The organism is Methylobacterium sp. 391_Methyba4 (assembly GCF_029691625.1).
GTDB classification, from domain to species: Bacteria; Pseudomonadota; Alphaproteobacteria; order Rhizobiales; family Beijerinckiaceae; genus Methylobacterium; species Methylobacterium fujisawaense.
This window is the reverse complement of record NZ_CP121475.1, coordinates 1344137-1455584: the sequence shown is the minus strand read 5'-3', so window position 1 is coordinate 1455584 and position 111448 is coordinate 1344137. Positions and strand designations below refer to the sequence as shown.

The window sequence follows — 111448 nt, the reverse complement described above, 5'->3', positions numbered from 1 at the left end:
CGGCGTCTGGCGGATGCCGTCATAGGTGACGTCGAAGCCGACATCCCGGGCGCGGAGCGCGATCTGCTCGGCGCCGTTGGAGTGCCCGTCGAGGCCGGGCTTGCCGACGACGAGCTTGGGCGTCTCGCCGAGGCGCTCGCCGAGATCGGCGATCAGGAGCTTGGCGTCCTCGGCCGCGCCGCTGGAGACCGTCTCGAGGGTGACGCCGGTGGGCGCCCGGTACTCGCCGAAGACGTCCCGCAGGCGCGCGCCCCATTCGCCGGTGGTCACGCCGGCCTTCGCGGCCTCGATGGAGGGGGGCATGATGTTGGCGCCGGAGCGCGCCGCCTGCTCCAGGGCGTCGAGGGCCTGACCGACCGCGTTCGCGTCGCGGCGACCGCGCCATTCGCGGATGCGGGTCTGGGCCTCCATCTCCACGGTCTCGGAGACGGAGAAGATCGCCCCCTCCCCGGCGGTGAGCGGCGAGGGCTCGCCCTGCTGCCACTTGTTGACGCCGACCACGATCTGCTCGCCGGCCTCGATGGCCGAGATCCGCCGGGCGTTCGATTCGACCAGCGCGCGCTTGAGCGCCCCGGTTTCCACCGCGGCGACGGCGCCGCCGATGCCGCCGATCCGCTCCAGCTCGGCCCGGGTCTGCGCCTTCAGCGCCTCGACCTTGGCCTCGATCACGTGGCTGCCGTCGAAGATGTCGTCGTATTCCAGCAGGTCGGTCTCGAAGGCCAGGATCTGCTGCATCCGCATGGACCATTGCTGGTCCCAGGGGCGCGGCAGGCCGAGGGCCTCGTTCCAGGCCGGCAGCTGCACCGCGCGGGCGCGGGCGCGCTTGGAGAGCGTCACCGCCAGCATCTCGATGAGGATGCGGTGGACGTTGTTCTCCGGCTGCTGCTCGGTGAGCCCGAGGGAGTTCACCTGTACGCCGTAGCGGAAGATGCGCTTCTTCGGGTCGTCGATGCCGTAGCGCTCCTGGGCGATCTCGTCCCAGAGTTCCGAGAACGCCCGCATCTTGCAGATCTCGGTGACGAACCGGAGCCCTGCATTCACGAAGAACGAGATCCGTCCGAAGACGTCGGAGAAACTCGCAGCGTCGAATTCGGGATCGTCCCGCACGGTGTCGAGCACCGCGATGGCGATGGCCAGCGCGTAGGACAGCTCCTGGACCGGCGTCGCCCCCGCCTCCTGCAGGTGGTAGGAGCAGACGTTCATCGGGTTCCACTTCGGCACGTTCTTGGTCGTGAACAGGATCACGTCCTTGGTGAGCCGGAGGGACGGTGCGGGCGGGAACACGTAGGTCCCGCGCGACAGGTATTCCTTGATGATGTCGTTCTGGGTCGTGCCCTGGAGGGCGGCGAGCGGCGCCCCCTGCTCCTCGGCCACCGCGAGGTAGAGCGCCAGCAGCCACGGGGCCGTGGCGTTGATGGTCATCGAGGTGTTCATCTGGGCGAGCGGGATGTCCTGGAACAGGGTCCGCATGTCGCCGAGATGCGCGATCGAGACGCCGACCTTGCCGACCTCGCCGCGGGAGAGTTCGTGGTCGGGGTCGTAGCCGGTCTGGGTCGGCAGGTCGAAGGCCACCGACAGGCCGGTCTGGCCCTTGGCGAGGTTGCCCCGATAGAGCTTGTTGGACTCCGCCGCGGTCGAGTGCCCCGCATAGGTGCGGATGATCCAGGGCTTGTCGCGGCTCGACTTGTCGCTCTTGGTCTCGGCGACGCTCGCGCCCATTCCTCGCCTCCGTGTCATCTTTGTATCCGCGCTGGGCGCGGCCTTGCGGACACCGTAGCGAAGGCTTGGGCACGCGTCATCCGGGACGGAAGTGCAAGACGCCCCCCGCGGGCCTCCGCGGCCCATGAAAAAACTTGCCCGCCGGGACAGCGGGATTTGAAGGCGGCGACGCGGGATCTCCCCTCCGGGCCCGGTCCCATCCGGTCACGGAGGGCATCCCGCGCCGATCCCGATCAGCATCGTCGCTGCTGGTATAAAGTCTACCTGAACTGTTCTTCGCAGGAGCGGCCTTTGGTCTGGCGCGAGAGAACGCGTCAGAACAATGACTTAGAGCTGGCGAGGCTTGCGGGGTGCCCGGGAGCAGCACAGGCCCGCGGTGGCGCCGCCGCGCAAGGTCTCGGGACCGGCGCCGTCATGGCGAGGGGCGAATAATACTTGGTCTGCCGGAAAGCCGATTTTGAATACGTGGCTGCCCGCCCTGTGCCGACGCCTTTTTCGTGTCGGAAACCATCGGGTTTCGACTTTCGGCCCACTTGGACGCCTCCGGCATCACCGCTATAGCGCGATGGAGAACCGCGGCCGTGAGAAACACGCGGGACGAGAGGAGAGCGAGATGGCGGCGAGCGCTGCGATCAGTCCGACGGGCGGGGAGGTCAAGGACCTCTACGAGATGGGTGAAATCCCGCCGCTGGGTCATGTGCCGGCCAAGATGTATGCCTGGGCGATCCGGCGCGAGCGGCACGGGCCGCCGGAACAGTCCCACCAGCTCGAAGTGCTGCCGGTCTGGGAGATCGGCGACGACGAGGTGCTGGTCTACGTCATGGCCGCGGGCGTGAACTACAACGGCGTCTGGGCCGGCCTCGGCGAGCCGATCTCGCCCTTCGACGTGCACAAGGGCGAGTACCACATCGCCGGTTCGGACGCCTCCGGCATCGTCTGGAAGGTCGGCGCCAAGGTGAAGCGCTGGAAGGTCGGCGACGAGGTCATCGTCCACTGCAACCAGGACGACGGCGACGACGAGGAGTGCAACGGCGGCGACCCGATGTTCTCACCGACCCAGCGGATCTGGGGCTACGAGACCGGGGACGGCTCCTTCGCGCAGTTCTGCCGGGTGCAGTCGCGCCAGCTGATGCACCGGCCGAAGCACCTCACCTGGGAGGAGGCGGCCTGCTACACGCTCACGCTGGCCACCGCCTACCGCATGCTGTTCGGCCATGCGCCGCACACGGTCCGGCCGGGCCAGAACGTGCTGATCTGGGGCGCCTCGGGCGGCCTGGGCGTGTTCGGCGTGCAGCTCTGCGCGGCGTCGGGCGCCAACGCCATCGCGGTGATCTCGGACGAGTCGAAGCGCGACTACGTGATGAGCCTCGGCGCCAAGGGTGTCATCAACCGCAAGGACTTCGACTGCTGGGGGCAGCTGCCGAAGGTGAACAGCCCCGAGTTCCACGCCTGGACCAAGGAGGCGCGGAAGTTCGGCAAGGCGATCTGGGACATCACCGGCAAGCAGGATGTCGACATCGTGTTCGAGCATCCCGGCGAGGCGACCTTCCCGGTCTCGGCGCTGGTGGTGAAGCGCGGCGGCATGGTGGTGTTCTGCGCCGGCACGACCGGCTTCAACATCACCTTCGACGCCCGCTACGTCTGGATGCGGCAGAAGCGCATCCAGGGCTCGCACTTCGCCCACCTCAAGCAGGCTTCGGCGGCGAACCAGTTCGTGCTCGACCAGCGGATCGACCCGTGCATGAGCGAGGTCTTCCCCTGGGACAAGATCCCCCAGGCCCACACCAAGATGTGGAAGAACCAGCACCCGCCGGGCAACATGGCCTGCCTCGTCAACTCCCCGCGCGCCGGCTTGCGCACGGTCGAGGACGTGATCGAGGCCGGCCCGCTGAAGCGGTAAGGCACTCCGTCGGGCCGGCCCGCCGCTCTCGCGCGGGGCCGGCCCGATCGGCTAAGCTCGCGGCGTCCCGCGCCGATTCGGCGACCGGTTCGGTGTGCCGGGACGCGCGCGGATGACGGGCCCACGAGATCCTGACAGGACCCGGCCCCGATCCGAACCCGGGGTACGGCTGTGAACGACGACGAGGCCTACGTCTACGACGCGGCGACGGGCGAATGGCTCCCGCCCGGGTCCGCGGCCGCGCCCCCCGAGAAGGCGGCGGTCCGCGACGCGGCCGGCAACGCCCTCGCCGACGGCGATTCGGTCACGCTGATCAAGGATCTGAAGGTCAAGGGCGCGAACCAGACCCTCAAGCAGGGCACGGTCATCCGGTCGATCCGGCTCACGGACGATCCGCACGAGATCGATTGCCGCCACGACACCATCAAGGGCTTGGTCCTGCGCACCGAATTCGTGCGCAAGCGCTGAATGGACGGCCTTACCGGGTCGGTCGGCGGCTGCCGGTGCGGCCTGGATCCGGCGTCTGAACCGGACGCCCCGCTATCGCCCGCCCGGACGAATCGCGGCGACGCCGCATTCCTGGGCCGGCCTCCGGCTACCGGCGGCGCGTCTCATCCTGCGGCAGGTGGCGCCCATAGACTTCCTGTTTCTCCGCGCGCTCCTGGATCAGGTCGGCATAGGCCTGCCGCATCTCCGGAGAGACGCTGATGCTCTTGCCCTTGGCGGCCTTGCGCTTGGGCGCCTTCTTGAAGGTGGTGTTCGTGTCGCTCATGCCGGGCTCCGCGTCGAACCGTGACGGCATCGCATGGCCGGACGACCGATCCGGGAATCCGGCCGCCGCCCAGGACCGGACATCTGCCCTTTAGCGCATCGTCGCCCCGGACGCACGGTGGCCGGAGACGGATTGGTCTGGCCTGCCGCTGCGGCCTCTGCCAGGATCGCGACGACGGGGGTCGGGGGGCGGCGATGGATTCGGGTGATGCGTCGCGGTGTCGGCTCCCGGGCGCCTCGCGCGGCCGCTCCCGGCGCGTGACACCGCTCGCGATCCTGATCGCCCTCGGCCTTGGGCCGGTTCAGGCTCAGGACCGGCCGGTCCCGGCCCGCACCGCGCCGAGGCCGGCGCCGGTTGCCGGGGCTCCGGCCGATCCCGCCTTCGAGGCGACGAAGGCGACCTTCGAGGCCCTGCCGGAGGCCGACCGCAAGGCGGTCCAGGACGCCCTGGTCTGGACCGGCGACTTCAACGCCGTGGTGTCGGGAGCCTTCGGGCGCCGGACCTTCGAGGCGCTCAACGCCTACGGCGCCCGGACCGGGGGAGGCGATCCCCTCGATCCCCACGGCCGGTCCGCGCTGCTGGCCGCCGGTGCCGCCGCGCGGAACGCGGCGCGCTTCCGCGTCGCGGTCGATTCCGGGAGCGGTGCCCTGTTGGGGGTGCCGGAGCGCCTGCTGGCGAAGCGCACCGCCCTCCCCGCCGGAACCCGCTGGCAGAGCCAGGACGGGCGCGTGACCCTGGAATCCCGCACCTTCCCGCCCGGGACCGAGACCCTGGATTCCCTCTTCGAGAAGGCCACCGCGCCGCTCCCCGGCCGCAAGGTGACCTACAAGCTGCGGCGGCCGGACACCGTGGTGGTCACCGCCGAGACCGGGCCGGGATTGTCCTATATCCGCTATGCGTCCGGTCCGGAGGGAGTCCGCGGCTTCCTGTTCGGCTATGACCGCACCCTCGCACCGGAGGTCGGCCGGCTCGTCATCGCCGTGGCGAATGCCTTCGTGCCGTTTCCGGACCCCGCCGCAGCGCCGGCCGCGCAGATGCCGGCAAGCCCCGGGACGCCAGCGGGGACCACCCGCGCCGCCGGCAATCCGGTGCCCCAGCCGCAGGCCCCCGCGCCCCTGAGGCCGGCGAGCCTGTCGTCCGCTCCGGCTTCGGGCGCCGGCCTCGTGGTGGCGCCAGGACGCGTGCTGACCGCCGCTGCCGTGCTGGATGGGTGCGCCCAGCCCCAGATCGGGTCGGCGCCGGCGCGTGTGCTCGCCACCGATCCGGCCGGCCTCGCGCTTCTCGAGGTACAAGGCGCCCCCGCCCCATTCCGGCCCGCAATCCGGACCGAGTCCGTCGCCGGCGAGGACAACCTGATCGCCCTCGCGCCGAGTCCCGATGGGATCCTGGCCGCTCCCGGCGAGGCGCGCGGGGACGATGTGATCGCGGCGCTCCAGCCCGGCTCCGGCGGCGCGCCGGTGCTCGACCGCGCGGGCAGGCTCGTCGGCCTCGTGGCCCGCTATCCCTCGGCCCCGCGCCGCGTTGCCGGGGTGGTCCCGCCCGCGCGCCTGCCGCTGGTGCCGGCGCGGGCGGTGGCGGCCTTCCTGGCCGCGCAAGGTCTTCCCGCGGCTGCACCGCGGCCGGAGAGCGGACCGGCCGCGGCCGCGCCGGCGGTGGTGGCGATCACCTGCCGCTAGCCGGCGCGCTGCCGGGACGGCCGCCGTGCCGGCTGACGGACCTGCGCCCGCCCGATGGCCTGAGCGGACGGAGCGTCGGCAGGCCGGCGCGCGTCCGTCCAGGCGGAGAGGGCCGCCTTACAGCCGCCCGGTCGCCAGCAGGACGATCAGCACGATCAGGAGGATGCCGCCCAGGCCGAAGCCGGGTCCGCGATACGCACCGCCGCCGAGGAAGCCGCCGCCGCCGAAGGCCAGGATGATCAGGATGATGAGCAGAATGGTGACGAGGGACATCGGTCGCGTTCTCCGGACGGTCGCGCTGGTGCGAGCGTGACCGTTCAAACGCTGCGACATTCCGTTCCGTTCAACGCCAAGCTACGCTTTTATGCGGAAAAGTCCGGATGCGGTCCCCCGGCTCAGGCGTGCCAGTCCGGCACGGGATCCTGTGGGGCGTCGAGCCAGCCCGGTACCGGCAGATTGCGCTCGGTGAGGAAGGCCGGGTTGAACAGCTTCGAGGCGTAACGGGCCGCCCCGTCGCACAGGATCGTCACGATGGTGTGGCCGGGCCCGAGTTCCCGGGCCAGCCGGATCGCCCCGGCGACGTTGATGCCCGACGAGCCGCCCAGCGACATCCCCTCCTCCCGCATCAGCCCGAAGACGATGTCGAGGGCTTCGCGGTCCGGGATCCGGAAGGCGTGATCGGGGGTGAAGCCTTCGAGGTTCCGGGTGATGCGCCCCTGGCCGATCCCCTCGGTGATCGAGCTGCCCTCGGCCTTCAGGGTCCCGGTCGTGTAATGCGCGTAGAGGGCCGAACCCTCCGGATCGGACAGCGCGATCCGCACCTGCGGGTTGCGGGCGCGCAAAGCCTCCGCGGTGCCGGCCAGCGTGCCGCCGGTCCCGGCCGCGCAGACGAAGCCGTCGACCCGGCCGCCGGTCTGCGCCCAGATTTCCGGGCCGGTGCCCTCCACATGGGCCTGCCGGTTGGCGACGTTGTCGAACTGGTCGGCGAAGAAGGCGCCCGCCGGCTCGGTGGCGGCGAGCTTTTCGGCGAGCCTCCGGGCCACGTGGACGTAATTGTTCGGATTGGCGAAGGGCACGGCCGGGACTTCCACCAGCCGGGCACCCGCGAGCCGCAGGGTCTGCTTCTTCTCCTCGGACTGCGTGACCGGGATGACGATCAGGGTCCGATAGCCGCGCACGGAAGCCACCAGGGCGAGGCCGATGCCGGTATTGCCGGCGGTACCCTCCACGATGGTGCCGCCCGGCCGGATCAGGCCCTTCGCCTCCGCGTCCCGCACGATGGAGAGCGCCGCGCGGTCCTTCACCGACAGGCCGGGATTGAGGAACTCGGCCTTGCCGTAGATGTCGCAGCCGGTCGCCTCGGAGGCCCGGCGCAGGCGGATCAGCGGTGTCTGGCCGATGGCGGCCAGGACATCGGGTGCGGGTTCGCGACTCGGTACGGTCATGGTCGGGAGCCTAGGATGCTGCGTTGCCGCTGGCGAGCGTCACCCGAACACGTGGCCGCCGTTGATCCGCAGGCCCACCGGGTGCCCGGCCGCGTAGCGGACCCCGTCGAAATCCTCCACCGCGAGCACGCGCCCCTCGGCATCGACCACCTCGATCCGCTGACGCCCCTGCGTCCGGTACGAGCTGCGCACGGTGCCGGAGAGATGCGCGGCCTCGGGCTCGGCGAGCTGCAACTGCCAGGGCCGGACGTAGAGCTTGACCGGACCGATGGTCCCGGCCGGCGCCGCAACCGGCGTCTCCCGGCCCCGGACCAGCACCCGGCCGCCCTCGGCGATGGCCTCCACCTCGACGGAATCGCCGAGGAACTTCATCACGGTGGCGGAGGCCGGGTTCTCCTGCACCTCGTCGGGAGTGCCCACCTGCTCCAGCCGCCCGCGGTCGAGCACCGCCACGCGGTCCGACAGCTCCAGGGCCTCGTCCTGGTCGTGAGTGACGAAGATCGTGGTCTGGCCGGTGCGGTCGTGGATCTCGCGCAGCCAGCGGCGCAGGTCCTTGCGGACCTGGGCATCCAGGGCGCCGAAGGGCTCGTCCAGCAGGAGGACCCGCGGCTCGACGGCGAGCGCCCGGGCGAGCGCCACCCGCTGGCGCTGGCCGCCGGAGAGCTGCGACGGGTAGCGGTCGCCGAAGCCCGAGAGCCGGATCAGGTCGAGGAGGTCGCCGACCCGGCGCTTGATCTCGGCCTTGGCCGGCCGGTCGGCCCGGCGGCGCGCGTTCAGGCCGTAGGCGATGTTGTCGGCCACGCTCATGTGCTTGAACAGGGCGTAGTGCTGGAACACGAAGCCCACCGCGCGCTCCTGCACGGCGAGCCCGGTCGCGTCGTCGTCCCCGAACAGGATGCGTCCTCTGTCCGGCGCGTCGAGGCCGGCGATGATCCGCAGCAGCGTCGTCTTGCCCGAGCCCGAGGGGCCCAGCAATCCAATCAGCTCGCCCGCCCGCACGTCGAGGGAGAGGTCGTGCAGCACCGCGGCCGTGTCGAAGGTCTTCGAGACGTTCTCGACCCGGATGGCCGTGGAGGGCCGGTCAATGAGACCGGCCGCCCGCGAGCTCCCCCGCGAAGCGCCATTCGAGGACGGATTTGAGGACGAGGGTGATGAGGGCAAGGACGGCGAGGAGCGAAGCGACGGCGAATGCGGCGACGAAGTTGTACTCATTATAGAGGATCTCCACGTGGAGTGGGATGGTGTTGGTCAGGCCGCGGATGTGGCCCGACACCACCGACACCGCGCCGAATTCGCCCATCGCCCGGGCATTGCAGAGGAGCACGCTGTAGAGCAGGCCCCAGCGGATATTGGGCAGCGTCACCGTGCGGAACGCGTGCAGGCCCGAGGCGCCGAGCGTCAGCGCCGCCTCTTCCTCGGCGGTGCCCTGCTCCTGCATCAGCGGGATCAGCTCGCGGGCGACGAACGGGAAGGTCACGAACACCGTGGCGAGCACGATCCCCGGCAGCGCGAACAGGATCTGGATGCCGTGGTTGATGAGCCAGGAGCCGAACAGGCCCTGGGATCCGAACAGCAGCACGTAGATCAGGCCCGAGACCACCGGCGAGACCGAGAAGGGCAGGTCGATCAGGGTGATCAGCAGCGACTTGCCGCGGAACTCGAACTTGGCGATCGCCCAGGAGGCCGCCAGCCCGAACACCACGTTGAATGGCACCGCGATCGCCGCCACCGTGAGCGTCAGGCGGATCGCGCTCCAGGCGTCGGGCTCGCGGAACGCGTCCAGGAAGGCGCCGAGCCCTTTCGAGAAGGCCTGGATGAAGACAGCGAACAGCGGCAGAACCAGGAACAGCGCCAGGAACGCCACCGCGATCCCGATCAGGACCGTGCGGGTCGCGGCTCCCTCGGAGGCGACCGGAGCCTGCTTGGTGGCCGGCACGAAGGCGGGCGAGAAGATCTCAGACATAGCCGAACCGCCTCCGTGACCAGGCCTGGATCAGGTTGATGGCCAGCAGCGTCAGGAACGAGATGCCGAGCATGATCGTGGCGATGGCCGCCGCGCCACCGTAATCGAACTCGGAGAGCTTGATGACGATCAGCAGCGGCGCGATCTCCGACACGTAGGGCAGGTTGCCGGCGATGAAGATGATCGAGCCGTACTCGCCGACGCCCCGGGCGAAGGCCAGGGCGAAGCCGGTGAGCACAGCCGGAATCAGCGGCGGCAGCACGACCCTGGTCAGGGTGGCGAACCGCGTCGCCCCGAGGGTCGCGGAGGCCTCTTCGATCTCCTTGTCGATCTCGGCGATCAGCGGCTGGACGGTCCGCACGGCGAAGGGCAGGCCGATGAACACCATGGCGATGAAGATGCCCAACGGCGTGTAGGCCGCCTGGATGCCGAGGCGTGCGAGGGGCGCGCCGAGCAGCCCGTCCGGCGCGTAGAGCGAGGCGAGCGCGATACCGGCGACCGCGGTCGGCAGCGCGAAGGGCAGGTCGACCGCCGCGTCGACCAGCTTGCGGCCGGGGAAGCGGTAGCGGGTCAGAACCCAGGCCACGAGGAAGCCGAAGGTCGAGGCCACGAGGGCCGCGAGCGCCGAGACGCCGAAGCTGATCCGCAGGGCGCTCGCCACCCGCGGGTCGGTGGCGACGTCCCAGATACCGGACAGGCCCAGCCCCGACGCCTTCACCACCAGCCCGGCGAGCGGCAGGAGCACGATCAGCCCAAGGCAGGTCAGGGTGTAGCCGAAGCTGATCCCGAAGCCCGGGATCACGCTCGGCCGACGGAATGTCCATCGGGGGCGGTGCGTCTCGACCATGATGCGCCCTTCAGCGGCCGGCCCGGCTCAGCCGATCGAACAGACCGCCGGCATCGAAGTTCCGCTTCTGGATCTCGTCCCAGGAGCCCTGGAGATCCTCGATCTTGAACAGCTTGATGTCGGGCAGCTGGGCGAGGTCGGCCTGGGCGGCCGCCTCCCGGCGGATCGGCCGGTAATGGTGCTTAGCGAAGATGGCCTGGGCGCGGTCGGTGTAGAGGAAGTCGAGATAGGCCTGCGCGGCCTTGGTGGTGCCCTTCCGCTCGGCGTTGACCGCCACGAGGGCCACCGGCGGCTCGGCGTAGATCGAGCTCGGCGGCGAGACGATGTCGAACTTGTCGGCCCCGAATTCCTGGAGCACGAGGTAGGCCTCGTTCTCCCAGGTGGGGAGCACGTCGCCGAGCCCGCGCTGGGCGAAGGTCACCGTCGAGCCGCGGGCGCCGGTGTCGAGCACCGGGACGTTCTTGTAGACCTGCCCGACGAAGGCGTCGGCCTTGGCGGCGTCCTTGTCGGTCCCGTAGGCGTAGCCCCAGGCGGCGAGGAAGTTCCAGCGCCCGCCGGCGGACGTCTTCGGGTTCGGGGTGATCACCTTGACGTCGGGCTTGATCAGGTCGGCCCAGTCCTTGATGCCCTTCGGGTTGCCCTTGCGGACGAGGAACACCACCGTCGAGGTGTAGGGCGTGGCGGTGTTGGGCAGCTTGCTGCGCCAATCCTCCGGGATCTTGTGCGTGAGCTTGGCGATCGCGTCGATGTCGGACGGGATGCCGAGGGTGACCACGTCGGCGTCGACGCCGTCGATCACCGTGCGCGCCTGCGCCCCCGACCCGCCATGCGAGGCCCGTATCGTGATCGCTTCGCCGGTCTTCGCCTTCCACTCCTCCGCGAAGGCGGCGTTGATCTCCCGATAGAGCTCGCGGGTCGGATCGTATGAGACGTTGAGGAGCGCGGTCTCGGCCGCGGCCGGCAGCACGCAGGCCCACAGGCCGGCACCCGTCAGCAGGGAGAACCCGATCGCCCGGGCCATCCGGCCGCGACCTGCAGCGTTCTTCATCACGTCCGATCCCCCGCCATGCGCGATTGCGATCCAGGGGACCTGCATCCCCAGAGGCCGGAAATCGTTCTTTTTACCGAACGAAGTCAAGCCTCGGACGCGGACACGCGGGATGGCATCGCTCGCTCAGGAACGGCGTCGTCGGCCGGAATGCAAGGCGGATCAGCGCAGTAGGCCGCCAGAACGCATGGATCTTCTCCGGATCTCCGCGACAGGAGAAGAATCGCAATGCCAGATCGGGTTTCTCAGAACGAACAATCTTATGTGCGCTGGCGCACTTGAGTGGGCCTTGGCCCGGGAGGCGTGAGGCGCGGGCGGTGCGGCGCGATTTTACCGCCCTGCCCCATCCGGATATCCGGCGATCGCGCCGGTGGCGGGCCGCGTCAGCGCTTCGGCTTGCTGAGCTGGGCGATCAGGGCCTTGAGGCGCTCGTCGACGGGGGCCGAGAGCGTATCGGTATAGAGTGTGCGCAACGTCTGGCCGAGATGGCGGCGGACGCCGGGGGGGAGCGGCGCTGCGTCTGGAATCTGTTCGAGTTCGGAGGCGCGCTCCGGATGCGGCTTCGACATGATGGGGCGATCCTCGCACCTGCCAGCACGCAGCGTTGCAGGGCGTGGTTAAGGAGCCGTCACCGACGCCGGCGCATCGACGGGTCGTCCGATCCGGCGGCCTCTCGGAGGGGCGGTGTCGCAGGCCGGAACTGGGGCGGTGCAGGGCACGTTGCCCGCGCATACCCCTGCCCGTTTCCCGGAGACGTCCCTTGCCTCGCTCGATTCCCCTGATGATGCTGGTGCTCCTCGGGGCGGTGACGGTCGGCACCCCGTGTCTCGCGCAGACCAAGCCGGGTGAGATCAAGGGGGTCGACGCGATGGGCGACAAATCCCGCAGCGCCCAGGACGGCTGGAGCCAGGCGCCGGTTCCCCGCGAGCAATCGGCCGCCAAGGATGCGCCGGACCCGGGCGGCCAATCGACCAAGGAAAACGCCAACCGCTCGGTTCCGCAGGCCAATCCCGGCGGCTCGTCCGCCACGGAGCCGCAGGCTCCCCTGGAGCACCGCACGGCGAGCCCCTCGGGAATGAATCCGGCGATCCCCAGCAAGTAAAGAAATCGTTTCTCGGCAGGATGATACCGGCTCGGACGAACGTGGTGCTTCGTCCGAGACACAGGGACTTGCTGTGTCACGCAACCGCACTTGCCTCGCGCGGGCTTTTTTGGGACACCCTGGAATTATACCAGATCGCTTTTCTGTGAGGCGGAGATGACTGTCCAGGTCTCAAGGCGTGGCCTGCTCAAGGGGGCCGGCGCCGGCCTCGCGGGCGGCTCGCTGGGTGCCCTCGGGTTCGGGGGACTCGAGCCCGCTATGGCCGCCGCGGTGCGGCCCTTCAAGCTCGCGCAGATGCGCGAGACCCGCAACACGTGCCCGTATTGCTCGGTCGCGTGTGGCGTCATCCTGTACAGCCTGGGCGATCGCTCGAAGAACGCGCGCTCCTCGGTGATGCACATCGAGGGTGACCCCGATCATCCGATCAACCGCGGCACGCTCTGCCCCAAGGGCTCGGCGCTCCTCGACTTCGTGCACGCCGAGACCCGGACCAAGTACCCGCTTCATCGCGCCCCGGGCTCCTCGGAGTTCAAGCGCGTCTCCTGGGACTTCGCCCTCGACCGGATCGCGAAGCTCATGAAGGAGGACCGCGACAAGAACTTCGTGGCCAAGAACGGCGATCTCACGGTCAACCGCTGGACCACGACCGGATTCCTGGCGGCCTCGGCCACGACCAACGAGACGGCGTGGCTGACCTACAAGACCGTCCGAAGCATGGGGGCCCTGGTCTTCGATAATCAGGCCAGGGTTTGACACGGTCCGTCGGTCGCCAGTTTGGCGCCCTCCTTCGGACGCGGTGCGATGACCAACCTCTGGATGGACATCAAGCACGCGGACGTGATCACCGTGATGGGCGGCAATGCCGCCGAGGCTCACCCCTGCGGCTTCAAGTGGGTCGTCGAGGCGAAGGCCCATAACAACGCCAAGCTGATCGTCGTCGATCCGCGCTTCACCCGCACGGCGTCGGTAGCCGATCTCTACTGCCCGATCCGGCAGGGGACCGACATCGCGTTCCTGTCGGGCGTGGCCAAGTACCTGCTCGACAACGACAAGCTGCAGCACCGCTACGTCTCCGCCTACACCAACGCCGGGTACGTGGTCCGCGAGGGCTACGACTTCAGCGAGGGTCTGTTCGCGGGCTACGACGCGGACAAGCGCGACTACGACAAGACCACCTGGGACTACGAGATCGGTCCCGACGGCTACGCCGTGGTCGACGAGACGCTGCAGCACCCGCGCTGCGTCATGCAGCTCTTGAAGAAGCACGTGGCGCTCTACACGCCCGAGATGGTGGAGAAGATTTGCGGCTCGCCCAAGGAGACCTTCCTCAAGGTCTGCGAGCTGATCGCCACGACGGCCGCGCCCGACCGGGTGATGACGTCGCTCTACGCCCTCGGCTGGACGCACCATTCCAAGGGCTCGCAGAACATCCGCTCGATGTGCATCGTGCAGACGCTGCTGGGCAACATCGGCATGCTGGGCGGTGGCATGAACGCCCTGCGCGGCCACTCCAACATCCAGGGGCTGACCGATATCGGGCTGATGAGCAATCTCATCCCCGGCTATCTGAACATCCCCGTGGAGAAGGAGCCCGACTACGCGAGCTACATCGCCAAGCGGCAGTTCAAGCCGCTGCGCCCGGGGCAGACGAGCTACTGGCAGAACTACAACAAGTTCTTCGTCTCGTTCCAGAAGGCGATGTGGGGCGACAAGGCCCAGAAGGAGAACGACTGGGCCTACGACTACCTGCCCAAGCTCGACGTGCCGACCTACGACGTGCTGCGTGGGTTCGAGCTCGCCAAGCAGGGCAAGATGACCGGCTACGTCATCCAGGGCTTCAACCCCCTGCTGTCGTTCCCGAACCGCGCCAAGATGACGGAAGCCTTCTCCAAGATGAAATTCTTGGTGGTGATGGATCCGCTCAAGACCGAGACGGCGCGGTTCTGGGAGAACCACGGCGAGTACAACGACGTCGATCCGACCAAGATCCAGACCGAGGTGTTCGAACTGCCGACCACCCTGTTCGTGGAGGAGGAAGGCTCGCTGTCGAACTCCAGCCGGTGGCTGCAATGGCACTGGCAGGCCCAGGACGCGCCGGGTGAGTGCCGCTCCGACATCGAGATCATGTCGGAAATCTTCCTGCGCATCCGCGGAGCCTACAAGAAGGACGGCGGGGCCTTCTCCGACCCCATCGTCAATCTGAAGTGGGACTACGCGATCGCCGAGTCGCCAACGCCCACGGAGCTCGCCCGCGAGCTCAACGGCTACACGCTCGCGCCGACGCCGGATCTCAACGGGACCGTCATCCCGGCGGGCAAGCAGGTCGACGGCTTCGCCCAGCTCAAGGACGACGGCACCACGGCCTGCGGCTGCTGGATCTACTCGGGCTGCTACACCGAGAAGGGCAACATGATGGCCCGCCGGGACAACACCGATCCCGGTGATCGCGGCATCGCGCCCAACTGGGCCTTCGCGTGGCCGGCCAACCGGCGCGTGCTCTACAACCGCGCCTCGTGCGACCCCGAGGGTCGTCCGTGGTCGGAGAAGAAGAAGCTCATCGAGTGGAACGGCAAGCAGTGGATCGGCTTCGACGTGCCGGATTACGGCGTCACCGTCGCCCCCGATAAGGGCGTCGGTCCGTTCATCCTCAACCAGGAGGGCGTCGCCCGCCTGTGGACCCGCGGACTCATGCGCGACGGGCCGTTCCCGACGCACTACGAGCCCTTCGAGTCCCCGGTGCAGAACGTCGCCTTCCCGAAGATCAAGGGCGCGCCCGCAGCCCGCATCTTCAAGGACGACCTGGCCGATCTCGGCGATGCGAAGGACTTCCCCTACGCGGCGACGAGCTACCGCCTGACCGAGCACTTCCACGGCTGGACCAAGCACGCCCGGATCAACGCGATCCTCCAGCCGGAGGCCTTCGTGGAGATCTCGGAGGAACTCGCCAAGGAGAAGGGCATCGCCAAGGGCGGCTGGGTCCGCGTCTGGTCGAAGCGCGGCTCCCTGAAGGCGAAGGCCGTGGTGACGAAGCGCATCAAGCCGCTGATCTGCGACGGCAAGCCGGTCCACGTCGTCGGCATCCCGCAGCACTGGGGCTTCATGGGCCACACCAAGAAAGGATGGCACCCGAACTCGCTCACGCCGGTCGTGGGCGACGCGAACACCGAGACGCCGGAGTTCAAGGCTTGGCTCGTGAATATCGAGCCGACCACGCCTCCGTCCGATGCCGTCGCGTAAGGGGAGCTGAATCATGGCTGACTACAGCTCCCTCGACATCCGCCAGCGTTCCGCCTCCACGGAGACGCCGCCGGAGATCCGCCGCCAGGTGGAGGTCGCCAAGCTTATCGACGTGTCGAAGTGCATCGGCTGCAAGGCCTGCCAATCGGCCTGCGAGGAGTGGAACGACCTCCGCGACGATATCGGCGTCAACACGGGCACGTATCAGAATCCCCACGACCTCACCCCGAAGTCGTGGACCCTGATGCGGTTCACCGAGTACGAGAACCCCGAGACCCAGAACCTCGAATGGCTGATCCGCAAGGACGGCTGCATGCACTGCACCGAGCCGGGCTGCCTGAAGGCCTGCCCGTCCCCCGGCGCCATCGTGCAGTACTCCAACGGCATCGTCGACTTCATCGAGGAGAACTGCATCGGCTGCGGCTATTGCGTGAAGGGTTGCCCCTTCAACATCCCGCGCATCAGCCAGACCGACCACAAGGCGTACAAGTGCACCCTGTGCTCGGACCGGGTGGCGGTGGGTCAGGCTCCGGCCTGCGCCAAGGCCTGCCCGACCGGCTCGATCATGTTCGGCACCAAGCAGGCCATGATCGACCAGGCGCATGACCGCGTCGAGGATCTGAAGTCGCGCGGCTTCGCGCATGCCGGGCTCTACGACCCGGCCGGCGTCGGCGGCACGCACGTCATGTACGTGCTGCACCACGCCGACCAGCCGAGCCTCTACGCCGGTCTGCCGAACGACCCGAAGATCTCGCCGCTCGTCGCCTTCTGGAAGGGCGGAGCCAAGGTGTTCGGTCTCGCCGCCATGGGCTTCGCCGCGGTGGCGGGCTTCTTCCACTACGTGACGGCCGGCCCCAACGAGGTCGTGCCCGAAGAGGAGGAAGAGGCGGTCGAATACGACGAGGCCAAGCGCCGCGAGACCGGCGGCGGCGAGGCCCGGCCGCATTGATCGGCATCCCGGGCTGCCAATGCAGCCCGGGAGACGCGACGCGCCCCCTCTCCCGTGCGGGAGAGGGTTGGGGTGAGGGTCGAGAAGGTTCAGGATCGAGCACGTCGTCGACGTGGGATCGGGTTGCGCCTTCTCCGGATCGTCCTCATCCCTCACCCTGTCCCTCTCCCGAACGGGAGAGGGGACCCGCGATCCCTTCGGAAACGGGCGGGATCGGATAACCGAAGACGGCGGGGCCCAGAGGCCCTATCCTGAATTTCAGAGCCCCCTCCGCCGCGATGCGGGGCCGGCGCCGCATCAGGCGAGTGAAGGTCGATGACGATCCACCGCGACATCCGGGACGGCGATCCCCGCCCCCTGCACCACGCCAAGTCCGAGGCGACGGAGGTGCTGTACGTCCCGCGCTACACCGGTTTGCAGCGCGTGAACCACTGGATCACCGCGATCCTGTTCACGTTGCTGACCCTGTCGGGCCTGGCGATGTTCACGCCCTACCTGTTCTCGCTCACCGGCCTGTTCGGCGGCGGGCAGGCAACCCGGGCGATCCATCCCTGGTTCGGCGTGGCGCTGGCGGTCAGCTTCTTCTTCCTGTTCGTGCGCTTCTGGAAGCTCAACATCCCCAACAAGGACGATGTCGAGTGGACGAAGCATATCGGCGACGTAGTCACCAACCGTGAGGACCGGCTCCCGGAGCTCGGCAAGTACAATGCCGGCCAGAAGGGCGTGTTCTGGGGGCAGACCGCGCTGATCGGCGTGATGTTCGTCACCGGGCTCGTGATCTGGAATACCTATTTCGGCGGCCTCACCTCCATCGAGACCCAGCGCTGGGCGCTTCTGGCCCACTCCCTCGCCGCGGTGATCGCCATCGCGATCATCGTGGTGCACATCTACGCCGGCATCTGGGTCCGCGGCACCGGCCGGGCGATGGTCCGCGGCACGGTCACGGGCGGCTGGGCCTACCGCCATCACCGCAAGTGGTTCCGTCAGATGGCCGGCGGCACGGGCCGCCGGGGTTCGGTGGACAAGCGCGGATCCTGAGCCTTGGCCCGTTTCTTCAAGCGGAAATCCGCGGCTCCGGCCGCGGACGAGACGCCGACCGCAGCACCCGCGACGAGCCCCCGCCGCCGGGATTTCAGCGAGCTGAAGCCCGATCCCGACAAGATCGGGATCTCCGGGTCGGTGCCCTTCGTCCGCCTGCCCGATCCCGCACGGCTGTTCGCCGACCGGTCCGCGCGCCTTCTCGAGGCGGCCCCCGGGCATCCGATGGAGGCCTATCTCCGGTTCGTCGCCGAGGTCGCCCGGGCTCAGGCCGTGATCCAGGCGAAGGGGCCGCCGGCATCGCTTCCAGAGGCCTCCGATCTGGCGCTGCGGAGCGAGCACGGCATGCCGCCCCTATCGCGGCATAGCCTCGAGGCGGACCGGGGGTTCGACGACGGGCTCGTGGCGCTGCTCGCCGAACTCGACCTCACGACGGCGCCTGAGGCCTCGGTCGCGGCGCGCGAGAGCCTGCGTGCGGCGTCCCGGGAGGATCGCCTCGATCTGGCCCTCCAGGTCTTCGAGGGGGCGCTGCCGGTGGACCGGATCGCCGAATGCGTGTTCGTCTCGGCGGTCCTGCAGGTCCGTCTTGCCGAGCAGGCTGCGCGGCTCGACACGAAGACCCTGAAGCCCGTAGCCGACGGGGTCTGCCCCTGCTGCGGCGGCGCGCCTGTGGCGAGCGTCATCGTCGCCTGGACCCCGGCCGACAAGGCGCGTTACCTGAGCTGCTCGCTCTGCGGCACGTATTGGAATCACGTCCGGATCCGCTGCACCGCCTGCGGCGACGGCGAGGGCGTCAGCTATTACGGCCTCGACGAGGTCTCGAAGGACGTCCAGGTCGAGACCTGCACGACCTGCCACAGCTACATCAAGCACCTGCACCAGCACCGGGCGCCGACCCTCGACCCGGTCGCGGACGACATCGCGTCCTATGGGCTCGATCTGAAGATCGCCGAGGAAGGGTTTCGGCGCGCCGGACTGAACCTGCTGTTCGTGATCTAGCCGGACTCTGGCATCCGCTCCGGCGCGGTTTACGTCCCGGACCGCACCCCCGTGCGAACACACCCGCATCCACGGCCGCGACGGCGGCCTGCAGAACGCGGCGTCGCCGGCTGGACGGCCCTTCGTGCAGGCTCGGCAACGCTCCGCCGCTTCGGGATGGGGGGCGGGTCGGAACCGCTCGTGATGCCGCAAAGCTCAGCCCGTCAAGGGGATGCGGCCGATCCTGCGCGAGCGGGTCGGACCGGCCGCGGTCCGCTCAGCGATAGCCATACCGGCTCTTGGCGGCGGCGAGCAGGTGCAGGGCTTCGCCGGACTTGCCGGCCGCGCATTCCGCCGCGGCCTGGGCGAGGTCGGCGCCGAAGCGGTCGCCCACGGGCTTGTTGAGATTGCCGGTGGCCACGTCGCTGTCGACGATCGCCTTGGTCCGGGCGATCTCAGGGCCGCAGCCGCTGCCCGTCGGCAGGACGATCGGGGCCGGAATGACGGGCGAGGGCTCGGAGACCGCGGGCGCAGCGCGCTGCTGACAGGCGCCCAACGCCGCGACGGCGAGGGCGGCGAGGCTGAGACGCATCGATCGACGGGACGCGGGCACGGCTGTCATCCTGTTGGGGCGCACGGGCTGCGCCGCCGGGGTTGTGAGCCGAGCTTGGCAGTGGGTCAATCGCCCCGGCCGCAGGCCGATCGGGCGCGGCGGGCGGACGGTCAGGGTCGAGACCGCGAAACAGGCTGTCTTCAGAAGAGGTTGGCGCGCGCTGCCGACGACCGGGTCCGGCAGCGCGCTCCGAATCGTGAGGGAGCCTACTTCGCTTTCTCGGAGATCGCCTTCAGGCCGGAATCGTAGATGCCCTGGATCGCGTCCTTGGCGACCGTGTCCGGCGCGCCCTTGGCATTGAAGGTCCCGGTCCAGGTCACTTTTGAGCCGGATTCCGCGGGGGCGACCGAGAGCGTCGACTTGTAGTCCGAGACCGGCAGCGGGCTCTCCAGGATCATGTAGGTGTAGCTCATCACCTTGTCGTCCCGGGAGACCTGCTCCTCCTTGATGGTGCCGCCGCCCTTCAGGCTGAGGGTGCGGACCTTCATGCCGTCCTTGTCGGACAGGACGCACTTCTCGATGGCGGGATGCCAGTCGCCGATGCCGCAGAACTCGCCGATGGTCTGCCAGACCTTGGCCGGGGGCGCGGCGATGTCGGCCGAGCGCGTCACCTCGAGGGCGTAACCCGGCACGGTGGCCGCCGCGAGCGCCAGGGCGGCAAAGGGGAGGGAGCGGCAGAAAGCGAAGGGCATCTTGGGGGTGTCTCCGTCCGTCTGAAATCGCAGCATCGGCCGCGAGGGGCTCTGATGGCCGCGCAGGAGCTAGGCCGGCATCACGCTCTCGGCAATGGGTCGCGGCGGCCGCGCATGACGATCGTGCCTGGACGATGCCGTCCGAGGCCGGGCTACCAGCCGTCCATCCCGTCGGTCTCGGCCGGGTATCCGTAGACGGTTGCGGGCGCGTAGCCGGACCCGGCGGGACGATAATACGCCGGCAGGGACCGGCGGCCCATCTGATCGTTGTCCGCCAGCAGATCGTCCGGCTGATAGGGGTTGCGGCGGCGGGCGACGCGCGTCCCCCGCTGGCCCCGATCCGCCATCGGGACGTCCGCGCCCTCGATCACGACCCGCGTCCGGCCGACGCCCTCGGCCTTGACGAGGTTGAACAGGGTCGCGGCGTTGCGCACCGACAGGCGCACGCAGCCATGCGAGGCCGCACGCCCCAGGCTGCGGACATGGTTGGTGCCGTGAATGGCGTGGCCCTGGGTGGTGAAGAACATCGCGAAGGGCATGGGGGCGTCGTCCCACTCCTTCGAGAAATGCGTCCGCTCCATCCGGAAGGGCCGGTAGGAGCCGGACGGGGTGTCGTAGCTCGCGACGCCGGTGGAAACGGGCCAGGAATAACGCGGCTGGCCGTTGACCGAGACCTCCATGCGCTGGGTGGTCTTGTCGACGTTCACGACCACATCCGCACGGGCTGCGCCTGGGGTCGCGCTCCACAGGAGCAGGCCGGACAGGACCGAGATCAGACCGATACGCATGGACGACTCCGGCGTGAACAACCGCGGCGGTTTGCCGTCACGCTAAGCCGTTGGCAACGCCGAGGTTCCGGCCGGCTCCGGCCCTGCGTAGTCACGCTTTGCCGAGGCTGTCACGGCGCCGCCATGTGACCGGCGCTGCGGCGGATCGCGGCCTCCGCCTCATCGGCGATCCGCCGCACCACGTCGCCGGCCCCGGGCAGATCCTCGATCAGCCCGACGGCCTCCCCGACCGTGACGTTGGCGACATCGTAATCGCCCGCCGCGTCGGCCTCCTCCACGTCCCGCCGCCGCTCGGCGGCGGCCGCGCGAAGCGCGTCCTCGCGGCCGTGCCAGGTGTCGATGAAGGCGTTGCGCAGGAGCCGGCCGGTATAGGATGCCGGCCAGGGCCGCTGCCGGGCGATGTCGTAGACCCGCGTGCGCACCGTGTCGTCGCCGGTCGCGGCGAGCACCCGCTGCTTCGCGGCCGGGTGGATCAGGGCCTCTCGGGTCGCCCAGAACCGCGTGCCCACGAGCACGCCGTCGGCCCCGAGGGCCAGGGCCGCGGCGAGACCGCGGCCATCGGCGATGCCGCCCGCCGCCAGCAGCAGGGTCTCGGGGTGCTCCCGGGCGATCAGATCGGCGACGACGGGCACGAAGGCCATCGTCCCGCGCGCGGCGAGCCCGTGGCCGCCAGCCTCCGTCCCCTGGGCGACCACGACGGCCGCACCGACCTCCAGGGCGCGCCGGGCATGCGCGAGGGTGTGAACCTGGCAGATCAGGGGCACGCCGGCCGCCCGGATCCGCGCGGCGAAGGGGGCGGGATCGGCGAAGGAGAGCATCAGGGCGGCGGGGGCGCGGGCGAGCGCCGCGTCGAGGAGCGACGGGTCCCGGGCCATGGACCACGTGATGAAGCCGCAGCCGACCCGCTGGTTGCCGGCGGCGGCGAACTCCCGCTGGAGCCGGTCGTGATCGCCGTAGCCGCCGCCGATCAGCCCGAGTCCGCCGGCCGCGCTCACGGCCGCAGCCAGGGCCCCGCCCGATGCCGGGTCCATGGGGGCCAGCACGACCGGATGGCGCAGCCCGAAGGCCTCGGTGAGTCGTGTCCTCAGAGCCATGGTCCCTCCCCGCTTCGCATCCGGCTCGACCCTCGGTCGCGCACGCAGCGCCGCCGACGGGATCTCAGGCTTATCGACCCGCTTGACGCAGAAAAAATGATTCCTTCAGAAGGATGTCATCGCGAAAGCAGATGGCATGAACAGCACCGACCTGATGTTCTTCGCCGCCGTCGCCGAGACCGGCGGCATCGGGCGCGCGGCAGCCCGGCTCAACACCGTGCAGTCGAACGTCACCGGGCGGATCCGGGCGCTGGAGCAGGCCCTGCAGGTGCCGCTCTTCCACCGCGGCAGCCGTGGGGTGACGCTGACCCGGGCCGGAGAGCGGCTCCTGCCCTACGCGATCCAGGTCGGGCGGCTGCTGTCGGAGGCGCGGCATGCGCTGCTCTCCGAGGGCGAGCCGCGCGGACCGCTGCGGATCGGCGCCATGGAGACGACCGCGGCCCTGCGCCTGCCCGGTCCGCTCGCCGCCTTCGCCGCCCGCCACCCGGAGGTGGACATCGAGCTGGAGACCGGCCCGACGGAGCAGCTGATCGCCCGGGTTCTCGACAGGGTCCTCGAAGGGGCTTTCGTCGCCGGTCCGGTCATTCAGGCCGACCTCGTCGCGATCCCGGTGCTCACGGAGGACCTGGTGCTGGTGGCGCATCCGGCCGTCGGCGACCCGGCGGCGCTGCTCGACCGGCTGGGCCGCGCGCGGGAGGCGAAGGTGCTCGTGTTCCGGGCCGGCTGCACGTACCGGAGGCGCCTGGAGGACTTTCTGGCCCGGCAGGGCCTCGTGCATGTCCGCCGCATGGAATTCGGGACCCTCGACGGCATCCTCGGCTGCGTGGCCGCCGGATTGGGCGTGACGTTGATCCCGCGCGTCGTCGCGGAGCCCGCCCGCCGCGCCGGGCGCGTATCGGTCCATCCGCTTCCGGATGGCGACGGACGCGCCCAGACCCTGCTGGTCCACCGCAGGGACAGCCAGCCGAGCGCGGCGTTCGTGCGGTTTGCCGAGCAGATCCGCGCGGCCTTCCCGGCCTGACGGCACGGACCATGCCTCACCGACCGCCGGTTGACAGCGGCCCGAGCCCGGGGGCCTCCTTCGGCCACAGACGGTTCGGAGTTCCCATGGCCCTCGACCCCACCCTCGCCGCCGAGATCGAAGCGTCCGTGGCGGAGGGCTTTGCCGATCAGGTCGCCCACACGCAGGCTCTGGTCCGGTTCGCCTCCCTGCGGGGCGCGGAGCATGCCTGCCAGGATTACGTCTTCGCGCAATTCCGCGCCCGGGGCTACGCGACCGAGCGCTTCGCCATGGACCGCGCCGCCATCGCGGCGCATCCGGGGGGCTCCAAAATCGATGACGCCCTCCATTCGGACGCGCCGATCGTCGTCTGCCACCACCGCCCGAACACCGAGACAGGGCGCTCGCTGATCCTGCAGGCGCATGTCGACGTGGTGCCGACCGGCCCGCTCGATATCTGGACCCATCGGCCCTTCGACCCGGTAGTCGAGGGCGACTGGCTATACGGCCGCGGGGCCGGCGACATGAAGGCGGGACACGCCGCGAACCTGTTCGCCCTCGACGCCCTGGCCCGCCTCGGCCTGCAGCCGGCGGCCTCCGTGACGGTGCAGTCGGTGGTCGAGGAGGAATCGACCGGCAACGGCGCGCTGATGACCCATCTGCGCGGCTACCGGGCCGACGCCGTGCTGATCCCCGAGCCCGAGGACGAGAAGCTCGTGCGCGCCAATACCGGCGTGCTCTGGTTCGCCGTGGAGGTCCGGGGCGTGCCGGTCCACGTCCGCGAGATGGGGGCGGGCGCCAACGCCATCGACGCCACCTACCGGGTGATCGGCGCGCTCCGGGAGGTCGAGGCCCGCTGGAACGCCGAGACGAGCGCGCACCCGCATTTCGAGAACGAGGACCACCCGATCAATCTCAATATCGGCAAGATCGAGGGTGGCGACTGGGCCTCCTCGGTCCCGGCCTGGTGCCGGATCCACTGCCGCATCGCGCTCTATCCGGGCGTGACCGCCGCTCAGGCCGCCGCCGAGATCGAGGCGGCGGTGTCGCGCTTCGCCCGTAGCGACCCGTTCCTGGCCAACAATCCGCCGCGCGTGGTCTTCAACGGCTTCTTCGTCGAGGGCTACGTGCTGGAGGCGGGCTCCGAGGCCGAGGCCGTGCTCGGCCGCGCCCACGCGCGGGCGATCGGTTCGCCGCTGCAGAGCTTCACGTCGCCCTCCTACCTCGATACCCGCGTGCACGCCCTCTACGACCGGGTCCCGGCGCTCTGCTACGGCCCGACCGCCCAGAACATCCACGGCTTCGACGAGCGGGTGAGCCTGGCCTCCGTGCAACGCTGCACCACCGCCATGGCGCTGTTCGTGGCCGAGTGGTGCGGGACCGAGCGCAAGGCCGCCTGAGGTCGGCAGGCCGGGGCCGGGGGCGGGTTCCCTCCCCCCGCAGGGGAGAGGGCTTGGTGCGCGTGCTTTCTTTGCAGCGCGACGCGCGCTGACCGGACAGCCCCGGCTCAGGGGATCAGCCGGTCCGCCCGGAGCCGGCCGAACAGGTCGAAGAACGCGTCGTCCGTCGGCTGGTAGGCCGTGAAGCCGAGACGCCGGCTCTTGCTCATGTCGGTGACGACCTCGATCGGCCGGCCGAGATCGGCATCCGTGTGCCAGGGGGAGGCCAGCTTCTCGAGGTTCGGCTCGGCGAGCCCATGCCGCGCGGCGATCTCCGCCCAGGCCGGCCCGTCCTGAGCCATCCGGGGCTCGAGCGGCCGGTGCGTGCCGTCGAAGGGCACCGCCTCGATCCCGAACCAGTCGGCGATCCGGCCCCACATCCAGCTCCAGCGGAAGACGTCGCCGTTGACGACGTTGAAGGCTTCGTTCGCCGCCTTCGGCTCCGTGGAGGCCCAGAGCAGCTGGCGGGCGAGCAACCGCGCGTCGGTCATGTCGGTGAGCCCGTTCCACTGTACGGCCGAGCCCGGGAACACGAACGGCCGCCCCAGCTCCCGGCACAGGGTGGCGTAGCAGGCGAGCGTCGTGCCCATGTTCATGGCGTTGCCCACCGCCTTGCCGATGATCGTGTGCGGGCGGTGGACGCTCCAGGTGAAGCCGTCGCGCGCGGCGGCCGCGAAGACCGCGTCCTCCTGGGCGTAATAGAAGTTCTCGATATCGAGCCGGCCCTGGTCCTCGCGGAACGGCGTCTGCGGCAGGCGGCCTTTGCCGTAGGCCTCGAACGGGCCGAGATAGTGCTTCAGCCCCGTCACCAGGGCGACGTGGCGGACGCTGCCCTTCGGGCGCAGGGCCTCGAGCAGGTTCTCGATCATGGCCCGGTTGATGCGGATCATCTCCGCCTCGGTAGGACGCCGCTGCCAGGTCGCCAGGAACACGTGGGACGGGGCGATGTCGGCGAGTGCCCGCGCCAGGGAGGCCGGATCCTGCAGGTCGCCGGCCACCGGCGCGACGCCGTCCTGCCGCACCGGATGACGGGCGAGGCCGGCAACCTGCCAGCCCTCCTGATGGAGCAGCGCCGCTGTGGCGCTGCCGACGATGCCGCTGGCGCCGACGATCAGGGCGGTGTTCGACATAGAAACCCTCATGCCCGGCTCAAATCCGGGTCCGGGGCAGATGGGCGTCGGCAGTGTCGCGACAACCCCACCGCGCGCCGGGGGCGCCTGTGCGGACCGCAAGGGTTGTGGGATCGCGTCACCCCTCTCCGTCACCGCGTGCGCAGCGACGCGACCCAGGGCAGCGCGACATCCTTAAGCATGGCGCGACCCTGGATTGCTTCGCTGCGCTCGCAAAGACCGAGAGGGCTCTCAGGCGGCCCGGTCGATCGCCGCACCCAGGACGTCCACGATCTCGCCGATCTGGCCGCGCTCGATGATCAGCGGCGGCGACAGGGCGATGATGTCGCCGGTCACCCGGGTGAGCAGGCCGCGCTCGAAGCAGTCGACGAACACCTCGTAGGCGCGCTTGCCGGGCGCGTCCGGCCGCGGCGCCAGCTCGATGCCGGCGATCAGCCCGATGGTGCGGATGTCGATGACGTTCTTGCGTCCGCGCAGATCGTGCATCGCCGCGGCCCAGTCGTCGGCGATGTCGGCGACGCGGGTCAGTAGCCCCTCGTCCCGGTAGATATCCAGCGTGGCGATGCCGGCCGCGCAGGCGACCGGATGCCCGGAATAGGTGTAGCCGTGGAACAGCTCGATCCCGTCCGGGCCGTGCATCAGCCCGTCATGGACCGCCCGGCTCGCGAAGACCGCGCCCATCGGCACCGTGCCGTTGGTCAGGCCCTTGGCGCTGGTCACGAGGTCCGGGACGACGCCGAAGAAGTCGGTCGCGAACGGCGCGCCGAGGCGGCCAAATCCGGAAATGACCTCGTCGAAGATCAGCAGGATGCCGTGCTTCGTGCAGATCTCGCGCAGGCGCTCCAAGTAGCCCTTCGGCGGGATCAGCACCCCCGTGGAGCCCGCCACCGGCTCGACGATGCAGGCCGCGATGGTCTCGGCCCCGTGGAGGGCCACCAGCCGCTCCAGATCCTCGGCGAGTTCCGCCCCGTGCTCGGGCTGGCCCTTCACGAAGGCGTTGCGGGCCGGGTCGTGGGTGTGGCGCAGGTGGTCGGTGCCGTTGAGCTGCGGGAAGACCCGGCGGTTCGACACGATGCCGCCGACCGAGAGCCCGCCGAAGCCGACGCCGTGATAGCCGCGCTCGCGGCCGATCAGCCGGGTGCGGGTCCCCTGCCCGATCGCCCGCTGGTAGGCCAGCGCGATCTTGAGGGCCGTGTCGACCGATTCCGAGCCGGAATTGGTGAAGAACACCCGGTCGAGGCGCTTGTCGGGGCCGCCCGGGGCGATCTCGGCGAGGCGTTCGGCGAATTCGAACGCGATCGGGTGGCCCATCTGGAAGGTCGGGGCGAAGTCGAGGGTCGCGAGCTGGCGCTCCACGGCCGCCGCGATGCCCCGGCGCCCGTGGCCGGCATTGACGCACCAGAGGCCCGCGGTGCCGTCGAGGACCGAGCGGCCGTCATCGGCGGTGTAGTGCATGCCCTCGGCCGACACGAGCAGGCGTGGCGCCGCCTTGAACTGGCGGTTGGCCGTGAACGGCATCCAGAAGGCGTCCATCGCGGGCGTGTTGCGGAGCGGATGGTCGGTCATGGGGCGGTTCTCCGGGGCGGGCGGCGCGGATCGGGCGGCGGGACCAGGGGACACCTTCGCCGATCGGGCAACAAGTCCTTTTCTGGTCGCCGCCAACCCCTTGCAGGAATGGGGCCGCGGGTGGCACCGTTGCGGGATCCGCAACACCTGAAACGGGCCTGAGCCGGATGAGCATCGATGTCGGCGCGCGCCTGCGCTTCGTGCGCGCCCGCCACGGCCTGTCGCAGCGGACGCTCGCCAAGCGCGCCGGCGTGACCAACTCGGCGATCTCGCTGATCGAGGCGAACCGGGTGAACCCGTCGGTGGGTGCGCTCAAGCGGATCCTCGACGGGGTGCCGATCGGCATGGCCGAGTTCTTCGCCCTGGAGCCGGAGCCGGAGCGCAAGGCGTTCTTCGCCGCCGAGGAGCTGACCGAGATCGGCCGCCGGGCCGCCAAGGGGGCGATCTCGTACCGCCAGGTCGGCGACAGCCTGTTCGGCCGCAAGCTCCAGATCCTCAAGGAGCGCTACGAGCCCGGGGCCGATACCGGCCGGGTGCCGCTCTCCCACGAGGGCGAGGAGGGTGGCATCGTGCTCTCCGGCCGCCTGGAGGTGACGGTGGACGCCGAGCGCCGGATCCTCGGCCCCGGCGACGCCTACAGCTTCGACAGCCGCCGCCCGCACCGGTTCCGCTGCGTCGGGCCCAACCCCTGCGATGTGGTGAGCGCCTGCACGCCGCCGAGCTTCTGACGGCAGGCCGCCCGCGGTGCCGTCCGGGGCGATTGATCCGGATTCGCTCGAAAGCCCCGGATCTGCGTAACGCGGGATTCAGGCGGGAGGATTATAACAGGGCCATGGATACCCTGGCCGCCACCGCCGTTCAGATGCTGGGCTCGTCCCAGAACCAGCAGATCGGCATCGCCGTCGCCAAGCAGCAGCTCGCGGCCGACAAGGCGGTCGCCGGGCTCGTCGCGGACAGCGCCCAGAGCGCGGCGAACGCCAGTCCCCCGGCGCCCCCCGGACAGGGACTGAGCGTCGACCTGCGGGTTTGACCGGGTCCCCCGCCTCGCCGGCAGCGCGAACGAATTCCGCGCGCGCAGACGGCATGGTCTTCGGCCGGCGTTGAACCCCTGCCCTACCCGAATCCGTAGAGCCGGCGCGGGTTGTCGGCGAAGACCATCCGGCGCCGATCCGCGTCCGGCACCCAGTCGGCCATCAGGTCGAGGAGCGTCGCGGTCCGGGGCGGCCCATCCCAGGCGGCCACGTGCGGCCAGTCCGAGCCCCAGAGACAGCGCTCGGGGGCGGCGTCGTTGAGGGCGCGGGCGAACGGGATCGTGTCGGCGTAGGGCGGACCGGTCACGGAATCCCGGAAGGCGCCCGACAGCTTCACCCAGTTGCCGTCGGCGACGAGGCCGAGCAGCGCCCGGAAGCCCGGATGGTCCACGCCGGCCGAGGTCGGCATATGGCCCATATGGTCGAAGACCAGCGGCACCGGCAGCCGCGACAGGTGGCCCGCGATGGGCGGCAGTCCACGGGCATCGAGCAGGAACTGGAGGTGCCAGCCCATCTCGCGGGCGAGCGCCCCGTAGGACTCGACCTGATCCAGCCCGACCCCGCCGCCGAACAGAACGTTGAGCCGCAGGCCGACCACTCCGGCCTCCTTGAGGGCGGCGAGTTCCCCGTCGGGCAGGCCGAGCGGGATCACCGCGATGCCGCGCAGACGCTCCCGGTTGGCCCGGAGCGTCTCCACCATCAGCCGGTTGTCGGTGCCGTGGACGCTGACCTGGACCAGTACGCCGTTGGCCATGCCGGTGGCGTCGAGCATCGCGAGATACCGGTCCGCCGGGGCGGCCGGGGGCGTGTAGCTGCGGTCGGCCACCAGCGGATAGGCCGGCGGCAGGCCGATCACGTGGGCGTGGGTGTCGACCGCGCCGGCGGGCACCCGGTAGCGGGTGGGCCCGCCCGGATGCGGATCCGGGGCGGGGCAGTCTCGGATCTCCGGCATGGTCAGGTATCCGCGTGCAGGACCCGGCCGCGGGTCTCGGGCAGCGCGAAGGCCGCCAGGAAGAAGATCCCGTAGGCGATGGCCGCGAAGATCGCGATGGCCGAGGCGAGGCCGGCGCGCTCGGCGAGGAAGCCGACCAGCGCCGGGAACAGCGCGCCGACGCCCCGGCCGAAATTGTAGCAGAAGCCCTGCCCCGAGCCGCGCAGGCGGGTCGGGTAGAGCTCGGTCAGGAAGGCGCCCATGCCGGAGAAGTAGCCGGAGGCGAAGAACCCGAGGGGGAAGCCCAGCACCCAGAGCACGCTGTTGGAGAGCGGGATCTGCGTGTAGGCGACGATCACCGCGATGGCGCCCAGCGAGAAGATCAGGAACAGCGGCCGCCGCCCGAGCCGGTCGGCGAGCCAGGCGCCGACCAGGTAGCCGGTGAACGAGCCGATGATCAGCGCCGCGAGGTAGCCGGTGGAGGACACCACCGACAGGCCGCGCTCGGTGGTGAGGAAGCGCGGCACCCAGGTGGTGATCGCGTAATAGCCGCCCTGGCAGCCCGCCGCCGCCAGCGAGGCGAGCAGGGTGGTCTTGAGGATCGGCCCGGAGAAAATCTCCCAGATCTTCGGCCGGTCGCCGGTGGCGATGGCCCGGGCGCGGGTCTCGGCGGCGACCTGCGGCTCCTGGACGTAGCGGCGCAGGTAGAAGATCAGCAGGGCCGGCAGGGCGCCCACCGCGAACATCCAGCGCCACGCGATCTCGGGGGGCAGCAGCGAGAAGGTCACCGCCTGCGACAGGACCGCCAGCCCCCAGCCGATGGCCCAGCCGGACTGGACGGAGCCGACCGCCCGGCCGCGATACTCGGCCCGGATGGTCTCGCCGATCAGCACGGCGCCAGCCGCCCACTCGCCGCCGAAGCCAAGGCCCAGGATCGCCCGGGCCACGAGGAGCTGCTCGAAATTCTGCACGAAGGCGCAGAGCAGGGAGAAGAAGGAAAACCACAGGATGGTGATCTGCAGGGTCAGAACCCGGCCGATCCGGTCGGCGATGAAGCCCGCGAGCCAGCCGCCCAGCGCCGAGGCCAGCAGCGTCACCGTGGCGGCGAGACCGGCCGTGCCGGCATCCACGTGCCACAGGGCCATGATCGTCCCGATCACCAGCGGGTAGATCATGAAGTCCATGCCGTCGAGGCACCAGCCGGCCGCGCAGGCCCAGAAGGTGTGCCGCTCCGGCGGGGTCATCGAACGATAGAAGGCGGTGAGGCTGGCGTCGCGAATCTCGACCACCTCCACGGCCGCGCGCCCCTGCCCGGTTGCTGAACTCATCACCGTCTCCCGCCGCCGGATACCAGTATCGGCGTCCCAGGCTGAGCTGTCCAACGATGCGGCGGGCCACGCAAGGAAAAGGCCGCCCGGAGGCGGCCTGTCCCATTCTTTTCGCTGTCGATGACGCTCAGTAGCAGCGTTCGACCAGGACCCGGCGGTAGCCGTAGGGGGTCCAGCGCACCCGCGGGACGGTGTAGCAGCCGCCGCCGTAGCCGTAATCGTAGGCGGCCGGCGCGTAGTAGCCGCCGTAGCCGTAGCCCGGATAGCCGTAGCCATAGCCGCCGTAGAGGCTGCCGGCCGCGAGGCCGAGCCCGACGCCGAGACCCAGGCCGCCGAGGCCGTAGCCGTAGCCGCCGCGATAGCCGTAGCCGCCCCGCCAGCCGTATCCCCGACCGTAGAAGCCGCGGCCGTAGCCGAAGCCGCCCGGACGGAAGCCGGCGCCGCGGAAGCCGCCGCCGAAGCCGCCGTTGCGGAATCCCCCGAACCCGCCGCCGCGGAAGCCGCCGCCGCCGAAGCCGCCGCCGTGGAATCCGCCGCCGTGGAACCCGCCTCCGAAGCCGCCGCCATGGAAGCCGCCGCCGCCGAAGCCGCGCGCGTCCGCGCTGGCCGGCGCCAGAACCAGGGCACCCGCCGCCAGCAGGGCCGATCCGAGCACTGCACCCTTCATCACGTCATCTCCGTGGAAAAAATGCCCTCTGCGGCTAAGAACGTGCGAATCGGCAAAACGGTCCAGCCCCGCCCCGCGGCGCGGAGCCGCGAGATCCACGCGAGATCCCCTGACGCGTCCCGGTCGGGCCGAGACACGAAAATCGCCGCTTTCCAGAGCGAGACGCGCGCCGATCTAGCTTCGCCGTCCCCGACTCGCCGTCCCCGAGCTGCATGGAACGAATGATGATGTTGCGACCGGCTCACGCCCTGTTGATCGCGCTGCTCGCCCTCGCGGCCCCGGCCCGGGCGGCGACCCCGGCGGCGGCGGAACCGTGCCGGCCGGTGGAGGCGCAGGGCGAGACCTTCACGGTCTGCACTATCGACCTGCGGCGGCAGCGGCTGCGGCTGTTCTGGCTCTCGGACGACGGCAAGCCCTACGGCGCCCTCGGCACCCTCGCCGAGAAGCAGGGCGGCCGTCTCGCCTTCGCGATGAATGCCGGCATGTACGACAAGGACCAGGCGCCGGTGGGCCTCTACATCGAGGACGGCCACGAGCTGAAGCGCGCCTCCACGGCGGACGGGCCGGGCAATTTCCACCTCAAGCCCAACGGGATCTTCTGGGTGAAGGGCGAGCGCGCCGGAGTGGCCGACACCGCCCGCTATCTCCGCGCGAAGATGCGCCCGGATTTCGCCACGCAGTCCGGACCGATGCTGGTGATCGACGGCCAGATCCACCCGAAGATCGCCGCCGACGGGCCGAGCCAGAAGATCCGCAACGGCGTCGGCGTGCCCGGCGACGGGCACGTCGCGATCTTCGCCATCTCCGAGCGACCGGTGACCTTCGGGGCCTTCGCGCGGCTGTTCCGGGACGATCTCGGCTGCCGCAACGCCCTGTTCCTCGACGGCTCGGTCTCGAGCCTCTACGCGCCGAATCTCGGCCGCGCCGACATCAGCCGGCCTCTGGGGCCGCTCGTCGGGGCGTTGCCGCGCTAAGGGTGGCCTCAGCGCTGCCCGAAGGCCGTGTCCTTGAACAGGTCCTTGTACTCCCGCGGCTGCGAGCGCCAGTACTGCTTGGGCGCCCGCACGCGGGCTCCGAGTTCGGCGGCCGCGTGCCAGGGCCAGCGCGGATCGTACAGCATGGCGCGGGCCAGCGAGATCGCGTCCGCCCTGTCCTCCTGCAGGATCGTCTCCGCCTGCCGGGCTTCCGTGATCAGCCCCACCGCGATGGTGGTGAGCCCGGTCTCGGCCTTGAGACGCTCGGCATAGGGCACTTGGTAGCCCGGCCCGAGCTTGATCGCCTGTTTCGGCGAGACGCCGCCCGTCGAGACGTGGAGCGCCGGCGAGCCCGCGCGCTTCAGCGCCTGGGCCAGCGCCACGGTCTCGTCGAGGTCCCAGCCGTCCTCGACCCAGTCGGTGGCCGAGACGCGCAGCCAGACCGGGCTGCCCGCCGGGACGACGTCGCGCACCGCGTCGTAGACCTCGAGGGGGAAGCGCATGCGGTTCTCGAGGCTGCCGCCGTAGGCGTCCGTGCGCTTGTTGGCGATCGGCGACAGGAACTGGTGCAGCAGGTAGCCGTGGGCGCCGTGCAACTCCACAGCCTCGATGCCGAGCCGGACGGCCCGCTTGGCGGTCGCAACGAACTCGTCGCGGACGCGCTTCAGGTCGGCGGCGTCGAGGGCGTGGGGTGGGACCTCGTCCTCCCCGTGCGCCACCGCCGAGGGCGCCTCGGTGCGCCAGCCGTAGGGATGCTCCGGCGGGATCTGCTGGCCGCCGGCCCAGGGCGCCGCGCTCGATGCCTTGCGGCCGGCATGGGCGATCTGGATGCAGATCGGGATCGGCGCGTATTCGCGCACCGCGTCAAGCACGCGGCCGAGCGCCCGCTCGCAGCCGTCGTTGTACAGGCCGAGGTCCCAGGCGGTGATCCGGGCCTCCGGCGAGACCGCGGTCGCCTCCAGGGTGAGCAGGCCCGCCCCCGACATGGCGAGCTGGCCCAGATGCATCATGTGCCAGTCGGTGGCTTCGCCGTCCCGGGCCGAATACTGGCACATCGGGGCGATCAGGATGCGGTTCTCGAGCGTGAGCGCGTCGAGAACCAGCGGTTCGAACAGGCGTGCAGTCATGGGTGGCTCCGGATGCGTCCGGTCAATCTGGCGCAGGACGGCCGCGCCGGCCAGCGCGCTGCGGCAGGTCAGCCCTGCGGCTGGGGGTTCGGGAACTCGCCGATGCGGCTGACCGTTTCTGACGCTGTCGCCACGACGCGAACCGCCTGAGGGGGCGAGATCGCCCGAGGTCCTGAATGATGATCACGAAACTTGCCGCCTCGCTCCTTCTGGCCGCCGGCTGCGCCGCCCTCGCGGCGCCGTCATATGCCCAGCCGGCCGCCTTCGGCGGACCCAAGATGCTCGTTCACGGCAATTATTGCGGTCCGGGCAACAACGCCCCGCTGCCGCCGATCGATGCCCTCGACGCCGCCTGCGCCCGCCACGATGCCTGCACGCCGAATGGCGGGCTGCCCTCGCAGGCCTGCAATCTCCGTCTGCAGCGGGAGGCCACGCTGATCTCCCGCGATCCGCGCCAGCCCCAGGACGTCCGCTCGATGGCCGGCCTCGTCGCGGCCAGCGCGACCCTGATCCCGACCGACCCGAACGCGCGGAGCGTGCCGGCATCGGTGTCGACGAATGCGACGCAGGACGCCTACGCGCCGGCGCTGGACCGATCGGCCCCCGCCGGCCTGGAGGATGACGCCGACGATTCGGACGCCGATTGACACCCTCCTGAGCGCCCGACGGTGACGGCGCGGCGGACCGGCCGCGCCGTCGCTCGCCGCGGTCAGGGGCACGATCAGGCACGGTCCGCGGATGCTCCTTCCTGCGCCAGGAAGAACCGGACCATCTCGCCGCTGGCATCGGGCCCGCGCGGATCGGTGTAGGATCCGTCGGGGCTTCCGCCCGACCAGGCGTGCCCGGCCCCGTGCAGAACCCACTGCTCCAGCACCGGCCGGCCGGTCGCGTCGCTGCGGACCGTCCGGGTATAGGCCATGCCCCCGGGGCTCGTGCCCCGGCTGACCGTCTCGTCCAGGCCCGGGGCCGGCACGGCCTGCGCCGCGACCCGATCGCCATTGACGGGATGCACGGTTCGGTCGCCGTCGCCGTGGAACACGATGGTCGGGACCGCCTGCCGATTCGGCCCCGGTGCCGACCCTTGCCCCTGCATGGCCGCGAAGGCGGTGGGCATGTCCCGGGCCGCCCCGCAGGCCAGCCCGGAATGGATGCCCACGGCCGCGAACAGGTCCGGATAGGTCGCCGCCAGGATCGCCGCCGCGGCGCCGCCGGCCGAGAGCCCGGCCGCGTAGACCCGGCCGGGATCGGCCGAGAACTCCGCCACGACCGACCGGGCGATGCCGGCGATCAGCGCCGGCTCGCCGCCCTCGCGGACTTGGTCGCCCGCCGTGTACCAGTTCCAGCAGCGCTGCAGGTTGGCCGACGGGGGCTGTTCTGGATAGGCGACCAGGAACGTCTGCTCCTCGGCCAGGGCGTTCATCCGCGTGCCGGCCGCGAAATCGTCGGGGTTCTGGGTGCAGCCGTGCAGCATCACGATGACGGGCAGGGCCTGACCCCGGTAGCCGCTCGGGACGTAGACCTTGTAGCCCCGGCTGCCGGCGGCCTCCGTGAAAACGCGATCCTCGAACCGCGCGCCGGGCGGGACTTCGGCGGCAGGGCGGCGGCCTGACGGGCCGGCATTCGGTAGCCGCTCGCGCAGGGCGCGCAACATCGCCGACAGGTCCGGAGCCGTCCCCGGCCGCGAACCGCCGCCTTGATCCGGCGCCGTCCAGGCACCGCCGGCTGCCGTCGGCGCCTCCATGTCGAGGGTCTGCTCGGCATGACCGGCGGTGCCGGGCCGGTCTGCCATGCCGCGTCGTGCCTCGGTCCATTGCGCGACGGCGGCCTCCTGGCCACGGCGGAACCGCGCCATCGCGTCCTGCATCCGGGCGGTCCGGTCCGCTGCCCCGGTTCCTGGCCCCGTTCCCCTGTCCTTCGCCGTCGCGGATCCGAAGGCGTGCGGGTCGAATTGCGACATTCCGAACGCCGAGAGGTCGAGCTTCGACGGGTCAATCTTGGGGAAACGGAACATGGGGAGGATCCTCATACGGCGTGGTTCGGGTGGAGATTCCGCGCGACCGGGGCGCGGACGGTCAGGTGGTCCGGTCGGCCAGTGCCGCCTTGACGGCGGCGCTGGCCTGGAAGGCACCCAGGACCTCCACGGACGCGATCGCGGCCCGCGCCAGTTCGGGGGTGACGTCGGTGGCGATCGTGGCGAGGCCCAGGACCTGGATGTGCAGGGGGGAGCCGGCATCCCGGGCCGCTTCCAGGTCCGCGCGGGAGAAGTGCGAGAGCCCCAGCCGGAGCTGGCGCCGCGCCACCGACTGCCGGACCGCCTCCTCCTGCCGGTCCAGCTGATTGCGCACGGCCGTGCGGATGAAGTCGGCCCGGTTGGCGTAGAAGCCGTCGCGGACCATCAGGTCGACGCGCCCGAGATCGACGAAGCCGAGATTGACCGTGATCTTCTCGCTGTCCGGCACCTTCGGACGGAGGTCGCGCGCGGTGTCGGTCATCGTCGAAACATCTCCAGGCCATCCCGTTGGATGGTTTAGAGATGGTGATGGGCATCCGAAGCGCAATGGGCGTTGGCGTATTGAGACCGGCGGCGGCGCCGCGCACGCGGGTCATGCGGCCCGGGAACCTGCCCGGCAGCCTGCGCGCGCTCTCACCGGGGAGTGGCGGCGTCCCAGAGCGTGCCAGGGTGGCGATGCGGCGATCGTCGCCTCCCCGGGGGGCGGCGAACGAGGTCGCAGATCCCGTGCGGAATGGCGCAGGCTCGAGCGGTGCGGTGCCATCTGCCCCGCCCCCACCCGTCGCCTCTCCCCTGAGCGTGGGGGAGGCCGCACTCGCGTTCCCGGGGCAGTGGCGCCGGGCGGAAATCTGCGGATCACGCAGGCGCGCTGAGCGCGGCGGCCGCAGAGGGGCGACGGCGGGTCAGGGCGGCCACATCCTGCATCGCCCCCCTCACCGCCGCTCCGGCTCTATCCGCAGGACGCGGTTGGGCCGCGCCGTGTCCCGGCACCGCGCGGGGGAGAGCCGCCTGGACTCGGCGCCTGTCCCGATCGCGGGATCGTCCGGCCCCTCAATCGGCGCCGATTCCCCGCCCCTTCAGGCTCTCGTCGATCTCGTCGAGGGCCGCGGCGTCGTCGATCGTCGCCGGCATCGTCCAGGGCTCGTGGTCGGCGATGCGCTTCATGGTGGCCCGCAGGATCTTGCCCGAGCGGGTCTTGGGCAGCCGCGGCACGGTGAGGGCCAGCTTGAACGCCGCCACGGGGCCGATCTCGTCGCGCACCTTGGCCACGAGTTCCCGCTCGATCGTCTCGGTCGGCCGGTCGACGCCGGCCTTGAGCACCACGAAGCCACAGGGGACTTCGCCCTTCAGGGCGTCCCGGATGCCGATGACCGCGCACTCGGCCACGTCCGGATGGCCCGCCAGCACTGCCTCCATGCCGCCGGTAGACAGGCGGTGCCCGGCGACGTTGATGATGTCGTCGGTGCGTCCCAGCACCGTGATGTAGCCGTCCGCGTCGATCACCCCGGCATCCGAGGTGTCGTAGTAGCCCGGGAACGTGGAAAGGTAGCTCGACCGCATGCGCGCGTCCGAGCCCCAGAGCGTCGGCAGGCAGCCGGGGGGCAGGGGCAGGCGGATCGCGATGGTGCCCATGGTCCCGGCCGGGACCGGTTTGCCGCCCTCGTCCAGCACCTCGACCCGGTAGCCCGGCATCGGCACGCAGGTGCTGCCGTGCTTCACCGGCAGGAGGCCGAGACCCATCGGGTTGCCGGCGATCGGCCAGCCGGTCTCGGTCTGCCACCAATGGTCGATCACCGGCCGGTTCAGCACCCGCTCGGCCCAGGCGACCGAATCGGGATCGGCGCGCTCGCCCGCGAGGAACAGGCTGCGGAAGGCGGAGAGGTCGTAATCGGCGATCCGGGCGCCGGCGGAATCCTCCTTCTTGATGGCCCGCAGCGCCGTCGGCGCGGTGAACAGGCACACGACCCCGTACTCGGCGACGACCCGCCAGAATGCGCCGGCATCCGGCGTGCCCACCGGCTTGCCCTCGTACAGGACCGTGGTGCAGCCGTGCAGGAGCGACGCGTAGACGATGTAGGAGTGCCCGACGACCCAGCCGATGTCGGAGGCGCAGAAATAGGTCTCGCCGGGCTGGACGCCGTAGAGGTTCGGCATCGACCACGCGAGGGCGACGAGGTAGCCGCCGGTATCGCGGACCACGCCCTTGGGCTTCCCGGTCGTCCCGGAGGTGTAGAGGATGTAGAGCGGGTCGGTGGCGGCGACCGGCACGCAGGCCGCCCGCTGCCCCGCCGCACGGGCGGCCGCCACGGTCTCGGCCCAGTCGCGGTCCCGCTCCGGCATGAGCGTCGCGGCGGCCTGCGGGCGCTGCAGGACTAGGCAGGCTTCCGGCTTGTGGCGCGAGGCCGCGATCGCCGCGTCGAGGAGCGGCTTGTAGGCGACCACGCGGTTCGGCTCGATCCCGCAGGAGGCGGCGAGCACCACCTTCGGCGCCGCGTCCTCGATCCGCACCGCCAGCTCGTTGGCCGCGAAGCCGCCGAACACGACCGAATGCACCGCGCCGAGCCGTGCGCAGGCCAGCATGCCGAACAGGGCCTCGGGCACCATCGGCATGTAGAGGATCACCCGGTCGCCCTTGCCGACGCCGAGGCCGGCGAGGACGGCGGCCAGTACCGCCACCTCGTCGCGCAACGCGCGGTAGGTGATGCTGCGCTTGGTCCCGGTGACGGGCGAATCGTAGCGGATCGCCACCTGATCCGCCCGCGCTCCGTCGGCGTGACGGTCCACGGCATTGTGGCAGGCGTTCAGGGTGCCGTCCGGAAACCAGCGGCCGTAGGGGCCGGAATCCGGCGCGAAGGCCCGCTGCGGGACATGCGCCCAGTCGAGCGCCTGCGCCGCGCCGAGCCAGAACGCCTCCGGATCGCGGCGGGCCGAGTCGTACATGTCCGGGTAGCGGCCCGGCAGGCTGGCTCTCGTCATCGGTTCGGCGTTTCCTCGCGGGCCGCTCTCCGGCGGCGGGGCCCAGAGTAGCGCATTCTTCCGCGGGTGCGAGGCCGGTTGTGGGTCGCCGGAACCGCCGCGCGCCTTCGCTCGCGCGATCGGGGTGCTCCGTGACGCGTTCGCCGGATGCATCCCGGATCGGCGGCTTCGAAGCCGGGCGCCTCGGCGTGGCCGGCGGGAAATGCATCTGCCGGGAGGTCGCGGGTCGTCTGTTTCGATCCCCGGGCGTGCGGGCGCGGCAGGCGCCCCGTCGCCAAGGCTCCGGGGTCACATCCGCGAGAGCACGACGCCCGCCCGGATCGGCGATCCCGAGGCGGCCGTTTCTCCAAACGAGCGGTCGCAGAACGCAAAACCGCCGCACCGGTCTCCCGATGCGGCGGCAGCTGTCGTGCCGTTTCTGCTATCCGTGCGGACGGATCAGGGGCTCAGTGCAGCGTATTGCCGTTCGCCTGCAGCCTGTTGATCTCGTCCTTGAGAAGGAGTTTCCGTCGCTTCATCTCGGCGATGTGAAGGTCGTTCGCCGAAGGCCTGTGGATCGCTTCCTGAATCTCACGCTCGAGGGCTTCGTGCTTCCGGGCGAGTTGGTTCAGATGCGTCTGCAGCGACATGAGCCGAATCTCCTGTCATCGTTTCGACACACCGACATTGGCACAAGATGCCGTACCTGTCGAAGCGTTTTCTGCTGCTAAGTCTGATGATTGCTTACCGCGCCGTCTTGTCCGGCGCCGGAGCGTGACGCATGCTCTCGGGCCATGAACGGTCTTCGGGTCCTCAGGTGACGATGGCGGACGAGGCGGGTGAGAGTGCGCAGTCGGACCTCCTGGGCGAACTGGCGCGGCTGCGCGAGGAGCACCGGGATCTCGACGGTGCCATCGAGGCGCTGGAGCGCAGCGTGGCTGGCGACCAGCTCCAGATCCAGCGTCTGAAGAAGCGCAAGCTCACCCTGCGTGACCGCATCTTCCACATCGAGGACGCGCTCACGCCGGACATCATCGCCTGATGCCGGTGGACGTCTTCGGGCCGCGCCTTGCCGCGGGCCCGCACCGCCTGTAAGCGCCCTCTTTTTCCGGGATCAACGATGGCGTCGCCTCCGGTCGCGATCATCATGGGCAGCCAGTCCGACTGGGCGACCATGCGGCATGCCGCCGAGACGCTCGATGCCCTCGGCGTACCCTACGACGCGCGCATCGTGTCGGCCCACCGCACGCCGGATCGGCTCGTGGCCTTCGCCAAAGGCGCGGTCGCGGCCGGCCTCAAGGTCGTGATCGCGGGGGCGGGCGGCGCCGCGCACCTGCCCGGCATGGCGGCCGCGATGACCCGCCTGCCGGTCTTCGGCGTCCCGGTGGAATCCAAGGCCCTGTCCGGCCAGGACAGCCTCCTCTCGATCGTCCAGATGCCGGCGGGCATCCCGGTGGGGACCCTGGCGATCGGCCGGGCCGGGGCCATCAACGCGGCCCTGCTCGCCGCCGCCGTCCTGGCGCTCTCCGATCCGGATCTGGCGGAGCGCCTGGAGGCGTGGCGCGCGGCCCAGACCGCCTCGGTGGCCGAACGGCCGGTGACGGAAGAGAACGCGTGACGGATAAGATCCTCGGCCCCGGCTCCACCCTCGGCATCGTCGGTGGAGGCCAACTCGGGCGCATGATCGCGCTGGCGGCGGCCGATTACGGCCTCAAGGCGCACGTCTACGCCCCCGACGCGGACAGCCCCGCCTTCGACGTGGCCGCCCGGACGACCTGCGCGGCCTACGACGATGCCGAGGCGCTGGCCGCCTTCGCGCGCAGCGTCGATGTCGTGACCTACGAGTTCGAGAATATCCCGCACGCCACGGCCGACATCCTGGCCCGGCACGCCGCCCTGCACCCGAACGCGCGGGCGCTCTCGACCACGCAGGACCGCCTCTCCGAGAAGGAATTCATCAACGGGCTGGGCATCCCGACGGCGCCGTTCCGGGCGGTGGACACGCCCGACGATCTCGACCGGGCGATCGAGGTGATCGGCCTGCCGGCGGTGCTCAAGACCCGCCGCTTCGGCTACGACGGCAAGGGGCAGCGCATGCTCCGCGAGCGGGCCGAGGGCGACCGCAACGCTCTGTTCGCCGAGTTCGGCGGCGCGCCGCTGATCCTGGAGGGCTTCGTGCCGTTCGAGCGCGAGGTCTCCGTGGTGGGCGCCCGCGGGCGCGACGGCAGCTTCGCGGCCTACGACCTGTGTGAGAACGAGCACCGCGATCACATCCTCGCTCTGACGCGGGTGCCGGCCCCGGGCGTGGCGCCGGAGACGGGCCGCATCGCCCTCGAGATCGCCCGTCGGATCGCCGACGCCCTCGACTATGTCGGCGTCCTCGCCGTCGAGATGTTCCTCGTCCGCGAGGACGGGGCGGAGCGGCTCGTGGTCAACGAGATCGCGCCCCGGGTCCACAATTCCGGCCACTGGACCAGCGAGGGGGCGCTGACCTCGCAATTCGCCCAGCACGTGCGGGCCGTCTGCGGCTGGCCGCTGGGCGATCCGGGCCGGGTCGGCGGCCTGCCGGTGGAGATGCGCAACCTGATCGGTGCCCAGGCCGACGACTGGCACGCCCTGCTGGCCGAGCCCGGCGCCCATCTGCACCTCTACGGCAAGGGCGAGGCGCGTCCCGGCCGGAAGATGGGTCACGTGACCCGCCTCGGGCCCGTCCCGGCCGGTTCCTGAGGCTTCGAAGGCACACCTGCATCGCCGCATGGCGGTCGGAAGCCCGCCTGCGGCGTCCCGGAACCGTCGAGCCATACCTTCGCCACATCCCACCGCTTCCACCACAGCGTGGTCGGTTCCGAATGCTGTCGATCGATTCCGCCTGCACCGCCTTCGTCCCCGGGACGGGCGGGGGCCGGATCACGACGCGGCGCTTCTTAAGCCGGCCTTCACCGTGATGCGCGACGGTGCCCCGGATTCGGGCGTGCCCGGCGCACGGCGCGGGCTCTTGGACTGTGAGGGGCGAGGCGGGCACGCGCAAGGCGGGCGACGCCTCGGGGAGAGTGGGGCAATGAACGTACGCAACGGGCTGGGACGAAAGACGGCACTGATCGGCGCAGCCATGGTCTCGGCCGCCGGCCTCGCGGGCTGCGAGACCGTCGGGAGCGCGGCCGGCCCGCGGCAATACGCGGTCCTCGAGAAGGACACCACGGGGGCCACGAACGTCAACATCGCCTCCCTGACCGAGGTCGTGCAGCGCAACCCGAACGACGCGGCCGCCTACAACACCCGCGGCGCCGCCTATGCCCGCGCCGGCCAGTTCAACGATGCCATCGCCGACTTCACCAAGGCGATCCAGCTCGATCCGAACTCCGCCTCCGCCTACAACAATCGCGCCCTGGCGAGCCGCCAGATCGGCCGCGACGGCCCTGCCCTGCAGGACTTCACCAAGGCGATCGGGATCGATCCGAATTACGGCCCGGCCTATATCGGCCGCGCCAATGTCGAGCGCGCCCAGGGCAACCTCGACCAGGCGCTCAACGACCTCAACGTCGCGATCCGGCTGATGCCGGAATCGGCCGAGGCCTATCATGCCCGCGGCCTCGTGCGGCAGAAGCAGGGTCAGGACACGCAGGCGATCGCCGATTTCGACGCCGCCATCGACCGCGACCCCTTCAAGTCCGCGCCCTACGCCGCGCGCGGCCAGAGCCTGATCGCCACGAACCAGTACCCGAAGGCGATCGAGGACTACAACGCGGCCCTCAACGTCAACAACAAGGACGCCACCTCCTGGGCCTATCGCGGCCTGGCCTACGAGAAGTCGGGCCAGCGCAAGGAGGCGATGGAAAACTACCAGCGCGCAGCGACGATCGATCCGAACAACTCCGTCGCCCGCGCCGGCCTCGGCCGGGTGCAGGGCGGGGTCGGCTCGCTGTTCAACTGACCGCTCGACGGTCTGAAGGCGGTTTCACAAGGTCTCCGCCTCCCCTGCCTGGGGCGGAGACCTGTTCGTCGGGGTTTCACCCCGACACCCCACCAAAGGGCACGCCCTTTGGAAGCCCCTTGTCCGCGTGGGTTACGCCGCCAGCAGTCCGTTCGCGTCCTGCGTGATGCGGCGCAGGTGATGGGCGGTGTCGCCGAGCTGGTACTCGATCATGGCGAGCCGCTTGAAGTGGTGGGCGCCGATATACTCGAGGGTCATGCCGATGCCGCCGTGGAGCTGCACGGCCTCCTGGCCGACATACCGGCAGGCCTTGTTGATCTGGACCTTCACGGCCGATAGGGCCGCCGCACGCGCCGCCGCATCCGGCGTGTCGACCATCATGGCGGCGTAGAGGGCCATCGAGCGGGCCTGCTCCAGCTGGATCAGCATGTCCACCGCCCGGTGCTGCAGCGCCTGGAACGAGCCGACGCTGACGCCGAACTGCTTGCGGGTCTTGAGGTACTCCACGGTGAGCGTGTGGAGCGCGTCCATGGAGCCCACCGCCTCGGCGGCGAGCCCCGCGATCCCGTGCTCCACCACCCGCTCCAGCAGCGGCAGGCCGGCTTCGGGATCGCCCAGCGCCGCGTCGCCGGGCAGCTGTACCTCCGAGAAGGACACCTCCGCGGCCCGGCCGCCATCCTGCGTCGGGTAGGCCTCGATCGCGACGCCGGCGGCGTCGGCCGGGACCAGGAACAGGCCGATCCCCTGCGCGTCGCGCCGCTCCCCCGACACGCGGGCGGAGACCACCATCAGGCCGGCCGCGTCGGCGTTGGGTACGACGCTCTTGGCCCCGCTCAGCACGAAACCGTCGCCGGAGCGTCGGGCCGTGGTCGCCACGTCGGCGAGGTCGTAGCGGGACTGGCGCTCGGTGTGGGCGAGGGTCAGGCGCAGGTCACCGGAGACCAAGTCGGGAACGAGGCGCGCCTTCTGCGCGGCGCTGCCGCCGAGCCGCAGGGCCGTCGAGCCGAGAACGAGGCTCGCCAGCAGCGGCTCGACCACGAGGTTGCGGCCGACCGCCTCCATGACCAGCATGGTCTCGACCGGGCCGCCGCCGAGGCCGCCGTCTTCGTCCGAGAAGGGCAGTCCCGTGACGCCGAGTTCGGAAAAAGCCGCCCAGCCCTCCGCGGGGAAGCCGCGCGGCGCCTTGAGCCGCGCCTGCCGGCTTTCCAGGGACGGGTAGAGATCGGCGGCCAACCGCTCGACGCTGTCGCGCAGGAGCGACTGGTCCTCGTTCAGATCGAAATCCATGGTGGTGTCCTCGGACGTTCCCTCCCCCCTCTGCGGGGGAGGGTGGCCCCTGCGTCAGCAGGGGCCGGGAGAGGGGAACCCGGCTGCAGGACAGGGCGCAACCGGCATGAAGGGCGTGCCGCGTCCTGAAACGTCGCTCCCCTCTCCCGACCCCCTTCGGGGGCCACCCTCCCCCGCAGAGGGGGGGAGGGAGAGCCGAGGCCGCGACCGCCGCGTTTCTCAAGCCTGCAAGCGGATCCGGGATCGTCTCACAACCCCAGAATGCCCTTGGCGATGACGTTGTGCTGGATCTCGTTCGAACCGCCGTAGATCGAGACCTTTCGGTTGTTGAAGTAGCTCGGCGCTGCTGCATCGACCCAGTCGAAGCCGCCGGGCAGGTTGTTGGCCCCGGCTCCGCGCGCGGGCGCCGCGAGGACGAAGGGGCCGGCGAGCTCCACCAGGAGCTCGGTCGCCGCCTGCTGGAGCTGCGAGCCGCGGATCTTGAGGAGCGAGGAGGCGGGGTCCGGCTCCACCGAATCCGCCCGGCCCTGCTTGGCCGCCACCCGCATCTGGGTGATCTCCAGGGCCTTCAGCTCGACCTCGACCTCCGCGACGCGGGACCGGAAGGCGGGATCGTCCCACATCGTGCCGGGTCCGGCCGGCATTTCCCGGGCGAGGCGCTTGATCCGGGCGATCCGCTCCTTGGTTAGCCCGATCCGGGCGATGCCGGTCCGCTCGTTGGCGAGCAGGAATTTCGCGTAGTCCCAGCCCTTGTTCTCCTCACCGACCAGGTTCTCGACCGGCACGCGGACAGAGTCGAAGAAGACCTCGTTGACCTCGTGCCGGCCCTCCAGGGTGAGGATCGGGCGCACGGTGATGCCGGGCGTCGTCATGTCGATGAGCAGAAAGGAGATGCCCCGCTGCTTCTTGGCCTCGAAATCGGTGCGGACCAGGCAGAAGATCCAGTCGGCGTGCTGGCCGAGCGTCGTCCAGGTCTTCTGGCCGTCCACGACGTAGTGGTCGCCGTCGCGCACGGCCTTGGTCTTGAGCGAGGCGAGGTCGGAGCCGGCCCCGGGCTCGGAGAAGCCCTGGCACCACCAATCGTCGAGGTTGGCGGCGCGCGGGAGGAAACGCTCCTTCTGGTCCTGCCGGCCGAAGGTCGCCAGCACCGGGCCGAACATGTAGCAGTTGAACTGCTGCGGCAGGGGTACCGCCGCCTGGAACAGCTCCTCCGTGTAGATGTAGCGCTGGATCGGGGTCCAATCCCGGCCGCCAAATTCCTGCGGCCAGTGCGGCACCGCCCAGCCCTTGGCGTTGAGGATCCGCTGGCTGGTGACGTAGTCGTCCTTCGAGAGGCTGCGCCCCTCCGAGACTTTTTTTCGGATCTCGGCCGGGATCTCCGTCCGGCAGAAGTTCCGGACCTCGTCGCGGAACGCGATTTCCTCGTCGGTGAAGCGCAGATCCATCGATTCAGCTCCGGGCGATCTCGAACAGGCCGGCACAGCCCTGGCCGCCGGCGACGCACATGGTCACCACGGCGTAGCGCGCGCCGCGGCGGCGGCCTTCCAGCAGGGCGTGACCCACGAGCCGCGCCCCCGACATGCCGAACGGGTGGCCGACCGCGATGGCGCCGCCGTTGACGTTGACCGTGTCCGGGTCGATCCCGAGCCGGTCGCGGCAATAGACCGACTGGGACGCGAAGGCCTCGTTCAGCTCCCAGAGGTCGATGTCGGAGACCCGCAGGCCCTGCCGCTCCAGAAGCCGCGGCACCGCGAAGACCGGGCCGATGCCCATCTCGTCCGGCCCGCAGCCCGCCGCGGCGAAGCCCCGGAAGATGCCGAGGGGCTCGAGGCCGCGCCGCGCCGCCTCGTCGGCCGACATCAGCACGCTGGCCGAGGCCCCGTCCGAGAGCTGGCTGGCATTGCCCGCCGTGATGAAGGCCCCCTCCCCGCGCACGGGCTTGAGCTTGGCGAGACCCTCCAGGGTCGTGTCCGGCCGGTTGCCCTCGTCCTTGGCGAGCCGGGTCTCGACCTCCCGGATCTCGCCGGTGGCCTTGTCGGTCACCGCCATAACGGCGCTCATCGGGACGATCTCGTCGTCGAACAATCCGCGTTCCTGCGCGGCGGCGGTGCGGCGCTGGCTCTCCAGCGCGAAGAGATCCTGCGCCTCCCGGGAGATCTGGTAGCGCTCCGCCACGATGTCGGCGGTCTCGATCATCGGCATGTAGATCGCCGGCAGGTGCGCCTCCAGCCACGCATTGCGGGTCAGCTCCCGCTGGACCTTGGGCTGCACGAGGCTGATCGACTCGACGCCGCCGGCCACAGCCACCGGTACCCCGTCGATGATGATCCTTCGGGCCGCGCTGGCGATCGCCTCTAGGCCCGAGGCGCAGAAGCGCGAGACCGTGACGCCGGCCGACTCGACCGGGATCCCCGCCACCAGGGCGGCGTGGCGGGCGACGTTGCCGCCCGTGGCGTTCTCGGGATAGCCGCAGCCGAGCACCACCTCCTCGACCGCCTCCGGCTCTAGCCGCGCCCGGTCCAGGGCGCCGCGGATCGCGTGGGCGGCCAGATCGGCGCCGCGGGTGAGGTTCAGCGCGCCGCGATGGGCCTTGCCGATGGGCGTGCGAGCGGTCGCGACGATCACCGCGTCGGTCATGCCGGAATCCTCTGGGGTTCCCAAAGGGCGTCACGCCCTTTGGTGGGGTGTCGGGGCGAGGCCCCGACGGATGCGGCCTCGGCCGTCGGCAGGGCGCTGCCCTGAACCCGCGAAAGGTCCCGGACCTTTCGAAGCCGGGACTTGGTGTGCGCAAGCCGACACGGCATCAGGCCGAAGCCTTCCACTCGGCGAAGCGGCCATCTTCGGCGGCGAGGCGCTTCAGGAGCGGCGCCGGTTCCTGGCTGTCGTCGCCGGTCTCGGCCGCGAAGCGCGACAGCGCCTCGGCGACCGTCCGCAGCCCGACCGTATCGGCCCAGTGCATCGGGCCGCCGCGCCAGGCCGGCCAGTTGTAGCCGTTGATCCAGATCGTATCGATGTCGCCCGGCCGGGCCGCGATGCCCTCCTCCAGGATCCGCGCGCCCTCGTTGACCATCGGGTACATCAGCCGCGCCACGATCTCGTCCGGCGTGAAGCTGCGGCGCGCGATGCCATGCTCGGCGGCGACCCGCGTGATCAGCGCCTCGACCTCCGGGTCGCGGGTGCCGGTGCGGGCGCCGTCCGGGTAGAGGTAGAAGCCGCGGCCGGTCTTCTGGCCGTAGCGGCCCTGCTCGGCCAGCGAATCGGCGACCGGCGCCCGGCCTCCGAAATCCTTGCGCGAGCGCCAGCCGATATCGAGCCCCGCGAGATCGCTCATGGCGAAGGGGCCCATCCGGAAGCCGAAACCGGTCACCGCCGTGTCGACCTCGTGCGGCAGCGCCCCCTCGAGCAGCAGGCGCTCGCCGGCGCGGCTGCGGCGCTCCAGCATGCGGTTGCCGACGAAGCCGAAGCAGACCCCCACCGTCACCGGCAGCTTGTTGAGGCGCTTGCCGAGATCCAGGGCGGTGGCGAGCACGTCCGGCGCGGTCTTCTCGGCCCGGACTACCTCCACGAGGCGCATGACGTTGGCGGGGCTGAAGAAGTGCAGGCCGAGCACGTCCTGCGGCCGGCTCGTCACCGCCGCGATGGCGTTCACGTCGAGGTAGGAGGTGTTGGTGGCCAGGATCGCGCCCGGTTTGGCGATGGCGTCGAGCTTGGAAAAAATCTCCCGCTTGACGCCCATGTCCTCGAAAGCTGCTTCGATGACGATGTCGGCCTCCGCGGCGTTCTCCAGGCCGATCGCCCCCGTGATCCGGCCGACCCGCTCGTCGCGCTGCGCCTCGGTGATCGAGCCGCGCTTGGCCGAGCCGGCATAGAGGCCCCTCACCCGGTCGAGACCGCGCTCCAGGGCACCGGCCTCCGTCTCGATCACCGTCACGGGGATGCCGGCATTGGCGAAGCACATGGCAATCCCGCCGCCCATCGTGCCGGCGCCGATCACCGCCGCCGTCCGGATGGGGCGGCGGGGCATGTCCTTCGGCAGGCCGGGCACCCGCGCCGCCTCGCGCTCGGCGAAGAAGGCGTAGCGCAGGGCCTTCGAGCGCGGATCCTCCACCAGGGTGCGGAACTCGGCCCGCTCCACCGCGACGGCGGCGTCGAAATCCTGCTCCAGGCCGGCGCGCACGGCCCGCACCAGGGCGTGGACGTTGGTGGCGTCGGGATCCCGCTTCACCGCCTCGGCGGCTAGGCTCTCGAACCGCTCCCGGGCCTCCGGCGTGAGCTTCTCCGACCGGTCGCGCACCCGCGGGAGGCGGCCCGCATCGGCCAGCTCCAGGGCCCGGGTCCGGGCCTCCGCCACGAGGTCGCCCAGGACCACGGCGTCGACGATGCCGAGCGCCGCCGCCTTCTCGGCGGAGACGGGCTCGCCGGTGAGCATCATCGGGAAGGCGGCGTCGGGCCCGATCAGGCGCGGCAGGCGCTGCGTGCCCCCCGCCCCCGGTATGATGCCGAGCTTGATCTCCGGCAGGCCGATCTTGGCGGCCGGCGCCGCGACGCGGCCGTGGCAGGCCATCGCCAGTTCGAGGCCGCCGCCGAGGGCCACGCCGTTGATGGCCGCCACCACGGGCTTCGGGCTGGCATCGAGGCGGTCCAGGATGTCGGGCAGGCTCGGCGGCTGCTGCGGCTTGCCGAACTCGGTGATGTCGGCCCCGCCGACGAACACCTTACCCTCGGCGGCCAGCACAATCGCGCGGACCGATTCGTCCGCGATGGCCTGGTCCAGGGCCCCGTCGAGGGCGGCCCGCAACGCGGCACCGAGCGCGTTGACCGGCGGGTTGGCGAGCGTGAGCACGGCCACGCCGCCATCGACCTCCTGACGAACCACACAACACTCCCTGTCATTCTGCAATGCAGAATAATGGTCTGCACGTTGGATGAATGTTGGTCCGGGTCGACGCGAGCGTCAAGCGAGGGCCGTAACTCGTCTGCGGCTGACGTCATCTCCGAACCGATCATTCTGCATTGCAGAAATCGACGGATGCTGCCGTTTGACCCGCGCCCCGGCGCCATGTCATCAAAACGGCCCCGGGCGGGACTCGGTTGCGGTCGCCGCCGGGTGAGCGATGATCGGGCTGCCCGAAGCAGGGGAGGATCGCGGTGCGTGGCATCCATCGGGGCGAGCGGCCCGGGAGCGCCTGTCCGGCGCGGAATCGGGCGGCAGGGAGCGGGCGGTGAGCGACGGTCCCGAGCAGACCCTGTCCGGGCGCCTGCCCGAAGCCCTGCGCGGACGCCTCGCCCTGCCGGTGATCTGCGCGCCGATGTTCATCGTCTCCGGGCCGGAACTGGTGATCGCCCAGTGCCTGTCCGGCGTGGTCGGCTCGTTCCCGGCGCTCAATGCCCGGCCCGCCGCTCTGCTCGACGAATGGCTCACGCGGATCACGCGAACGCTGGCGGAGGCCCGGGCGGCCGACCCGTCGCGCAAGGTCGCGCCCTTCGCGGTGAATCAGATCGTCCACGCGTCCAACGACCGGCTGGCCCAGGACGTCGAGGCCTGCGTCCGGCACCGGGTGCCGATCATCATCACCTCGCTGCGGGCGCCCGACGCGGTGATCCGCCCGGTTCACGCCTATGGCGGCGTGGTCTTCCACGACGTCACCACCGTGCGCCATGCCGAGAAGGCGCTGGAGGCCGGGGTCGACGGGCTGATCCTCGTCTGCGCCGGCGCGGGCGGGCATGCCGGCACGCTGAGCCCCTTCGCCCTCGTCGGCGAGATCCGGCGGTTCTACGGCGGTCCGCTGATCCTCTCGGGGGCGATCACTTCGGGCGCGGCGATCCTGGCCGCCCAGGCCATGGGGGCCGACCTCGCCTACATGGGCACCCGGTTCATCGCCACCCGGGAGGCGAACGCCGCCCCCGCCTACAAGGACATGATCGCCGGCAGCGCGGCCGCCGACATCCTCTACACCCCCTACTTCACCGGCGTGCCGGGCAACTACCTGACGCCCAGCATCCGCGCCGCCGGGCTCGATCCCGAGGCGCTGCCGGTGCGCGACAAGACCGCGATGAATTTCGGCAGCGGCGGCGTGAAGGCGTGGCGGGACGTCTGGGGCGCGGGCCAGGGCGTCGGCACCATCGCGGACGCGCCGGCCACCGCCGACCTCGTGGCCCGTCTCGCGCGGGAATACGCGGCGGCGCGGGGGCGGATGGCCGGCCTGTCGGCGGAGTACGCGGGCGAGGCCGTGCCGTGAGCGTCCGGGTGCATCCGCCTCTCGCGGCGCAGGCGGCGCGTCTCATCCCCTTCACGGGATGGGCGATGGAGGTCCGGGCTCCGGACATCCGAGCTTCGGCGCCCCAGCGCGGTGCCGGTCCCCGCCCCCGGACGGGGGCGGAAGCCTGTCGCGCTCCGTCGGCGATGGCGGGGGGCACGCGTCTCTCGCCGCCCGTTGCCCGTCCGGCGAGGGGACAGCGGCCTGCTCGGGAGACGGGGGCGCGCCTGTGATGTGTGAATCCGCCCCCCCGAACCTGCGCGTCGCCGACCCGGAGCCCGGGATCCGGCTCATCACCATCGACCGGCCGGAGCGGCGCAACGCCCTCGATCGGGCGACCTATGCGGGCCTGACCGCGGCCATCGAGGCCGTGGCCCGGGACGAGGCGGTGCGCGCCGTCGTGCTCACCGGCGCCGGCGGCTGCTTCACCGCCGGCAACGATCTCAAGGATTTTCAGGACGTCGAGACCGGCGGCGACAGCCCCGGCCTGACCTTCCTCAAGGCTCTGCGCGCCTGCCCGAAGCCAGTCCTGGCGGCCGTGGAGGGCCATGCGGTCGGGATCGGCACGACGCTGCTGCTTCATTGCGATCTCGCCTATGCGGGGGACGGCGCCCGGTTCCGCCTGCCCTTCACGGCGCTCGGCCTGAGCCCGGAGGGCGGATCGAGCTACCTGCTGCCCCTGGTGGCGGGTTCGAAGCGCGCCGCCGAACTCCTGATGCTCGGCGAGCCCTTCACGGCCGCGGAGGCCGCCGCGGCGGGCCTCGTCAACGCCGCCGTCCCGGCGGGGACGGCGCTGGAGTCCGCCCTGGGCAAGGCGCGCGCGCTCGCGGCCCTGCCCCGGTCTTCGATCGCCGCCACCAAGCAGGCCCTGCGCCGTGGCCACGAGGAAGCTGTTGTCCGGACGCTCGGCGAGGAGGCGGAGGTCTTCCACGCGCTCCGCCGCGCCCCGGAGGCGCAGGCGGCCTTCGCGGCGTTCCTGCACCGATGAGGGCGCGGATGGATGCGGACGCGGCCCTGCTGGCCGATCCCGACACCGCCGGACTCGGCGCGAAGGAGGACCGGCACTTCGTGACGGCCCTCGCGCGGGGGCTGTCGGTGCTGGCCTGCTTCGGTCCGGGGCGCACGAGCCTCGCCAACCACGACATCGCGGAGGCCTGCGGCCTGCCGCGCTCCACCGTATCACGGCTCACCTACACGCTGACCAAGCTCGGCTACCTGCAGCATTTGCCCGAGATCGGCCGCTACCGCCTCGGCACGGCGACGATCGCGCTCAGCTCGGCGGCTCTCGGAGGCCTCGACGTCCGCGGCATCGCCCGGCCCGTGCTCCGCGCCGTGGCCGAAGCCGCCAACGCCTCGGTGGGACTTGGCGTCCGCGACCGTCTCAGCATGCGCTACGTCGATTGCCAGCGCGGCCCGGCGGCGATCTCGCTCAACCTCGATACCGGCTCGCGCATCTCCCTCGCCCGCAGCGCCATGGGCCGGGCCTACGTGGCAATCTGCACGGATCGCGAGCGCGAGGGCATTTACGAGGACCTGAAGGCCCTGGACCCGGTCGCCTGGCCCGCGCTCCGGGCCGGTCTCGACCGGGCCGTGGCCGAGCATCGGGAGATCGGCTGCTGCACCTCGTTCGGCGAGTGGCAGGAAACCGTCTGCGCCATCGCGGTGGGGTTCCATCCCGGCGGCGGCCTGCCGCCCATGTCGGTCAATTGCGGCGCCCCCACCGTCATCACCGACGCACGCTTCCTCATGGAGGTGGCGCGCCCGAGACTCATCGCAGCCGTCCGCAGCCTCGACGGCGTCATGGGAGCCTGAGGATGTCCGCGATGGATGCCGAATCCGCCACCGACGACCTGCCGCTCGCCGGGATCCGCGTCCTCGACCTGTCCCGGGTCCTGGCGGGGCCGTGGTGCGCGCAGGTGCTGGGCGATCTCGGCGCCGACGTGATCAAGATCGAGCACCCGGAGCGCGGCGACGATACCCGCGACTGGGGCGTGCCCACGAGCCCCGGCAACACCTCGTATTTCGACAGCGTGAACCGCAACAAGCGCTCTATCGGTATCGATCTCGCCACCCCGGACGGGCTGGCGATCGTCAAGGCGCTCGCGCGCGAGAGCGATGTCCTGGTGCAGAACTTCAAGACCGGCGGGGCCGAGAAGCTCGGCCTCGGCTACGGCGACCTGTCGGCGGAAAATTCCGGCCTGATCTACTGCTCGATCGCCGGCTACAGTTCCGACGGCTCTGAGGCCGGACGACCCGGCTACGACCTCGTCGTGCAGGGTGAATCCGGTGTGATGGCGCTCAACGGCGAGGCTGGAGGGCCGCCGCTCAAGTTCGGGGTCGCGGCGGTCGATCTGTTCACCGGGCAGTTCGCGGCCCAGGCCGTGCTGGCGGCCCTGTACCAGCGGGAGCGGACCGGACGGGGCAAGACGATCGACCTCGCTCTGTTCGATTGCGGTGTCGCGCTGACCTCCTATTACGGCCTGGAGGCACTGGCCCGGGGCATCGATCCGCCCCGCTACGGCAATGCCCATCCCTCGATCGTGCCCTACGGGGTGTTCGAGGCCGGCGACGGGCCGGTGGTGATCACGGTCGGCAACAACGGGCAGTACCGCCGCTTCTGCGAGCAGGTGCTGGAGCGGCCGGACTGGGTCGCCGACCCGCGCTTCGCCACCAACCTCGATCGGTCGCGCAACCGCGCCGCCTTCATCCCGGTGCTGGAGGCGGAACTCGCCAAGTGGGAGCGCGCGCCGCTGATCGCGCGGCTCAGGGCCGCGGGCATCCCCTGCGGCGAGGTGATGGGCCTGCGCGAGGCGCTCACCTGCGACCGGGCCCAGGAGGCCGGGCTGGTGGTGACGGCGCCCGGCAATGCCCACGTCATCGCCCCGCCCTATAGGCTCGACGGCCGCCGGCTGCCGGTGCGGCGCATGCCGCCGGGCCTCGGGGATTCGAGCGCCGAGATCCTGGCCGAGGAGCTGGACTATCCGGAGGGCGCGCGCGACGCGCTGCGGGCCAAGGGCGTGGTCCGGTAGGCAGGTCGCCTCCTGCAGCTCGCCTCCTACAGGTCGCCTCCTGCAGCTCGCCTCCTACAGGTCGCCTCCTGCAGGTCGCCTCCTGCCGTCGCGTGCCGTGGACGGCTCGCCGCGGGTCGGAGCGGGCCATCATCCGCGCGGTCGGGCCGTGGGCTAGCGCAGCACGCCTTCTGCCAGGGCCCGCTGGATGCCCCGGATGTCCGCGCCCTTCTTCAAGGTCCGCTGGATCGGCTCCGCCGCGCCCGAGACCCAGATCTTCAACTCGGCGTCGAGGTCGAACGTACCGGCGGTCTCGACCGAGAAGCGCACGATCGCGCGGTACGGCACCGACAGGAACTCGACCTTGCTGCCGGTCACGCCCTGGACGTCGATCAGGATGACGCGGCGCTCGGTGAACACGAACACGTCACGGATGATCTTGAAGGCGAGCCGCGCCGTCTCGCCGTCGATCAGGATGCCGTCGAGCCGGCGCTCCAGGGAGGCCGCATCGACGGCCGAGCCGTGTCCGAGCAATCCGTCCAGAAGGCCCATGGCCGATCATCTCGTGCTGGTCCGCGTCGAGGCGGAGCATGGCGCCCGACCGTCGGCGCGGCAAGCGCCCGCCGCGATCCGACACTCCGTTCCGACCGCGAGCCTGGTCGCGCGCGGCGATGCCCGCCGCCGCGCCCGCCGTCACGCGCAGGTCGAGGTGTCCGATGCCCCCTCGGGCCGGCACCGGGCGTCGAAGCTTCGCGCGAGCTCGGCGAGGCTGACGGAACCGAGCCGCGTGATCAGGAGAGCCTCGGCCTCGCGCAGCGTGTCCTCGACCGCCGCGTTGACGACCTTCTCGACGGCGCAGGCCGGGTTCGCGCGATCGCTGCCGATCGCGAAGATGCGTGGCCCGCCGACCGCGCGGTGGATGTCGAGCAGCGAGACCGCGTTCAGGTCCGCCGCGATGGTCCATCCGCCGCCGTGCCCCTTCTCCGACGTCACGTAGCCCGCGTTCCGGAGCCCGGCCATCGTGCGGCGGACGACCACGGGATTCGTCCCGAGCATCCGCCCGATCGCCTCGGACGTCATCGGTCCGTCGTGGCGCGCCATGTGAAGCAGCACATGGAGCGTTCGGGAGAGGCGGCTGTCGGTGCGCACCCGTCGATCCATCACACCGGACTCGGGATTGGCAACCGTGCGCCATCACGATACTTATCAAGTTACGTGATGGAGCGGAGCTGAAGCGGTGCGCGAGTTCGAGAACCCGGATCGGTGGGACAGGGTCGCCGAGCACTACGAGACGACCGCCCATCCGTTCACGGCGCGCTTCGCCGAGGCGGCGCTCGCGCGGGTGCCGCTGACCGGAAGCAGCCGCGTCCTCGACGTCGCGGCGGGCACCGGTGCCCTCGCGCTGGCCGCGGCGCGGACGGGGGCGCAGGTCCTCGCGGTCGACTTCTCGCCCGGCATGGTCGCGCGCATCGCCGGGGCGAGACTGCCCAATGTCGACGCGCGGGTCATGGACGGACAGGCCCTCGCCCTGCCCGACGGTGGCTTCGACGCGGTGTTCTCGATCTTCGGGGTGATCATGTTCCCCGACTGGCGGAAGGGCCTCGCCGAGATGGCGCGCGTGACGCGGCCCGGGGGATCGGGCGTCGTGGCCACGTGGCAGGACCAGGGCGCGGCGACGTTCCTGCTGCTCGGCGAGATCCGTCGCAGGCTGTTCCCCGAGCGCGAGAGCCGGGCGATGCCCGAAGGGGTGCGCGCGCTCGGCGATCCGGCTGGGTTCACCCGGGCGCTGGTCGCGGCCGGGTACGCAGCCCCCCGGATCGACCGGGTGACCTTCGACTACGCGCTCGACGTCGCCATGCTCGACGACCCCGACACGGTGTTCGGCCTGTCGCCGGACTGGGTCGACCTGAGCGCGGCCGACCGGGCCGCGGTGATCGCGGAGGCGCGGCGCATGGCGGGCGATCGACCCGTCCTGCCGATCCCCTCGACCGCCCTGATCGCCGTCGCGGAGCGCTGAGCGCCGCGGTGGCGCCAAACCCGGCGCCTCAGCCGGACTTGCGCGCGTCCGACAGCCGCGCCCGCGCGTCGTCCAGCACCCGGGTCAGGGCCGCGTCCCACGAGACCCGCGGCTGCCAGCCGGTGGCGGCGTGGAGGCGGCCGGCATCGCCCGCGGCCAGGGGAATCTCGGTCGGCCGCACGCGCTCCGGGGCGATGCGGATCTCGAACGGGACCCGGGCCCGGGCGCGCAGGTCCTCGAGGACGCTGGCGATCGTCCGCGGCTGGCCCGAGCTGATGTTGAACACGCTCCCGTCCGCCAGGGCGTCCGCCCGGCCGATCAGGTCGGCGTAGGCGTTCGCCACGTCGGCGACGTCGAGGAAGTCGCGGTAGGAGGAGAGGTTGCCGACCTCCAGGCAGGGCGGCACGAGGCCGGCCTCGATCCGGGCGATCTGGCCCGCGAAGGAGGCCACGACGAAGCGCTCGTCCTGGCCGGGGCCGATATGGTTGAACGGCCGCAGCACGACGAGCTTCACGCCGATCCGGGGCAGCAGGTCGCGGAGCAGCTGCTCGCCCACCCATTTCGACCGGGCGTAGGTGTTGCGCGGCAGGGGCTCGACCGCCTCGCTGAGGGCATGGCCCGCCAGGAAGGCGCTGCCGTAGACTTCGCCGGAACTGACGAAGAAGAAGGTGCAGCCCGGCACCGCCTCCACCGCGGCCACGAGGTTCATCAGGCCGTTGACGTTGACCCGCCACGTCTGGCCCGGGCCGCTGGCGGAATCCGCCACCGAGGCGAGGCCCGCCAGATGGAGGATCGCGGTCGGCCGGAAGCGCGCCACGAAGCCGCTGAGCGCGGCTTCGTCGAGGAGATCGATCGCCGCGTAGCTGACACCCTCCGGCAGGTGCGGCGCCCGCCCCCGCCCGATCCCGGCCACGCAATCGCCCGCTCCCGCGCTCATCGTCGCCAGGAGCGGCAGGACGTGGACGCCCACGAAGCCGGCCGCCCCGGTGACGAGGATGCGCCGCGCGGCCGGGCCGCCGGATCCGTGGAGGGAGGGCGCGCTCATGGCGCGATCCGGGCGCGGGCCGTCACCTAGCCCGGTTTCCGAGTTCCCCAGCGCACGCCCCTGCTGCCCTGCCCGGCCCCCGGCGAGCTGCCGGCATCGGCGCCGATCGCCGGGCCGGAGGCGGTCTGGGGCCGATGCTGAGAGCCGGCCGCCAGGGGTTTCGATGCCAGCGTGTCCGGCACCTCGGACAGGTACGACTCGTCCTGGTCGGTGGCGAACTGCCCCGCCTTGCGGAAGGTCCAGAGATAGCCCGGCACCACCGCCTCGGCGGCGGTCGGCGTGATGCCGATGCCTTCGAAGGTCCGACCCTCGGTCTTGGCGGCCTCCGAGACGACGTTGTCGTTCTGAAGCAGCGTCACCTGATCGCGGGTCAGCTTCAGCGAATCCGGCAGCAGGCCGAAGGTCAGGGTGTCGGCGATCTCCAGCATGCGGGCCTGGAGCTTGGCCGCTGGCGCAGGCAGGTCCACGACCACCCGCTTCCGCCGGATCGTCTTCAGCATGTAGCGCACGAAGTGCGCCAGCGTGCCCACCTCCGGGCCGCCGAGTTCGTAGACCTTGCCGGGCGCCACGGTGCCGTCGACCGCGCGGGCGATCGCCTCGGCGACGTCGCCCACGAAGGCCGGCTGGAAGCGGGACTGGCCGCCGGCGAGCGGGAGAACCGGAAGCGCCCGGGCGAGGCCGGCGAAGCGGTTGAAGAAGCTGTCGCCGGGCCCGAAGATCAGCGAGGGCCGGAACACCACCGCGTCCGGACAGGCGGCGAAGACCCGCGCCTCGCCCTCCGCCTTGGTGCGCGCGTAGACCGACGGTGAGGCCGGATCGGCCCCGATCGCCGAGACGTGGATCATCCGGGCGCCCTGGCGCGCCGCGGCGCGGGCGATCGCCTCGGCCCCGTCGACCTGCAGCCGCGCGAAGCTCTGGGAGCCGGTCTCCTGCAGGATGCCGACGAGGTTGATCAGCACGTCCGATCGCTCGGCGGCCCGGACCACCGAGTCCGGGTAGCGCAGGTTGGCCTGGACGGCCACGATCTGGTTGACCTTCCCCAGGGGCTGCAGGAACAACGCGAGGTCCGGCCGGCGCACCGCGACGCGGATCCGGTAGCCGCGCTTGGCCAGCGCCCGCACCACGTGCCGTCCCAGGAAGCCGGAGCCGCCGTAGATCGTCACGAGCTGGTCCTGCGGACGCAGGAGCCCCGGCGTGGCGGCGGATGCGGACTGCGTCTCCGGACTCGTGTGCGCCGCCGCGGGCGCCGTCGTGTTCTCTTGGCCGCTCATCGCCGTGGTCTCGAGCTCCTCGCGCGCCCCGGGGCGCCGTCAGGCGGCCTACTTAGCCTAACTTCGTCGCGATGGGAGCCGCCGAATGAGCCGCCGCGCCATTCCGGTGAACAGCGTGGGGCCGATGACCGGCGCGGCAGAGGGCCGGACGCTGGAACGGGTGCGGCCGCCAAGCATTCTTACCCACCGTACGGCCCTGCCGAATCGCGCGGACGGGACGCGCCGGGGACTTCGATGATTGTAGGGATGCTCGTTTCCGCGGCGATCGCGGTGTTCGGCCTGCTGGTCGCGTTGGGGTTCGTCGGGCACCCGATCGACGCGCAGCTCGTCAGCAACTACGGCTGGAGCATTCTGATCATCGGCGTCGCGCTGTTCGTGCTGTTCGCGTGGTCCCGGTACAGCCGGACCCGCAGGCGGCACTCCGCCTGATCCGCCGGCTCAGGCGACCTTGATCCGGCGGCGCATCTCCCGCGCCACGGCCGGACGCCCGTTTGGACGGCCGCGGACCGCCCGGGGAGCCCCGACCGTGAGGCTCTGACATTCGCGCGCGATGAATGCGGTCGGCATCTCGGCCTGCATGTCGGCCTCCATGTCGCGCAGCGCCGTATCGGAATGGGCCGGGTGCAGGTGAATGATCCCGAGCGCCTTGACGCCCGCCGTCCGGGCGAGCTCCACGCCCTTCTGCCAAGTCGAGTGGCCCCAGCCCCGGCAGGTCGGATACTCCCCGTCGGTGAACATGCCGTCGTAGACCATCAGGTCGGCGTCGGCCACGAAGGCGGCGAGGTTGGGATCGGGCCAGGGGTCGCTGTGCTCGATGTCGCTGATCAGGCACAGGCGCTTGCCGGCATGCTCGAACCGGTAGCCCACGGAGCCCTGCGGATGGTTCAGCAGGATCGTGGCGACCCGCGTCCCGTCCGGGAAGGTCAGGGTCTGCCCCGCCTCGAAGCCGTGGTGGCGGAAGGTGCAGCACAGCCTGTCGAGCGTAACCGGGAACAGCGGCGGCGCGAACAGGCGGTCGAGGGTCGGGCCGGCCGATTCGCCGCCGAGGTTGCCGCAATAGGTGTTGATCACCCGGTCGCAGTCGAGGACCGCCGGCTTGAAGAAGGGGAGCCCCGCGGTGTGGTCGAGATGCAGGTGGCTGAACAGCAGGTCGACTTCCCGGGGCAGATCGGTCCGGTGACCCTGTCCGAGATTGTAGATGCCCGAGCCCGCGTCGACGATGAACATCCGCTGGCCGCACCGCACCTCGATGCAGGGCGTGCTGCCGCCGAATTCGGCGTATTGCGGGCCGCTGACGGGCGTCGAGCCGCGGACGCCCCAGAAGCGGAGTACGAGGTCTTGGTCGGCCGTCAGGAGAGTCGGCTCGGAACTGTTCGACATGGCGATCACGAATCCGCGGACAGTCGGTCCCGATCGGTTATGATCGAAACCCCGTCGCCGTTCCGGGAAGGTAGCTTTGAATAAGGCAGGCCGACGGAGCAGGTGTACCGCTCATCCCCTACCGTATCATGAATTGGTGTGCCGCAGGCGGTCGTGATGTGCGTCCGCGCACACGCACGGGACGCTTGACCGGACCCTCGCATGCTCAGAGCGCCTCGGCCGAGGCCAGGAGACCGCCCGGCGAACCGGCCAGAATCGGGCGTCCGGAGCCCGATCCGGCGAGGCCGGCGGCCAGCCAGGACGGAAGCGCGTCGCTGTAGCGGGTCGGGAGCGGCGCGACCAGCGCCCCGAACGGATCGGGGGCGCGCTCGTAGACCGGGACGAAGCCCGCCATCTGCCGCGGCGACAGGCCCGACTCGGGCGCGGCCCAGCCGGCCCAGACCGTGTCGGGCACCGGGCGATGGGCGCGATGGCCCGGCACGACCACCACCTCCTGGCCGGCGAAGGCCAGGGCTTCCGGCCGGCTGATGTCGCCGACCGCCCCGCCCCGGGCCGTGTAGGCCGCCCAGAAGGCGTTCTGGCCGCCGTCGGAATAGGTCGTGCGCACGGCGGGCTCGCCCGCCTCGGCGAGCGCGGTCATCCGCGCCTCCTCGACCGCCCGGCGGGTGGTGACCGCCGCCTCGATGGCGGGATCCCGCGAAGGCGCGAACGCGTACCGGCCGGCGACCACCGAGACCTGCAGCTCCTCGCGGCTCGCCTCGAACCGGTCCGAGCCGGCCTTGAGTTCCCGCCAGAAGGCGATGTTGGGGTCGGTCCGGTGGCGGGCCATGTTCTCGGCGGTCATCCGGAACGGGTAGGACTGGAACTGGAAGGCCGCCTGCCCGCCGTTCAGCGCGTCCCGGGCGATGGCGTAGATCTCGCCGACCGTACCGTTGGTCATGGCGAAGCAGCCCATGGACGAGCAGATGCCGTGGACCATCACGGCGGACCCGGTTCCGCCATGGGCCCGGTCGTAGGCGTTCGGATATCCGACGTCGAAGGACAGGTAGTAGTGCGAGTTCGGGTTCATCTGACGCCGGGGCACCGTATAGAACCCCTCCGGGGTCTGCCGGTCGCCGCTCTTGCGCTTGGGCCCGAGCTGGCCGGACCAGCGGCAGATCGGGAACGTCTTGATGAAGACGTAGCCGGCGCGACCCTTCTTCCAGACCTCGATCTCGGATTCTTTCTTGTAGGCCCGGAACAGGACCGGCGAGGCGGCCGTCACGCCCTTCTGCGCCATCAGGGCAAGGGTCGCGGCGGGGATCGGCGCCTCCGCCTTGCCGGCCTGCGCGGCGGCCGGACCGGCGAGGACCAGCACGACGAGGCCGGCAGCGAGGGGGATCGAGGTCGACAGGGGCATGAACCGTCCGCGCTGGATCGGCCGGGATGGCTGCCGGACAGGCGCGGCCTCGCGGCCTGACGGATTATTGCGGCGGCCATGAGGCTGCGCGTCCGGTCAGCCCGACCCCGCTGGATTGTCCCGCTGCGCGCGGAAGGCCGACGGCGCCGGCGGATCGTGACGTGACGTCCTGTCAGGCTGCCGGTGCGGGGTCCCGCTCGGCGGCGGCCGGGACGGGTGCGATGACCGCGCTGTTCTCCACGGCGATCACCGCGTCGAAGGGCGCGGCGTTCTCCGCAAGACTCGTCTCGGGCAGGCAGACGATCAGGCCGCGCCCGGCCCGCGCCTGCCGCAGCTGGGCGAGGCGCTCGCGTGCGCCCTCGACCTTCCGCTCGTCCATCGCGACCGCGACCACGAGGATGTCGGGATCACGGGCGAGGCAGCGGCTCAGCTCGATCGCCACGCGTTCGCGGGCATTGATCGCGCCGTCCGCCAGAGCCCCGGTGCTGGGCTGAGCCTCGACCTTGCTGTCGAGGCCGAGGCCATAGACCGAGGCCTCGAGGCCCTCGTCGGCCAGAACCCGGCGCACCAGTTCGCGCACCCGCGGCTCGGCATTGGCCTCGCCGAGGCTGATCCGGCCGAACAGGAGGTTCTCTTCCAGGCTGGCGGCCGGATTGACCCGGGAGGGGTCGTGGAACTCCACCGCGCCCGCGAGGTGGGGCGGCAGCATCCGTGCGAAGGACCGCCGCGCCTGGACGAGGCGCTCCTCGAACGGGCCGTCGATCAGGCCGAAGCGGTGGCGCGATTCGTTGTAGCGCAGCGCCAGGCCGATCAACCGCAAGCGGTCGCGCTGGCCCGCCGGTCCCCGGCGCAGGCTCGCCGCGTTGGGCAGGCGCACCACGAGATCCTCGAAATAGCCCCGCTCGGCCGCCTGGAACAGCGAATAGGCGTCGAACAGGGGATGGTCGTTGGGCAGGTCGGCGAAGATCTCCACCGTGCTGCGGGCCACCGACAGGCCGATCTCGGTGAGCGGGCGAACCAGCCCCTCGGCCTCCAGAACCGCCCGCAGATAGGGGTGGCGGGCGAAACGCAGGGGCGCGAAGGTGCCGCCCACCGGCTCCCCGAACAGGATGTTCTCGCCGATGCTCGCCTGGTTGTTGTAGCGGTCGGGATCGAAGGGCTCGACGAGGCGCTCGGCGCCCTTGGCGGCCAGCGCCACTCGCATGGTCCGGCGGGCGGTGACGATCGCGGCGGCGAGCCGCGGCTGGGCGGTCGGATCGAGCCGTCCGGTCAGCCCGCGGGCGTATACGAAGCCGTCGAGCCCGGTGAGCCGGCTGATGCCGATCAGCGCGATGTCGTCGGGCGCGGTCGCCGGATCGGTGCCGTAGAGCAGGTTCTGCCGGAGGGAGCCCTCCATCAGGATCGCCTCCCCCGACGTGAAGGCGATGCGCCTGGCGCGCTCCGCGGCGTCGAAGTCGCGCAGGTCCGTGCCCGCATAGGTGACGGCCCCGGCCGTCGGCTCGACCTGCCCGGCCAGCACCGCCGCCAGCGCCCGGGCGCCGCTGCCGCGGCTGCCCGTGATCGCCACGTGGCCCGGCATCGTCACGGCCACGGCGACGCCGGTCAGGCGCTCGCCCGTGGCCGGATCGAAGGCTCCGACGCCTTCCGTGGCCAGGATCCCGGACCGGGGCAGCGGCAATGCGGCCGCACCAATCCGGGCGGCCCTCGCCCGCCGCCCCTCGAGGGACGCGATGATGCGGGCGAGGTCGCGGAGGCGCGGGCGCACCGACCGGCGGACCATCCAGAACCGCGCGCAGATGGCGGCGAGCCAGCCCGCGAGGCCGAAGGCGCCGACGGCCGCCAGGAGGGCGGCCGGATCCACCGGGGCCGCGGGCGGCTGCCCTGGCGCCGAGCGCCACAATGCCGTGCCGGCGGCGATGGCCGGCAGGATCACCGCCAGCGCCAGGGCGGGCGCCCGGGCGTAGGCCAGCCGCGCCTCGGCGCGACCGACATTGGTCCGCATCGCGGCGACGCGGGCGGCGATACGCCTGCGCTCGATGGCCGCCGCTCCGTGGTTGCGCACGGCAGGAAGCCGCCGAACGAGGTCGTTCAGGTTCTCCTCCGCCCGCGCGCTGGAGCGCAGGCGCAACTCTTGCCGGTCGCGCGCCCGTTCGAGCACCAAGCCGTAGGCGAGTCCGATCGCCGCCAGTCCGATCACGGCCGCCGGGATTAGCCGGGGCGCGGCCAGGGCCGCGAAGCCGAGGGCCAGGATCAGGGCCGCGAGGGTCATCGCCGGCAGGACGATGCCGGCGGCGAGCAGGCGGTCGGCTCGAGCCAGCACCTCTCCGACGATCCGGGCCAGGCTGCGCGCCTCGTCCCGGGCGCCCGCGGGGGCGTCGAGGATCGCCCGCAGAACGCCTTCGCGGACGGCGTCCCCAGCCTTGTTCTGCGCCTTGAAGCACAGGCGCGCCACGCACCAGCCGAGGCCCGCCAGGGCCAGGGCGCAGACGGCGATGCACAGGAAGGCGGTGAGCTCGAGTTCGGCGGGGCGCATCGGGATGCCGGGGGCCAGCACCAGCTCTCCGCCCGGAAGCGCGACCGCCACGCGCAGGAAGGGCAGCACCGGCGCCTCGTCGCGCGGCAGGACCGCGATCAGGTCGCGCAGGCACAGGAGCGCGAGCGCGCAGAGCGGCGCGCCGATCCCGACCGCGAGGGCCGCCGCCGCGGTGTGCTGAGGCCGCGCGGCGCGCCACGTCAGGACGAGAGGATCGGATTCCATGCGTCTCCGGACAGGATCGGGCGTCTCAACCGTCGCGCGGGCATAGGCGTTCGCGCCGGTCACGGGAAGAGTCGCGGGCGCGGGCTTCCCTTGCGCGGACCTTGCCGCCGGCCGCTGCGACATGTCGGCCGGGTTGTTTGCGGTTGTGGCTCTGGTTTGGAAGCGCTCCAGCGTTACAACCATGGGGCATGGCGCGGCCGTGGCTCGCATCTGCGAGGCGCGGGATTTCCAAGCCTGATCGCCGCGGGCGCCCGAGCCGTATCGCGCGGCCGGCCGGCGCACCGCACGATTTCGACCGGGACCAGAGGGTGGGGCGACGCTTGCGGCGAGGGGCTGAGAAGACCGAGCGCCATCTCCCGGCCTTCGCCGGTTACGGGTCGGCCTGATGGCGCAGCTGTTCACGCCCGGGGCCGACGCGCTCTACCGCCTCGCTCTGATGACCGGCGTCGCCTGCCTGGTTGGGCTCCCGGTTCTGGCGGCCGGGATCGTGCGCTCGAACTACGTCACGGGCGTCGGGGTCGCGCCGGCCCAGCCCCTGCCGTTCAGCCACAAGCACCATTCCGGCGAACTCGGCATCCAGTGCCGCTACTGCCACACCACGGTCGACCGGGAGGCCACCGCCGGCATCCCGCCGACGCATACCTGCATGACCTGCCACTCGCAGATCTGGACCGGCTCCGAGATGCTCAAGCCGGTGCGCGACAGCTACGCGCAGGACAAGCCGCTCGAATGGAAGCGGCTGAACAAGCTGCCGCAATACGTCTACTACAATCACTCCGTCCACGTGACGAAGGGGATAGGCTGCTCGACCTGCCACGGCGACGTCACGGCGATGCAGATGACCTACCGGGCCAACGCCTTCGAGATGCAGTTCTGCCTCGATTGCCACCGGGCGCCGGAGAAGTACGTCCGCACGCCGGATCAGGTCTGGAACATGACCTGGACGCCGCCCTCCGACCAAGCGACTCTGGGCCCCAAGCTCGTGGCCCAGTACCATATCCGCGGCGGGGAGCGGCTGACCGAATGCGGGATCTGCCACCGATGACCGGCGCCCCCGACATCGCGGCCCTGCGCGCGAAACTCGCCGACGGCGACGGTCCGCGCTTCTGGCGCAGCCTCGACGCCGTGGCCGACAGCCCCGAGTTCCGCGCCTATCTGGCGGCCGAGTTCCCGTCGGCGTCCCGGCTCGCCGCGGCCCCGGAGCGGCGCGGCTTCCTGAAGCTGATGGCCGCCTCCTTCGCGCTGGGCGGCCTCACCGCCTGCGGCGGGGGCGGCGGTCGCGACTACGAGGTGCCGTACGTCAATCAGCCCGAGCGGATCGTGCCCGGCACGGACCTGTCCTACGCCTCCTCGGCGGTGTTCGACGGCTTCGGCAACGGCATCCTGGTCACCACGCGCAACGGCCGGCCCCTGAAGATCGAGGGCAACCCCGAGCATCCCTGGAGCCGCGGCGGCACCGACGTGCTGGCCCAGGCTTCGGTGCTCGGGCTCTACGACCCGTTCCGCTCCCAGGCGGTGCAGCATCTCGGCCGGCCGAGTTCCTGGGCGGCGTTCCGGGCAGACCTGCAGGGTCGGATGCCGGGCTGGCGCGAGAGCCGGGGCGAGGGTCTCGCCCTGCTCACCGGCCCCGTGACCTCGCCCGGCGTGGCGGCCCAGCTCGCGCGGCTGCGGGCCGCCTACCCGGCGCTCCGCTGGTATGTCGGCGCCGGGGCGGGGCGCGACGGAATCTACGAGGGCGCTCGCCAGGCCTATGGACGGCCCTTGGAGACCCGCCCCGATTTCGGTCGCGCCCGGACCATCGTGGCGCTGGACGGCGACTTTCTGGATCTCGGACCCGGTCAGGTCGGCCTGTCGCGGCGCTGGAGCGAGGCACGGCGGGCGGCCTACGCGGAGGGCCGCCTCCTCACCCTCCACGCGGCGGCGCCGACACCGACCTTGACCAGCGCCAAGGCGGATCGGGGGCTCGTGGTCCCGGCCGGCCGGCTGGAGGCCCTCGCCCGGGACCTGCTCAATCTGGCCGCGGGCGGCGCGGCCCCGGCGGGCGACGATCCCGTCGCGCGCTGGACGCGGAGCGCCGGGACGGCCCTCGCCGAGGCCCGGGGAAGCGGCATCGTCACCGCCGGCCTGACCGCCAGCCCGGACCTGCACGCGCTGGTTCACCGCCTCAACGGCGCCCTCGGCAACACCGGCGCGACCCTGGTCCACACGGCGCCCGTGGCGGAGACGGGCGCCGGGACCCTCGCGGATCTCGCGGAGGCCATGGATCAGGGTGCCGTCAAGGTGCTCGTCGTCCTCGGCGCCAACCCGGTCTACGAGGCGCCCGGCGCCCTCGATTTCGCCGCCCGGATGGCGCGCGTGCCCCTCAAGATCCATGCGGGACTCTACTACGACGAGACCGGTGCGCATGCCGACTGGCATCTGCCGGCCGCCCACCCGCTGGAATCCTGGGGCGACATCCGGTCCCTCGACGGGACGGTGGGTCTGATCCAGCCCACGGTCGCCCCCCTGTACAACGGCCGGACGCTCGCGGAGATGCTGGCCTTCCTGGCGAGCGGCGAGGGTGGGGAGGGCGGTCAGGACGCCCTCGGGCTCCTCAAGGCGCAGGGTCGGAACCCGGGCGAGGACGAGGCGGCCTTCGAAGCCCGCTTCTCCGAGGCCCTGCGCCTGGGCTTCTGGGCGGACAGCGCGCGTCCGGCCGAGACGGTGGCGCTGACGCAGGCGGCGGCAGCCGCCCCCGCAGCGGCTTCGTCGCCCGCGCCGGCCGCCGACGGGGTCGAGGTGCTGTTCCGGCCCGATCCGACGATCTGGGACGGCACCCATGCCGACCTCGCGTGGCTGCAGGAGCTCCCGAAGCCCCTGACCAAGGTGGTCTGGGAGAACGTGATCGCGCTCAGCCCGCGCCTCGCCGAGCGCGAGGGGATCGCCACGGGCGACATCCTGCGGGTCGAGGCCGGCGGCCGCGCGGTCGAGGGTCCGGCCTGGATTCTGCCGGGGCAGGCCGACACCACCGTGACCCTCACCCTGGGCTACGGCCGCGACGTCCCGGACCACCTCGCCCGCGGCCTCGGCTACGATCCCGCGCCCCTGCGGCCGCCGGGTTCTCCCTGGGGTCTCGCCAGCGCCCGGCTGACGAAGACCGGACAGCAGCGCAGGCCGGTCACCACCCAGCATCTCGGCACGATGGAGGGTCAGGATCTCGTGCGCGTGCAGGCTCTGGGCGCCGCACCCGTGGGCGATCCGAAGGGCGCGCCGACGCCCGCCTCGTTCTATCCGCCCCCCGAGAGCCAGGACCGCTGGGTCGCCGCGCAATGGGGCATGGCCATCGATCTCGATGCCTGCACCGGCTGCAACGCCTGCGTCAGCGCCTGTCAGGCGGAGAACAACATCCCCGTGGTCGGGCGCGAGGAGGTCGAACTCGGCCGCTGGATGGGCTGGCTGCGGATCGACCGCTACTACGCGGGCGACCTCGACGCGCCGACGACGCATTTCCAGCCGGTGCCCTGCATGCATTGCGAGCAGGCGCCCTGCGAACTCGGCTGCCCCGTGGAGGCGACGCTCCACGACAGCGAGGGCCTGAACCTGCAGGTCTACAACCGCTGCGTCGGAACCCGCACCTGCCAGAGCTACTGCCCCTACAAGGTCCGCCGCTTCAACTACCTCGATTACACCGGCGGCATGACCCCGGTGGAGCAGCAGCAGCGCAATCCCGAGGTCACGGTCCGGTCCCGGGGCGTGATGGAGAAGTGCACTTACTGCATCCAGCGCATCACGGCGGCGCGGATCACATCGGCCAAGGACGCCCACGCGCCGATCCCCGACGGGGCCGTGGAGACCGCCTGCCAGGGCGCCTGCCCGACCCGGGCGATCACCTTCGGCAACGTCGCCGATCCGGGAAGCCGGGTCTCGGCCGCCCGGCGGGACACGCGGGAATACGCGCTCCTCGGCCACCTGAACACGCGGCCGCGCACCACCTATCTCGCCGGGCTCGCGCCCGCCGCGGATCCGAACGGACGGGAGGGCTGAGCATGGCCGGCCCCCTCTCCGGTGGTCCGCAGCCCGGCCCCCTGATCCGGCCCGACGAGACCCTTCAGGGGATCGGCGGCGCGGTCACGGCGATCCCGCTGACGCATCCGGGGAACCGGCGCTGGTGGATCGCCTTCGCGGCGGCGGCCTCGCTCCTCGGCCTGTTCGTGCTCACCCTCGGCTATCTGCTCTATGCCGGTCCCGGCATCTGGGCGAACAACAACGCCGTCGTCTGGGCCCTCGACATCGCGAGCTACGATTGGTGGATCGGCGTCGCGTCCGGCAGCCTGCTGGTCTCGGCGATCCTGCTCCTGCTCGGGGCGGAGTGGCGCGGGGCGGTGAACCGCGTGGCCGAGACCCTGGCACTGCTGGCCACCGCGGCCGCCGGGCTCTACCCGATCATCCATCTCGGACGGCCGTGGTTCTTCTTCTGGAACCTGCCCTACCCCAACACCTACGATCTCTGGCCGCAGTTCCGCTCGCCACTCCTCTGGGACGCGATCGACATCGTGTCCTTCCTGGTGATCTGCGTGAGCCTCTGGTTCATCGGCCTGCTGCCGGACCTCGCCACGTTGCGCGACCGTGCCCACGCGGAGGCGATGCGCCAGCGGGAGACGAAGGCAGCGACCCGGAAGCGCGCGCTGCTGCGCGCGCAGGTCTACGGCATCCTCGCCTCGGGCTGGCGCGGCTCGGCGGCCCATTGGCAGATCTGGGTTCAGGCCTACCGGACGGTGGCGCTGCTCGGCGTGCTGCTGGTGGTCTCGGTCCAGACCGGGGCCTCGGTGATGCTGGCGGGCTCGCTGATGCCGGGCTGGCACAGCACGCTGCTGCCGGTGAGCTTCCTGGTGAATGCGGTCTATTCCGGCGTCGGCGTCACGGCGGTGATCGTGATGCTGATCCGCCTCGTCTACGGCCTCGGCGCCCTGGTGACGGACCGCCATCTCGACGTGCTCGGGCGGCTGTTGCTCTGTCTCGGCTGCGCCAGCGCCTATTGCTACGCGGCCGAATACTTCGACACGTTCCTCAATGGCGACGCCGCGGGGCGCGGCGTCCTGGTCCGGCGCATGACCGGCGACCATGCCCTCGTGTCCTGGACGGCGATCCTGTGCCTCGTCCTGCCCGCACAGATCCTGTGGTCGGCGCGGGCCCGGACGGCGCCGGTCGCCATCGCGGTGGTGGGCCTTCTCGTGGCGATCGGCGCCTATGCCGACCACGTCATGGTCCTGGTCGTCACCCTGACGCAGGATTTCCTGCCGTCCTCGCGGCTGCCCTACACGACGGATGTCTGGGGCATCGCCACCTTCGCGGGCTCGGTGGGCCTGTTCCTGACCCTGCTCCTCCTGTTCCTGCGCTACCTGCCGGCCGTGTCGATCGTGGAGAGCCGCCGCCTCGCCCTGATGGTGTCGCCGGCCGCACAGGAGGCGGCCCGCGCGGCCGCATCCCGCGCCACCGGTCGCCCGGAGGACGACCCGGTCACCGCGCCCCTGTGGGGCGTGTCCGCGACCTTCGCGAGTCAGGGCGACCTCGCCGCCGCCCTCCAGGCGGTCTCCGGGATCAGTCCGGATCACGTCCATCTCGACGGGCACGGGCCGGTGCCGATGCCCCGCACCCTGCGGGCTCTGGGCTTGGAGGGACGCTCGATCCTGCCCTACGCCCTGGCCGGGGCCCTGCTCGGCGGTGTCGGCTTCTTCGCCCTGTGCCTCTACGCCACGGCCTACGATTACGTCTTCCTGATCGGCGGGCGCCCGCGCCTGTCCTGGCCCTCGTTCGTGGTGCCGAGCGTCTCCGTCGCGATGATGGCGGGCTGCGTGGCGATCCACTTCGCGCTCCTCGTGCTCAACCGCCTGCCCCGCCTGAATCACCCGGCCTTCAACATCCCGGGCTTCCTGCGGGCTTCCGAGGACCGGTTCTTCCTCTCCGCGGAGGCGCGGGGTGACCGGTTCGACGCAGGCCGGATCGAGCGGCGGCTCGCGGCCCTGCCGGCCGAGGCCGGGCGTCCCCTCGAGCTCCGGCGGATCCCGCGATGAGGCGCGCCGCCCTCCGCACCGTGCCGCTCGCCCTCCTCGCCCTCGCGCCGCTGGGGGCCTGCGGCGAGGCCGACATGGCCGATCAGGCCCGGGCCAAGACCTGGGACAAGAACCCGTTCTTTCCCCGGGAGATCACCATGCGCCAGCCGGTGGCGGGCACCGTGCCGCGGATCGATCCGGCCCGCACGGCGCCGCAGCCGCAGACGATCAGCCGGGCGCTGCTCGACCAGGGCCGGGAACGCTATGGAGTCTTCTGCACCCCCTGCCATGGGCAGGACGGGCGCGGCGCCGGCATGATCGTCGCCCGGGGATTTCCCTCCGCCGGCAATCTCACGGCGGAGCCCGTGCGCATGGCCTCCGCGGCGGAGCTCTACGACGCCATCTCGAACGGCCGGAAGTCCATGTTCGGCATGGCCCAGATGATCCCCTCGGCAGACCGCTGGGCGATCATCGCCTATCTCCGCGCTCTCCAGCTCAGCCAGGATATCCCGGTGGCGAGCCTGCCCCCGGAGGATCGCACCCGCCTGGAGGCGACGCCGTGAGGCGCCCCGCCCTGCTCGGCCTCGCCGGCCTCGTCCTCCTGGCCGTCTGCCTGCTCGCGGGCGGCTGGCGCGGGGCCGCGGCCTCGTATCTCGCGGCGTGGCTCGTCCTTCTCGCCCTGTCGGTCGGCGCCCTGCCGGTGGTCATCGTCGCCGAGCGTTTCGGCAAGCGGGTCCGCGAGCGCGGCGGCATCGAGATGCTGGCGGGTCTGCGCCGGCTGATGGCGCTGATGCCGGTCGCGGCCGTGCTGTCGCTGCCGCTTCTGGCCGCCACGCCCCTGCTCTATCCCTGGGTGAGCGCTCCGGCGCGCACGCCGCTGGCCGCCCTGTGGTTCACGGTGCCGTTCTTCGCGATCCGGGCGATCGTCTATCTCGCAGCCTGGACCTGGCTGGCGCTGAGGTTCGCCAGGCCGTTCGACGCCCCCGGCGAGGGGCGGACCGTGCCGGCTGTGGGGCTGCACGCGGTCGTCGGCACGCTGTTCGTCACCGACGTCGTCGCCTCCCTGGATCCGCGGCTCGATTCCACCCTTCTGGGCCTCCTGGTGATGACGGCCTGGAGCGGCCTCGCCTTCGCGGCGGCGATCCTCCTCGCCTGGGAGGAGCCGGAGCCCGTCGGCCGCGGCCGTACCGCGCCCGGACGGGGCCGGCTGGTGCCCCTCGTGGTGCTTCTGGGCCTCTGGGCCTATCTGCACTTCGTCCAGTTCCTGATCGTCTGGTCGGCGAATCTGCCGCCCGAGGTGACGTGGTACTTCGCCCGCGGCGGCTGGGTCGGGCGGGCGCTGGCGGTCGTGGCCGGCGCGGTCGTCGTGCTGGCCGGGCTCGCGACCCTCCGGCCGGGACGCCCGACCACCCGGATCCTGGCCGGCGCGGCGGTGGCCGTCCACGCCCTGGAGATGTTCTGGCTGATCACCCCGGCGGTGCGCGACCGCTTCGTCCTCCGGCCGAGCGACGTGCTCGCCGCCGCTGCCGTGGCATGCCTCGCGGCCGCGCTCCGGCCGGTGCTGCGGCCGCGAGCGGACCGCGTGGCCTCCGACGCCCGGCGCGCCGGGAGGCCGGCATGAGCGCCGACGGCCCCTCCGGGCTGATCCCGGCGATCCTTGCCGGGCTGACCCTGCGCGGCAGCGGGCTCCTGAACGGGCGGCCGCCCCGTCCGGCTGCCAACACCCAGCGCGATCCGAATGAGCCCGGGCACGAGACCCGGGACGTCAATGTCCGCAACACCGTGATGGTGATGGCGGGCCTCGCGCTCACGGTCCTGGCGGTCGTGGGGACGATGATCTGGCTGATGGACACCTTCGCGGCGCGTCAGCGCCGGGCCCTGCCGGCCCTGACGCCGCAGCAGACCACGCAGTTGGCGCCGCCGCCTCCGAACCTTCAGGCCGACCCATACGCCGATATCGACCGTGCGCGGGCGGCGGCCGAGGCGTCTCTCGCCGGCTACGGCTACCGGGACGAAGCCCGGACCCGCGCCCGAATCCCGATCGGGCGCGCCATGGACCTGATCGTCGGCCGGTCCCTCGAACCGGCGGAGCCCGCTGCGCGATGACGCCGAGCCACGATTCCCTCCAGCTCTGGCCGGCGGCGGTCTCCGCCACCGCGAGCGAGACCGACCTGCTCATCCTGGCCTTCACGGTCCTGACGCTGCTCCTGACCGTCCCGGTCTTCGTGGCGATCACCTACTTCGCCCTGCGCTACCGCGAGGGCTCCGAGGCGGACCGGAGCCCCTCGGGCATCCGCTCGAACCTGATCGAGATCAGCTGGATGCTGATCCCGTTCCTGCTGACGCTGATCTTCTTCGTCTGGGGCGCGAAGCTGTTCATCCAGTCGAAGAACCCGCCTCCCGACGCCATGGTGGTCGAGGCGATCGGCCGGCAATGGATGTGGAAGTTCCAGCACCCGACGGGCCAGTCCGAGATCAACAACCTGCACCTGCCGATCGGCCAGCCGATCCGCCTGCACATCATCAGCCAGGACGTGATCCACGCCCTCTACCTGCCGGCCGTGCGGATGCAGGTCGCCGCCCTGCCCGACCGCTACACCGACCTGTGGTTCAAGGCCGACAAGACCGGCACCTACCATCTCTACTGCTCGGAATATTGCGGCACCGACCACTCCGTGATGGGCGGCGAGGTCACCTTCATGAACCCCGGCGACTACCAGGACTGGCTGACCCATGCCGGCGCGCAGCAGGGCAAGATCGCGGCGGGCCGGGCCCTCTACGAGGCCTATGGCTGCGCCGGCTGCCACGAGCCCGGCACGTCCGTGAAGGCGCCGAGCCTCGCGGGCCTGTTCGGGTCGCAGGTGAGGCTCGCCGACGGCCGCACCGTCACCGCCGACGCGGCGTGGCTGCGCGAGAAAATCCTGAATCCGAACGGCGACCGGCTCGCCGGCGGGGGCAAGCAGGTGATGCCGAGCTTCGCCGGCCGGATTCCGGCGGACGAGCTCGGCACGCTGATCGACTTTCTGAAAGCCTATCCGACCTCGAAAGCCGCGGACGCGACACGATGATGAGCTGCGTCAACCTGAGAATTCAGTCGTCGGATCGCAAGGTGCACCGGACCAGTTCTTCGCCCTGCTCGCGGTCTCACACCTCCGATCTGGCCTTGCGTTTTCAGGATCGAGCGCGGGTCCCCTCTCCCGAGCGGGAGAGGGACAGGGTGAGGGATGAGAACGCTCCAGACGAGGCGCGACCTGTCGATGCTTCAAGGGTGTGCTCGATCCTGATCCTTCTCGTCCCTCACCCCAACCCTCTCCCGCCCGGGAGAGGGGGCCCGTCGCGCCCTGTCGCCAGCGGCGATGTCCGCCTCAGACCTGTGAACATCGCGGCCCGCGGATCGGGGTCGGACGAGCGCGCGAGCGTCCTGACGTCCGGCTTCCGACGCTACCTATCGAGGGCGACACGATGAGCGCATCGGGCAGCATCGGCGGCACCGCCCACCGGGAACCCCACACCCCGGAATCCACGATCGGGCGTAAATCCGACTACCTGCACGCGGAATCGACCCTGCGCTCGTGGTTCCTCACCACCGACCACAAGCGCATCGCGATCCTCTACCTCGCCTCGATCACCGGCTTCTTCGTGATCGGCGCCCTGGCGGCGGGCGTGGTCCGCCTCGCTCTGGTCGTGCCGAACGGCGCGATCATGACCAACGACACCTACAACAAGGCCTTCACCATCCACGGTGTGGTGATGGTCTGGTTCTTCCTGATCCCGTCGATCCCCGCGACCTTCGGCAATTTCCTGATCCCGCTGATGATCGGGGCCAAGGACCTCGCTTTCCCCAAGCTCAACCTGACGAGCTGGTACGTGTTCATGACCGGGGCCCTGTTCACCCTGGTTTCTGTGGTGCTGGGCGGGGTCGATACCGGCTGGACCTTCTACGCCCCGCTCTCGACGGCCTTCTCCAACACCTGGGTGCTGCCGGCGCTGATCGGCGTCACCATCGTGGGCTTCTCGTCGATCCTGACGGGGCTCAATTTCGTGGTCACGATCCACACCATGCGGGCGCCCGGCATGACGTGGTTCAAGCTGCCGATCTTCGTCTGGGCGCACTACGCCACGAGCCTGATCTTCCTGCTCGCGACGCCGGTCATCACCACGGCGCTGATCCTGCTGATCGCGGAACGCGCCTTCCATATCGGCGTGTTCGACCCGGCCTATGGCGGCGACCCGGTGCTGTTCCAGCACCTGTTCTGGTTCTACTCCCACCCGGCCGTGTACATCATGGTCCTGCCCGGCATGGGGGTGATCTCCGAGATCGTCCCGGCCTTCGCGCAGAAGAAGCTGTTCGGCTACCGCTTCGTCGCCTACGCGTCGATCGGACTGGCCTCCGTGACCTTCTTCGTCTGGGGTCACCACATGTTCGTCAACGGCCAGAGCGATTTGGCCTCGCTGGTGTTCTCGGGCCTGTCCTTCGCGGTGGCGGTGCCCTCGGCGGTGAAGGTCTACAACTGGACCGCCACGATCCATAAGGGCTCGCTCCGGCTCGATACCCCGATGCTCTACGCGATGGGCTATATCGGCCTGTTCGTGCTCGGAGGCCTCACCGGCCTCTATCTCGCGACGCTCTCGATCAACCAGCACATCCACGCGACCTACTTCGTGGTCGCGCATTTCCACTACATCATGGTCGGCGGCACGGTGCTGGCGTTCCTCGGCGGCCTGCATTTCTGGTGGCCGAAATTCACCGGCCGGATGTACAGCGAGCCCTGGGGCCGGGTCTCGGCGCTGCTGATCTTCCTCGGCTTCAACGTGACCTTCTTCCCGCAATTCATCCTGGGTTACCTCGGGATGCCGCGGCGCTACGCGACCTACCCGGCGGAGTTCCAGCTGCTCAACGTGCTGTCCTCGGCGGGCGCCACGATCCTGGCGGCGGGCTACATCTTCCCGATGCTCTACCTCGTCTATTCCCTCTGGTTCGGCCGGAAGGCGCCCGCCAATCCGTGGAACGCCAAGGGGCTCGAATGGGAGACGGCCTCCCCGCCCCCGACGCACAATTTCCTGTCCCCGCCCGAGGTGCCGCGCATCCCCTACGACTACCCGATCCAGGCCCAGGAATCCCGGGACCAGCACGGATGAGCAAAGGTCTGGCCGACGGCGTCGGGGTCGCGCGCGCGGAGCATTTCGAGAGCGTGGCCCAGCAGCGCGAGGCGGCGACGCTCGGCATCTGGGCCTGGCTGATCACCGAGTTGCTGCTGTTCTCGGCGCTGTTCCTGGTGGCGCTGATCACCCGGATCCAGCATCCCGAAGCGACGATCGCGGCGGCCAAGCACCTCAAGTTCTGGATCGGCGCCACCAACACCGTGGTGCTGATCTGTTCATCGCTCACGATGTCGATGGCGATCGAATTCTCCCGGATGGGCTGGCAGCGCGCCATGGTGCGGGCGATGCTGGCGACCGCGGCGCTCGGGGGCCTGTTCCTCGTCCTCAAGGGCTACGAGTACTACGCCGACTGGGCCGAGCACATGATGCCGTTCCTCAGCGATCGGCCCTTCGCGCTGGCCGAGACGCCGGCGGCGCGGCTGTTCGTGAACCTCTACTACGTCGCAACCCTGCTCCACGCGCTGCATCTGTTCACCGGCATCGCGCTCCTGCTCGGCATGACCTGGATGGCCGCCAAGGCCGGGTTCCTCGCCCGGCACCAGAACTGGATCGAGGTCTACGGCCTGTACTGGCACTTCATCGACCTCGTCTGGATCCTGGCCTTCCCGATCCTCTACGTGGTGAACCGGTAGGATGCGGAACCCCCTCGCGACCCTGAGCGCCGACGACCGCGCCCTGCTCCGGCGGCGCCTGCGCACGCCGGTGCTCACCTTCCTGGCGCTGCTGGCGCTTCTGGCCGTCAACGTCACCCTCGGCGCCACCCTCCCCTTCGCGCAGGTCTGGATCGTCGAACTCGCCGTGGTCGCCGTGATGGTGGCGCTGATCCTCCTCGTCTCCATGGAGGTGATCCACGAGCCGCCGCTGATCCGGCTGTTCTCGGGGCTCGGCTTCTTCTGGGTCGCCATCCTGGTCGGCATGACGCTGACCGACTATCTGGCGCGCTGAGCGACGCGAAATCCGTTGTCCGGGCGGCCGAACACTCCTAAACGTCGCCGCTCCCCCGCATAGCCTGGCTGACAGACGATGTGCGAACTGCTCGGCATGAGCGCCAACGTGCCGACCGACATCCGCTTCTCCTTCGCGGGCCTCGCTCGGCGCGGCGGCGAGACCGGGCCGCATGCGGACGGCTGGGGGATCAGCTTCTACGACGGGCGCACCTGCCGCAGCTTCCACGAGCCGGAGCCGAGCGCCCGCTCGCAGCTCGCCCGGCTGCTGCGCGACATGCCGATCAAGAGCCGCATCGTCGTCGCCCATGTCCGCAAGGCCAACCGCGGCCGGGTCAGCCTGGAGAACACCCACCCGTTCTCGCGGGAATTGTGGGGCCGCCGCTGGACCTTCGCGCATAACGGACAGCTCAAGGGCGTGAAGCGGCTGCCGCTGGGCGGCTTCATGCCGATCGGCTCGACGGACAGCGAGCACGCCTTCTGCTGGATGCTCGGCCGGCTCCAGGCCCGGTTCCGCGCCCTCCCCCGGCCCGAGACCCTCGACCGGGCCGTGGCCGACCTCGCGGGCGAACTCCACGCCCTCGGCGTGTTCAACATGCTGCTCACCGACAGCCGCACCCTCTACGCCCATTGCGGCAAGCGCCTCTGCTACCTCACCCGGCGGGCCCCCTTCGGCAAGGCCACCCTGATCGACGAGGACTGGCAGGTGGATTTCGCCGAAGAGACCACCGAGCACGACGTGGTGACGGTGATCGCCACCCAGGCGCTGACCCGGGACGAGTGCTGGACCGATCTCGCCCGCGGCGACGTCCTGACCCTGCGCGACGGGGCGATCCGGCTGTTGAGACCGGCCAACTTAGCTTAAGTGTGTTTTGCCTGAGGGTGCATGCCCGCGCCCGATGCGCTAGAACTCCGGTAACAGGAGCGCATCGGCCGGGCTTTCCAACCGGTTCGGGCCGACAAGCGCTCCGCCTCGACCCGCCGGGGACCACAGGTCGAGCCACGACGAGTTGACGAGCGCGATACACATGACCCGCGACGACACGGACACCGTCCTGTCCCAGGAGGACGGGACTCGGGATGGCCGCCCGAACCTGGCTCCCGGGATCCGCACGCATCTCGGGGAGCATCTGCGCACCGTCTACGAGCGGATCGGCGAGGAGACACTGCCGTCCCGCTTCGCCGAGCTGATCGAGAAGCTCGAGGCGGCTTTGCGCGCCCGCGGTGAGGCGATCGAGCCGGAATTCCGCAACGGTCTGCTCGCGGCCGTCCCGTCCCTGCGCGCCTTCGCGCTGTCGCTGACGTCGAACCCCGCCCGTTCGGACGATCTCGTGCAGGACACCCTGCTCAAGGGCTGGCAGCACCGCGCCCGGTTCCAGCCGGGGACGAACCTCAACGCGTGGCTGTTCACGATCCTGCGCAACATCTTCTACTCGGATCACCGCAAGCGGGTGCGCGAGGTCGAGGATCAGGACGGGTCCTACGCGGCCCGGCTCGCCACCGCCCCGCACCAGGGTGACCGGCTCGACGTCGAGGATCTGCAATCGGCGCTGGCCAAGCTGCCGCCGGATCAGCGTGAGGCCCTGGTCCTGGTCGGCGCCGAGGGCGTCTCCTACGAGGAGGCCGCGGCCATCATGGGCTGCAAGGTTGGCACGGTGAAGAGCCGCGTCAGCCGCGCCCGTGGCAGGCTCGCGGAGCTGCTGGGCTACGACGAGGAGGATCTCGGCTCCGACCGCTTCATCCAGTCGGCGATGCCCAAGGACGCGTGAGGGCTCAGCCGGCTGCATCCCGGCGTCCCACAAAAAAAGATGCATCCGATTCCGGGGGTCGGGCGTTACCGGCCCGAGCTTCGCTGCGCCTGCGCGGCGAAACACCACGGAACGGAGATGTCCCGCATGACCTTCAAGACCCTTATCGCCGCCTCGGCCCTCGTCCTGTCGCTTCCGCTGGCCGCCCAGGCCCAGGGCACGATCCCCGGCGCCGAGCGCGGCGCGGCTGCGGGTGCCGATGCGGCCGGCCCGATCGGCGGCATCGTCGGCGGCGCGGTGGGTGCGGCCACCGGCACGGTGGGCGGCATCCTCGGCGTCGACATGGCCCCGCGCTTCCGCAGCTATGTCCGCGAGCGCAATGTCCGCTCCTACGACTATGACGGCCGCGTCGCCGTCGGCACCACCCTGCCGGCTTCGGGCGTGACCTATTACGACGTGCCCAACGAGTACCGCGTGCAGCCGGGCTACCGCTACACCGTGGTGAACGATCGTCCGGTGCTGGTCGATCGCGGCCACCGCATCGTCGAGGTCATCGACTAAGACCCCGGGCCGGTTTCGCGCTGGCCCAAGCGCCCCCGGAGCCCGGCTCCGGGGGCATCTTCATAGCCGCGGCCGTCGGCGCAACGCTTCATCCGTCCGGCCGTTGAGAGATGGCCCGAGCCGTGAGGCGATCATGAGCGACGCACCCACCGATCCGAAAACCACTCTGCCGGAGCCCGTGCGCGACCACCTCGGGCAGCAGCTGCGCGGCGTCCTGCCGGTGGGGTCGGACAAGCCCCGCTTCCTCGGCGACGATCCCGTGCCGGATGCCTTCGAGCCACAGATCCGCCGGCTCGAGACCCGGCTGAAGACCCACGAGGAGGGCACCGAAGCCGTCGGTCATGCCCTCGACCAGATCCTCGATGCCCTCGGCGTCAAGCCGGACGAGACCGACAAGCCCAAGGGCTGAGTCGGCACCGCGCGCCCGCACAGGCGTCAGACGCGCGGCTTCTCGGCCAGCAGGTCGCGGATCTCGGAAAGAAGCTTCACGTCGGCCGGCATCGCGTCGGGCTTCTTGGCCTCGGCGGTCTGCAGGCGGTTCATCGCCCGGATCACCAGGAACAGCACGAAGGCGACGATCAGGAAGTTCAGGGTCAGGGTCAGGAACTGGCCGTAACCGATGACCGCGCCCTGCTTCTTGGCATCCGCATAGGGCAGGCCTGCCTGCACCTTCGACGAGAGCGGGATGTAGTAGTTCGAGAAGTCGAGCCCGCCGGTGATCGCGCCGATCAGCGGCATGAAGATGTCTTGGACCGCCGACGTCACGATGGCCCCGAAGGCCGCGCCGATGATCACGCCGACCGCGAGATCGACCACGTTCCCGCGCAGCGCGAACGTCTTGAAATCCCCGAGCATCCGCCAGCCCCCGCCCGCTTGATACCGCCAAGATAGAGGACGGCTCCGCGAAGGCCAGCGCCTATTCCGATGCCGGTCGGCCGGCCGTGGCTAGGGCGGGCCGGTCCTCGCCCAGGGCGGCGAGTTCCGCCTTGACCCGGCGGCGATACTGGGCGGCCACCACCGGGATGGTCAGCAGATAGCCCCCGCTCACCGCGACGAGCGCCTCGAACGGGTAGCTGATCAGGAGGCCGAAGGCCGCGACCCCGAACAGGAAGATCGGCAGGACGAGGCTGCGCGGCACCCGCTTGCCCATGGTCTTGCCCGAATAGGTCGGGACCGTGGAGACGACCAGCAGCGCGATGCACAGCACGTAGATCAGGACCGCGGGCGCCGCCCAGGTCTCGATGCCGAAGCCCAGGAAGTGGAGGTAGAGCGGCAGCATCGCGGTGAGCGCCCCCGCGGGCGCCGGCATGCCGACGAAGAAGTCCTTCTTCCATTCCGGCCGGTTCGGATCGTCGAGCATCGCGTTGAAGCGGGCGAGCCGCAGCGCCATGGCGATGGCGAAGATCAGCGCGACGATCCAGCCCATCGATTTCAGGTGGAACAGCACGAAGCCGTACAGGATGAGTGCCGGGGCGCAGCCGAAATTCACGAAGTCGGCGAGGGAATCGAGCTCCGCGCCGAAGCGCGACGTGCCCTTGAGTAGCCGCGCCACCCGCCCGTCGATGCCGTCGAGCACGCCCGCCACCACCACGGCGATGACGGCGGGCTCGAATTTGCCCTCGAAGGCGAGCCGGATCGCCGTGAGCCCGAGGCAGAGCGCCATCAGGGTGATCATGTTGGGCGCGATCATCCGGAACGGCACCGGCTTGAACCGGCGCGGCCGCGGCTCGTTCGGATCGGGCGCGAAGGGCGGGAAGAGATCGTCCATGGCCTCAGATCCGCTTGAACAGGCGCTCCGGGCCCCCGCCGAGATCGGCCAGCACCGTCTCGCCGGCCACCGCCTTCTGGCCGAGCCCGACCAGCACGGTCGACCCGGCCGGCAGGTAGACGTCCACCCGCGATCCGAAGCGGATCAGGCCGAAGCGCTCGCCGACGCCGAGCACGTCGCCCGCCGAGACGAACCCGACGATGCGCCGGGCCACGAGGCCGGCGATCTGCACCACGCCGACGCGCTTCGGCTGGCCGGCATGGGTCGTCTCGATGACCATGCCGTTGCGCTCGTTGTCGTCGCTGGCCTTGTCGAGCTCGGCGTTGAGGAACAGGCCCGGCGTGTAGTGGATCTGGCCGATCCGGCCGGCCACCGGCACCCGGTTCACGTGGCAGTCGAACACGTTCATGAACACCGAGACCCGTAGCGTGGGCACCTGCGGCAGGTCGAGCTCGGGCGGCGGCAGCACGGTGGCGATGAGGTTCACGCGCCCGTCGGCGGGCGAGATCACGAGTCCGTCCGCCACCGGGGTGACCCGCTCGGGATCGCGGAAGAAGTAGCAGACCCAGAGGGTGAGGATCAGGAAGATCCAGCCGAAGAACTGGGAGAAATAGCCCGCCAGAACCGTCAGCACGATGCCAATCAGGATGAAGGGATAGCCCTCCTTGTGGATCGGCACGAGCGTCCGGCGGATCGTCTCGATCAGGTCGGTCATGGGTTCTTCGGACTCGAGGGAACCGCCGGCAGGCGGACGTGTCGGACGGGCGGATGGCAGCCCGCCGGGCCGCCGTCAACTTTCCAGGGGTCGCGGATCGCCGCGGGACGTCGCGCCCGCCCCTGCCGGGTTCCGCATCGTCGGGCACCGATTCGGGCGCGCGGACCTCCCGCCACGCGTCATCGTGCCCGCGCGCCGGTGGCGCCGGGGGCATGGCCCGGGAGCGAACACGAGGGACGCGGGACGCCGCGGGAACCCAGGTGTCGGCCAAAGTCGCGCGGGATCCGATCCCCGCGGCGCCCCGCGGCATCGACCGGGCGCCTGCCCCGGCCGGTGCCGTCTTTCTCGTCGCGGCGTCTCCAGCGCCCCGGTCCTGCGACTCCCTGTTAGCGGTCTCGGGCGAGGCCCAGGCACGCCGTGCCCGCACCTCCGGAACCCGCATCAGCGCCGTGGCCTTCCAGCCGCCCCCCGCCTCGTAGTGGGCGGGTCCGCAGGTCGCTCAGGGTCGGCCCAGAGGCGGGTCGGCGCGGGGGCATTTCCTCGACCCCGCCGGGCAAACTGCCGCCCGGTCTCACGCCCGCTTCCGAGACACGCCCCGCACCGGTCCGCCGCCCGGGGCGATGGCGGCTGAGAGCCACCGACGCGGGCGCCGCCCCGCCCCCGGGCCCGCCCGGTCAGCCACCGGGCGGGCCCCCGAAGGACGGCCCGGGATCGCTCCCGGGCCGCCGCGGACAGGTGCGGTCAGGAAGCACAGAATAGGAACATTGTCAAGGCGCGGGCGGCGTGACGCACGCTGCCGCGCGCCACTTTTCCCTGTCCGCCCGCGGCACTCCGGAATGATGGGCGGCTGGACCGGACCGCCGGTCCACCTCCGGAGATCCGGCCTGCGTGCCCGATCAATCCGCCCGTCGGAGCCGACTCGCGAAGAAGCCGTCGAGGCCTCCGCGGGCGTTCGGCACCTCCGCCAGGTGGCACGGCAGGGTGCGCAGGTCGCCGTTGCCGTCGATCAGAGCCGCTGCGCCACCGACCTCCTCGGGCCGGACCGGCACCCGCGTGAACCGGGAGTCGCGGGCCAGGAAGGCCGCGATCTGCGCCTCGCCCTCCTCCGGCTCCAGCGAGCAGGTGCAGTAGACGAGAAGCCCGCCCGGCCGCACCAGCCCGGCCGCGTGGTCGAGGAGCCTGGCCTGGAGCGCGGCGAGCCGCCCGATATCGGCCTCCACCTTGGTCCAGGCCACGTCGGGGTGGCGCCGGATCGTCCCGGTGGCCGAGCACGGCGCGTCGAGCAGGACCGCGTCGTGGTCCCGCGGCTCCAGGGTGAGGGCGTCGGCCACCACGATCTCGACCGCGAAGCCGAGCCGCGCGACGTTCTCGCGCAGGCGTTCCAGCCTCGGCGCGGACCGGTCGACGGCGGTGACCTGCGCGCCGGTGGCGGCGAGCTGCAGGGTCTTGCCGCCGGGCGCCGCGCAGAGGTCGAGGACGCGGGTTCCGGGCTGCGGCGCCAGGAGGCGGGCCGGGAGCGCCGCGGCGGCGTCCTGGACCCACCACGCCCCTTCCTGGAAGCCGGGGAGGTCGGGGATCGCCGGGCCGTTCTCCGGCAGGCGCAGGGAGCCGGTCGGCAGGGTGACGGCGCCGAGACGCTCCGCCCAGTCGGCGGTGTCGCGCAGGGGGGTCAGGTCGATGGCGGCCCCGGCGAGATGGGCGCGGGCGATCGCCGCCGCGCGCTCGGGCCCGTAGGCCGCGACCCAGCGGCGGGCGAGCCAGTCCGGCGTGTTGACCGCCAGGGCGTCGGCGTCCGCGGCCAGGATCGCGTCGCGCTCCCGGGCGATCCGGCGCAGCACCGCGTTGACCAGCCCGGCGAGATGGGCCGTGCGGGTATCCCCCTTGGCGAGCCGCACCGCGAGGTCGACGGCGGCATGGTCGGGGACCGCGAGGTCGAGGAGCTGCGCGGTCGCGGTGGCCAAAAGGGCCGTGAGCTGCGGCTTGGCCGCGGGCAGCCCGCGCTCCAGCCGCGCGGCCAGGGCCGCGCGGATCAGCCCGTAGCGGCGGAAGGTCGCCACCGCGATGGCCCGCGCCAGCCCGGCGTCGGCCGGCGCCAGCGCCTCGGCGCGGATCGCCTGGGCGAGGGCGTCGTCGAGGGCGGGGGGGCGCTCCTGGCCGATCAGGGCCGCGACCGCCTGCATCGCCGCGCGGCGCGCGCCCAGGCCCGCCGTATCCCGCCCGGTCTCGCCCGTCGAAGCTTCCTTCCGCGTGTTGCGGCCTGTGTCCCGCGATGCCACTTCTGCTCCAGATCCAACGCCTTCTGGGCCTACGCCCTCACACTCGAGCGAGCGCGATGCAAGAGCCGACCGCACAAGACCCGCACAGGCAGGATCCGGACGGACCGGAGGCCGGCGACGGCACGGCCCCGCCCCGCGCGCTCAGCCCGGCGGCGCAGCGTGCCCTGGCCGAGGCCGCCGAGCGCCGCGCGGCGATCGACGCCCGGGCCGCCGAGATCAGCGCCCGGCCCGAGCGCCAGGGGCGCGGCGGCCTGGAGCCGGTGCGCTACGACGACTGGGAGGTGAAGGGCCTCGCGGTCGACTTCTGAGGACGGCGCAGGGGCCGGCGCACCGGCCCGGCCCTATTCGGCCGGGACCGCCAGCGGCGGGCCGGTCTCGGTCCGGGCCTCCGCCGCACCCGCCCCGAACCGCCGGTACCAGAGCCCGGTCAGGATCGGCACGAGGATCGAGGTCACGATAATGCAGATCGTCACCAGCACGGTGGCGGTCTGCGCGGCCGGGGCGAAGTGCGGGGCGACGGCGGCGATCGCCAGCGGGTTGGCGGCGGCGGCCCCGGCCGTCGAGGAGGCCGCCAGCCCCGCCGTGCCGGTCCCGCCCCCGATCGCCCGGTCGGCCAGGATCAGCGGGATGCCGGTCAGGACGATCACCGCCAGCGCCAGCACGATGCCGAGCCCCGCGAGCGGCGAGAGCAGGTTGCTGAGGTCCACGGTGTTCCCCAGCGCGAAGGCGAAGAACGGGATCATCAGCTGGCCGCCCGGGGCGAACAGGGCCCGGAGCTTCGGGTCGAGGTTGCCGAGGGCGAAGCCGACGAGGAAGGGCAATACCGCGCCCGCGAAGATCTGCGGCTCGAAATGCGCAGCCCCAGAGGCCCCGAGGATGATCATGCTCATCAGCGGGCCGGATTCGATCGACGTGAGGATGAAGGCGCCGGCCTCCTCGCGGCTGCCGTAGGTCTGCATCAGCGAGGCGTAGAGGCCGCCATTGGTCATATCCATCGCGCAGACGATCGCCAGGATCGAGAGGCCGGCGAAGAAGCCGGTCTGGATCCCCTCGGGCGGGATGAACAGCCCGGCCACCAGCACGATCGCCCAGGCGGCGACCAGCTTGGTCGCCACCAGCGTGCCGGACTTGCGCAGCACCGTCCCGGTCGCCCTCAGGCTGACCGAGGCGCCCATGCAGAAGAACCAGACCGCCAGGATCGGGATCACGCCGGTCATGATCCCCTGCGTGAAGCCCTTGAAATAGGCCGGGGACCCCGGCGCGAAGGTCCTGCACAGGGCTCCGAGCAGCAGCGGCACCAGCATCAGGCCGCCGGGAATCCTGTCGATCGCCGCCTTGATCTGCATGGCGCGCATCCTCCCGATCCGGATCGCTCGCCGGCGCATCGGACCCGGGCGGGTTCGCGGGCGCCGCCCCGGTCCGCGCCTCTGTCGGGCGTCTGTCGAACCGGTGCGTCATCCTGTCGGGGCCCGGTGCGGGCCGTCAAGCGGCACGCCGTCGGGCACGGAACGTCCGGCGCGGAACGTCGAGCCTCCGGGCCCGTTGAGCGGATTCACCCGGAGGAGGCGAGCATGGCGACAACGGTATCGGCGCGCAGCGCGGTCGCGGGACCGCACGGCGCGATCACCCTGGCCCGCGGCGAGCGGCTCGGGATGCGGATGTGGCGGGCGGAGGAGCCGAACGCCGACAAGCCGATGACCAAATCGGCCTACGAGACCGTCGGCTACGTGGTCAGCGGCCGGGCGGAGCTCGTCCTGGAGGGCGAGACCCTCGCCCTCGCTCCGGGCGATTCCTACTGCGTGCCGGCGGGCGCCGCGCACACCTACCGGATCCTGGAGACGTTCACGGCCGTCGAGGCGACCGCGCCGCCGGCCGGCTGAGGCCCGCGGGTTTCAGTGGGTCATGTAGACCTGCGTGCCGACATCGACCCGCGCGTAGAGGTCGACCACGTCCTGATTGTACATCCGGATGCAGCCATAGGACGCGTAGGTGCCCACCGAACTCGGCCGGTTGGTGCCATGGATCGCGTATTCGCCGCCCGCGAGGGTCATGGCCGCCGCACCCATCGGATTGTGCGGCGAGCCGCCCGCGATGAGGTTCGGCAGGCGCGGGTTGTCGCGCTTCACCTCCGCGGGGGGCGACCAGGCGGGGGCGACGTACTTGCCGTCGATCGGCTTCGTGCCAAACCACTGCTTGCCGGGCCGGCCCACCGCCACGGGGTAGCGGATCGCCGTGCCGTCGCCGTTCACAAGATAGAGCTTGCGCTGCGACACGCTGATCACCACCGAGCCCGGCGCGACACCGTTCTGGAACGGCACGACCTCGCGCGCCTGCGCCGTTTGAAGACAACCGGCCAGCATCGCGCCGGCCAAACCGAATACAGCCGCCACCCGACCCGACATCACTACGATCCTCGACAAGCAAGAGTTGACGCGGGCAAGTAATCCGCGGCCGAGCTTACCGTTCCAAGAATAGCTATGGTTGATGTGGGGTCAGCGTGCCGCATCCGTGAGGCACGGTAAAAGAGCAACCACGATCGACGGCGCGGGGGCGCGGCGGGGCCGCTCGGCCGCCCTTCAGCGCTCGTAGAGCGTGCTGCCCCGCTTGTCCTCGGGCTGCCAGCCGTGGCGCTCCAGCTCCGGGTCGAGATGCTCCTCCACCGGGTGTCCGACGCAGAGATAGGCCACGAGCCGCCACGTTTCCGGCACCGCCAGGATCGCCGAGACGGTCTGCGGCTCCAGGATCGAGACCCAGCCGACGCCGAGGCCGCGCGCCCGGGCGGCGAGCCAGAAGCACTGCACCGCCCCCACCACCGAATAGGCCAGGGTCTCCGGCATGCTGGCCCGTCCGAGCCCGAGGCCGGTCTCGGTCGCCGCGTCGCAGAAGACGGCCAGATGGACCGGCGCCTCCCGCAGGCCGGCGAGCTTGAGGCCGCGATACCGGGCGGCGCGGTCCGCATCGTAGCCTGCGGCCGCGGCGGCGTTGCAGCCGGAGAAGTTGTCCGACACCGCGCGGCGCCGCGCCGGATCCGAGACGCGCACGAACCGCCAGGGCCGGCTGTTGCCGACCGACGGCGCCCGGTGGGCCGCCGTCAGGCAGGTGCGCAGGCACGCCTCGTCCACCGGATCCGTCCGGAACCGGCGCACGTCGCGGCGCCACGCGAACAGCGCGTCGAGGTCGTGCAGGAAGGCGTCGTCGAAGGCGGGCGGGCCCATGATGCCGGTGGCATACCCGCTTCCCGGGCCCAACGGGAAACAGAAAAAAGGCCGCCCGGAGGGGCGGCCTGAAGTCTTGGGTCTCGAAACCTCGGAGTGCCGGATCCTGGGATCCCGAACGGCGGCCGATGGCTGGGGAGCTGGGTGTCGGGCGCCGGCCGGGCAGGACCCGGCGAGGTTCGACGTCTGTTGTCGCGCGGCAACGCGGCCTGCAAAAGGCGCGAATCTGGCCAAACCATGTTTTTTGTCGCTTGGGCGTGTCTCGCAGGTCACGGCGCGGGGCGGCCGTCACCCTTGCGGGCCGCTGCGGCGAAGCCCATCATCCGGCAAAGGAACGATGCACGGGAGTGGTGATGACCGAAAGGACGAGCGCCGGGCCGAGGCCCGACGAGGCGGCGGGGCATGTCATTCCCTTCCCCGCCCGCGCGGCTCCTCCACAGGTCGCCTTCAACCGGGATGAGCTGCGCACGATCTTCAACCTCTATGGCCGGCAGGTGGCCGCGGGCGAATGGCGCGACTACGCCCTCGATTTCCGCCGCGACAGGGCGGTGTTCTCGATCTACCGCCGCGCCTCCGAGATGCCGCTCTACCGGATCGAGAAGGATCCCAAGCTTGCCCGCCGCCAGGGGGCCTACGCGGTCATCGCCGCGAGCGGCCAGATCCTGAAGCGCGGCTCGGAACTCGCCCGGGTCATCGCCGTGCTGGAGCCGGCGCCCAAGGCGGTCTGACAGGCGGTCTGACCCCGCACGGCATCCCGCTCCGCCCGTCAGGACAGGGGCATCCGCCGGACGGTCGCGGCGATCTCGGCCACGACCTCCGGCGGCAGGGGACGGATCGGCCGCGGCGGCTCGGCGCGGCACAGGCCCAGGATATCGGCCAAGGCATAGACCACCCGCAGGCTGGAATGGGTCCGGAACAGCGTCCAGAGCGGCTCCAGTTCCGCGTTCAGGGTGCGCGCACGGTCCGTGTCGCCGGCCTCCACGGCCCGGACGATCGCGCGGCAGGTCCGGGGGAACAGGCCGCCCGCCACGCTGTACCATGCCGTGCCGCCGGCGATCAGCGCCTCGGTCGCGTTCCAGTCGCCGCTGAAGCCGATGGGGAAGCCCGCCGGGACCGCCGCCTGCAGGGCCGCGACACCGGCCGCGGCGTCGGCCGGGGCCGGCGCGGCGCATTTGGCGGCCACGATCCCGGGACGGCGGGCGAGCCGGCCGATCAGCGCCGGCGTGAAGCGGAAATGCGTGGTCGCGGGGTTGTCGTAGAGGACGAGGGGTAATCCGCCCGCCTCCGCCACGGCTGCGAAATGCGCCTCGACCTCGGCCTCGGTCAGCGGCGTGTAGGAGACGGGGGCGAGCAGCCCCGCATCCGCGCCGGCCGCCCGTGCGTCCTGCGCGAGGCGGATGGCCTCGTCGGTGCGCAGGGCGCCGATGCCGACCAGGAGCGGTACCCGGCCGCCCACGGCCTCGCGGGCGATCGCCACCGCCCGGCGGCGCTCGTCGCGGCTCAGATACGCGTAGGTCCCGGTGCTGCCGAGCAGGCCGATCGAATCGACCCCGGCGGCCACGAGGGGCTCCAGCAGGCGTTGCAGGGCTCCGGCATCGACCCGACCGTCGGCGTCGCTCGGGGTGATCGGGAAGGCGGAGAGGCCGGAAAGGCCGGAGAGCGCAGGCATGGCCCGAGCTTAGCGCATCCGGTCGGTGCGGCGAGGCAAAAAGAAACCCCGGCGGTTGCCCGCCGGGGTTTCTGTCAACGGTCGGTTCTTGCGGCTTAGCGGCGGTCGCCGATCAGGCTCAGCAGGAACTGGAACATGTTGATGAAGTCGAGATAGAGGGTCAGGGCGCCGTTCACCGACATCTTGGCCGCCATCTCGCCGTCGAAGCCGCCGTAGAGATACATCTCCTTGAGCTTCTGCGTGTCGTAGGCGGTCAGCCCCGCGAAGATCAGCACGCCCAGCACCGATATGGCGAACTGGAGGGCCGACGAGGCGAAGAAGATGTTCACCAGCGACGCGAGGATGATGCCGATCAGGCCCATCATCAGGAACGAGCCCATGCCCGAGAGGCTACGCTTCGTGGTGTAGCCCCAGAGGCTGAGCGAGCCGAAGGCCGCCGCCGTGATGAAGAACACCTGGACCACGCTGCCACCGGTGAAGACCAGCAGGAGCGAAGACATCGAGGCGCCCATCACCGCCGCGAAGGCGAAGAACATCGTCCGCGCGGAAGAGGCCGACATCCGGTCCATCCGCATGGAGAAGACGAAGATGAACGCCAGCGGGGCGAGCATCAGGACCCACTTCAGCGGGCTGAGATAGAGGGTCTGACCGAACGGGGTCAGGATCGGGCGGGTGCCCTGGTAGGCCGCCACGGAGGCCATGTTCAGGCCGAGCGCGACGAGACCCGAGATGCCAAGCCCGACGACCATGTTGTTGTAGACGCCGAGCATGAAGGTGCGCAGGCCCTGGTCGACTTCGACCTGGGTGCCGGCGTAGCCGGTCGGCTGCTGGGCGCCGTACCGGAATGGGCTATTCTCGAATGCCATGGGAGTTTCCTTGCGGAGGCTCTCTCAGCGTGGTGTTCGGGCGAGGCCCACGCAGGACCTCTGGCGCCAGGCTGGCGCCTCGGTCAGGAATATGTTGCGCCCGCGTCCTGGACACAAGTCCCCGGCCACGGTTGCGGCCCGGGTTTTCCGTGTCCGGAGGATGTATTTTTGTCCATCCGGGCAGGGATTAAAATGCATTTCCTGCTGCAAAGCGTGTCTTTCGACTGACGGTTGCCGGGATGCAGGTGTTTCGATAGCCGTGCGAGCAGTCTTAACGGTTTCCTGATGCCACCCGCGGCGGCGCCCGTGCCGGTTTGTCCGCCGCGGGCCGGCCGCCGCCCGTCCGCAGGGTTCCGGCGGACCGGACGTCCAGGGCTCAGTGCGCGGCCCTGCGGGCGAAGGCGCGGCCCAGGCTCAGCAGCATCAGCTCGGCGGCGACCTGCACCTCGGCCGGCATATCGTCGGTGAGCGTCTCCTTGAGCGCGATCGCCAGGTCGGCCGCGCGCTCCAGCGGGGCGCCCCCCGAAGGAGGCCTGCCCAGGACGTAGCGATCGCCGCCGTCCCGGATCTCCGTGATGTCCATCAGGATCCCGTGCGAGCGGACCGGCTGGCCGGCCGCGTCCCGATGCGTCCGTCCGCGGCTGAGGAGCCATCGCACCGAGCCGTCCGTCTTGAAGACGCGGTACTCGGCCAGCACCAGTCCACCGGACCGGACGGCCCGGAGCATGTGGTCCATCAGCCAGGTCATGTCCTGCGGATGCACCGCGGCCAGTGCCATCGGTCCGCTGATCGGGCGATTGGCGAGGTCGGGGGTGCCGGTCAGCAACATGGCCGCGCCCTCATCGTAGACGACACGGCCGCCGACATGGTCCCATTCCCAGGCACCCACGACGCACGAGGCTTCGAGGGCGGCACGGAGACGCTCCGTATCCTCCCCGTAGCCATCGATGACGGTAATGCCCATGACGGTTGGTCCTCTGGTCGGCCGGAGCCCGAACGTCTTTCTCCGTACCAATATATCACACAAATGACAAAGAGTTCACTTGCGGATAAAGTTGCGGTCGGGCACTCCGCGGTGCTGTGGGTCGATTTGCGCCTTCCTGGAGATGTTCGAGGGTCGGTCATGGATGAGAACGGGCTCGAACGTCTGCGCATGATTGCCGGCGCGAAAGCGGACACTGCGTCGTCCCAAGCCCTCATTCGAATCGCGCAGTCCCTCGATCTTCCGATCGAGGCGTTCTACCAGCCGGATCGGTGCGGCCCCGCCACGCGGCCGGCGATCGATTGGGAGACGGAGCGGCTCCTGGCTCTGGTGAAGGTTCATTTCCGCCAGCTCGATCCGGCGGCGCGCCGACGCTTCGGCGAGGCGGTCCTCGGGATGGTCGGCTCGGAACCGGCCGAGGGCTGACGCCGCCGGCGGTAAAGGCTGGAGACCCGGGAAACATGGCGACGCGGGCGACGGCGAAGCCGGACGATTGGAAGCGCCTGCCCTTCGCGGCGATGTCCCCGATCCCCTATCGCGCGGCCTTCGACCCCGCCCAATTCGCGGAGCTGGCGAAGGGGCTGCGTCCGGAGGTGATGGAAGACAAGTGGTTCATCTATCTCGACGGACTCGATCTCTGCTTCCACCGGAGCTGGACCGGCCTCGGCGTCTACCGGGTCGGATTTGAGCGGCACGGCGAGACATACCGCGTCGTGTCGGCCCTGTGCGCGGAGCCGATGCTCGCGACGCACGGAGCCGAGTATCAGGCGCGGTGTCTCGATTTCCTCGTCGAGAACCTCCTGCTCGGCGGCTCCAAACCGTTCCCCCGGCCTGCGGACGTCGCGGAGACCGCGCCCGGGGCGTTCCAGCACGGCTTTTCGGGAAGCGGCTATCGCGAGGTGCCCGTCGTGCGACGGCCCTGGTGGACATTCTGGCGCTGACGGCGGCCCGTCGGGTCTGAGCGCCCGGGCGGTCCTCCCGGGACCGGGAGGCGCTCCTCAGATCTGCCGTAGATACGGCGCCGGCTTCTGCCCCAGGATCCGCCAGGTGCCGGCGAGCCCGAGGAGGATCGCCAGCGCGACGGCGGCCGTCGCCGCCACCAGCGCGCCCGACAGGTCGAGGCGGAAGTCGAGATGCATGACCTTGGCGACGATCACCCACCCTGCGAGCGTCCCGGCCATGAGGCCGAACAGGGCCGTGGCGAGGCCCAGGGCGGCGTATTCGAGGGCGTAGGCGGCGAGCAGCCGCGACCGGCGCGCGCCCAGCACCTTGAGCACGACGGCGTCGTAGAGCCGCGCCCGGTGCCCGGCCGCGATGGCGCCGGCCAGCACGAACAGGCTCGCCAGGACCGCCACGGCGCTCGCCCCGCGGATCGCCAGGACCAGCCGGCCGACGAGGTCGCCGATCGCGTCCAGCGCGTCCTTGACCCGCACGGCGCTCACCGACGGGAAGGTCTTGGCGACGTCGCGCAGGATGTGGTTCTCGGCGGCCGCGTCGGTGCCGCCCGGCAGCGTCAGCGTGGCGAGGTCGGAATGCGGCGCGCCGCGGAAGGTCCCCGGCGAGAACACCATCACGAAGTTGATGCCGAGATTGCGCCACTCCACCCGGCGCAGGTTGAAGATCGTCGCGGTGAGGTCGCGGCCGAGCACGTTCACCGTCACGGTGTCGCCGAGCTTGAGGCCGAGCTGGCGGGCGAGGTCGGCCTCGAAGGAGACCAGCGGCTTGGCGCCCTGCTCGGCGCTCCACCACGCGCCTTCGGTGAGGCTCGAGCCCTCCGGCACCGTGTCGGCGTAGGTGATGCCCCGGTCGCCGTCGAGCACCCAGGCGGCATCCTCCGGGGGCCGGATCTTGCTGGCCGGCACGCCGTTCAGGGCGACGATCCGGCCGCGCATCATCGGCACGTCCTCGATCTTCCCGTTCGGGGCGGCGCGCGCCAGGAACTCGCGGAACTGGGCGGCGTCCCGCGAGGGGATGTCCAGGAAGAAGAGGTTCGGCGCGCGGGCCGGCAGGGTCGCGCTGATCGTCCGGCGGACATTGGCGTCGATCAGGCTGAGCGTCACGAGGAGCGTCACGCCGAGGCCCAGCGACAGGACGATGGCGGGCGTCAGGGCCCCCGGCCGGTGGAGGTTGGCGAGCGCCATCCGGGGCGCGGGCCAGCTTGGATGCGGCAGGCGGCGGGCGAGCGCCATCAGGCCGAGGGCCACCCCGTGCAGCAGGCCGAAGGCGATGGCGGCCGCCGCGATGAAGATCAGCGCCACGCGCCGGTCGAAGGCGGTGACCACCGACAGGCCGACCAGCGCCGCGAGGCTCAGGCCCAACCAGATCCGGTAGCGCCAGCGCGGCCTCACCCGTGCGGGATCGACGGTGTCGCGGAACAGGCCGGAGACCGGCACGTCGTGGGCGCGGCCGAGCGGGGTGATCGCGAAGGCGAAGGCGGTGAGGAGCCCGTAGGCGGCCGCGAGCGCGAGTTCGCCCGGGGCGAGCGTCGGGTTCAGGGGCAGCGGCAGGTCGGCGGAGAACAGCGCGTCGAGGAGGAAGGGCAGGCTCGCGCCGATCGCCAGCCCGATCAGGGTGCCGATCCCGGCGATCAGCATCACCTGCGTCAGGTACAGAGCGACCACCTGCGAGCCGGGCGCGCCGACGCTCTTGAGGGTCGCGATCGAGGCCCGCTTGCGCTCCACGAAGGCGTGGACGGCATTGCCGACGCCGACGCCGCCGACGATCAGCGCGGTGAGCCCGACCAGGGTCAGGAACTGCGTGAAGCGCTCGATGCTCTTGGCGAAGCGCGGGTCGGCGTTGCTGCGCGAGCGGACCTCCCAGCCCGCCTCCGGCGTCGCGGCACGGATCCGGGCCTGCGCGGCGTCGAGATCGGCATCCGCCGTGCCCGGCGGCAGGAGGATCCGGTAGCTCCAGCGGTTGAGGCTGCCGGGCTGGACGAGACCGGTGGCGCGCAGCGTCGGCTCGGAGATCATCAGCCGCGGCCCGAAGCCGATGCCGCCGGCGATTTTGTCGGGCTCGGACACGATGGTGCCGCGGATCGCCACCTTGTGCCCGGCCAGCGCGATCCGGTCCCCGACCTTGACGTCGAGGCGCGTGAGCAGGGCCGGGTCGGCGAGCGCCCCCGGCACCCCGTCGCGCTCCGCCAGCAGGTCGGCGAGGCGGCCCGGCGGGTCGGTGGCGAGGTCGCCCGCCGCCGGATAGGTGGCCGGGTCGACGGCCTTCAGCTCGACGAGGGCCGCGTCGCCGCTCTCCGCCACCGCCATGGCCCGCAGGGAGGCGACGCTATCGAGACGGCCTTCCCGCGCCAGGGCCTGCCGCTCGGCGTCGGTGGCCTCGCGGTTGATCAGGTTGTAGGCGAGGTCGCCGCCGAGGATCCGCCGCCCCTCCCGGCCGAGCCCATCCGAGAGCGAGCGCGAGATCGACGCCACGCCCGCGATCGCCGCGACGCCCAGCGCGATGCAGGCGAGGAACACCGCGAAGCCCGTGAGGCCGGCGCGCAGTTCGCGGAGCGCCAGCCGCAGGATGAGCGGGAGGCGGCGGGGGCCGGGGTCCGGTCGGGTGATCGTGCCGTGCATCAGGCGGTCACCGCTTCCTCGATCCGGCCCGAGCGCAGGCGCACCGTGCGGTCGCACAGGCGGGCGAGGCCGTTGTCGTGGGTGACGAGCACCAGGGTCGCGCCGCGGTCGCGCTTCAGCCGGAACAGGAGATCGACGATCTGCCGGCCGGTGGCCTCGTCGAGGTTGCCGGTGGGCTCGTCGGCGACCAGGATCGCCGGGTCGGGGGCGACCGCCCGGGCGATGGCGACGCGCTGCTGCTCGCCCCCCGAGAGCTGCGCCGGGTAATGGTGCAGCCGGTGCCCGAGGCCCACCGCCTCCAGCTCGGCGCGGGCCCGCTCGTGGGCGCCGGGCCGGTCGGCCAGTTCCAGCGGCAGCGCCACGTTCTCAAGCGCCGTCATGGTCGGCACGAGGTGGAAGGCCTGGAAGACGATGCCGATGCGCCGGCCCCGGAAGCGGGCGAGCGCGTCCTCGTCGAGGCGGACGAGATCGGTCTCCTCGATCACCACGCCGCCGGAATCGGGCCGCTCCAGCCCGGCCATGACCATCAGAAGCGTCGACTTGCCGGAGCCGGACGGGCCGACGAGACCCACCGCCTCGCCGCGGTCGACGGTGAGCGAGATGCCGCGGAGGATGTGGACCCGGGCGGCGCCGCGGCCGAGGCTGAGATCGATGTTCGACAGCGCGATCGCCGGATCGCGCAGCACCTTGCCTTGGCTCACGGGCGAGCCGATCTGTGAGCGATGACGAGCATGGCGCGCGAGGTCCTTGGTTGGCTGCGAACTTGGCTGCACGGGCCGCGGGGGCACCGCGATATGGGATCCGCATTGGGGCCGCGCCATGACGGCGGCGCTGTGTTCCGGCGCACGGCCCTGTTTGCCGCAGCGCTAGCCGTCCTCATGGTCCCTTTCATGACGGCACCGCAGGCCGCCCCGAACGGCCCGGTCAAGCTCGTCGCCCTGGGCGACAGCCTGACCGCCGGCTACCGGCTGCCCGCCGATGCCGCCTTCCCCACCGTCCTGGAGCGGCTGCTCAAGGCCAAGGGCGAAGACGTGACCGTGTCCAATGCCGGCGTCTCCGGCGACACCGCCACCGGTGGCCTCGACCGGGTCGACTGGTCGGTGCCCGACGGGACCGCGGGCGTGATCCTCGAACTTGGGGCCAACGACATGCTCCGCGGCACCGACCCGAAGGTGACCGAGGGGGCGCTGTCGGCGATCATCGAGCGGCTGAAGGCCCGGGGCATCCCGGTCCTGCTGGCCGGCATGCAGGCCGCGCCCAATCTCGGGCCGGACTACAAGGCGCGGTTCGACGCGATCTTTCCGGCCCTCGCCAAGCGCTACGGGCTGACCCTCTACCCGTTCTTCCTCGACGGGATCGTGGGCGACCGGGCGCAGCACCTCGATGACATGATCCACCCGAACCGGCAGGGCGTCGAGACCATCGCGGCCCGCATGCTGCCGACGGTCGATTCGTTCCTGGACCGGATCCGCCAGGCGCCGGTCCGCTGATGCCGCGCCTGTTCACAGGGCTCGCCGTGCCGCCGGCGGTCGCCGACGCCCTCAAGGCCTACCAGGGCGGGCTGCCCGGCGCCCGCTGGATCGAGCCCGGCGACTTTCACGTCACCCTGCGCTTCCTCGGGGATGTCGAGGTCACCGTCGCCGACGATGTCGTGGAGGCGCTGGCCGAGATGCGGGTACGCCCGCCCCTGACGGTGACCCTCGACGGCCTCGGCATCTTCGGCGGCGACAGGCCGCGGGCGCTCTACGCGGCGGTGGTGGCCGATCCGGCGCTGACGGATCTCCAGGCCGAGCAGGAGCGGCTGGTGCGCCGCGCCGGGGTCGAGCCGGAACGGCGGAAGTTCACCCCGCATGTCACCCTGGCCCGGCTGCGCCGCGACGCCACGCCGGAGGCGACGGCGATGTACCTGTCGCAGGCGCCGGTCTTCGCGCCGCTGGCCTTCGCGGTTGACCGGGTGACGCTGTTCTCGGCGCGGGAATCGACCGGGGGTGGGCCGTATGTGGCGGAGGCGGACTTTCCGTTCGCGTGAGGCGTCCGCTTCAGGCCTCTCCTCATCCAGAGGGCTCTGTGGGCCCGGAAGACCTCCTTCGAGGCCCGCTTCGCGGTCACCTCAGGATCAGCTGGAGGGTTGGACCGACCTACAGCCGCCGCAGCGCCACGCTCTCGATCCGGTGGCTCGCGCCCTTGGTGAGGATCAGGCTCGCCCGCTGCCGCGTGGGCACGATGTTCTCGCGCAGGTTCGGCAGGTTGATCGTGGTCCAGAGCCGGTCGGCGATGTCGAGCGCCTCGGTTTCCGGGATCTCGGCGTATTTCCGGAAGTATGAGCGCGGGTCGCGGAAGGCGGTCTGGCGCAGCTTCATGAAGCGGGTGACGTACCAGCGGTGCAGGTCGTCCTCGTGGCCGTCGAGATAGATCGAGAAGTCGAAGAAGTCGGACACGAACGGGATCGCGGTGCCGTCCCGGGGCAGGCGGGCGGGCTGGAGGACGTTCAGGCCCTCGACGATCAGGATGTCGGGGCTCTCCACCACCCGCTCCTCCCCGGGCACCCGGTCGTAGACGAGGTGCGAGTAGAGCGGCGCGGTCACGCGCTTGTGGCCGGCCTTCACGTCGTGGAGGAAGCGCAGCAGCGCGGCGGTGTCGTAGCTTTCGGGAAAGCCCTTGCGCTCCATCAGGCCGTTGGCGGCGAGTTCGGCGTTGGGCAGCAGGAACCCGTCGGTGGTGACGAGGTCGACCTTCGGCGTGTTGGGCCAGCGCGCCAGCAGCGCTGTCAGGATGCGGGCCGTGGTGGACTTGCCCACCGCCACCGAGCCCGCGAGCCCGATGATGTAGGGCGCCTTGGTCTCGCGCTCGGCCATGAGGAAGCGCTGCGTCGCCTTGAACAGCCCCTGCGTCGCCGCGACGTAGAGGGCCAGCAGGCGCGACAGCGGCAGGTAGATCGCCACCACCTCCTCGACCGAGATCGGATCGTTGATCGATTGCAGCCGCTCCAGATCCTCCTGGTTGAGGGTGAGCGGCGTGTCGGCGCGCAGCTGCGCCCATTCCTCCCGGCTGAAGCGGCGATAGGGCGAGAGCCGGTCCGACGCGTCGAGGATCGCCTCGACCGAGCCCGGCAGCGCGGCCGCGTTCACGCGTGGCGCCTCGCGGCCTTCTCGGCGATGCCGCTCTGGGCCGTCCGGCGCTCCAGCTCGGCCATCACCGCCTCGAGCTCCACGCCGCCGGCCCGGAGCAGCACGACGAGGTGGTAGAGCACGTCGGCGGCCTCGTTCCTCAGGCCGGTCTTGTCGCCCTGCACGGCCGCGATCGCCGCCTCGACCGCCTCCTCGCCGAGCTTCTTGGCCGCCTTGGCGGGGCCCTCGGACAGGAGCTTGGCCGTGTAGGAGGTGGCCGGATCGGTCCCGGCGCGGCTCGCCACGAGGGCGGCGAGGTCGGCGAGCGTGTAGGCGGTCATGAAGCGATCTGCATGTTGCGCCGGCCCCTTATACGGATCCGGGCCGGATTTCGGCAGGAAACTGCGCCACGACCGCCCTGCGAGCAAGCGGCGCGGGTGAAGGCGAATGGGCTTTGTCCGGGGCTCAGCCGTTCGGGAGATGCCGGGCGAGCGCTTCCAGCACCGCCATGCGCACGGCGACACCCATCTCCACCTGCTCGCGGATCAGCGACTGCGCCCCGTCGGCGACGTCCGAGGCGATCTCGACGCCGCGGTTCATCGGGCCCGGATGCATCACCAGGGCATCGGGCTTGGCGAGCGCCAGCTTCTCGGCGTCGAGGCCGAAATAGCGGAAATACTCCTTCACGGAGGGGACGAACGAACCGTTCATGCGCTCCCGCTGGAGGCGCAGCATCATCACGATGTCGCAGCCGACGAGACCCTTGCGCATGTCCGTGAAGGTCTCGACGCCGAAGCGCTCGATGCCGGCGGGCAGCAGCGTCGAGGGCGCGATCAGGCGGACCCGGGCACCCATGGCCTGGAGCAGGATGATGTTGGAGCGCGCCACCCGCGAGTGCAGGACGTCGCCGCAGATCGCCACCTGCAGGCCCTCGATCCGGCCCTTGTTGCGGCGGATGGTGAGCGCGTCGAGGAGCGCCTGGGTCGGGTGCTCGTGGGCGCCGTCGCCCGCGTTGACCACCGCGCAATCGACCTTCCGGGCGAGCAGGTGCACGGCGCCGGCCGATTCGTGGCGGACCACGATGATGTCGGGCCGCATCGCGTTCAGCGTCGCCGCGGTGTCGATCAGGGTCTCGCCCTTCTTCACCGAGGACGAGGCAACCGACATGTTCATCACGTCGGCGCCGAGCCGCTTGCCGGCGAGTTCGAAGGAGGATTGCGTCCGCGTCGAGGGCTCGAAGAACAGGTTGATCTGCGTCCGGCCCCGCAGGGTCGTGCGCTTCTTCTCAACCTGCCGCGAGAGGTCGACGGCGGATTCGGCGGCGTCGAGCAGCCCTTCGATGTCGGGCCGGGTCAGACCCTCGATGCCGAGGAGGTGCCGGTGCGGGAAGGCCGGGGGCGCGGGCGTCGTCATGATGAGGCCCGGGTGTAGGTGCGGCGCGCCGTCCCGGCAAGGCTGTCCGATGCATCCATCGCGCGCATCCATCGCGGTTCAGGCCGGGACGCGTCCTCCGGCGCACAGGGGCTGGCTCGGCGTGAGCTCCCGGCTGGCCCGTCCGCTCGGAAAGGGGACAGACCGCGCTCCGCCCTCGGCCCCGTGCCTGGAGCCCCTGCAGCCCCTGCAGACCGCCGCCCGCCGGGGAAGCCGGACGGGCCCTGCGGCCTTTTTTCCGCCCGATGGTAACCGGTGCTCCTCGCGCCACGTATTGGCCCGAACGGTCGGGGTTCGGACGATCCCCTGCCCAGCGACGCCCAACCGGGACCCGATTCTTGGCCGCCTCCCCTGCTCTCCAAGCCCCCGAGACCGTCGACCGGCAGGGGCGCCGGTGGTTCTACCGCCATCCGCTGGTGATCCGTCTGGCGCACTGGATCAACGCCGCGGTGCTGCTCGTGCTGCTGATGAGCGGCCTCCAGATCTTCAACGCCCACCCCGCGCTCTACTGGGGCGCGGTCTCGACCTTCGACGACCCGGCGCTCGCCATCACGAGCGATCAGGGCCGCGACGGCAAGAGCCGCGGGGTGGTGACGGTCGGCACGCGGACCTTCGACACCACGGGCGTTCTCGGCCTGTCGCGCGAGGGCGGCACGGAGGTGGAGCGGGCCTTCCCGTCCTGGGCGACCCTGCCGGCCGACCAGGACCTCGCCACGGGCCGCCGCTGGCACTTCCTGTTCGCGTGGCTGCTGGTGATCAACGGCGCCGTCTATCTCACCTACGGCCTGTTCAGCGGCCAGCTCCGCCGTCGCCTGATTCCGGACGGGGACCAGATCCGCCACTTCGGGGCTTCCGTGAAGGAGCACCTGCTCCTGCGCTTCCCCGAGGGCACGGAGGCCAAGCGCTACAACGTCATCCAGAAGCTCACCTATCTCGTCCTGGTGCTGGGCCTTTTACCTGCGATGGTGCTCGCGGGACTCGCCATGTCGCCCGGGATGGACGCCGCCTGGCCCTGGCTCACCGAGCTGTTCGGGGGCCGGCAATCGGCGCGCAGCGTCCACTTCATCGCCGCCGGGCTCATCGTGCTGTTCGTGGTGGTCCACGTGCTGCTGGTGCTGGTCTCCGGCCTCGTCAACAACATGCGCGGCATGATCACCGGCTGGTTCAGCCTCGGCCGTGACCGGGAAGGTGCCCGATGATCCTCCACCGCCGCAAGCTTCTCACCGCCGGCGCCGGCCTGATGGGCACCGCCCTGCTCGGCGGCTGCGACAGATTCGCCGGATCCGATGCGGGCCGGCAGACCCTCCAGGTCGGCGAGGACGCCAACCAGTACGTCCAGCGCCTGCTGATGTCGCCGACGACCCTGGCCCGGGAATTCCCGGCCGCGATGATCTCGCCCTGGTTCAAGCCGAACGGCACCATCGACCCGCCGGACCGCGCCTACCGGGCCCTCGCGGCCAAGAAGTTCGCCGAGTTCAAGCTCACGGTCGACGGGCTCGTCCAGACGCCGCTGTCGCTGAGCCTCGCGGACCTGCGCGCCCTGCCGTCGCGGATCCAGATCACCCGTCACGATTGCGTGGAGGGCTGGAGCTGCATCGGGCAATGGGCCGGCGTGCCGCTCGCCGAGGTGCTGAAGCGGGCCGGGCTGAAGCCGCAGGCGCGCTACGCGGTGTTCCACTGCGCCGACACGCTGGAATATGCCGGCGGCGGCCTCGAAGGCGGCGACGGCGCCTTCCTGGGGCGCCCCGGGCATCCGGGCGCGGTGCGCGACGCCTACATCCAGCTCGCCGCCGCCGAGGATTGGGGCGGCGCGCCCACCGCCACCGACGCGCCCAAGGACGATTGGGGTCAGGGCAGCCCGGCCGCGGAGCCCGAGGATAAGCGTACGCCGATCCGCTACTACGAGAGCATCGACCTCTACGACGCCTTCAACCCGCAGACGATCCTGGCCTACGACCTCAACGGCAAGCCGCTGCCCGTCTCCAACGGCGCGCCCCTGCGCCTGCGGGTCGAGCGCCAGCTCGGCTACAAGCAGGCCAAGTACGTGATGCGCGTCGAGATGGTGGAATCGCTCAACGGCATCGGCCAGGGCGGCGGTGGCTACTGGGAGGACCGCGGCTACGAATGGTACGCGGGGATCTGAGTTTCGGCGCCGCGCCAGCCGGGGCATGCGCGACGGAGCGGCTCGACCCCACACCGGCGGCACAGCCCGCCATTTGACATCCCGCCGCCCGTGACCCACTTGTCCCCGGCGCGCGGCCCCGGCCCGACGGCGGGCATATGTCCCACGCGAATTACGATCAGAATTCGTCCGTCGCGCTCAGGTCCCGTCAGGGGCAGAGGTCTGAATGAAAGTCGTCGTCGTCGAGTCGCCGGCCAAAGCCAAGACGATCAATAAGTATCTCGGCCGCGACTATGAAGTGATCGCCTCGTTCGGGCACATCCGCGACCTGCCGGCCAAGGACGGCTCCGTGGATCCCGAGCAGGATTTCCACATGGTCTGGGAACTGGCCGACCGCGGGGCGAGCCGGGTCTCCGAGATCGCCAAGGCGGTCAAGGGCGCCGACAAGCTGATTCTGGCTACCGACCCGGATCGCGAGGGCGAGGCGATCTCCTGGCACGTGCTGGAGGCCTTGACCGCCCGCAAGGCGCTCAAGGGCATCCCGGTCGAACGCGTCACCTTCAACGCCATCACCAAGGCCTCGGTCGAGGCGGCGATGCGCAAGCCCCGGGAGATCGACCAGGCCCTGGTCGACGCCTATCTGGCGCGCCGGGCGCTGGACTACCTCGTCGGCTTCAACCTCTCCCCGGTCCTGTGGCGCAAGCTCCCGGGCGCCCGCTCGGCGGGCCGCGTCCAGTCGGTGGCGCTGCGCCTCGTCGTCGAGCGCGAGATGGAGATCGAGCGGTTCAAGCCGCGCGAGTACTGGACGCTCATCGCCACGCTGACGACCGCCGACGGCGCGACCTTCGAGGCCCGCCTCGTCGGCGCCGACGGCAAGCGCATCCAGCGCCTCGACGTCGGCACCGGCGACGAGGCCGCCGCATTCAAGCGCGACCTCGAACTCGCGACCTTCCAGGTGGCGAGCGTCGAGGCGAAGCCCGCCAAGCGCCACCCGCAGCCGCCCTTCACCACCTCGACCCTGCAGCAGGAGGCCTCGCGCAAGCTCGGGATGGCGCCGGCCCAGACCATGCGGGTCGCCCAGCGTCTCTACGAGGGCGTCGATATCGGCGGCGAGACCGTCGGCATCATCACCTACATGCGGACCGACGGCGTCGATATGGCGCCCGAGGCGATCCAGGACGCCCGCCGGGTCATCGGCAAGGAATTCGGCGACCGCTACGTGCCCGACGTGCCGCGCAAGTACAGCGTCAAGGCCAAGAACGCCCAGGAGGCCCACGAGGCGGTGCGTCCCACCGACATGAGCCGCCTGCCCAAGATGGTCGCGCGCCACCTCGAGCCCGAGCAGGCCCGGCTCTACGATCTCATCTGGACCCGCACCATGGCGAGCCAGATGGAATCGGCCGAGCTGGAGCGGACCACCGTGGATGTCACGGCGAAGGTCGGCCCCCGCCAGATCGACCTGCGCGCCACCGGCCAGGTGGTGAAGTTCGACGGCTTCCTGACCCTCTACCAGGAGGGCAAGGACGACGAGGAGGACGAGGAGAGCCGCCGCCTGCCGCCCATGAAGGCCGGCGACCCGCTCACCCGCGAGCGGATCAGCTCGACTCAGCACTTCACCGAGCCGCCGCCGCGCTATTCCGAGGCGAGCCTCGTGAAGCGCATGGAGGAACTCGGCATCGGCCGCCCGTCGACCTACGCGGCGGTGCTCCAGACGCTGCGCGACCGCGAATACGTCAAGATCGAGAAGAAGCGGCTGCAGCCGGAGGACAAGGGGCGGCTCGTCACGGGCTTCCTGGAGAGCTTCTTCCGGCGCTACGTCGAGTACGATTTCACCGCCGACCTCGAGGAGCAGCTCGACCGCGTCTCCAATGCCGAGATCGACTGGCGGGCGGTGCTGCGCGACTTCTGGCGCGATTTCTCCGCGGCGATCGGCGAGACCAAGGAGCTGCGCGTCACCGACGTGCTGGAGGCGCTGAACGGCCTCCTCGGGCCGCACATCTTCCCCGACAAGGGCGACGGCTCGAACCCGCGCACCTGCACGGTCTGCGGGACCGGACAATTGTCGCTGAAGCTCGGCAAGTTCGGCGCCTTCATCGGCTGCTCGAACTATCCCGAGTGCAAGTACACCCGCCAGCTCTCAGCCTCGGGCGTCGAGGGCGAGGGGGACGGCTCCTCGGCCGAGGGCGGCCAGCCGGGCGTCCGGGTGCTGGGCGACGATCCCGCCACCGGTCTGCCGGTGACGCTGCGCGACGGCCGATTCGGGCCGTTCCTGCAGCTCGGTGAGGCCTCCACCGAGAAGGGGGCGGAGAAGCCGAAGCGTTCCTCCCTGCCGAAGGGGCTGAGTCCCTCGGCGGTCGACCTGCAGAAGGCGCTGGCCCTGCTGGCGCTGCCCCGCGAGGTGGCGCGCCACCCCGAGACCGGCGAGCCGATCCTGGCCAATCTCGGCCGGTTCGGGCCCTACGTGCAGCATGGGAAGACCTACGCCAATCTCGGCAAGGACGACGACGTGCTGGAGATCGGCGGCAACCGCGCCATCGACCTGATCGTCGCCAAGGAGCAGGGGGGCGGCCGCGGCCGTCCGGCTGCCGATCCCGGCCGGCCGCTCGGCACGGACGCTGCGAGCGGGCGCGACCTCGTGGTGAAGGCCGGCAAGTACGGCCCCTACGTCACCGACGGCGAGGTGAATGCCACGCTGCCGAAGACCATGAGCGCCGAGGCGCTGACGCTCGACGAGGGGATCGCCCTGGTCAACGCCAAGCGCGCCTCGGGCGGCGGCAAGCCGGCGAAACGGGGCGCTGTCCGGAAGACCGCGACGCGCGCGGCGAGCGGCGCCAAGCCGGCGGCCAAGAAGACGGCAGCGAAGAAGCCCGCCGCCAAGAAGACCGCGGCCAAGAAGACGGGCGCCGGCTGACGCGGACAGGTCCAGGCGGCCTTCACCCGCTCGCCGGGTGCAAGGCGCGTCAGCCGCGCCGGTCCGTGTCCAGGGCGGGCACGCGGTCCTGCGCTGCTCTCCCGGCAGCGGTGGGGGACAGGAGCAGACCGACGCGGAGAACGGGATGCACGTCCCGGTTTCCGGGTCCGGCCGCCCGGTTCAGACGAGGTAGGTGATGGTTGCCGCGAGCGCCGTCGCGAAGGTCGCCAGCGCGATCGTGGTGGAATTCATGAGCGCCCGGCCGGGCGGCACGCCGGCCGAGTCGTCGTCGCAGCCGAAGGCGGCGCCGGCCGCGTGCTCGAAGCGGATCAACGTGAGGCGGCGGGCCTCGATCGCGGCATCGCTCATGGGCTGCGGCTCCCTGACCACGGTCAAGATTTATCTCCGCCGTCAACGTCGATCGTCCCGGTCTGTTCCGGCGGCGGCCTGTGGAGGTCGAACAGGCTGGTCACGGGAAAGCCTTAACCCATCGTTGTGCAACGTCGTGATGACGGGCCGCCTGGCCCCCTCGGGGGTCGGGGCGGTTCCGGCCCTCGCTCGCGGCGCCGCAGCATGCGATGGTGCGGCCGCGTCGCCTGGGGGCGAACGGTTTTGATGTTTACGTTTTGTTCCGCTATCATGCGGGGATGAAGGCGCATGCTCCACGACCCAAGACCCGTCTGCGCGAATCCGAGCCGGCCGATGCGCCGCGCCCGCGGAGGCCGCGCGTGAGCGATCCGGCCCGCGACCTTTTCGGACCGGGCGGCAAGGCGGCCGCCTCGACAGCCCCGTCTCGCGCGCCGGAGCCGCGGCGGCGCCTGGACGCCACGGCCTCCGTGACGGCGCTCGCAGCGGCCGAGCCCGATTCCGGCTACACCGCCTCCGACATCGAGGTGCTGGAGGGGCTGGAGCCGGTCCGGCGGCGCCCCGGCATGTATATCGGCGGCACCGACGAGCGGGCGCTGCACCACCTCTTCGCCGAGGTGATCGACAACTCCATGGACGAGGCGGTGGCCGGCCATGCCAGCTTCATCGAGGTGGAGCTGGAGGAGACCGGTGCCCTCGTGGTCACGGACAACGGCCGCGGCATCCCGGTCGACCCGCATCCGAAATTTCCCGGCAAGTCGGCGCTCGAGGTCATCATGACCACGCTGCATGCCGGCGGTAAGTTCGACTCGAAGGTCTACGAGACCTCGGGCGGCCTGCACGGCGTCGGCATCTCGGTGGTGAACGCGCTCTCCGACCTCCTCGAGGTCGAGGTGGCGCGCAACCAGACCCTGTATCGCCAGACCTTCTCGCGGGGCCACGCGCAGGGCGCGCTGGAGCTGATCGGCCGGGTGCAGAACCGGCGCGGCACCCGGGTCCGCTTCCACCCGGACGCGCAGATCTTCGGCTCGCTGAAATTCGACCCGCGCCGCCTGTTCAAGATGGCGCGTTCGAAGGCCTACCTGTTCGGCGGCGTCGAGATCCGCTGGCGCTGCGCCCCCGCCCTCCTCGAGGGGCTGGAGGGCGTACCTGCGGAAGCCGTGCACCGCTTCCCCGACGGCCTGCGCGACTATCTCGCCCGCGACATCGACGGCAAGGAGCTGGTCACCGACGCGATGTTCTCCGGCAAGATCACCAAGCCGGGCTCGCACGGGTCGCTGGAATGGGCGGTGGCCTGGATGGTCGCCGAGGACGGGTTCTCGCATTCCTACTGCAACACCATCCCGACGCCCGAGGGCGGCACCCACGAGGCCGGCCTGCGGGTCGCCCTGCTCCGGGGCCTGCGCGAGCACGCCGAGCGCGTGAACCAGGCCAAGCGCATGACCGCGGTGACCACCGACGACGTCATGGCGACCTGCGCGTCCATGCTCTCGGTCTTCATCCGCGAGCCCGAGTTCCAGGGCCAGACCAAGGACAAGCTCGCCACCGTGGAGGCCCAGCGCATCGTCGAGACGGCGGTGCGCGACGCCTTCGACCATTGGCTCGCCGCCTCCCCGGCCCAGGCCAACAAGCTGCTCGACTGGGTGATCGACCGGGCCGAGGAGCGCCTGCGCCGCCGCCAGGAGAAGGAGGTCGCCCGCAAGAGCGCCACCCGCAAGCTCCGCCTGCCCGGCAAGCTCGCCGATTGCTCGGCCGCCGGCACCGCGGGCTCGGAGATCTTCATCGTCGAGGGCGATTCGGCCGGTGGCTCCGCCAAGCAGGCCCGCGACCGGGCGACCCAGGCGATCCTCCCCTTGCGCGGCAAGATCCTCAACGTCGCCTCGGCGAGCCGGGACAAGCTCGGCGCCAACCAGCTGATCTCCGACCTCACCCTGGCGCTCGGCTGCGGCACCGGCGCGGCCTTCCGCGAGGCCGACCTGCGCTACGACAAGGTGATCATCATGACGGACGCCGACGTGGACGGCGCCCACATCGCCTCGCTGCTGATCACCTTCTTCTACCGCCAGATGCCCAAGCTGATCGACCGCGGGCATCTCTACCTCGCGATCCCGCCGCTCTACCGGCTGCAGCAGGGCTCCAAGGTGGCCTATGCCCGGGACGACGCCGACCGGGAGCGGATCATCAAGACGGTGTTCAAGGCCGGCAAGGTCGAGATCGGGCGGTTCAAGGGCCTCGGCGAGATGATGCCGGCCCAGCTCAAGGAGACCACCATGGACCCGAAGAAGCGCACGTTGCTGCGCGTCGCGGTCCTGGACGAGGCCCGGGAATCGACCGGCGACACGGTCGAGCGGCTGATGGGCAACAAGCCCGAGGCGCGCTTCGCCTTCATCAGCGAGCGCGCGGCCTTCGCCGAGGGAGCCGACCTCGACATCTGAACCGTCGCGCCGACGCGGTTTCCACCGCGCCGGCCGCCCGGACCGTCAGGGCTTGGTAACCGCCTTGGCCGGGTCGAAGGGCTGGGCCGCCGACACCGTGTCGGTGCTCATGTTGAGGACCGCCGAGAACCGCTCGCCTCCCGGCCGCAGCACCAGGGCACCAGGCTCCACGGCGATCACCTTGCTGCCCAGGCCGAGGAAGCCGCCGACATCGATCACAACGGCCTTGAGGGTCCCGCCATCGGTGATCAGCAGGTCGTCGATCTTGCCGACGCTGTCGCCTGCCGCGTTGCGCACCGTCACGCCGATCATCTTGGAGGCCAGGAAGGCCACAGGCTTGAGCCCCTGACGTTTGGCGGCGTCCTCGGCATTCGCCGCCGCCATCAGCCGCCCGACGCCCTGGCCGTCCGTCGAGGTCCCCGGCCCCGTGCCCGGCAGGACCGTATCCTTGCCGATCACGGAGGCATCCTGCGCGCGTGCAGGCGCTCCCGCCAGAGCCATGGCCGCGAGCGACAGGAGAAGGATTCGGCTTCGCATGGCTGATCGCTCCGGTGCGCCCGGACCCGTCGCGGGGTTCCCGTCCCGGTCCCCGCTCGGTCCCCATGAGGCGCCGCGGTCTCAATCGCGGGTGGCACGCGCGGTTCCGGCGCTCCCTGTCGCACCCGACCCGTCCGGCGGCACGACCCTGAAACGCGAAAGGGCCCGGCCTTGCGGCCGAGCCCTTCCGTTGCGCGGAGCCGGTCGAGCCGGCTCCGACGTTCGATCTTAGTACGAGCCGAACTTGTAGTTCAGGCCGGCGCGGACGACGGCGAACTCGGTCTTGGCGGCGGCGCCGTTGAGGTAGGCGGTGCCGTTCGGGGGCAGGAGGTTGCCGTAGAAGACGCCGCCGGCGGAGTTCTTCTGGCGGTCGAGGCTGACGTACAGGCCTTCGACCTTCAGGGTGACGGCCGAGGAGCGGAAGAAGTTCAGGAAGGAGTCGGTGGGCAGGGCGTACTCGACGCCGCCGCCGGCGGCCCAGCCGGTGCGGAAGCTGTCGCGGAAGCGGTTGCCGGAGAAGTTCTGGTCGTCCTGGCCGGATCCGTAGGCGAAGCCGCCGGTGCCGTACACGAGGGTGCGGTCGAAGGCGTAGCCGAGGCGGCCGCGGACGGTGCCGAAGTAGTCGAGGCCGTTGCCGCTGGTGGCGACGAAGGCGGGCGGGTTGGAGAAGGCGACGCCGGGGAAGCCCAGGAAGCTGTAGTTCTGGGTGGCGTTGGCGCGGCGGGCGAAGTCGACGTACTGGGCGTCGGCCTCGAAGCCGATCACCACGCCCGAGCCCGGCGTGAACTGGTAGTTGTAGCCGATCTGGGCGCCGCCCGAGAAGCCGTCGTTGTTGTTGCGGTTGTTGACGCTGACGACGCCCGAGGTGCCGGGGGAGTTGATCAGCGAGCCGCCCGGCAGGGCGTAGCTGGTGGTGTTGCGGCTGTTGGCGTCGAAGCCGTAGCCGGCGTTCACACCGACGTAGAAGCCGGTCCAGGTGAACACCGGCACCGGCGTGAACACCGGCGGCGGCGCAGCGCGGCGCGGCAGGTCGGCGGCGGACGCCGTTGCGGTCAAGCCGGCGAGGACGGTGGATGCGAGGAGGAGCTTCTTCATGGTGGTGTCGGTCCTGGGGTTAGCTTGAGCCGGCAGCCTTCTAGGCGCTCTCGGATGGCGGGTCTGTCGCTTTCCTGCAACAAGCATCCTCAGACTAGGGACATCCCGTCAACGAAAGATGAAGACTAACCGACCGTCTCCCAAGCAGCCGGCTCGCTTGCCCGTCGAGACTGTACGCGGACAGCTGAAAAGGCTCGTAAGACTAGCTGTGTTGCGCGACGTGCATATTCGGGCACGCCTCAACGGGTGCCGTGATAGCGTCCGACGTCTCGCCGGTTGCATGCAGGGCGGCCGTTTTATTCCGGCACAACTTTGGCGAGAGGGTGCGCGCGGTCGTAAGCGATTGGTTAACCGTATCCGCCGATGGTCCGTCGCTGCGGGCGGGCCTACCCTCTCGAGCGCCCGCGACCGGCTTCCTGCCGGCTCCCGCGTCGCGGCCGGCCGCCTCGCCCGGTGGAGACAGCCGTCCATCCATGCTCAGCCACGACGAACGGAGCCGGAGAACCTTCGGCAGGCGCCGGACTCCGGAGGGGATGGCCGGTCTTCCGGCGAGCCTTCCCGGCCCGGCATCGCATCCTGCGCGGCCGAGGCGGGCCGCCGGGCCCCTGCCCTGGACCCTGCGCATGGCGGGACTCGTCGGGCTCCTCACGGTGGTTGGCGCCTACCAGCTCGCGCGGCTCAGCCGGCCCGATGCGGCACCGATGGCCGCCGCGGTCGCCGCCCTGGCGGGACCGGCCCATCCGGGGATCGCGGATCCGCAGACGACCGGCGCCCTCGCGGCATCGGAATTCGCCCGGTCCACCCGCCTGGATCCCTGCCTCGTGCCCGCGTCCGACCGTCTCCGGCCCTGATCGAGGCCCGTTTTGGCGCCCGATCCCCTGTGCGTCGGCGGGCGCCATCACCATTGCGAGATTGACAAGTCGCGCCAGGGCCCTAACTGACATGCGTGATGCGCCCCGCGGCCCCGGGAGCGCCCGATCGCCCCGCGCGAGCCTTTCCCAGCCGTTGCCGCGACGGTGTCCTTCGCGCCGGCCGGGCGCGCAACGGTTCCTGAACGCAGATGCCTTTTTCCGACCTGGGACTGAGTGACAAAGTCCTGAACGCCGTCGAAGCGGCGGGTTATACCGAGCCGACGCCGATCCAGGCCGAGGCCATTCCCCACGTGCTGGCGCGTCGCGACGTCCTCGGCATCGCCCAGACGGGAACCGGCAAGACGGCGGCGTTCACGCTGCCGATGCTGACGCTTCTGGAGAACGGACGCGCCCGGGCCCGGATGCCCCGGACCCTGATCCTGGAACCGACCCGCGAACTGGCGGCCCAGGTGGTCGAGAATTTCGACCGCTACGGCACCAACCACAAGCTCAACGTGGCCCTGATCATCGGCGGCGTGTCCTTCGCCGACCAAGACGCCAAGCTGATGCGCGGCACGGACGTGCTGATCGCGACACCCGGTCGCCTCCTGGACCATTTCGAGCGCGGCAAGCTCCTGCTCACCGGCGTCGAGCTGCTCGTCATCGACGAGGCCGACCGCATGCTCGACATGGGGTTCATCCCCGATATCGAGCGCATCGTGAAGATGGTGCCGTTCACCCGGCAGACCCTGTTCTTCTCCGCGACCATGCCGCCGGAGATCGAGCGGCTGGCGGACATGTTCCTGCACAACCCCCAGCGGGTCGAGGTCGCCCGTCCCGCCTCCACGGCCACGACGATCACCCAGCGCCTGGTCGCAACCGGCGCCGAGGGGCATGCCAAGCGCGAGCGCTTGCGCGACCTGATCCGCGGCGAGGCGGAACTCAAGAACGGGATCATCTTCTGCAACCGCAAGCGCGACGTCGCCCTGCTCCAGAAGTCCCTGGTCAGCCACGGCTTCGACGCCGCCGCCCTCCACGGAGACATGGATCAGCGGGCGCGGACCGCTGCCCTGGACGCGTTCCGCAACGGCGAGACCGCCCTGCTCGTCGCCAGCGACGTGGCGGCGCGCGGCCTCGATATCCCCGCCGTGAGCCACGTCTTCAACTTCGACGTGCCGCATCACCCCGAGGATTACGTCCACCGGATCGGCCGCACCGGCCGCGCGGGCCGGAGCGGCACGGCCTATACGCTGGTCGCCCCCGAGGACACGCGCTCCCTCGGCGCCATCGAGGCGCTGATCGGCCAGCCGATCCCCTGGCTGGACGGCGATCTGTCGACGGTGGCCGAGCCGTCCGGTGACACCGGGACGCGTCACCGCGGCCGGTCGGGCGAGGGCCGCCGCGGCGCGCGCTCCGCGAAGGCTGGCGACAAGGGCGGTGCTGCCCGGGGCGGTCGCGCGAGGAGCGGCGACGCCAGTCGCGGCGACGCCAGTCGCGGCGACGCCAAGGAGATCCGGAGCGCCGGCGAGGCCGAGGAGGCCCGGGAGGAGCGTCCGCGGGCACGCACCGGTCGCGGTGCGGCGGCCGCGCAGCGTCCGGAGGCACGCCAGGAGAGTCGTCAAGAGAGTCGGCAGGAGGGGCGCCAAGAGGCTCGCCCGGAGAGCCGTGCTGCGGGACGCACGACGGCGCGCGCCGGCGCGGCCGGGCGCGAGGAGCGCGGGCGCCGGAACGATGCGGATGGTGATACGCCCGTCGGTTTGGGTTCCCACGTCCCGGCATTTCTGCTTCGACCAGTGTTGGCGAAGAAAGAAAGGTAACAAGGGTCTTTTCGAGCTTAACAGTCCGGCTACCAGACTGCCGTATATCAAGTCAGGGTCGCGGCGCATGCGCGCCGATCGCCCGGGACCACGGGATACGGATGAGCCAGGAGACCTATTCGGACCGCGATCGCAGCTTCGCATTGGCGAAGCGCAGCCATGACCTGATCCGCGACTACGGCCCCTCCGCGACGCCGCGCGCCTACGCGGTCTGGTATGCCTACGTGTCGGGCGAGCTGCCGCTCCTCGCCGATGCCGTGAAGCGCCTCACCACCCAGAACGGCTGCCTCACCGAGAGCGACATCGACGATCTGCACGAGACCTATCTCGACGGGCGGCGCCTCGCGAGCACCACCGACGACGTCAGCCGCGTGGTCCTGAGCGAGATCGCGGCGGTCACCGAGATCCTGGACCTCTCCCTGGGCTCGACGGCGCAGTACAGCGAATCGCTGCGCGGCGTCGCCCAGGATCTCTCCCAGGGCCTTCCGAGCCGGGCGCGGTTCGGCGAGATCGTGGCGACCCTGGCCGCCACGACCCGGGAAGTCGCCGCCAACAACCGGATCCTCGAGGCCCGCATGCGCGAGACGCGCAGCGAGATCGAGACGCTGCGCGAGAAGCTCGATGCGAGCCGGCGCGAGAGCCTGACCGACGCCCTGACCGGGCTGGCGAACCGCAAGCATTTCGAGGAGACGCTGAAGGCGGCCATGGATTCGGCGCGGGCGCGCACCGATCCCATGAGCCTGATCATCCTCGACATCGATTTCTTCAAGCGCTTCAACGACCTGTACGGTCACCTCACGGGCGACCAGGTCCTGCGGCTCGTGGCGATCGTGATGCGCGAGAATGCCGGGAAGCAGGCGCAGCTCGCCCGGTTCGGCGGCGAGGAGTTCGGCATCATCCTCCCCGGAGCCGACCGCACCGTGGCCAAGCGGGTGGCCGAGACGGTCCGCACCAGCGTGATGGGGCGCGAACTGGTCAAGCGCTCGACCGGCGAGTCGCTCGGCAAGATCACCATCTCCCTGGGGGTCGCGGTGCTGTGCCCGGGGGATACGCCGGCCTCGCTGATGGAGCGGGCCGACCTGTGCATGTTCGCGGCCAAGCGCGCGGGCCGGAACCGCTTCCTGGACGATGCGGCCGAGTCGCTGTCGCAGGTGGCCTAGGGGCGCAGCGGCGCCCGCCCGCGGCGGAGCGCTTCGGGAGCGGGAGACCTCCGCGCCGGGGGCGCGGCCGGGCCGCCGCGCTCCCGGCGCCGACTGTGAGCGGGAGCCTCAGGCCGGCGCGGACAGGCGGTCCGCCGAGACCGGCGTGATCGCCACGGATTCTCCGCAACCGCAGGCCGAGGTCTGGTTCGGGTTGTTGAACACGAACTGCGACGCCAGCTTGGTGGTGGTGAAGTCCATCTCCGTGCCGAGCAGGAACAGCACCGCCTTCGGATCGACGAAGACGCGCACGCCGCGATCCTCGACCACGTCCTCGCCGGGCTTGACCGCCTCGGCATACTCCATCGTGTACGACATCCCGGCGCAGCCGCCGTTCCGGACACCGACGCGCAGACCGGCGATCGGCCGGTCGGCCTCCGCCATGATCGCCTTGATCCGATCGGCAGCCCGATCGGTCAGCGACAGAACCTTGAAGCTCGTGGACATTGTCATCCTCCCGCCCATCCGGGTTCAAGGCCCGGGGACGCGCATTCTGGCAGCCACAAGATAAGCATTGGGTCGGGGCCGGTCCACCGCGGCGGGAGCACACCGGCCCGGCAATCGACGCCTCAGGCCGACTCGCCGGTGAGCCGCGCGAAGGCCGCCAGATCGACGTTGCCGCCGCTGATCACCACGCCGACGCGCTTGTCCGTGACGTCCACGAGCCCGTGGAGCACCGCCGCCGCCGCGAGGCAGCCGGTCGGCTCGACCACGAGCTTCATCCGGCTGGCGAAGAACCGCATGGTCTCGACGAGCTGCGCGTCGGTGACGGTGAGGATGTCGGACACCCCCGCGCGGATGATCGCGAAGGTGAGGTCGCCCAGCGCCGTCGACTGCGCCCCGTCGGCGATGGTGCGGGGCACGGGAATCGTGACGATCCGGCCCTCGCGGAACGAGCGCTGCCCGTCATTGCCCGCCTCCGGCTCGACGCCGATCACCCGGCAGCCCGGCGACAGCTCCGCCGCGGCCAGCGCGCAGCCCGCGAGCTGGCCGCCGCCGCCCAGGCAGGCCACCAGCATGTCGACGGGGCCGACCGTCTCGATCAGCTCCTGAGCCAGGGTCCCCTGCCCGGCGATGACGTCGGGATGATTGAAGGGAGGGATCAGCGTCAGGCCGCGGGCCTGCGCGATCTCCCGGCCGAGCGCCTCGCGATCCTGGCTGTAGCGGTCGTACAGGACCACCTCGGCGCCGTAGCCGCGCGTGGCGGCGATCTTCGCGGCGGGGGCGTCGCCCGGCATGATGATGGTGGCGGGGGCGCCGAGCAACCGGCTCGCCAGCGCGATCGCCTGGGCGTGGTTGCCGGAGGAATACGTGATCACCCCGCGGGCGCGGGCCGCCTCCGGAAGGGCACTGATCGCGTTGTAGGCCCCGCGGAACTTGAAGGCGCCGGCCCGTTGCAGGTTCTCCGCCTTGAAGAACAGCCGGCCGCCGGTCATCGCGTCCGCGGTGCGCGAGGTCAGGACCGGCGTGCGATGAGCGGCCCCGGCGATCCGCTCCGCGGCGCGGGCCACATCGGCGAAGGTGGGAAGGCCGCCGGCCGCGTCGATGGGGTCGCCCTGCATCGTGTCCTGCATCGCGTTTCGCATCGCTCCTGCGCCGGTCGTGCCGGACGTCATAGGGCCGTTTCGGTCCGTGCGCATCCGGCCCGGTCCACATGCGGAAGCGGAGCCATTCGGCCCTTCGCCGCTTATCC

Annotated in this window: 106 protein-coding genes (1 of these 106 only partly in view); 52 read left to right on the top strand and 54 right to left on the bottom strand. The window is 70.9% G+C overall.

Annotation, left to right across the window (positions count from 1 at the left end):
• Positions 1-1719 carry the 5' portion of a protein meaA gene (locus P9K36_RS06965; protein WP_043383488.1) on the bottom strand. Its footprint begins 324 nt before the window's first position, so 1719 of the gene's 2043 nt are visible here — the first part of the coding sequence; its start codon is at positions 1717-1719; its stop codon lies off the left edge, out of view.
• Between the two features lie 613 nt (positions 1720-2332).
• Here P9K36_RS06965 and ccrA point away from each other — a divergent pair.
• Together ccrA and P9K36_RS06955 are read left to right on the top strand one after the other, a co-directional pair.
• Positions 2333-3619: a crotonyl-CoA carboxylase/reductase gene (ccrA, locus tag P9K36_RS06960; protein WP_043347875.1), complete on the top strand. Its 1287-nt coding sequence runs from the start codon at positions 2333-2335 to the stop codon at positions 3617-3619.
• 171 nt (positions 3620-3790) lie between these two features.
• Positions 3791-4087 (top strand): alkylphosphonate utilization protein, encoded by a 297-nt coding sequence (locus tag P9K36_RS06955; RefSeq protein ID WP_043347877.1) that lies wholly within the window; start codon positions 3791-3793, stop codon positions 4085-4087.
• Between the two features lie 127 nt (positions 4088-4214).
• Here P9K36_RS06955 and P9K36_RS06950 read toward each other — a convergent pair whose 3' ends face one another.
• On the bottom strand, positions 4215-4391 hold the full coding sequence (locus tag P9K36_RS06950) for a hypothetical protein (RefSeq protein WP_167380409.1): 177 nt from the start codon (positions 4389-4391) through the stop codon (positions 4215-4217).
• Positions 4392-4648: 257 nt separating this feature from the next.
• On the opposite strand from P9K36_RS06950, the gene P9K36_RS06945 reads away from it, so the two are divergent.
• Complete coding sequence (locus P9K36_RS06945) at positions 4649-6067, top strand: serine protease (protein WP_278306735.1); 1419 nt, start codon at positions 4649-4651, stop codon at positions 6065-6067.
• Positions 6068-6184: 117 nt separating this feature from the next.
• Here P9K36_RS06945 and P9K36_RS06940 read toward each other — a convergent pair whose 3' ends face one another.
• From P9K36_RS06940 to P9K36_RS06910, 7 genes are all read right to left on the bottom strand, one after another.
• Positions 6185-6340, bottom strand: a complete 156-nt coding sequence (locus P9K36_RS06940) for a DUF3309 domain-containing protein (protein ID WP_085987623.1) — start codon at positions 6338-6340, stop codon at positions 6185-6187.
• Positions 6341-6462: 122 nt separating this feature from the next.
• The gene (locus P9K36_RS06935; RefSeq protein ID WP_278306734.1) at positions 6463-7512 is read right to left on the bottom strand and encodes a cysteine synthase A; all 1050 of its coding nucleotides are present in this window, start codon (positions 7510-7512) and stop codon (positions 6463-6465) included.
• 39 nt (positions 7513-7551) lie between these two features.
• Positions 7552-8535, bottom strand: a complete 984-nt coding sequence (locus P9K36_RS06930) for a sulfate/molybdate ABC transporter ATP-binding protein (protein ID WP_043347886.1) — start codon at positions 8533-8535, stop codon at positions 7552-7554.
• A 58-nt stretch (positions 8536-8593) separates the two neighbouring features.
• The gene (cysW, locus tag P9K36_RS06925) at positions 8594-9475 is read right to left on the bottom strand and encodes a sulfate ABC transporter permease subunit CysW (RefSeq protein ID WP_278306733.1); all 882 of its coding nucleotides are present in this window, start codon (positions 9473-9475) and stop codon (positions 8594-8596) included.
• Complete coding sequence (gene cysT, locus P9K36_RS06920) at positions 9468-10322, bottom strand: sulfate ABC transporter permease subunit CysT (protein ID WP_043347891.1); 855 nt, start codon at positions 10320-10322, stop codon at positions 9468-9470. Before cysT ends, cysW begins: the two co-directional genes overlap by 8 nt.
• Before the next feature lie 10 nt (positions 10323-10332).
• A complete protein-coding gene (locus P9K36_RS06915; protein WP_278306732.1) occupies positions 10333-11370 on the bottom strand; it encodes a sulfate ABC transporter substrate-binding protein in 1038 nt (345 codons plus the stop codon).
• A 383-nt stretch (positions 11371-11753) separates the two neighbouring features.
• The gene (locus P9K36_RS06910) at positions 11754-11939 is read right to left on the bottom strand and encodes a hypothetical protein (RefSeq protein ID WP_043347894.1); all 186 of its coding nucleotides are present in this window, start codon (positions 11937-11939) and stop codon (positions 11754-11756) included.
• A gap of 191 nt (positions 11940-12130) precedes the next feature.
• Here P9K36_RS06910 and P9K36_RS06905 point away from each other — a divergent pair, with 191 nt between their 5' ends.
• The 5 genes from P9K36_RS06905 (at position 12131) to fdhE (ending at position 18695) form a co-directional block, all read left to right on the top strand.
• Complete coding sequence (locus P9K36_RS06905) at positions 12131-12472, top strand: hypothetical protein (protein ID WP_278306731.1); 342 nt, start codon at positions 12131-12133, stop codon at positions 12470-12472.
• 156 nt (positions 12473-12628) lie between these two features.
• Complete coding sequence (gene fdnG / locus P9K36_RS06900; protein ID WP_078947084.1) at positions 12629-15709, top strand: formate dehydrogenase-N subunit alpha; 3081 nt, start codon at positions 12629-12631, stop codon at positions 15707-15709.
• Positions 15710-15722: 13 nt separating this feature from the next.
• Complete coding sequence (gene fdxH / locus P9K36_RS06895) at positions 15723-16658, top strand: formate dehydrogenase subunit beta (RefSeq protein ID WP_043756175.1); 936 nt, start codon at positions 15723-15725, stop codon at positions 16656-16658.
• A gap of 315 nt (positions 16659-16973) precedes the next feature.
• Positions 16974-17696, top strand: a complete 723-nt coding sequence (locus P9K36_RS06890; RefSeq protein WP_278306730.1) for a formate dehydrogenase subunit gamma — start codon at positions 16974-16976, stop codon at positions 17694-17696.
• A gap of 3 nt (positions 17697-17699) precedes the next feature.
• Positions 17700-18695, top strand: a complete 996-nt coding sequence (fdhE, locus tag P9K36_RS06885; protein ID WP_278306729.1) for a formate dehydrogenase accessory protein FdhE — start codon at positions 17700-17702, stop codon at positions 18693-18695.
• A 256-nt stretch (positions 18696-18951) separates the two neighbouring features.
• Here the strand turns inward: fdhE and P9K36_RS06880 are convergent, their stop codons facing one another.
• The 4 genes from P9K36_RS06880 to P9K36_RS06865 form a co-directional block, all read right to left on the bottom strand.
• Complete coding sequence (locus P9K36_RS06880; RefSeq protein ID WP_081948680.1) at positions 18952-19296, bottom strand: hypothetical protein; 345 nt, start codon at positions 19294-19296, stop codon at positions 18952-18954.
• A gap of 197 nt (positions 19297-19493) precedes the next feature.
• Complete coding sequence (locus tag P9K36_RS06875; RefSeq protein ID WP_278306728.1) at positions 19494-19979, bottom strand: SRPBCC family protein; 486 nt, start codon at positions 19977-19979, stop codon at positions 19494-19496.
• A gap of 152 nt (positions 19980-20131) precedes the next feature.
• Positions 20132-20767 carry a L,D-transpeptidase gene (locus P9K36_RS06870; protein WP_043383475.1) on the bottom strand — a complete coding sequence of 212 codons (636 nt, stop codon included), beginning with the start codon at positions 20765-20767 and terminating at the stop codon, positions 20132-20134.
• Positions 20768-20877: 110 nt separating this feature from the next.
• On the bottom strand, positions 20878-21861 hold the full coding sequence (locus P9K36_RS06865; RefSeq protein WP_278306727.1) for a nitronate monooxygenase: 984 nt from the start codon (positions 21859-21861) through the stop codon (positions 20878-20880).
• A gap of 136 nt (positions 21862-21997) precedes the next feature.
• Between P9K36_RS06865 and P9K36_RS06860 the strand changes: the two genes are divergently transcribed.
• Both P9K36_RS06860 and P9K36_RS06855 read left to right on the top strand, forming a co-directional pair.
• Positions 21998-22882: a LysR family transcriptional regulator gene (locus P9K36_RS06860; RefSeq protein ID WP_278306726.1), complete on the top strand. Its 885-nt coding sequence runs from the start codon at positions 21998-22000 to the stop codon at positions 22880-22882.
• 86 nt (positions 22883-22968) lie between these two features.
• Positions 22969-24261 (top strand): ArgE/DapE family deacylase, encoded by a 1293-nt coding sequence (locus P9K36_RS06855; protein ID WP_278306725.1) that lies wholly within the window; start codon positions 22969-22971, stop codon positions 24259-24261.
• A 107-nt stretch (positions 24262-24368) separates the two neighbouring features.
• Here P9K36_RS06855 and P9K36_RS06850 read toward each other — a convergent pair whose 3' ends face one another.
• Positions 24369-25430 (bottom strand): SDR family oxidoreductase, encoded by a 1062-nt coding sequence (locus P9K36_RS06850; protein ID WP_043383463.1) that lies wholly within the window; start codon positions 25428-25430, stop codon positions 24369-24371.
• A 231-nt stretch (positions 25431-25661) separates the two neighbouring features.
• Entirely contained in the window at positions 25662-26996 is a 1335-nt protein-coding gene (locus tag P9K36_RS06845) for an aspartate aminotransferase family protein (RefSeq protein WP_278306724.1), read from the bottom strand.
• Between the two features lie 167 nt (positions 26997-27163).
• Between P9K36_RS06845 and P9K36_RS06840 the strand changes: the two genes are divergently transcribed.
• Positions 27164-27724, top strand: a complete 561-nt coding sequence (locus P9K36_RS06840; protein ID WP_278306723.1) for a cupin domain-containing protein — start codon at positions 27164-27166, stop codon at positions 27722-27724.
• 104 nt (positions 27725-27828) lie between these two features.
• Entirely contained in the window at positions 27829-28026 is a 198-nt protein-coding gene (locus P9K36_RS06835) for a hypothetical protein (protein ID WP_075379816.1), read from the top strand.
• An 83-nt stretch (positions 28027-28109) separates the two neighbouring features.
• On the opposite strand, the gene P9K36_RS06830 is transcribed toward P9K36_RS06835, so the two are convergent.
• From P9K36_RS06830 to P9K36_RS06820, 3 genes are all read right to left on the bottom strand, one after another.
• Positions 28110-28979 carry an amidohydrolase family protein gene (locus P9K36_RS06830; RefSeq protein WP_278306722.1) on the bottom strand — a complete coding sequence of 290 codons (870 nt, stop codon included), beginning with the start codon at positions 28977-28979 and terminating at the stop codon, positions 28110-28112.
• Positions 28980-28981: 2 nt separating this feature from the next.
• Positions 28982-30286 carry an MFS transporter gene (locus P9K36_RS06825; protein ID WP_043383458.1) on the bottom strand — a complete coding sequence of 435 codons (1305 nt, stop codon included), beginning with the start codon at positions 30284-30286 and terminating at the stop codon, positions 28982-28984.
• 127 nt (positions 30287-30413) lie between these two features.
• Positions 30414-30953 carry a hypothetical protein gene (locus P9K36_RS06820; protein ID WP_043383456.1) on the bottom strand — a complete coding sequence of 180 codons (540 nt, stop codon included), beginning with the start codon at positions 30951-30953 and terminating at the stop codon, positions 30414-30416.
• 212 nt (positions 30954-31165) lie between these two features.
• Here P9K36_RS06820 and P9K36_RS06815 point away from each other — a divergent pair, with 212 nt between their 5' ends.
• Positions 31166-31927 (top strand): phosphodiester glycosidase family protein, encoded by a 762-nt coding sequence (locus P9K36_RS06815; RefSeq protein ID WP_043347943.1) that lies wholly within the window; start codon positions 31166-31168, stop codon positions 31925-31927.
• Positions 31928-31935: 8 nt separating this feature from the next.
• Here P9K36_RS06815 and P9K36_RS06810 read toward each other — a convergent pair whose 3' ends face one another.
• Positions 31936-33054 (bottom strand): NADH:flavin oxidoreductase/NADH oxidase, encoded by a 1119-nt coding sequence (locus P9K36_RS06810; RefSeq protein WP_278306721.1) that lies wholly within the window; start codon positions 33052-33054, stop codon positions 31936-31938.
• A 176-nt stretch (positions 33055-33230) separates the two neighbouring features.
• Between P9K36_RS06810 and P9K36_RS06805 the strand changes: the two genes are divergently transcribed.
• Positions 33231-33701, top strand: coding sequence for a hypothetical protein (locus tag P9K36_RS06805; RefSeq protein ID WP_051044695.1), 471 nt, complete (start codon positions 33231-33233; stop codon positions 33699-33701).
• A gap of 74 nt (positions 33702-33775) precedes the next feature.
• Here P9K36_RS06805 and P9K36_RS06800 read toward each other — a convergent pair whose 3' ends face one another.
• The 4 genes from P9K36_RS06800 to P9K36_RS06785 all read right to left on the bottom strand — a co-directional run bounded on the left by P9K36_RS06800 (position 33776) and on the right by P9K36_RS06785 (position 38670).
• Entirely contained in the window at positions 33776-35065 is a 1290-nt protein-coding gene (locus P9K36_RS06800) for a PHB depolymerase family esterase (RefSeq protein WP_278306720.1), read from the bottom strand.
• 61 nt (positions 35066-35126) lie between these two features.
• Entirely contained in the window at positions 35127-35546 is a 420-nt protein-coding gene (locus P9K36_RS06795) for a CopG family transcriptional regulator (protein WP_043347948.1), read from the bottom strand.
• A gap of 569 nt (positions 35547-36115) precedes the next feature.
• Positions 36116-38041: a propionyl-CoA synthetase gene (locus P9K36_RS06790; protein WP_278306719.1), complete on the bottom strand. Its 1926-nt coding sequence runs from the start codon at positions 38039-38041 to the stop codon at positions 36116-36118.
• A gap of 446 nt (positions 38042-38487) precedes the next feature.
• The gene (locus P9K36_RS06785) at positions 38488-38670 is read right to left on the bottom strand and encodes a DUF465 domain-containing protein (protein ID WP_043347966.1); all 183 of its coding nucleotides are present in this window, start codon (positions 38668-38670) and stop codon (positions 38488-38490) included.
• 131 nt (positions 38671-38801) lie between these two features.
• Here P9K36_RS06785 and P9K36_RS06780 point away from each other — a divergent pair, with 131 nt between their 5' ends.
• From P9K36_RS06780 to P9K36_RS06765, 4 genes are all read left to right on the top strand, one after another.
• Entirely contained in the window at positions 38802-39062 is a 261-nt protein-coding gene (locus P9K36_RS06780) for a DUF465 domain-containing protein (protein ID WP_078947082.1), read from the top strand.
• A gap of 78 nt (positions 39063-39140) precedes the next feature.
• Positions 39141-39638, top strand: a complete 498-nt coding sequence (gene purE, locus P9K36_RS06775) for a 5-(carboxyamino)imidazole ribonucleotide mutase (RefSeq protein ID WP_043756154.1) — start codon at positions 39141-39143, stop codon at positions 39636-39638.
• Positions 39635-40747: a 5-(carboxyamino)imidazole ribonucleotide synthase gene (locus P9K36_RS06770; protein WP_043383440.1), complete on the top strand. Its 1113-nt coding sequence runs from the start codon at positions 39635-39637 to the stop codon at positions 40745-40747. Before purE ends, P9K36_RS06770 begins: the two co-directional genes overlap by 4 nt.
• Positions 40748-41078: 331 nt before the next feature.
• Positions 41079-41951, top strand: a complete 873-nt coding sequence (locus P9K36_RS06765) for a tetratricopeptide repeat protein (protein ID WP_043347979.1) — start codon at positions 41079-41081, stop codon at positions 41949-41951.
• A 132-nt stretch (positions 41952-42083) separates the two neighbouring features.
• Here P9K36_RS06765 and P9K36_RS06760 read toward each other — a convergent pair whose 3' ends face one another.
• The 4 genes from P9K36_RS06760 to P9K36_RS06745 form a co-directional block, all read right to left on the bottom strand.
• Positions 42084-43238: an acyl-CoA dehydrogenase gene (locus P9K36_RS06760; protein WP_278306717.1), complete on the bottom strand. Its 1155-nt coding sequence runs from the start codon at positions 43236-43238 to the stop codon at positions 42084-42086.
• Positions 43239-43486: 248 nt separating this feature from the next.
• Positions 43487-44683 (bottom strand): acyl-CoA dehydrogenase family protein, encoded by a 1197-nt coding sequence (locus P9K36_RS06755; protein ID WP_278306716.1) that lies wholly within the window; start codon positions 44681-44683, stop codon positions 43487-43489.
• 4 nt (positions 44684-44687) lie between these two features.
• The gene (locus P9K36_RS06750) at positions 44688-45875 is read right to left on the bottom strand and encodes an acetyl-CoA C-acyltransferase (RefSeq protein ID WP_278306715.1); all 1188 of its coding nucleotides are present in this window, start codon (positions 45873-45875) and stop codon (positions 44688-44690) included.
• A 166-nt stretch (positions 45876-46041) separates the two neighbouring features.
• Positions 46042-48114: a 3-hydroxyacyl-CoA dehydrogenase NAD-binding domain-containing protein gene (locus tag P9K36_RS06745; RefSeq protein ID WP_053609164.1), complete on the bottom strand. Its 2073-nt coding sequence runs from the start codon at positions 48112-48114 to the stop codon at positions 46042-46044.
• A 346-nt stretch (positions 48115-48460) separates the two neighbouring features.
• Between P9K36_RS06745 and P9K36_RS06740 the strand changes: the two genes are divergently transcribed.
• From P9K36_RS06740 to P9K36_RS06725, 4 genes are all read left to right on the top strand, one after another.
• Complete coding sequence (locus tag P9K36_RS06740; RefSeq protein ID WP_170867489.1) at positions 48461-49477, top strand: nitronate monooxygenase family protein; 1017 nt, start codon at positions 48461-48463, stop codon at positions 49475-49477.
• A 250-nt stretch (positions 49478-49727) separates the two neighbouring features.
• On the top strand, positions 49728-50483 hold the full coding sequence (locus tag P9K36_RS06735; RefSeq protein WP_043383425.1) for an enoyl-CoA hydratase-related protein: 756 nt from the start codon (positions 49728-49730) through the stop codon (positions 50481-50483).
• Positions 50484-50491: 8 nt separating this feature from the next.
• Positions 50492-51307: an IclR family transcriptional regulator gene (locus tag P9K36_RS06730; protein WP_051976095.1), complete on the top strand. Its 816-nt coding sequence runs from the start codon at positions 50492-50494 to the stop codon at positions 51305-51307.
• 11 nt (positions 51308-51318) lie between these two features.
• Positions 51319-52524: a CaiB/BaiF CoA-transferase family protein gene (locus P9K36_RS06725; RefSeq protein WP_043345863.1), complete on the top strand. Its 1206-nt coding sequence runs from the start codon at positions 51319-51321 to the stop codon at positions 52522-52524.
• A gap of 153 nt (positions 52525-52677) precedes the next feature.
• Here P9K36_RS06725 and P9K36_RS06720 read toward each other — a convergent pair whose 3' ends face one another.
• Positions 52678-53055: a PH domain-containing protein gene (locus P9K36_RS06720; RefSeq protein WP_043345852.1), complete on the bottom strand. Its 378-nt coding sequence runs from the start codon at positions 53053-53055 to the stop codon at positions 52678-52680.
• A 141-nt stretch (positions 53056-53196) separates the two neighbouring features.
• Positions 53197-53652 (bottom strand): Rrf2 family transcriptional regulator, encoded by a 456-nt coding sequence (locus P9K36_RS06715; protein ID WP_043383423.1) that lies wholly within the window; start codon positions 53650-53652, stop codon positions 53197-53199.
• A gap of 88 nt (positions 53653-53740) precedes the next feature.
• Between P9K36_RS06715 and P9K36_RS06710 the strand changes: the two genes are divergently transcribed.
• A complete protein-coding gene (locus P9K36_RS06710; protein WP_278306714.1) occupies positions 53741-54520 on the top strand; it encodes a class I SAM-dependent methyltransferase in 780 nt (259 codons plus the stop codon).
• Positions 54521-54548: 28 nt separating this feature from the next.
• On the opposite strand, the gene P9K36_RS06705 is transcribed toward P9K36_RS06710, so the two are convergent.
• The gene (locus P9K36_RS06705; RefSeq protein ID WP_278306713.1) at positions 54549-55565 is read right to left on the bottom strand and encodes a GDP-mannose 4,6-dehydratase; all 1017 of its coding nucleotides are present in this window, start codon (positions 55563-55565) and stop codon (positions 54549-54551) included.
• A gap of 26 nt (positions 55566-55591) precedes the next feature.
• Positions 55592-56836 (bottom strand): complex I NDUFA9 subunit family protein, encoded by a 1245-nt coding sequence (locus P9K36_RS06700; protein WP_278306712.1) that lies wholly within the window; start codon positions 56834-56836, stop codon positions 55592-55594.
• A gap of 246 nt (positions 56837-57082) precedes the next feature.
• Here P9K36_RS06700 and P9K36_RS06695 point away from each other — a divergent pair, with 246 nt between their 5' ends.
• Entirely contained in the window at positions 57083-57265 is a 183-nt protein-coding gene (locus tag P9K36_RS06695; protein WP_236952875.1) for a hypothetical protein, read from the top strand.
• A gap of 9 nt (positions 57266-57274) precedes the next feature.
• On the opposite strand, the gene P9K36_RS06690 is transcribed toward P9K36_RS06695, so the two are convergent.
• The 3 genes from P9K36_RS06690 to P9K36_RS06680 form a co-directional block, all read right to left on the bottom strand.
• Positions 57275-58216, bottom strand: coding sequence for an MBL fold metallo-hydrolase (locus tag P9K36_RS06690; protein WP_278306711.1), 942 nt, complete (start codon positions 58214-58216; stop codon positions 57275-57277).
• Positions 58217-58421: 205 nt separating this feature from the next.
• Positions 58422-59615, bottom strand: a complete 1194-nt coding sequence (locus P9K36_RS06685; protein ID WP_278306710.1) for a murein L,D-transpeptidase family protein — start codon at positions 59613-59615, stop codon at positions 58422-58424.
• A gap of 172 nt (positions 59616-59787) precedes the next feature.
• Complete coding sequence (locus tag P9K36_RS06680) at positions 59788-62373, bottom strand: ABC transporter ATP-binding protein (protein WP_278306709.1); 2586 nt, start codon at positions 62371-62373, stop codon at positions 59788-59790.
• A 385-nt stretch (positions 62374-62758) separates the two neighbouring features.
• On the opposite strand from P9K36_RS06680, the gene P9K36_RS06675 reads away from it, so the two are divergent.
• The 14 genes from P9K36_RS06675 to P9K36_RS06610 all read left to right on the top strand — a co-directional run bounded on the left by P9K36_RS06675 (position 62759) and on the right by P9K36_RS06610 (position 77227).
• Positions 62759-63418, top strand: coding sequence for a cytochrome c3 family protein (locus P9K36_RS06675; protein WP_043345872.1), 660 nt, complete (start codon positions 62759-62761; stop codon positions 63416-63418).
• Positions 63415-66396, top strand: coding sequence for a TAT-variant-translocated molybdopterin oxidoreductase (locus P9K36_RS06670; protein ID WP_278306708.1), 2982 nt, complete (start codon positions 63415-63417; stop codon positions 66394-66396). Before P9K36_RS06675 ends, P9K36_RS06670 begins: the two co-directional genes overlap by 4 nt.
• A 2-nt stretch (positions 66397-66398) precedes the next feature.
• Entirely contained in the window at positions 66399-68423 is a 2025-nt protein-coding gene (locus P9K36_RS06665) for a quinol:electron acceptor oxidoreductase subunit ActD (protein WP_043383409.1), read from the top strand.
• On the top strand, positions 68420-68965 hold the full coding sequence (locus tag P9K36_RS06660) for a cytochrome c (RefSeq protein ID WP_278306707.1): 546 nt from the start codon (positions 68420-68422) through the stop codon (positions 68963-68965). The genes P9K36_RS06665 and P9K36_RS06660 overlap by 4 nt, the downstream gene beginning before the upstream one ends.
• A complete protein-coding gene (locus P9K36_RS06655) occupies positions 68962-70023 on the top strand; it encodes a hypothetical protein (protein ID WP_278306706.1) in 1062 nt (353 codons plus the stop codon). Before P9K36_RS06660 ends, P9K36_RS06655 begins: the two co-directional genes overlap by 4 nt.
• Positions 70020-70508 carry a hypothetical protein gene (locus P9K36_RS06650; RefSeq protein ID WP_043354181.1) on the top strand — a complete coding sequence of 163 codons (489 nt, stop codon included), beginning with the start codon at positions 70020-70022 and terminating at the stop codon, positions 70506-70508. Before P9K36_RS06655 ends, P9K36_RS06650 begins: the two co-directional genes overlap by 4 nt.
• Positions 70505-71470, top strand: coding sequence for a cytochrome c oxidase subunit II (gene coxB / locus P9K36_RS06645; protein WP_043354179.1), 966 nt, complete (start codon positions 70505-70507; stop codon positions 71468-71470). Before P9K36_RS06650 ends, coxB begins: the two co-directional genes overlap by 4 nt.
• A 394-nt stretch (positions 71471-71864) precedes the next feature.
• Positions 71865-73541, top strand: a complete 1677-nt coding sequence (locus tag P9K36_RS06640; RefSeq protein ID WP_051976092.1) for a cbb3-type cytochrome c oxidase subunit I — start codon at positions 71865-71867, stop codon at positions 73539-73541.
• Positions 73538-74197: a cytochrome c oxidase subunit 3 gene (locus P9K36_RS06635; protein ID WP_043383401.1), complete on the top strand. Its 660-nt coding sequence runs from the start codon at positions 73538-73540 to the stop codon at positions 74195-74197. Before P9K36_RS06640 ends, P9K36_RS06635 begins: the two co-directional genes overlap by 4 nt.
• A 1-nt stretch (position 74198) precedes the next feature.
• On the top strand, positions 74199-74510 hold the full coding sequence (locus tag P9K36_RS06630; RefSeq protein ID WP_043383398.1) for a hypothetical protein: 312 nt from the start codon (positions 74199-74201) through the stop codon (positions 74508-74510).
• 78 nt (positions 74511-74588) lie between these two features.
• Positions 74589-75374, top strand: coding sequence for a class II glutamine amidotransferase (locus tag P9K36_RS06625; RefSeq protein ID WP_043352612.1), 786 nt, complete (start codon positions 74589-74591; stop codon positions 75372-75374).
• Between the two features lie 163 nt (positions 75375-75537).
• Positions 75538-76278, top strand: coding sequence for a NepR family anti-sigma factor (locus P9K36_RS06620; RefSeq protein WP_043352613.1), 741 nt, complete (start codon positions 75538-75540; stop codon positions 76276-76278).
• 126 nt (positions 76279-76404) lie between these two features.
• Positions 76405-76818, top strand: a complete 414-nt coding sequence (locus tag P9K36_RS06615) for a DUF1236 domain-containing protein (RefSeq protein ID WP_043352617.1) — start codon at positions 76405-76407, stop codon at positions 76816-76818.
• Positions 76819-76951: 133 nt separating this feature from the next.
• Positions 76952-77227: a hypothetical protein gene (locus P9K36_RS06610; RefSeq protein ID WP_043352614.1), complete on the top strand. Its 276-nt coding sequence runs from the start codon at positions 76952-76954 to the stop codon at positions 77225-77227.
• 26 nt (positions 77228-77253) lie between these two features.
• On the opposite strand, the gene mscL is transcribed toward P9K36_RS06610, so the two are convergent.
• The 4 genes from mscL to P9K36_RS06590 all read right to left on the bottom strand — a co-directional run bounded on the left by mscL (position 77254) and on the right by P9K36_RS06590 (position 81481).
• Positions 77254-77673: a large conductance mechanosensitive channel protein MscL gene (gene mscL, locus P9K36_RS06605; RefSeq protein WP_278306705.1), complete on the bottom strand. Its 420-nt coding sequence runs from the start codon at positions 77671-77673 to the stop codon at positions 77254-77256.
• A gap of 61 nt (positions 77674-77734) precedes the next feature.
• A complete protein-coding gene (locus P9K36_RS06600) occupies positions 77735-78586 on the bottom strand; it encodes a phosphatidylcholine/phosphatidylserine synthase (RefSeq protein ID WP_043383395.1) in 852 nt (283 codons plus the stop codon).
• Between the two features lie 4 nt (positions 78587-78590).
• On the bottom strand, positions 78591-79301 hold the full coding sequence (locus tag P9K36_RS06595) for a phosphatidylserine decarboxylase (protein WP_012318030.1): 711 nt from the start codon (positions 79299-79301) through the stop codon (positions 78591-78593).
• A gap of 896 nt (positions 79302-80197) precedes the next feature.
• On the bottom strand, positions 80198-81481 hold the full coding sequence (locus tag P9K36_RS06590) for an RsmB/NOP family class I SAM-dependent RNA methyltransferase (RefSeq protein ID WP_053610806.1): 1284 nt from the start codon (positions 81479-81481) through the stop codon (positions 80198-80200).
• Positions 81482-81633: 152 nt separating this feature from the next.
• On the opposite strand from P9K36_RS06590, the gene P9K36_RS06585 reads away from it, so the two are divergent.
• Positions 81634-81885, top strand: coding sequence for a DUF1674 domain-containing protein (locus P9K36_RS06585; protein WP_043345843.1), 252 nt, complete (start codon positions 81634-81636; stop codon positions 81883-81885).
• A 33-nt stretch (positions 81886-81918) separates the two neighbouring features.
• On the opposite strand, the gene P9K36_RS06580 is transcribed toward P9K36_RS06585, so the two are convergent.
• Positions 81919-82932, bottom strand: coding sequence for a 2-keto-3-deoxygluconate permease (locus tag P9K36_RS06580; protein WP_274929023.1), 1014 nt, complete (start codon positions 82930-82932; stop codon positions 81919-81921).
• Positions 82933-83148: 216 nt separating this feature from the next.
• Between P9K36_RS06580 and P9K36_RS06575 the strand changes: the two genes are divergently transcribed.
• Positions 83149-83457, top strand: a complete 309-nt coding sequence (locus tag P9K36_RS06575) for a cupin domain-containing protein (protein ID WP_043387678.1) — start codon at positions 83149-83151, stop codon at positions 83455-83457.
• 12 nt (positions 83458-83469) lie between these two features.
• Here the strand turns inward: P9K36_RS06575 and P9K36_RS06570 are convergent, their stop codons facing one another.
• On the bottom strand, positions 83470-83979 hold the full coding sequence (locus tag P9K36_RS06570; RefSeq protein ID WP_043355310.1) for a L,D-transpeptidase: 510 nt from the start codon (positions 83977-83979) through the stop codon (positions 83470-83472).
• Positions 83980-84153: 174 nt separating this feature from the next.
• Positions 84154-84792 carry a 5,6-dimethylbenzimidazole synthase gene (gene bluB / locus P9K36_RS06565; RefSeq protein ID WP_043355309.1) on the bottom strand — a complete coding sequence of 213 codons (639 nt, stop codon included), beginning with the start codon at positions 84790-84792 and terminating at the stop codon, positions 84154-84156.
• Between the two features lie 353 nt (positions 84793-85145).
• Between bluB and P9K36_RS06560 the strand changes: the two genes are divergently transcribed.
• Entirely contained in the window at positions 85146-85520 is a 375-nt protein-coding gene (locus P9K36_RS06560; protein ID WP_043355313.1) for a DUF2794 domain-containing protein, read from the top strand.
• 38 nt (positions 85521-85558) lie between these two features.
• Here P9K36_RS06560 and P9K36_RS06555 read toward each other — a convergent pair whose 3' ends face one another.
• From P9K36_RS06555 to P9K36_RS06545, 3 genes are all read right to left on the bottom strand, one after another.
• The gene (locus P9K36_RS06555) at positions 85559-86461 is read right to left on the bottom strand and encodes a dihydrodipicolinate synthase family protein (RefSeq protein WP_278306704.1); all 903 of its coding nucleotides are present in this window, start codon (positions 86459-86461) and stop codon (positions 85559-85561) included.
• A 95-nt stretch (positions 86462-86556) separates the two neighbouring features.
• A complete protein-coding gene (locus tag P9K36_RS06550; RefSeq protein ID WP_043355307.1) occupies positions 86557-87327 on the bottom strand; it encodes a Bax inhibitor-1/YccA family protein in 771 nt (256 codons plus the stop codon).
• A 376-nt stretch (positions 87328-87703) separates the two neighbouring features.
• Positions 87704-88291, bottom strand: coding sequence for a PAS domain-containing protein (locus P9K36_RS06545; protein WP_043355306.1), 588 nt, complete (start codon positions 88289-88291; stop codon positions 87704-87706).
• A gap of 111 nt (positions 88292-88402) precedes the next feature.
• Between P9K36_RS06545 and P9K36_RS06540 the strand changes: the two genes are divergently transcribed.
• On the top strand, positions 88403-88735 hold the full coding sequence (locus tag P9K36_RS06540; protein ID WP_236952873.1) for a hypothetical protein: 333 nt from the start codon (positions 88403-88405) through the stop codon (positions 88733-88735).
• 35 nt (positions 88736-88770) lie between these two features.
• Positions 88771-89250, top strand: coding sequence for a hypothetical protein (locus P9K36_RS06535; protein ID WP_278306703.1), 480 nt, complete (start codon positions 88771-88773; stop codon positions 89248-89250).
• A 57-nt stretch (positions 89251-89307) separates the two neighbouring features.
• Here the strand turns inward: P9K36_RS06535 and P9K36_RS06530 are convergent, their stop codons facing one another.
• Both P9K36_RS06530 and P9K36_RS06525 read right to left on the bottom strand, forming a co-directional pair.
• A complete protein-coding gene (locus P9K36_RS06530) occupies positions 89308-91884 on the bottom strand; it encodes an FtsX-like permease family protein (protein ID WP_278306702.1) in 2577 nt (858 codons plus the stop codon).
• Complete coding sequence (locus P9K36_RS06525) at positions 91884-92567, bottom strand: ABC transporter ATP-binding protein (RefSeq protein WP_043356705.1); 684 nt, start codon at positions 92565-92567, stop codon at positions 91884-91886. Before P9K36_RS06525 ends, P9K36_RS06530 begins: the two co-directional genes overlap by 1 nt.
• 207 nt (positions 92568-92774) lie before the next feature.
• On the opposite strand from P9K36_RS06525, the gene P9K36_RS06520 reads away from it, so the two are divergent.
• Complete coding sequence (locus P9K36_RS06520) at positions 92775-93374, top strand: arylesterase (protein ID WP_043387683.1); 600 nt, start codon at positions 92775-92777, stop codon at positions 93372-93374.
• On the top strand, positions 93374-93913 hold the full coding sequence (gene thpR, locus P9K36_RS06515; RefSeq protein ID WP_043756116.1) for an RNA 2',3'-cyclic phosphodiesterase: 540 nt from the start codon (positions 93374-93376) through the stop codon (positions 93911-93913). Before P9K36_RS06520 ends, thpR begins: the two co-directional genes overlap by 1 nt.
• A gap of 109 nt (positions 93914-94022) precedes the next feature.
• Here thpR and coaA read toward each other — a convergent pair whose 3' ends face one another.
• The 3 genes from coaA to P9K36_RS06500 all read right to left on the bottom strand — a co-directional run bounded on the left by coaA (position 94023) and on the right by P9K36_RS06500 (position 96404).
• Positions 94023-95012, bottom strand: a complete 990-nt coding sequence (coaA, locus tag P9K36_RS06510; protein WP_043356784.1) for a type I pantothenate kinase — start codon at positions 95010-95012, stop codon at positions 94023-94025.
• The gene (locus tag P9K36_RS06505) at positions 95009-95332 is read right to left on the bottom strand and encodes a phosphoribosyl-ATP diphosphatase (protein WP_043356782.1); all 324 of its coding nucleotides are present in this window, start codon (positions 95330-95332) and stop codon (positions 95009-95011) included. The genes coaA and P9K36_RS06505 overlap by 4 nt, the downstream gene beginning before the upstream one ends.
• Before the next feature lie 124 nt (positions 95333-95456).
• Positions 95457-96404 (bottom strand): aspartate carbamoyltransferase catalytic subunit, encoded by a 948-nt coding sequence (locus P9K36_RS06500; protein ID WP_043356791.1) that lies wholly within the window; start codon positions 96402-96404, stop codon positions 95457-95459.
• A 356-nt stretch (positions 96405-96760) separates the two neighbouring features.
• Here P9K36_RS06500 and P9K36_RS06495 point away from each other — a divergent pair, with 356 nt between their 5' ends.
• From P9K36_RS06495 to topA, 3 genes are all read left to right on the top strand, one after another.
• Complete coding sequence (locus P9K36_RS06495) at positions 96761-97621, top strand: cytochrome b/b6 domain-containing protein (RefSeq protein WP_043387667.1); 861 nt, start codon at positions 96761-96763, stop codon at positions 97619-97621.
• Positions 97618-98565 (top strand): molybdopterin-dependent oxidoreductase, encoded by a 948-nt coding sequence (locus P9K36_RS06490; protein WP_278306701.1) that lies wholly within the window; start codon positions 97618-97620, stop codon positions 98563-98565. Before P9K36_RS06495 ends, P9K36_RS06490 begins: the two co-directional genes overlap by 4 nt.
• 205 nt (positions 98566-98770) lie before the next feature.
• Entirely contained in the window at positions 98771-101455 is a 2685-nt protein-coding gene (gene topA / locus P9K36_RS06485) for a type I DNA topoisomerase (protein ID WP_043387664.1), read from the top strand.
• A gap of 180 nt (positions 101456-101635) precedes the next feature.
• Here topA and P9K36_RS06480 read toward each other — a convergent pair whose 3' ends face one another.
• Positions 101636-101824, bottom strand: a complete 189-nt coding sequence (locus P9K36_RS06480) for a hypothetical protein (RefSeq protein WP_278306700.1) — start codon at positions 101822-101824, stop codon at positions 101636-101638.
• A gap of 359 nt (positions 101825-102183) precedes the next feature.
• On the opposite strand from P9K36_RS06480, the gene parE reads away from it, so the two are divergent.
• Positions 102184-104256: a DNA topoisomerase IV subunit B gene (parE, locus tag P9K36_RS06475; RefSeq protein ID WP_043349421.1), complete on the top strand. Its 2073-nt coding sequence runs from the start codon at positions 102184-102186 to the stop codon at positions 104254-104256.
• A gap of 45 nt (positions 104257-104301) precedes the next feature.
• Here the strand turns inward: parE and P9K36_RS06470 are convergent, their stop codons facing one another.
• Positions 104302-104793, bottom strand: a complete 492-nt coding sequence (locus P9K36_RS06470; protein ID WP_278306699.1) for a PRC-barrel domain-containing protein — start codon at positions 104791-104793, stop codon at positions 104302-104304.
• Between the two features lie 228 nt (positions 104794-105021).
• Entirely contained in the window at positions 105022-105888 is an 867-nt protein-coding gene (locus tag P9K36_RS06465) for a porin family protein (protein WP_043349412.1), read from the bottom strand.
• 623 nt (positions 105889-106511) lie between these two features.
• On the opposite strand from P9K36_RS06465, the gene P9K36_RS06460 reads away from it, so the two are divergent.
• The 3 genes from P9K36_RS06460 (at position 106512) to P9K36_RS06450 (ending at position 109716) form a co-directional block, all read left to right on the top strand.
• Positions 106512-106739, top strand: a complete 228-nt coding sequence (locus P9K36_RS06460) for a hypothetical protein (RefSeq protein WP_278306698.1) — start codon at positions 106512-106514, stop codon at positions 106737-106739.
• 209 nt (positions 106740-106948) lie between these two features.
• Positions 106949-108556 carry a DEAD/DEAH box helicase gene (locus P9K36_RS06455; protein WP_278306697.1) on the top strand — a complete coding sequence of 536 codons (1608 nt, stop codon included), beginning with the start codon at positions 106949-106951 and terminating at the stop codon, positions 108554-108556.
• A gap of 101 nt (positions 108557-108657) precedes the next feature.
• A complete protein-coding gene (locus P9K36_RS06450) occupies positions 108658-109716 on the top strand; it encodes a GGDEF domain-containing protein (RefSeq protein ID WP_043356236.1) in 1059 nt (352 codons plus the stop codon).
• Between the two features lie 108 nt (positions 109717-109824).
• Here P9K36_RS06450 and P9K36_RS06445 read toward each other — a convergent pair whose 3' ends face one another.
• Positions 109825-110202 carry an iron-sulfur cluster assembly accessory protein gene (locus P9K36_RS06445; protein ID WP_043356239.1) on the bottom strand — a complete coding sequence of 126 codons (378 nt, stop codon included), beginning with the start codon at positions 110200-110202 and terminating at the stop codon, positions 109825-109827.
• A 122-nt stretch (positions 110203-110324) separates the two neighbouring features.
• Positions 110325-111329 carry a threo-3-hydroxy-L-aspartate ammonia-lyase gene (locus P9K36_RS06440; RefSeq protein ID WP_278307263.1) on the bottom strand — a complete coding sequence of 335 codons (1005 nt, stop codon included), beginning with the start codon at positions 111327-111329 and terminating at the stop codon, positions 110325-110327.
• Positions 111330-111448 lie beyond the last annotated feature (119 nt).

What these genes read in the sequence shown, in the direction of transcription:
- ccrA (WP_043347875.1), top strand. Translation starts at nt 2,333, where the DNA reads ATGGCGGCGAGCGCTGCGATCAGTCCGACGGGCGGGGAGGTCAAGGAC.
- P9K36_RS06950 (WP_167380409.1), bottom strand. Translation starts at nt 4,391, where the DNA reads ATGAGCGACACGAACACCACCTTCAAGAAGGCGCCCAAGCGCAAGGCC.
- P9K36_RS06940 (WP_085987623.1), bottom strand. Translation starts at nt 6,340, where the DNA reads ATGTCCCTCGTCACCATTCTGCTCATCATCCTGATCATCCTGGCCTTC.
- P9K36_RS06935 (WP_278306734.1), bottom strand. Translation starts at nt 7,512, where the DNA reads ATGACCGTACCGAGTCGCGAACCCGCACCCGATGTCCTGGCCGCCATC.
- cysW (WP_278306733.1), bottom strand. Translation starts at nt 9,475, where the DNA reads ATGTCTGAGATCTTCTCGCCCGCCTTCGTGCCGGCCACCAAGCAGGCT.
- cysT (WP_043347891.1), bottom strand. Translation starts at nt 10,322, where the DNA reads ATGGTCGAGACGCACCGCCCCCGATGGACATTCCGTCGGCCGAGCGTG.
- P9K36_RS06915 (WP_278306732.1), bottom strand. Translation starts at nt 11,370, where the DNA reads ATGAAGAACGCTGCAGGTCGCGGCCGGATGGCCCGGGCGATCGGGTTC.
- P9K36_RS06910 (WP_043347894.1), bottom strand. Translation starts at nt 11,939, where the DNA reads ATGTCGAAGCCGCATCCGGAGCGCGCCTCCGAACTCGAACAGATTCCA.
- fdxH (WP_043756175.1), top strand. Translation starts at nt 15,723, where the DNA reads ATGGCTGACTACAGCTCCCTCGACATCCGCCAGCGTTCCGCCTCCACG.
- P9K36_RS06890 (WP_278306730.1), top strand. Translation starts at nt 16,974, where the DNA reads ATGACGATCCACCGCGACATCCGGGACGGCGATCCCCGCCCCCTGCAC.
- P9K36_RS06880 (WP_081948680.1), bottom strand. Translation starts at nt 19,296, where the DNA reads ATGACAGCCGTGCCCGCGTCCCGTCGATCGATGCGTCTCAGCCTCGCC.
- P9K36_RS06875 (WP_278306728.1), bottom strand. Translation starts at nt 19,979, where the DNA reads ATGCCCTTCGCTTTCTGCCGCTCCCTCCCCTTTGCCGCCCTGGCGCTC.
- P9K36_RS06870 (WP_043383475.1), bottom strand. Translation starts at nt 20,767, where the DNA reads ATGCGTATCGGTCTGATCTCGGTCCTGTCCGGCCTGCTCCTGTGGAGC.
- P9K36_RS06865 (WP_278306727.1), bottom strand. Translation starts at nt 21,861, where the DNA reads ATGGCTCTGAGGACACGACTCACCGAGGCCTTCGGGCTGCGCCATCCG.
- P9K36_RS06860 (WP_278306726.1), top strand. Translation starts at nt 21,998, where the DNA reads ATGAACAGCACCGACCTGATGTTCTTCGCCGCCGTCGCCGAGACCGGC.
- P9K36_RS06855 (WP_278306725.1), top strand. Translation starts at nt 22,969, where the DNA reads ATGGCCCTCGACCCCACCCTCGCCGCCGAGATCGAAGCGTCCGTGGCG.
- P9K36_RS06850 (WP_043383463.1), bottom strand. Translation starts at nt 25,430, where the DNA reads ATGTCGAACACCGCCCTGATCGTCGGCGCCAGCGGCATCGTCGGCAGC.
- P9K36_RS06845 (WP_278306724.1), bottom strand. Translation starts at nt 26,996, where the DNA reads ATGACCGACCATCCGCTCCGCAACACGCCCGCGATGGACGCCTTCTGG.
- P9K36_RS06840 (WP_278306723.1), top strand. Translation starts at nt 27,164, where the DNA reads ATGAGCATCGATGTCGGCGCGCGCCTGCGCTTCGTGCGCGCCCGCCAC.
- P9K36_RS06835 (WP_075379816.1), top strand. Translation starts at nt 27,829, where the DNA reads ATGGATACCCTGGCCGCCACCGCCGTTCAGATGCTGGGCTCGTCCCAG.
- P9K36_RS06830 (WP_278306722.1), bottom strand. Translation starts at nt 28,979, where the DNA reads ATGCCGGAGATCCGAGACTGCCCCGCCCCGGATCCGCATCCGGGCGGG.
- P9K36_RS06825 (WP_043383458.1), bottom strand. Translation starts at nt 30,286, where the DNA reads ATGAGTTCAGCAACCGGGCAGGGGCGCGCGGCCGTGGAGGTGGTCGAG.
- P9K36_RS06820 (WP_043383456.1), bottom strand. Translation starts at nt 30,953, where the DNA reads ATGAAGGGTGCAGTGCTCGGATCGGCCCTGCTGGCGGCGGGTGCCCTG.
- P9K36_RS06815 (WP_043347943.1), top strand. Translation starts at nt 31,166, where the DNA reads ATGGAACGAATGATGATGTTGCGACCGGCTCACGCCCTGTTGATCGCG.
- P9K36_RS06810 (WP_278306721.1), bottom strand. Translation starts at nt 33,054, where the DNA reads ATGACTGCACGCCTGTTCGAACCGCTGGTTCTCGACGCGCTCACGCTC.
- P9K36_RS06805 (WP_051044695.1), top strand. Translation starts at nt 33,231, where the DNA reads ATGATGATCACGAAACTTGCCGCCTCGCTCCTTCTGGCCGCCGGCTGC.
- P9K36_RS06800 (WP_278306720.1), bottom strand. Translation starts at nt 35,065, where the DNA reads ATGTTCCGTTTCCCCAAGATTGACCCGTCGAAGCTCGACCTCTCGGCG.
- P9K36_RS06795 (WP_043347948.1), bottom strand. Translation starts at nt 35,546, where the DNA reads ATGACCGACACCGCGCGCGACCTCCGTCCGAAGGTGCCGGACAGCGAG.
- P9K36_RS06790 (WP_278306719.1), bottom strand. Translation starts at nt 38,041, where the DNA reads ATGACGAGAGCCAGCCTGCCGGGCCGCTACCCGGACATGTACGACTCG.
- P9K36_RS06785 (WP_043347966.1), bottom strand. Translation starts at nt 38,670, where the DNA reads ATGTCGCTGCAGACGCATCTGAACCAACTCGCCCGGAAGCACGAAGCC.
- P9K36_RS06780 (WP_078947082.1), top strand. Translation starts at nt 38,802, where the DNA reads ATGCTCTCGGGCCATGAACGGTCTTCGGGTCCTCAGGTGACGATGGCG.
- purE (WP_043756154.1), top strand. Translation starts at nt 39,141, where the DNA reads ATGGCGTCGCCTCCGGTCGCGATCATCATGGGCAGCCAGTCCGACTGG.
- P9K36_RS06765 (WP_043347979.1), top strand. Translation starts at nt 41,079, where the DNA reads ATGAACGTACGCAACGGGCTGGGACGAAAGACGGCACTGATCGGCGCA.
- P9K36_RS06760 (WP_278306717.1), bottom strand. Translation starts at nt 43,238, where the DNA reads ATGGATTTCGATCTGAACGAGGACCAGTCGCTCCTGCGCGACAGCGTC.
- P9K36_RS06755 (WP_278306716.1), bottom strand. Translation starts at nt 44,683, where the DNA reads ATGGATCTGCGCTTCACCGACGAGGAAATCGCGTTCCGCGACGAGGTC.
- P9K36_RS06750 (WP_278306715.1), bottom strand. Translation starts at nt 45,875, where the DNA reads ATGACCGACGCGGTGATCGTCGCGACCGCTCGCACGCCCATCGGCAAG.
- P9K36_RS06735 (WP_043383425.1), top strand. Translation starts at nt 49,728, where the DNA reads ATGTGTGAATCCGCCCCCCCGAACCTGCGCGTCGCCGACCCGGAGCCC.
- P9K36_RS06730 (WP_051976095.1), top strand. Translation starts at nt 50,492, where the DNA reads ATGGATGCGGACGCGGCCCTGCTGGCCGATCCCGACACCGCCGGACTC.
- P9K36_RS06725 (WP_043345863.1), top strand. Translation starts at nt 51,319, where the DNA reads ATGGATGCCGAATCCGCCACCGACGACCTGCCGCTCGCCGGGATCCGC.
- P9K36_RS06720 (WP_043345852.1), bottom strand. Translation starts at nt 53,055, where the DNA reads ATGGGCCTTCTGGACGGATTGCTCGGACACGGCTCGGCCGTCGATGCG.
- P9K36_RS06705 (WP_278306713.1), bottom strand. Translation starts at nt 55,565, where the DNA reads ATGAGCGCGCCCTCCCTCCACGGATCCGGCGGCCCGGCCGCGCGGCGC.
- P9K36_RS06700 (WP_278306712.1), bottom strand. Translation starts at nt 56,836, where the DNA reads ATGAGCGGCCAAGAGAACACGACGGCGCCCGCGGCGGCGCACACGAGT.
- P9K36_RS06695 (WP_236952875.1), top strand. Translation starts at nt 57,083, where the DNA reads ATGCTCGTTTCCGCGGCGATCGCGGTGTTCGGCCTGCTGGTCGCGTTG.
- P9K36_RS06690 (WP_278306711.1), bottom strand. Translation starts at nt 58,216, where the DNA reads ATGTCGAACAGTTCCGAGCCGACTCTCCTGACGGCCGACCAAGACCTC.
- P9K36_RS06685 (WP_278306710.1), bottom strand. Translation starts at nt 59,615, where the DNA reads ATGCCCCTGTCGACCTCGATCCCCCTCGCTGCCGGCCTCGTCGTGCTG.
- P9K36_RS06680 (WP_278306709.1), bottom strand. Translation starts at nt 62,373, where the DNA reads ATGGAATCCGATCCTCTCGTCCTGACGTGGCGCGCCGCGCGGCCTCAG.
- P9K36_RS06675 (WP_043345872.1), top strand. Translation starts at nt 62,759, where the DNA reads ATGGCGCAGCTGTTCACGCCCGGGGCCGACGCGCTCTACCGCCTCGCT.
- P9K36_RS06670 (WP_278306708.1), top strand. Translation starts at nt 63,415, where the DNA reads ATGACCGGCGCCCCCGACATCGCGGCCCTGCGCGCGAAACTCGCCGAC.
- P9K36_RS06665 (WP_043383409.1), top strand. Translation starts at nt 66,399, where the DNA reads ATGGCCGGCCCCCTCTCCGGTGGTCCGCAGCCCGGCCCCCTGATCCGG.
- P9K36_RS06660 (WP_278306707.1), top strand. Translation starts at nt 68,420, where the DNA reads ATGAGGCGCGCCGCCCTCCGCACCGTGCCGCTCGCCCTCCTCGCCCTC.
- P9K36_RS06650 (WP_043354181.1), top strand. Translation starts at nt 70,020, where the DNA reads ATGAGCGCCGACGGCCCCTCCGGGCTGATCCCGGCGATCCTTGCCGGG.
- coxB (WP_043354179.1), top strand. Translation starts at nt 70,505, where the DNA reads ATGACGCCGAGCCACGATTCCCTCCAGCTCTGGCCGGCGGCGGTCTCC.
- P9K36_RS06640 (WP_051976092.1), top strand. Translation starts at nt 71,865, where the DNA reads ATGAGCGCATCGGGCAGCATCGGCGGCACCGCCCACCGGGAACCCCAC.
- P9K36_RS06635 (WP_043383401.1), top strand. Translation starts at nt 73,538, where the DNA reads ATGAGCAAAGGTCTGGCCGACGGCGTCGGGGTCGCGCGCGCGGAGCAT.
- P9K36_RS06630 (WP_043383398.1), top strand. Translation starts at nt 74,199, where the DNA reads ATGCGGAACCCCCTCGCGACCCTGAGCGCCGACGACCGCGCCCTGCTC.
- P9K36_RS06625 (WP_043352612.1), top strand. Translation starts at nt 74,589, where the DNA reads ATGTGCGAACTGCTCGGCATGAGCGCCAACGTGCCGACCGACATCCGC.
- P9K36_RS06620 (WP_043352613.1), top strand. Translation starts at nt 75,538, where the DNA reads ATGACCCGCGACGACACGGACACCGTCCTGTCCCAGGAGGACGGGACT.
- P9K36_RS06615 (WP_043352617.1), top strand. Translation starts at nt 76,405, where the DNA reads ATGACCTTCAAGACCCTTATCGCCGCCTCGGCCCTCGTCCTGTCGCTT.
- P9K36_RS06610 (WP_043352614.1), top strand. Translation starts at nt 76,952, where the DNA reads ATGAGCGACGCACCCACCGATCCGAAAACCACTCTGCCGGAGCCCGTG.
- mscL (WP_278306705.1), bottom strand. Translation starts at nt 77,673, where the DNA reads ATGCTCGGGGATTTCAAGACGTTCGCGCTGCGCGGGAACGTGGTCGAT.
- P9K36_RS06600 (WP_043383395.1), bottom strand. Translation starts at nt 78,586, where the DNA reads ATGGACGATCTCTTCCCGCCCTTCGCGCCCGATCCGAACGAGCCGCGG.
- P9K36_RS06595 (WP_012318030.1), bottom strand. Translation starts at nt 79,301, where the DNA reads ATGACCGACCTGATCGAGACGATCCGCCGGACGCTCGTGCCGATCCAC.
- P9K36_RS06590 (WP_053610806.1), bottom strand. Translation starts at nt 81,481, where the DNA reads ATGCAGGCGGTCGCGGCCCTGATCGGCCAGGAGCGCCCCCCCGCCCTC.
- P9K36_RS06585 (WP_043345843.1), top strand. Translation starts at nt 81,634, where the DNA reads ATGCAAGAGCCGACCGCACAAGACCCGCACAGGCAGGATCCGGACGGA.
- P9K36_RS06580 (WP_274929023.1), bottom strand. Translation starts at nt 82,932, where the DNA reads ATGCGCGCCATGCAGATCAAGGCGGCGATCGACAGGATTCCCGGCGGC.
- P9K36_RS06575 (WP_043387678.1), top strand. Translation starts at nt 83,149, where the DNA reads ATGGCGACAACGGTATCGGCGCGCAGCGCGGTCGCGGGACCGCACGGC.
- P9K36_RS06570 (WP_043355310.1), bottom strand. Translation starts at nt 83,979, where the DNA reads ATGTCGGGTCGGGTGGCGGCTGTATTCGGTTTGGCCGGCGCGATGCTG.
- bluB (WP_043355309.1), bottom strand. Translation starts at nt 84,792, where the DNA reads ATGGGCCCGCCCGCCTTCGACGACGCCTTCCTGCACGACCTCGACGCG.
- P9K36_RS06560 (WP_043355313.1), top strand. Translation starts at nt 85,146, where the DNA reads ATGACCGAAAGGACGAGCGCCGGGCCGAGGCCCGACGAGGCGGCGGGG.
- P9K36_RS06555 (WP_278306704.1), bottom strand. Translation starts at nt 86,461, where the DNA reads ATGCCTGCGCTCTCCGGCCTTTCCGGCCTCTCCGCCTTCCCGATCACC.
- P9K36_RS06550 (WP_043355307.1), bottom strand. Translation starts at nt 87,327, where the DNA reads ATGGCATTCGAGAATAGCCCATTCCGGTACGGCGCCCAGCAGCCGACC.
- P9K36_RS06545 (WP_043355306.1), bottom strand. Translation starts at nt 88,291, where the DNA reads ATGGGCATTACCGTCATCGATGGCTACGGGGAGGATACGGAGCGTCTC.
- P9K36_RS06535 (WP_278306703.1), top strand. Translation starts at nt 88,771, where the DNA reads ATGGCGACGCGGGCGACGGCGAAGCCGGACGATTGGAAGCGCCTGCCC.
- P9K36_RS06530 (WP_278306702.1), bottom strand. Translation starts at nt 91,884, where the DNA reads ATGCACGGCACGATCACCCGACCGGACCCCGGCCCCCGCCGCCTCCCG.
- P9K36_RS06520 (WP_043387683.1), top strand. Translation starts at nt 92,775, where the DNA reads ATGACGGCACCGCAGGCCGCCCCGAACGGCCCGGTCAAGCTCGTCGCC.
- thpR (WP_043756116.1), top strand. Translation starts at nt 93,374, where the DNA reads ATGCCGCGCCTGTTCACAGGGCTCGCCGTGCCGCCGGCGGTCGCCGAC.
- P9K36_RS06505 (WP_043356782.1), bottom strand. Translation starts at nt 95,332, where the DNA reads ATGACCGCCTACACGCTCGCCGACCTCGCCGCCCTCGTGGCGAGCCGC.
- P9K36_RS06500 (WP_043356791.1), bottom strand. Translation starts at nt 96,404, where the DNA reads ATGACGACGCCCGCGCCCCCGGCCTTCCCGCACCGGCACCTCCTCGGC.
- P9K36_RS06490 (WP_278306701.1), top strand. Translation starts at nt 97,618, where the DNA reads ATGATCCTCCACCGCCGCAAGCTTCTCACCGCCGGCGCCGGCCTGATG.
- topA (WP_043387664.1), top strand. Translation starts at nt 98,771, where the DNA reads ATGAAAGTCGTCGTCGTCGAGTCGCCGGCCAAAGCCAAGACGATCAAT.
- P9K36_RS06480 (WP_278306700.1), bottom strand. Translation starts at nt 101,824, where the DNA reads ATGAGCGATGCCGCGATCGAGGCCCGCCGCCTCACGTTGATCCGCTTC.
- P9K36_RS06470 (WP_278306699.1), bottom strand. Translation starts at nt 104,793, where the DNA reads ATGCGAAGCCGAATCCTTCTCCTGTCGCTCGCGGCCATGGCTCTGGCG.
- P9K36_RS06465 (WP_043349412.1), bottom strand. Translation starts at nt 105,888, where the DNA reads ATGAAGAAGCTCCTCCTCGCATCCACCGTCCTCGCCGGCTTGACCGCA.
- P9K36_RS06460 (WP_278306698.1), top strand. Translation starts at nt 106,512, where the DNA reads ATGGCGGGACTCGTCGGGCTCCTCACGGTGGTTGGCGCCTACCAGCTC.
- P9K36_RS06455 (WP_278306697.1), top strand. Translation starts at nt 106,949, where the DNA reads ATGCCTTTTTCCGACCTGGGACTGAGTGACAAAGTCCTGAACGCCGTC.
- P9K36_RS06450 (WP_043356236.1), top strand. Translation starts at nt 108,658, where the DNA reads ATGAGCCAGGAGACCTATTCGGACCGCGATCGCAGCTTCGCATTGGCG.
- P9K36_RS06445 (WP_043356239.1), bottom strand. Translation starts at nt 110,202, where the DNA reads ATGTCCACGAGCTTCAAGGTTCTGTCGCTGACCGATCGGGCTGCCGAT.
- P9K36_RS06440 (WP_278307263.1), bottom strand. Translation starts at nt 111,329, where the DNA reads ATGCAGGACACGATGCAGGGCGACCCCATCGACGCGGCCGGCGGCCTT.